Annotated in this window: 111 protein-coding genes and 1 pseudogene (1 of these 112 running past the window's edge); 54 read left to right on the top strand and 58 right to left on the bottom strand. The window is 56.9% G+C overall.

Annotated elements, in window-relative coordinates; genetic code table 11:
• The first annotated feature begins 382 nt into the window (after window positions 1-382).
• Window positions 383-1,336: a nickel/cobalt transporter gene (locus KIF87_RS16385; RefSeq protein ID WP_213329579.1), complete on the top strand. Its 954-nt coding sequence runs from the start codon at window positions 383-385 to the stop codon at window positions 1,334-1,336.
• 33 nt (window positions 1,337-1,369) lie between these two features.
• On the opposite strand, the gene proP is transcribed toward KIF87_RS16385, so the two are convergent.
• A complete protein-coding gene (gene proP, locus KIF87_RS16390; protein WP_213329581.1) occupies window positions 1,370-2,872 on the bottom strand; it encodes a glycine betaine/L-proline transporter ProP in 1,503 nt (500 codons plus the stop codon).
• Between the two features lie 648 nt (window positions 2,873-3,520).
• On the opposite strand from proP, the gene kdgT reads away from it, so the two are divergent.
• Window positions 3,521-4,513, top strand: a complete 993-nt coding sequence (kdgT, locus tag KIF87_RS16395) for a 2-keto-3-deoxygluconate transporter (RefSeq protein ID WP_213329584.1) — start codon at window positions 3,521-3,523, stop codon at window positions 4,511-4,513.
• Between the two features lie 56 nt (window positions 4,514-4,569).
• Here the strand turns inward: kdgT and KIF87_RS16400 are convergent, their stop codons facing one another.
• The gene (locus tag KIF87_RS16400) at window positions 4,570-5,445 is read right to left on the bottom strand and encodes a diguanylate cyclase regulator RdcB family protein (protein WP_213329587.1); all 876 of its coding nucleotides are present in this window, start codon (window positions 5,443-5,445) and stop codon (window positions 4,570-4,572) included.
• Complete coding sequence (crfC, locus tag KIF87_RS16405) at window positions 5,442-7,787, bottom strand: clamp-binding protein CrfC (RefSeq protein ID WP_213329590.1); 2,346 nt, start codon at window positions 7,785-7,787, stop codon at window positions 5,442-5,444. The genes KIF87_RS16400 and crfC overlap by 4 nt, the downstream gene beginning before the upstream one ends.
• Before the next feature lie 596 nt (window positions 7,788-8,383).
• On the opposite strand from crfC, the gene KIF87_RS16410 reads away from it, so the two are divergent.
• The 16 genes from KIF87_RS16410 to phnP all read left to right on the top strand — a co-directional run bounded on the left by KIF87_RS16410 (window position 8,384) and on the right by phnP (window position 20,195).
• The gene (locus KIF87_RS16410) at window positions 8,384-8,719 is read left to right on the top strand and encodes a zinc ribbon domain-containing protein YjdM (RefSeq protein WP_023334217.1); all 336 of its coding nucleotides are present in this window, start codon (window positions 8,384-8,386) and stop codon (window positions 8,717-8,719) included.
• A gap of 80 nt (window positions 8,720-8,799) precedes the next feature.
• A complete protein-coding gene (gene yjdN, locus KIF87_RS16415; RefSeq protein ID WP_029740238.1) occupies window positions 8,800-9,237 on the top strand; it encodes a VOC family metalloprotein YjdN in 438 nt (145 codons plus the stop codon).
• Window positions 9,238-9,373: 136 nt separating this feature from the next.
• Entirely contained in the window at window positions 9,374-10,162 is a 789-nt protein-coding gene (phnC, locus tag KIF87_RS16420; protein WP_023334215.1) for a phosphonate ABC transporter ATP-binding protein, read from the top strand.
• A gap of 24 nt (window positions 10,163-10,186) precedes the next feature.
• Window positions 10,187-11,203, top strand: a complete 1,017-nt coding sequence (gene phnD, locus KIF87_RS16425; RefSeq protein ID WP_213329593.1) for a phosphonate ABC transporter substrate-binding protein — start codon at window positions 10,187-10,189, stop codon at window positions 11,201-11,203.
• Window positions 11,204-11,318: 115 nt separating this feature from the next.
• A complete protein-coding gene (gene phnE / locus KIF87_RS16430) occupies window positions 11,319-12,098 on the top strand; it encodes a phosphonate ABC transporter, permease protein PhnE (protein ID WP_213329596.1) in 780 nt (259 codons plus the stop codon).
• Between the two features lie 20 nt (window positions 12,099-12,118).
• A complete protein-coding gene (gene phnF, locus KIF87_RS16435; RefSeq protein ID WP_213329599.1) occupies window positions 12,119-12,844 on the top strand; it encodes a phosphonate metabolism transcriptional regulator PhnF in 726 nt (241 codons plus the stop codon).
• Entirely contained in the window at window positions 12,845-13,297 is a 453-nt protein-coding gene (gene phnG / locus KIF87_RS16440; protein ID WP_121426267.1) for a phosphonate C-P lyase system protein PhnG, read from the top strand.
• Window positions 13,294-13,878, top strand: coding sequence for a phosphonate C-P lyase system protein PhnH (gene phnH, locus KIF87_RS16445; RefSeq protein WP_096150964.1), 585 nt, complete (start codon window positions 13,294-13,296; stop codon window positions 13,876-13,878). Before phnG ends, phnH begins: the two co-directional genes overlap by 4 nt.
• The gene (locus KIF87_RS16450; RefSeq protein ID WP_213329602.1) at window positions 13,878-14,942 is read left to right on the top strand and encodes a carbon-phosphorus lyase complex subunit; all 1,065 of its coding nucleotides are present in this window, start codon (window positions 13,878-13,880) and stop codon (window positions 14,940-14,942) included. Before phnH ends, KIF87_RS16450 begins: the two co-directional genes overlap by 1 nt.
• On the top strand, window positions 14,935-15,780 hold the full coding sequence (locus tag KIF87_RS16455) for an alpha-D-ribose 1-methylphosphonate 5-phosphate C-P-lyase PhnJ (RefSeq protein WP_063144955.1): 846 nt from the start codon (window positions 14,935-14,937) through the stop codon (window positions 15,778-15,780). The genes KIF87_RS16450 and KIF87_RS16455 overlap by 8 nt, the downstream gene beginning before the upstream one ends.
• A complete protein-coding gene (gene phnK / locus KIF87_RS16460; RefSeq protein WP_213329605.1) occupies window positions 15,777-16,532 on the top strand; it encodes a phosphonate C-P lyase system protein PhnK in 756 nt (251 codons plus the stop codon). Before KIF87_RS16455 ends, phnK begins: the two co-directional genes overlap by 4 nt.
• Before the next feature lie 106 nt (window positions 16,533-16,638).
• Entirely contained in the window at window positions 16,639-17,319 is a 681-nt protein-coding gene (gene phnL / locus KIF87_RS16465; RefSeq protein ID WP_213329608.1) for a phosphonate C-P lyase system protein PhnL, read from the top strand.
• Window positions 17,316-18,452 carry an alpha-D-ribose 1-methylphosphonate 5-triphosphate diphosphatase gene (gene phnM / locus KIF87_RS16470; protein ID WP_213329611.1) on the top strand — a complete coding sequence of 379 codons (1,137 nt, stop codon included), beginning with the start codon at window positions 17,316-17,318 and terminating at the stop codon, window positions 18,450-18,452. The genes phnL and phnM overlap by 4 nt, the downstream gene beginning before the upstream one ends.
• Complete coding sequence (gene phnN, locus KIF87_RS16475) at window positions 18,449-19,000, top strand: ribose 1,5-bisphosphokinase (RefSeq protein ID WP_213329745.1); 552 nt, start codon at window positions 18,449-18,451, stop codon at window positions 18,998-19,000. Before phnM ends, phnN begins: the two co-directional genes overlap by 4 nt.
• Window positions 18,993-19,427 carry an aminoalkylphosphonate N-acetyltransferase gene (gene phnO / locus KIF87_RS16480; protein WP_213329614.1) on the top strand — a complete coding sequence of 145 codons (435 nt, stop codon included), beginning with the start codon at window positions 18,993-18,995 and terminating at the stop codon, window positions 19,425-19,427. The genes phnN and phnO overlap by 8 nt, the downstream gene beginning before the upstream one ends.
• A 9-nt stretch (window positions 19,428-19,436) precedes the next feature.
• Window positions 19,437-20,195, top strand: a complete 759-nt coding sequence (gene phnP / locus KIF87_RS16485) for a phosphonate metabolism protein PhnP (RefSeq protein ID WP_213329617.1) — start codon at window positions 19,437-19,439, stop codon at window positions 20,193-20,195.
• Between the two features lie 52 nt (window positions 20,196-20,247).
• Here phnP and yjdP read toward each other — a convergent pair whose 3' ends face one another.
• Both yjdP and KIF87_RS16495 read right to left on the bottom strand, forming a co-directional pair.
• The gene (gene yjdP / locus KIF87_RS16490; RefSeq protein ID WP_032650638.1) at window positions 20,248-20,571 is read right to left on the bottom strand and encodes a DDRRRQL repeat protein YjdP; all 324 of its coding nucleotides are present in this window, start codon (window positions 20,569-20,571) and stop codon (window positions 20,248-20,250) included.
• A gap of 69 nt (window positions 20,572-20,640) precedes the next feature.
• On the bottom strand, window positions 20,641-22,923 hold the full coding sequence (locus KIF87_RS16495) for a hybrid sensor histidine kinase/response regulator (RefSeq protein WP_213329620.1): 2,283 nt from the start codon (window positions 22,921-22,923) through the stop codon (window positions 20,641-20,643).
• Window positions 22,924-23,104: 181 nt separating this feature from the next.
• Here KIF87_RS16495 and KIF87_RS16500 point away from each other — a divergent pair, with 181 nt between their 5' ends.
• From KIF87_RS16500 to KIF87_RS16525, 6 genes are all read left to right on the top strand, one after another.
• Window positions 23,105-24,625 carry a sugar ABC transporter ATP-binding protein gene (locus KIF87_RS16500; RefSeq protein WP_213329623.1) on the top strand — a complete coding sequence of 507 codons (1,521 nt, stop codon included), beginning with the start codon at window positions 23,105-23,107 and terminating at the stop codon, window positions 24,623-24,625.
• Window positions 24,622-25,617: an ABC transporter permease subunit gene (locus tag KIF87_RS16505; RefSeq protein ID WP_198886893.1), complete on the top strand. Its 996-nt coding sequence runs from the start codon at window positions 24,622-24,624 to the stop codon at window positions 25,615-25,617. Before KIF87_RS16500 ends, KIF87_RS16505 begins: the two co-directional genes overlap by 4 nt.
• 32 nt (window positions 25,618-25,649) lie before the next feature.
• Window positions 25,650-26,591, top strand: coding sequence for an ABC transporter substrate-binding protein (locus KIF87_RS16510; RefSeq protein ID WP_023617259.1), 942 nt, complete (start codon window positions 25,650-25,652; stop codon window positions 26,589-26,591).
• Between the two features lie 105 nt (window positions 26,592-26,696).
• Window positions 26,697-27,383: a D-lyxose/D-mannose isomerase gene (locus KIF87_RS16515; RefSeq protein WP_213329626.1), complete on the top strand. Its 687-nt coding sequence runs from the start codon at window positions 26,697-26,699 to the stop codon at window positions 27,381-27,383.
• A gap of 10 nt (window positions 27,384-27,393) precedes the next feature.
• Window positions 27,394-28,254, top strand: a complete 861-nt coding sequence (locus KIF87_RS16520) for a ketose 1,6-bisphosphate aldolase (protein ID WP_213329746.1) — start codon at window positions 27,394-27,396, stop codon at window positions 28,252-28,254.
• The gene (locus tag KIF87_RS16525) at window positions 28,254-29,258 is read left to right on the top strand and encodes a carbohydrate kinase family protein (RefSeq protein ID WP_213329629.1); all 1,005 of its coding nucleotides are present in this window, start codon (window positions 28,254-28,256) and stop codon (window positions 29,256-29,258) included. The genes KIF87_RS16520 and KIF87_RS16525 overlap by 1 nt, the downstream gene beginning before the upstream one ends.
• Here KIF87_RS16525 and KIF87_RS16530 read toward each other — a convergent pair.
• Window positions 29,255-29,986 (bottom strand): response regulator, encoded by a 732-nt coding sequence (locus KIF87_RS16530; protein WP_193941009.1) that lies wholly within the window; start codon window positions 29,984-29,986, stop codon window positions 29,255-29,257. The genes KIF87_RS16525 and KIF87_RS16530 overlap by 4 nt on opposite strands.
• A 256-nt stretch (window positions 29,987-30,242) precedes the next feature.
• Between KIF87_RS16530 and fdhF the strand changes: the two genes are divergently transcribed.
• The 3 genes from fdhF (at window position 30,243) to KIF87_RS16545 (ending at window position 33,661) form a co-directional block, all read left to right on the top strand.
• Window positions 30,243-32,390, top strand: a complete 2,148-nt coding sequence (gene fdhF / locus KIF87_RS16535; protein WP_213329632.1) for a formate dehydrogenase subunit alpha — start codon at window positions 30,243-30,245, stop codon at window positions 32,388-32,390.
• Window positions 32,391-32,712: 322 nt separating this feature from the next.
• The gene (locus KIF87_RS16540) at window positions 32,713-32,865 is read left to right on the top strand and encodes a Hok/Gef family protein (RefSeq protein WP_023299102.1); all 153 of its coding nucleotides are present in this window, start codon (window positions 32,713-32,715) and stop codon (window positions 32,863-32,865) included.
• Between the two features lie 121 nt (window positions 32,866-32,986).
• Window positions 32,987-33,661 carry a tetratricopeptide repeat protein gene (locus tag KIF87_RS16545; RefSeq protein ID WP_213329635.1) on the top strand — a complete coding sequence of 225 codons (675 nt, stop codon included), beginning with the start codon at window positions 32,987-32,989 and terminating at the stop codon, window positions 33,659-33,661.
• 83 nt (window positions 33,662-33,744) lie between these two features.
• Here KIF87_RS16545 and gltP read toward each other — a convergent pair whose 3' ends face one another.
• On the bottom strand, window positions 33,745-35,058 hold the full coding sequence (gene gltP / locus KIF87_RS16550) for a glutamate/aspartate:proton symporter GltP (protein ID WP_023310067.1): 1,314 nt from the start codon (window positions 35,056-35,058) through the stop codon (window positions 33,745-33,747).
• 423 nt (window positions 35,059-35,481) lie between these two features.
• On the opposite strand from gltP, the gene acs reads away from it, so the two are divergent.
• The 3 genes from acs to actP all read left to right on the top strand — a co-directional run bounded on the left by acs (window position 35,482) and on the right by actP (window position 39,537).
• Window positions 35,482-37,440: an acetate--CoA ligase gene (acs, locus tag KIF87_RS16555; protein ID WP_063144971.1), complete on the top strand. Its 1,959-nt coding sequence runs from the start codon at window positions 35,482-35,484 to the stop codon at window positions 37,438-37,440.
• Between the two features lie 136 nt (window positions 37,441-37,576).
• Window positions 37,577-37,891, top strand: coding sequence for a DUF485 domain-containing protein (locus KIF87_RS16560; protein ID WP_213329748.1), 315 nt, complete (start codon window positions 37,577-37,579; stop codon window positions 37,889-37,891).
• The gene (gene actP / locus KIF87_RS16565; protein WP_038417698.1) at window positions 37,888-39,537 is read left to right on the top strand and encodes a cation/acetate symporter ActP; all 1,650 of its coding nucleotides are present in this window, start codon (window positions 37,888-37,890) and stop codon (window positions 39,535-39,537) included. Before KIF87_RS16560 ends, actP begins: the two co-directional genes overlap by 4 nt.
• 31 nt (window positions 39,538-39,568) lie before the next feature.
• Here the strand turns inward: actP and KIF87_RS16570 are convergent, their stop codons facing one another.
• Together KIF87_RS16570 and KIF87_RS16575 are read right to left on the bottom strand one after the other, a co-directional pair.
• The gene (locus KIF87_RS16570; protein WP_213329638.1) at window positions 39,569-40,258 is read right to left on the bottom strand and encodes an LrgB family protein; all 690 of its coding nucleotides are present in this window, start codon (window positions 40,256-40,258) and stop codon (window positions 39,569-39,571) included.
• Window positions 40,251-40,661 carry a CidA/LrgA family protein gene (locus KIF87_RS16575; protein ID WP_059312929.1) on the bottom strand — a complete coding sequence of 137 codons (411 nt, stop codon included), beginning with the start codon at window positions 40,659-40,661 and terminating at the stop codon, window positions 40,251-40,253. The genes KIF87_RS16570 and KIF87_RS16575 overlap by 8 nt, the downstream gene beginning before the upstream one ends.
• A 102-nt stretch (window positions 40,662-40,763) precedes the next feature.
• Between KIF87_RS16575 and KIF87_RS16580 the strand changes: the two genes are divergently transcribed.
• Window positions 40,764-41,651, top strand: a complete 888-nt coding sequence (locus tag KIF87_RS16580) for a LysR family transcriptional regulator (protein ID WP_213329641.1) — start codon at window positions 40,764-40,766, stop codon at window positions 41,649-41,651.
• A gap of 76 nt (window positions 41,652-41,727) precedes the next feature.
• Here the strand turns inward: KIF87_RS16580 and KIF87_RS16585 are convergent, their stop codons facing one another.
• The 4 genes from KIF87_RS16585 to soxR all read right to left on the bottom strand — a co-directional run bounded on the left by KIF87_RS16585 (window position 41,728) and on the right by soxR (window position 46,675).
• The gene (locus KIF87_RS16585) at window positions 41,728-43,374 is read right to left on the bottom strand and encodes a Na+/H+ antiporter (RefSeq protein WP_024906728.1); all 1,647 of its coding nucleotides are present in this window, start codon (window positions 43,372-43,374) and stop codon (window positions 41,728-41,730) included.
• A gap of 150 nt (window positions 43,375-43,524) precedes the next feature.
• On the bottom strand, window positions 43,525-44,874 hold the full coding sequence (gene ghxP / locus KIF87_RS16590) for a guanine/hypoxanthine transporter GhxP (RefSeq protein ID WP_213329644.1): 1,350 nt from the start codon (window positions 44,872-44,874) through the stop codon (window positions 43,525-43,527).
• Between the two features lie 294 nt (window positions 44,875-45,168).
• Window positions 45,169-45,840: a glutathione S-transferase family protein gene (locus KIF87_RS16595; protein WP_213329647.1), complete on the bottom strand. Its 672-nt coding sequence runs from the start codon at window positions 45,838-45,840 to the stop codon at window positions 45,169-45,171.
• 376 nt (window positions 45,841-46,216) lie between these two features.
• On the bottom strand, window positions 46,217-46,675 hold the full coding sequence (gene soxR / locus KIF87_RS16600; RefSeq protein ID WP_023331806.1) for a redox-sensitive transcriptional activator SoxR: 459 nt from the start codon (window positions 46,673-46,675) through the stop codon (window positions 46,217-46,219).
• Between the two features lie 98 nt (window positions 46,676-46,773).
• Here soxR and soxS point away from each other — a divergent pair, with 98 nt between their 5' ends.
• Window positions 46,774-47,100 (top strand): superoxide response transcriptional regulator SoxS, encoded by a 327-nt coding sequence (gene soxS / locus KIF87_RS16605; RefSeq protein ID WP_013095071.1) that lies wholly within the window; start codon window positions 46,774-46,776, stop codon window positions 47,098-47,100.
• Between the two features lie 6 nt (window positions 47,101-47,106).
• Here soxS and pdeC read toward each other — a convergent pair whose 3' ends face one another.
• Window positions 47,107-48,672, bottom strand: coding sequence for a cyclic di-3',5'-guanosine monophosphate phosphodiesterase PdeC (gene pdeC, locus KIF87_RS16610; RefSeq protein ID WP_111964200.1), 1,566 nt, complete (start codon window positions 48,670-48,672; stop codon window positions 47,107-47,109).
• A gap of 645 nt (window positions 48,673-49,317) precedes the next feature.
• On the opposite strand from pdeC, the gene KIF87_RS16615 reads away from it, so the two are divergent.
• The gene (locus KIF87_RS16615; protein ID WP_193941017.1) at window positions 49,318-49,599 is read left to right on the top strand and encodes a YjcB family protein; all 282 of its coding nucleotides are present in this window, start codon (window positions 49,318-49,320) and stop codon (window positions 49,597-49,599) included.
• Between the two features lie 62 nt (window positions 49,600-49,661).
• On the opposite strand, the gene ssb1 is transcribed toward KIF87_RS16615, so the two are convergent.
• The gene (ssb1, locus tag KIF87_RS16620; RefSeq protein ID WP_023310055.1) at window positions 49,662-50,192 is read right to left on the bottom strand and encodes a single-stranded DNA-binding protein SSB1; all 531 of its coding nucleotides are present in this window, start codon (window positions 50,190-50,192) and stop codon (window positions 49,662-49,664) included.
• A 251-nt stretch (window positions 50,193-50,443) separates the two neighbouring features.
• On the opposite strand from ssb1, the gene uvrA reads away from it, so the two are divergent.
• Complete coding sequence (gene uvrA / locus KIF87_RS16625; protein WP_108418088.1) at window positions 50,444-53,266, top strand: excinuclease ABC subunit UvrA; 2,823 nt, start codon at window positions 50,444-50,446, stop codon at window positions 53,264-53,266.
• 3 nt (window positions 53,267-53,269) lie between these two features.
• Here uvrA and KIF87_RS16630 read toward each other — a convergent pair whose 3' ends face one another.
• From KIF87_RS16630 to tyrB, 4 genes are all read right to left on the bottom strand, one after another.
• Window positions 53,270-53,623 carry an MmcQ/YjbR family DNA-binding protein gene (locus tag KIF87_RS16630; protein ID WP_023310053.1) on the bottom strand — a complete coding sequence of 118 codons (354 nt, stop codon included), beginning with the start codon at window positions 53,621-53,623 and terminating at the stop codon, window positions 53,270-53,272.
• A gap of 2 nt (window positions 53,624-53,625) precedes the next feature.
• Window positions 53,626-54,042: a secondary thiamine-phosphate synthase enzyme YjbQ gene (locus tag KIF87_RS16635; protein WP_213329650.1), complete on the bottom strand. Its 417-nt coding sequence runs from the start codon at window positions 54,040-54,042 to the stop codon at window positions 53,626-53,628.
• Window positions 54,043-54,155: 113 nt separating this feature from the next.
• Window positions 54,156-54,869: an acid phosphatase AphA gene (gene aphA, locus KIF87_RS16640; RefSeq protein ID WP_059347291.1), complete on the bottom strand. Its 714-nt coding sequence runs from the start codon at window positions 54,867-54,869 to the stop codon at window positions 54,156-54,158.
• Window positions 54,870-55,085: 216 nt separating this feature from the next.
• Window positions 55,086-56,279 (bottom strand): aromatic amino acid transaminase, encoded by a 1,194-nt coding sequence (gene tyrB, locus KIF87_RS16645; protein WP_213329654.1) that lies wholly within the window; start codon window positions 56,277-56,279, stop codon window positions 55,086-55,088.
• Window positions 56,280-56,485: 206 nt separating this feature from the next.
• Between tyrB and KIF87_RS16650 the strand changes: the two genes are divergently transcribed.
• The 6 genes from KIF87_RS16650 to KIF87_RS16675 all read left to right on the top strand — a co-directional run bounded on the left by KIF87_RS16650 (window position 56,486) and on the right by KIF87_RS16675 (window position 59,435).
• The gene (locus KIF87_RS16650) at window positions 56,486-57,043 is read left to right on the top strand and encodes a DUF2589 domain-containing protein (protein ID WP_023334176.1); all 558 of its coding nucleotides are present in this window, start codon (window positions 56,486-56,488) and stop codon (window positions 57,041-57,043) included.
• A gap of 75 nt (window positions 57,044-57,118) precedes the next feature.
• Complete coding sequence (locus KIF87_RS16655; RefSeq protein ID WP_213329656.1) at window positions 57,119-57,721, top strand: DUF2589 domain-containing protein; 603 nt, start codon at window positions 57,119-57,121, stop codon at window positions 57,719-57,721.
• Window positions 57,721-58,170 (top strand): lysozyme, encoded by a 450-nt coding sequence (locus KIF87_RS16660; RefSeq protein WP_213329659.1) that lies wholly within the window; start codon window positions 57,721-57,723, stop codon window positions 58,168-58,170. Before KIF87_RS16655 ends, KIF87_RS16660 begins: the two co-directional genes overlap by 1 nt.
• An 18-nt stretch (window positions 58,171-58,188) precedes the next feature.
• Window positions 58,189-58,671, top strand: coding sequence for a ribonuclease domain-containing protein (locus KIF87_RS16665; protein WP_213329662.1), 483 nt, complete (start codon window positions 58,189-58,191; stop codon window positions 58,669-58,671).
• A 65-nt stretch (window positions 58,672-58,736) separates the two neighbouring features.
• The gene (locus KIF87_RS16670; RefSeq protein WP_023334172.1) at window positions 58,737-59,144 is read left to right on the top strand and encodes a hypothetical protein; all 408 of its coding nucleotides are present in this window, start codon (window positions 58,737-58,739) and stop codon (window positions 59,142-59,144) included.
• Entirely contained in the window at window positions 59,145-59,435 is a 291-nt protein-coding gene (locus KIF87_RS16675) for a hypothetical protein (protein WP_213329665.1), read from the top strand.
• An 84-nt stretch (window positions 59,436-59,519) separates the two neighbouring features.
• Here the strand turns inward: KIF87_RS16675 and KIF87_RS16680 are convergent, their stop codons facing one another.
• On the bottom strand, window positions 59,520-60,113 hold the full coding sequence (locus KIF87_RS16680) for a response regulator transcription factor (protein WP_249665945.1): 594 nt from the start codon (window positions 60,111-60,113) through the stop codon (window positions 59,520-59,522).
• Window positions 60,114-60,430: 317 nt separating this feature from the next.
• Here KIF87_RS16680 and KIF87_RS16685 point away from each other — a divergent pair, with 317 nt between their 5' ends.
• Complete coding sequence (locus KIF87_RS16685; RefSeq protein ID WP_213329671.1) at window positions 60,431-61,561, top strand: ENY2 family protein; 1,131 nt, start codon at window positions 60,431-60,433, stop codon at window positions 61,559-61,561.
• Between the two features lie 51 nt (window positions 61,562-61,612).
• Here KIF87_RS16685 and alr read toward each other — a convergent pair whose 3' ends face one another.
• Window positions 61,613-62,692 (bottom strand): alanine racemase, encoded by a 1,080-nt coding sequence (gene alr / locus KIF87_RS16690; RefSeq protein ID WP_213329674.1) that lies wholly within the window; start codon window positions 62,690-62,692, stop codon window positions 61,613-61,615.
• 16 nt (window positions 62,693-62,708) lie between these two features.
• Window positions 62,709-64,121 carry a replicative DNA helicase gene (gene dnaB, locus KIF87_RS16695; RefSeq protein ID WP_023310046.1) on the bottom strand — a complete coding sequence of 471 codons (1,413 nt, stop codon included), beginning with the start codon at window positions 64,119-64,121 and terminating at the stop codon, window positions 62,709-62,711.
• A 66-nt stretch (window positions 64,122-64,187) separates the two neighbouring features.
• Between dnaB and KIF87_RS16700 the strand changes: the two genes are divergently transcribed.
• Window positions 64,188-65,171 carry a quinone oxidoreductase gene (locus KIF87_RS16700; RefSeq protein WP_121932734.1) on the top strand — a complete coding sequence of 328 codons (984 nt, stop codon included), beginning with the start codon at window positions 64,188-64,190 and terminating at the stop codon, window positions 65,169-65,171.
• A gap of 184 nt (window positions 65,172-65,355) precedes the next feature.
• On the opposite strand, the gene pspG is transcribed toward KIF87_RS16700, so the two are convergent.
• Together pspG and dusA are read right to left on the bottom strand one after the other, a co-directional pair.
• The gene (pspG, locus tag KIF87_RS16705) at window positions 65,356-65,598 is read right to left on the bottom strand and encodes an envelope stress response protein PspG (protein WP_023310044.1); all 243 of its coding nucleotides are present in this window, start codon (window positions 65,596-65,598) and stop codon (window positions 65,356-65,358) included.
• Window positions 65,599-65,734: 136 nt separating this feature from the next.
• On the bottom strand, window positions 65,735-66,730 hold the full coding sequence (dusA, locus tag KIF87_RS16710; protein WP_213329677.1) for a tRNA dihydrouridine(20/20a) synthase DusA: 996 nt from the start codon (window positions 66,728-66,730) through the stop codon (window positions 65,735-65,737).
• A gap of 146 nt (window positions 66,731-66,876) precedes the next feature.
• Here dusA and KIF87_RS16715 point away from each other — a divergent pair, with 146 nt between their 5' ends.
• The gene (locus tag KIF87_RS16715; protein WP_193941028.1) at window positions 66,877-67,140 is read left to right on the top strand and encodes a type II toxin-antitoxin system HicA family toxin; all 264 of its coding nucleotides are present in this window, start codon (window positions 66,877-66,879) and stop codon (window positions 67,138-67,140) included.
• Window positions 67,137-67,472 carry a type II toxin-antitoxin system HicB family antitoxin gene (locus KIF87_RS16720; protein WP_201268153.1) on the top strand — a complete coding sequence of 112 codons (336 nt, stop codon included), beginning with the start codon at window positions 67,137-67,139 and terminating at the stop codon, window positions 67,470-67,472. The genes KIF87_RS16715 and KIF87_RS16720 overlap by 4 nt, the downstream gene beginning before the upstream one ends.
• Before the next feature lie 34 nt (window positions 67,473-67,506).
• Here KIF87_RS16720 and KIF87_RS16725 read toward each other — a convergent pair whose 3' ends face one another.
• Together KIF87_RS16725 and KIF87_RS16730 are read right to left on the bottom strand one after the other, a co-directional pair.
• Window positions 67,507-68,817 (bottom strand): conjugal transfer protein TraF, encoded by a 1,311-nt coding sequence (locus KIF87_RS16725; protein WP_159515328.1) that lies wholly within the window; start codon window positions 68,815-68,817, stop codon window positions 67,507-67,509.
• 172 nt (window positions 68,818-68,989) lie between these two features.
• On the bottom strand, window positions 68,990-69,478 hold the full coding sequence (locus tag KIF87_RS16730; protein WP_213329680.1) for a cupin domain-containing protein: 489 nt from the start codon (window positions 69,476-69,478) through the stop codon (window positions 68,990-68,992).
• A 115-nt stretch (window positions 69,479-69,593) separates the two neighbouring features.
• On the opposite strand from KIF87_RS16730, the gene zur reads away from it, so the two are divergent.
• Window positions 69,594-70,106, top strand: coding sequence for a zinc uptake transcriptional repressor Zur (gene zur / locus KIF87_RS16735; RefSeq protein ID WP_008503369.1), 513 nt, complete (start codon window positions 69,594-69,596; stop codon window positions 70,104-70,106).
• A 47-nt stretch (window positions 70,107-70,153) separates the two neighbouring features.
• Here the strand turns inward: zur and KIF87_RS16740 are convergent, their stop codons facing one another.
• From KIF87_RS16740 to KIF87_RS16755, 4 genes are all read right to left on the bottom strand, one after another.
• A complete protein-coding gene (locus tag KIF87_RS16740; RefSeq protein WP_024906712.1) occupies window positions 70,154-70,363 on the bottom strand; it encodes a CsbD family protein in 210 nt (69 codons plus the stop codon).
• A 120-nt stretch (window positions 70,364-70,483) separates the two neighbouring features.
• Window positions 70,484-71,821, bottom strand: coding sequence for an MATE family efflux transporter DinF (gene dinF / locus KIF87_RS16745; protein ID WP_213329682.1), 1,338 nt, complete (start codon window positions 71,819-71,821; stop codon window positions 70,484-70,486).
• 63 nt (window positions 71,822-71,884) lie between these two features.
• Window positions 71,885-72,493, bottom strand: coding sequence for a transcriptional repressor LexA (gene lexA, locus KIF87_RS16750; RefSeq protein WP_024906710.1), 609 nt, complete (start codon window positions 72,491-72,493; stop codon window positions 71,885-71,887).
• Between the two features lie 108 nt (window positions 72,494-72,601).
• Window positions 72,602-72,970, bottom strand: a complete 369-nt coding sequence (locus tag KIF87_RS16755) for a diacylglycerol kinase (protein WP_023334158.1) — start codon at window positions 72,968-72,970, stop codon at window positions 72,602-72,604.
• A 154-nt stretch (window positions 72,971-73,124) separates the two neighbouring features.
• On the opposite strand from KIF87_RS16755, the gene plsB reads away from it, so the two are divergent.
• Window positions 73,125-75,545 carry a glycerol-3-phosphate 1-O-acyltransferase PlsB gene (gene plsB, locus KIF87_RS16760; RefSeq protein ID WP_213329684.1) on the top strand — a complete coding sequence of 807 codons (2,421 nt, stop codon included), beginning with the start codon at window positions 73,125-73,127 and terminating at the stop codon, window positions 75,543-75,545.
• Between the two features lie 118 nt (window positions 75,546-75,663).
• On the opposite strand, the gene gntU is transcribed toward plsB, so the two are convergent.
• The 5 genes and pseudogenes from gntU to KIF87_RS16785 form a co-directional block, all read right to left on the bottom strand.
• On the bottom strand, window positions 75,664-77,004 hold the full coding sequence (gntU, locus tag KIF87_RS16765; protein ID WP_213329686.1) for a gluconate transporter: 1,341 nt from the start codon (window positions 77,002-77,004) through the stop codon (window positions 75,664-75,666).
• A 3-nt stretch (window positions 77,005-77,007) separates the two neighbouring features.
• Window positions 77,008-77,535, bottom strand: a complete 528-nt coding sequence (gene gntK, locus KIF87_RS16770) for a gluconokinase (RefSeq protein ID WP_008503362.1) — start codon at window positions 77,533-77,535, stop codon at window positions 77,008-77,010.
• Window positions 77,536-77,661: 126 nt separating this feature from the next.
• Entirely contained in the window at window positions 77,662-78,657 is a 996-nt protein-coding gene (gntR, locus tag KIF87_RS16775; protein ID WP_213329688.1) for a gluconate operon transcriptional repressor GntR, read from the bottom strand.
• Between the two features lie 91 nt (window positions 78,658-78,748).
• Window positions 78,749-79,444, bottom strand: a complete 696-nt coding sequence (locus tag KIF87_RS16780; RefSeq protein ID WP_000639796.1) for a pirin family protein — start codon at window positions 79,442-79,444, stop codon at window positions 78,749-78,751.
• A 122-nt stretch (window positions 79,445-79,566) separates the two neighbouring features.
• Window positions 79,567-80,605, bottom strand: a pseudogene (locus tag KIF87_RS16785) (oxidoreductase).
• A gap of 256 nt (window positions 80,606-80,861) precedes the next feature.
• Between KIF87_RS16785 and yhhY the strand changes: the two are divergent.
• A complete protein-coding gene (gene yhhY, locus KIF87_RS16790; RefSeq protein ID WP_213329690.1) occupies window positions 80,862-81,350 on the top strand; it encodes an N-acetyltransferase in 489 nt (162 codons plus the stop codon).
• 88 nt (window positions 81,351-81,438) lie between these two features.
• Here yhhY and ggt read toward each other — a convergent pair whose 3' ends face one another.
• Complete coding sequence (gene ggt / locus KIF87_RS16795) at window positions 81,439-83,184, bottom strand: gamma-glutamyltransferase (RefSeq protein WP_213329692.1); 1,746 nt, start codon at window positions 83,182-83,184, stop codon at window positions 81,439-81,441.
• Between the two features lie 123 nt (window positions 83,185-83,307).
• On the opposite strand from ggt, the gene KIF87_RS16800 reads away from it, so the two are divergent.
• Window positions 83,308-83,685, top strand: a complete 378-nt coding sequence (locus KIF87_RS16800) for a DUF2756 family protein (protein WP_126787127.1) — start codon at window positions 83,308-83,310, stop codon at window positions 83,683-83,685.
• On the opposite strand, the gene ugpQ is transcribed toward KIF87_RS16800, so the two are convergent.
• The 10 genes from ugpQ to livK form a co-directional block, all read right to left on the bottom strand.
• Window positions 83,669-84,415: a glycerophosphodiester phosphodiesterase gene (gene ugpQ, locus KIF87_RS16805; protein ID WP_213329694.1), complete on the bottom strand. Its 747-nt coding sequence runs from the start codon at window positions 84,413-84,415 to the stop codon at window positions 83,669-83,671. The two genes, KIF87_RS16800 and ugpQ, sit on opposite strands and share 17 nt — an antisense overlap.
• The gene (locus KIF87_RS16810; protein ID WP_213329696.1) at window positions 84,412-85,482 is read right to left on the bottom strand and encodes a sn-glycerol-3-phosphate import ATP-binding protein UgpC; all 1,071 of its coding nucleotides are present in this window, start codon (window positions 85,480-85,482) and stop codon (window positions 84,412-84,414) included. The genes ugpQ and KIF87_RS16810 overlap by 4 nt, the downstream gene beginning before the upstream one ends.
• Before the next feature lies 1 nt (window position 85,483).
• Window positions 85,484-86,329 (bottom strand): sn-glycerol-3-phosphate ABC transporter permease UgpE, encoded by an 846-nt coding sequence (gene ugpE, locus KIF87_RS16815; RefSeq protein WP_028015153.1) that lies wholly within the window; start codon window positions 86,327-86,329, stop codon window positions 85,484-85,486.
• Window positions 86,326-87,213: a sn-glycerol-3-phosphate ABC transporter permease UgpA gene (gene ugpA / locus KIF87_RS16820; RefSeq protein ID WP_023310026.1), complete on the bottom strand. Its 888-nt coding sequence runs from the start codon at window positions 87,211-87,213 to the stop codon at window positions 86,326-86,328. The genes ugpE and ugpA overlap by 4 nt, the downstream gene beginning before the upstream one ends.
• Window positions 87,214-87,315: 102 nt before the next feature.
• Complete coding sequence (gene ugpB / locus KIF87_RS16825; protein ID WP_213329698.1) at window positions 87,316-88,632, bottom strand: sn-glycerol-3-phosphate ABC transporter substrate-binding protein UgpB; 1,317 nt, start codon at window positions 88,630-88,632, stop codon at window positions 87,316-87,318.
• Window positions 88,633-88,989: 357 nt separating this feature from the next.
• Window positions 88,990-89,703: a high-affinity branched-chain amino acid ABC transporter ATP-binding protein LivF gene (livF, locus tag KIF87_RS16830; protein ID WP_008500102.1), complete on the bottom strand. Its 714-nt coding sequence runs from the start codon at window positions 89,701-89,703 to the stop codon at window positions 88,990-88,992.
• Between the two features lies 1 nt (window position 89,704).
• Window positions 89,705-90,472: a high-affinity branched-chain amino acid ABC transporter ATP-binding protein LivG gene (gene livG, locus KIF87_RS16835; RefSeq protein ID WP_023310024.1), complete on the bottom strand. Its 768-nt coding sequence runs from the start codon at window positions 90,470-90,472 to the stop codon at window positions 89,705-89,707.
• On the bottom strand, window positions 90,469-91,746 hold the full coding sequence (livM, locus tag KIF87_RS16840; protein ID WP_047345614.1) for a branched chain amino acid ABC transporter permease LivM: 1,278 nt from the start codon (window positions 91,744-91,746) through the stop codon (window positions 90,469-90,471). The genes livG and livM overlap by 4 nt, the downstream gene beginning before the upstream one ends.
• Window positions 91,743-92,669 carry a high-affinity branched-chain amino acid ABC transporter permease LivH gene (gene livH / locus KIF87_RS16845; protein WP_047646901.1) on the bottom strand — a complete coding sequence of 309 codons (927 nt, stop codon included), beginning with the start codon at window positions 92,667-92,669 and terminating at the stop codon, window positions 91,743-91,745. Before livH ends, livM begins: the two co-directional genes overlap by 4 nt.
• Before the next feature lie 46 nt (window positions 92,670-92,715).
• Window positions 92,716-93,825 (bottom strand): high-affinity branched-chain amino acid ABC transporter substrate-binding protein LivK, encoded by a 1,110-nt coding sequence (gene livK, locus KIF87_RS16850; protein WP_213329700.1) that lies wholly within the window; start codon window positions 93,823-93,825, stop codon window positions 92,716-92,718.
• 424 nt (window positions 93,826-94,249) lie between these two features.
• On the opposite strand from livK, the gene panM reads away from it, so the two are divergent.
• Window positions 94,250-94,639: an aspartate 1-decarboxylase autocleavage activator PanM gene (gene panM / locus KIF87_RS16855; RefSeq protein ID WP_121426223.1), complete on the top strand. Its 390-nt coding sequence runs from the start codon at window positions 94,250-94,252 to the stop codon at window positions 94,637-94,639.
• Between the two features lie 109 nt (window positions 94,640-94,748).
• On the opposite strand, the gene livJ is transcribed toward panM, so the two are convergent.
• The 6 genes from livJ to ftsY form a co-directional block, all read right to left on the bottom strand.
• A complete protein-coding gene (gene livJ, locus KIF87_RS16860; protein WP_072163886.1) occupies window positions 94,749-95,849 on the bottom strand; it encodes a branched chain amino acid ABC transporter substrate-binding protein LivJ in 1,101 nt (366 codons plus the stop codon).
• Between the two features lie 197 nt (window positions 95,850-96,046).
• Window positions 96,047-97,312 carry a 4-aminobutyrate--2-oxoglutarate transaminase gene (locus KIF87_RS16865; protein ID WP_023334144.1) on the bottom strand — a complete coding sequence of 422 codons (1,266 nt, stop codon included), beginning with the start codon at window positions 97,310-97,312 and terminating at the stop codon, window positions 96,047-96,049.
• A 136-nt stretch (window positions 97,313-97,448) separates the two neighbouring features.
• Window positions 97,449-98,306 (bottom strand): RNA polymerase sigma factor RpoH, encoded by an 858-nt coding sequence (gene rpoH / locus KIF87_RS16870; protein WP_024906692.1) that lies wholly within the window; start codon window positions 98,304-98,306, stop codon window positions 97,449-97,451.
• Between the two features lie 251 nt (window positions 98,307-98,557).
• The gene (ftsX, locus tag KIF87_RS16875) at window positions 98,558-99,613 is read right to left on the bottom strand and encodes a permease-like cell division protein FtsX (RefSeq protein WP_029741817.1); all 1,056 of its coding nucleotides are present in this window, start codon (window positions 99,611-99,613) and stop codon (window positions 98,558-98,560) included.
• Complete coding sequence (gene ftsE / locus KIF87_RS16880) at window positions 99,600-100,271, bottom strand: cell division ATP-binding protein FtsE (RefSeq protein WP_023310016.1); 672 nt, start codon at window positions 100,269-100,271, stop codon at window positions 99,600-99,602. Before ftsE ends, ftsX begins: the two co-directional genes overlap by 14 nt.
• Before the next feature lie 2 nt (window positions 100,272-100,273).
• Window positions 100,274-101,734: a signal recognition particle-docking protein FtsY gene (ftsY, locus tag KIF87_RS16885; RefSeq protein WP_213329702.1), complete on the bottom strand. Its 1,461-nt coding sequence runs from the start codon at window positions 101,732-101,734 to the stop codon at window positions 100,274-100,276.
• A 127-nt stretch (window positions 101,735-101,861) separates the two neighbouring features.
• Here ftsY and rsmD point away from each other — a divergent pair, with 127 nt between their 5' ends.
• Both rsmD and KIF87_RS16895 read left to right on the top strand, forming a co-directional pair.
• Window positions 101,862-102,464 (top strand): 16S rRNA (guanine(966)-N(2))-methyltransferase, encoded by a 603-nt coding sequence (rsmD, locus tag KIF87_RS16890; protein ID WP_213329704.1) that lies wholly within the window; start codon window positions 101,862-101,864, stop codon window positions 102,462-102,464.
• Window positions 102,448-102,729, top strand: a complete 282-nt coding sequence (locus KIF87_RS16895) for a DUF1145 family protein (RefSeq protein WP_010436509.1) — start codon at window positions 102,448-102,450, stop codon at window positions 102,727-102,729. The genes rsmD and KIF87_RS16895 overlap by 17 nt, the downstream gene beginning before the upstream one ends.
• 60 nt (window positions 102,730-102,789) lie before the next feature.
• Here the strand turns inward: KIF87_RS16895 and KIF87_RS16900 are convergent, their stop codons facing one another.
• Window positions 102,790-103,146 (bottom strand): DUF2500 domain-containing protein, encoded by a 357-nt coding sequence (locus KIF87_RS16900; RefSeq protein ID WP_213329706.1) that lies wholly within the window; start codon window positions 103,144-103,146, stop codon window positions 102,790-102,792.
• Between the two features lie 129 nt (window positions 103,147-103,275).
• On the opposite strand from KIF87_RS16900, the gene KIF87_RS16905 reads away from it, so the two are divergent.
• Both KIF87_RS16905 and zntA read left to right on the top strand, forming a co-directional pair.
• The gene (locus KIF87_RS16905; protein ID WP_213329708.1) at window positions 103,276-103,902 is read left to right on the top strand and encodes a lysoplasmalogenase; all 627 of its coding nucleotides are present in this window, start codon (window positions 103,276-103,278) and stop codon (window positions 103,900-103,902) included.
• A gap of 76 nt (window positions 103,903-103,978) precedes the next feature.
• The gene (gene zntA / locus KIF87_RS16910) at window positions 103,979-106,150 is read left to right on the top strand and encodes a Zn(II)/Cd(II)/Pb(II) translocating P-type ATPase ZntA (protein WP_213329710.1); all 2,172 of its coding nucleotides are present in this window, start codon (window positions 103,979-103,981) and stop codon (window positions 106,148-106,150) included.
• 90 nt (window positions 106,151-106,240) lie between these two features.
• Here zntA and ubiA read toward each other — a convergent pair whose 3' ends face one another.
• The 5 genes from ubiA to malK form a co-directional block, all read right to left on the bottom strand.
• Window positions 106,241-107,110, bottom strand: a complete 870-nt coding sequence (ubiA, locus tag KIF87_RS16915; protein ID WP_047650908.1) for a 4-hydroxybenzoate octaprenyltransferase — start codon at window positions 107,108-107,110, stop codon at window positions 106,241-106,243.
• A gap of 12 nt (window positions 107,111-107,122) precedes the next feature.
• Window positions 107,123-107,620, bottom strand: coding sequence for a chorismate lyase (ubiC, locus tag KIF87_RS16920; RefSeq protein ID WP_023334136.1), 498 nt, complete (start codon window positions 107,618-107,620; stop codon window positions 107,123-107,125).
• A 180-nt stretch (window positions 107,621-107,800) separates the two neighbouring features.
• Window positions 107,801-108,754, bottom strand: coding sequence for a maltose operon protein MalM (malM, locus tag KIF87_RS16925; protein ID WP_213329712.1), 954 nt, complete (start codon window positions 108,752-108,754; stop codon window positions 107,801-107,803).
• A 114-nt stretch (window positions 108,755-108,868) separates the two neighbouring features.
• Entirely contained in the window at window positions 108,869-110,224 is a 1,356-nt protein-coding gene (locus KIF87_RS16930) for a maltoporin (RefSeq protein ID WP_213329714.1), read from the bottom strand.
• 71 nt (window positions 110,225-110,295) lie between these two features.
• On the bottom strand, window positions 110,296-111,405 hold the full coding sequence (gene malK / locus KIF87_RS16935) for a maltose/maltodextrin ABC transporter ATP-binding protein MalK (protein ID WP_193941048.1): 1,110 nt from the start codon (window positions 111,403-111,405) through the stop codon (window positions 110,296-110,298).
• A 370-nt stretch (window positions 111,406-111,775) separates the two neighbouring features.
• Between malK and malE the strand changes: the two genes are divergently transcribed.
• Window positions 111,776-112,259: the beginning of a maltose/maltodextrin ABC transporter substrate-binding protein MalE gene (gene malE, locus KIF87_RS16940; RefSeq protein WP_032645104.1), read on the top strand. The gene runs 707 nt beyond the window's last position; 484 of the gene's 1,191 nt are visible here — the first part of the coding sequence; it begins with the start codon at window positions 111,776-111,778; its stop codon lies off the right edge, out of view.

The raw sequence follows: 112,259 nt of genomic DNA on the forward strand, positions 1-112,259 counted from the left end.
CAGATTGTCTGATAAATTGTTAAAGAGCAGTGCAACGCGGCTTTCGCTCACCGTTGCGAGGTGGCGTATATTACGCTTTCCTCTTTCAGAGTCAACCCGTTATTTCAGGATTTTTTCTCTTCAACCGAACCGCTTGTTGTGTGAAGTGATTCACATCTGCCGTGTCGATGGAGGCGCATTATAGGGAGTTCTCAGCAGGCCGCAACCGCTAAATGACAGAAAAATGACTGACTGCTGCATTCCACAGCAAAACCCCGCCTTATACCCTTTTATGCACAAAGTTATCCACAATCCTGAGCGGATCGCGATGCGATCCTACGAATTGAGCGGGAAGATCAACTATACTAGCGGCAAATACTCTCCTCTGTGCAGGCCCATCCTCATGACCACACAACGCCTCGCCCGTGACTGGCGCCTCCCTACCGCAGGGGTGATGCTGCTGGCAATCCTCTTTGCCGGTTTTACCCTGCATGCGCACTGGAACGCTTTTATCCAGTGGTGTCTCGCCACACAAATTACGCTGCACCGTTATCTGGTGATGTATCTGCTGCAGCTTAATAACCACCAGTACAGCGGCGGATTATGGCTGTTAACGGGGGCTTTCCTTTATGGTGTCCTTCACGCCATCGGACCCGGGCACGGAAAATTCATTGTAACGACCTATCTGACCACCAATAAGGAAAGCGAGCTGGCCGCCCGGGTCGTCCCCTTCCTGGGTAGCCTGATGCAGGGCGTGAGCGCTATTCTGTTTGTCTTTATTCTGGCGGTGGGGTTTAACCTCGCCTCAGGGGATATCAGTACCAGCCGCTGGTACGTGGAGAAGATAAGCGCAGTGCTTATTGGCGCATTTGGCGCGTTTGTTATTTACCAGGCGCTGAAGAGCCTGCGTCCACACAGGTTAACGATCTCAGCCATCAAGCCGCTTCATCAGCACGATGAACACTGTGGCTGCGGTCATCATGGCGTGGGGACCAACCTGACACAAGGCGACTGGAAAACGCGCCTGGGCGTCATTCTGGCGATTGGCGCACGCCCGTGCAGCGGGGCGATCATGATTCTGATGTTTTCGAACGCGCTGGGCATTGTCACCTGGGGGGTGGCCGCAGTCATGACCATGTCTTTGGGAACCGCGCTCTCTATCGTGGGGCTTTCACTGGCAGTACGCTACGCCCGCGAGCGCACGGTGAGCTGGTTCGGAGAAAGCGCCTCATTGAGATGGCTCGTACCGTCAGTCAAAATAGCCGGAGGGATAGTCCTGATCCTGTTCGCGACGGTGCTGTTCCTGACGGTGATCCCCGTCAGCGCCAATGGCGACTACATCGCTGCTGGATGCTAATAAAAGAAAACCCGCCGTTGGCGGGTTTCTTTATTACTCGTTGATGCGTGGATGCTGGTCCACCAGTCGGGAGCGTTTTTTCTGCAGCTCTTCAATCTCTGCGTCAATATCCTCAATCTTCTGCTCTACGTTATCGTAGTGCTCACGCAGGATCTCTTTCGCTTCCTGGATATCAGACGCCGCAGGCGTTGCACCTTTCAGAGGGCGATTCGCCGTCTCCTTCATGGTAATACCGGTAATCAAACCAATCACCGCGATCACCATCAGGTAATAAGCCGGCATCATCAGGTTCTGCGTACTCTCTACCAGCGAGGCGGCAAGCGTCGGGGTCAGACCGGCAATCAGCACCGAGATGTTAAAGGCCGCGGCCAGCGCGCTGTAGCGAATGTGGGTCGGGAACATCGCAGGCAACGTTGAGGCCATCACCCCGATAAAGCAGTTAAGGATCACCGCCAGCATCAGCAGACCGGCAAAAATCAGCCCCAGCACATCACTGTTAATCAGTATGAATGCCGGAATGGCCAGAGCAAACAGCGCGACGCTTCCCAGGATAATGAACGGTCGACGGCCAAAACGGTCACTCAACAGGCCCATAATCGGCTGCACAAACAGCATACCGACCATGATGGCGATAATAATCAGCACACCGTGATCTTCCGAGTAGTGCAGGTTATGCGACAGATAGCTCGGCATGTAGGTCAACAGCATGTAGTAGGTCACGTTGGTCGAAATCACCAGGCCAATACAGGTCAGCAGGCTGCGCCAGTGCTTAGTGGCAATCTCTTTGAACGACACCTTCGGACCATCCTGCAGCCCTTCGCGGTCACCCTGTTCCAGTTTTTCGACGTGCTGCTGGAACGCGGGCGTCTCCTCAAGCGCATGACGCAGGTAGAGACCAATAATCCCCAGCGGCAGTGCCAGGAAGAACGGGATACGCCAGCCCCAGTCGAGGAAGTTATCTTCGCCCACCACGGTTGAAATCAGCACCACTACGCCCGCGCCCATAACAAACCCGGCAATCGAGCCAAAGTCCAGCCAGCTCCCCATAAAACCGCGCTTACGGTCCGGGGAATACTCGGCAACAAAGATCGAGGCGCCGGTATATTCACCGCCGACGGAGAAGCCCTGCGCCATCTTACAAATCAGCAGCAGAATGGGTGCCCAAATGCCGATGGTGGCGTAGGACGGTATAAGGCCGATACAGAATGTACTGATCGACATAATGACGATGGTGATGGCAAGGATTTTCTGACGACCATACTTATCGCCGAGCATACCGAAGAACAGACCGCCCAGCGGGCGAATCAGGAAGGGAACGGAGAACGTACCCAGTGCGGCAATCATCTGCAGGCTGGGATCGGCCCCGGGGAAAAACACTTTACCTAACGCATAGGCTACAAAGCCGTAGACACCAAAATCGAACCATTCCATCGCATTACCGAGCGAGGCTGCGGTAATGGCTTTACGCAGCTTTGCGTCATCAATAATGGTGACGTCGCGAAGCGTGATGGGTTTAATCTTTTTCCTTCTTAGCATAGCTATCCTCGTTGACTCGGCCCTGTCTGTTTCACAGTCCAGTTTGCGTTCTGTGAACCATGGGATCCGCTCCATGCGAATCGCCTTATTCAAGCGTAGCAGGTTTACTTACATTGACGTTTTACGTCGATACAACCGAACCTGTTGACGCCTGCCTGGGCAGTTAATGACCTTTTTACCCTACCAGCGTTTATATTTGTGATCAACTTCACACATATTTTCGCGTCCGGTCAGCTCAGGCAAATTTTTGTCAAGGAGTGCCAATAAGCACTTCATTAACCTGCCTAAAGATTATCCTCACGCACGTCATTATTTCTTTCCTAACAGAAAAACAAACCACGTTAATTCACATCAGCTTTACATAAATTTTCATCAACAGGATCCGGCCTCAAGTTTTACATTGAATATGTGACAAGGATAACTAAAACGGTGTTTTATTTTCATTGAATCACTATTCCAATGATCGCATGATAAATCCGAATTCAGCGTTTAAGGTGTTTCTGAATCAGTTTAATCGGAAGTACACATTTAATTATGCTACAGGGTCATCGAAAAAAACCCGCAAGCAAAAAGAGCAATTTATTGAATTTATTGACTAATTTTTAACACCTATCACCCGTCCTGCGGGACCCGATGTGAGGTTTGTCCATGAAGATTAAAGCCACGATAGAACGCATACCTGGCGGTATGATGCTGGTTCCGCTGGTACTGGGCGCGATCCTGAATACCCTTGCTCCTGATACCGGAGCTTATTTTGGCGGTTTCACAAAAGGCATGATAACAGGCACGGTTCCCATTCTTGCCGTCTGGTTTTTTTGTATCGGCGCATCCATTAATTTGCGGGCAACGGGTACTGTAATACGCAAATCCGGCACGCTGGTGATAACCAAAATAGCCGTAGCCTGGGCGGTAGCAATGATATGCGCGATGTTCATTCCAGAGGATGGTATTCAGACCGGGTTCTTCGCGGGTTTATCAGTCCTGGCGATTGTCTCGGCGATGGATATGACCAACGGCGGATTGTACGCCAGCCTGATGAACCAGTACGGGACGAAAGAAGAGTCCGGCGCATTTGTGTTGATGTCTCTGGAGTCCGGCCCGCTGATGACGATGCTGATCCTGGGGTCTGCTGGCCTGGCCTCGTTTGAACCCCACCACTTTGTCGGCGCGATCCTGCCCTTCCTGATCGGTTTCGCCCTTGGCAATCTCGATCACGATCTGCGTGATTTCTTTAGCAAAGCCACGCCGGTGCTGATCCCGTTCTTCGGTTTCGCACTGGGGAACACCATCAACCTGAAAGTCATTCTCGATACCGGCCTGCTGGGGATTGTGCTGGGTGTCGCCGTGATCGTCATCACCGGTATTCCGCTGATTATTGCCGACCGTGTAATCGGAGGAGGAAACGGCACGGCCGGCGTCGCCGCCTCTTCAGCCGCGGGTGCTGCTGTCGCAAACCCGGTGATTATTGCCCAAATTAACCCGGCCTTCGAACCGGTGGCCGCTTCAGCGACGGCGCTGGTTGCCGCAAGCGTGATTGTCACCGCGATTCTGGTCCCCATCATCACGGCGCTGTATGCGAAACGCTACGGGAATATGCCAGTGACCCAGCCTGAGCCGAAACCAATAGAAATGAATCATTAACACACCGCACCAAACCATACCCTCTTCCCCGCGGGGAGAGGGTATGGGTGCGGAGTTTACCCAAAAATCTCTTCTACCATCGCGTCCACCAGCCGTTTTGCCGAACAGAGCCTTGGCATACCCAGCGCGACGGTCTGCCAGTTTTGCGTGACTGACCAGCTCACCGGATGTTGATCCGCCTGACACCAGTCCCCCAGCCACCCCAGCATGTCTTTATGATCGATTAAACCCGGAGAGGCAGGCGTTGTCAGCCACTGGTGATAGAAATGGCGGGTCGTGGGGGATGCATTGATGCCCTGCGCCAGATAGTTAGCCGCCATGCTGCGCAGGTTATCCTTAAGCATTGCCGCTACATCTTCATTCGCGAGGCGGCATGCATCACCAAATGCCCCCCAGCGCAGCTCTTCCAGCACGATAAAACAGCGCCCGGCCAGCGACCAGCCGTCATAATGCCCGGCCCGCCAGCGGGTAAAAATCTGCTCGCTGTGCTCGCCCGCCTGCACCGTGAGCCCGCGCTGGGTCAGCGCCTTTTCTTTATATGCTGCACGCTGGGTAAAATGAGAGGCGAGTTCAGCGTACTGCTGCATCAGACCCGGGGATTGCGGGGCGCGCGGGTTCGTCTGCTGGCGCAAAGCAATCAGCTTCTCTGCCATCAGCGTCAGCGCCAGATGACCCGGATCCAGCATGCCGGCCAGTTTTTCCGCCAGCCCCAGGCGCAGCGCTGCATTTTCATTGAGCATACCCGCCATCGCCCAGGGGCGTAGCCGGGTATGCGTCATGATTTCCTGAGTCAAACGCTCGCGAAACTGAAGCTGTTGTGGTCCCAGATGAGAATGACGCGCCGCGTCTCCCCCCTGCACCAGATCGACCATAAATTTTGGATTAATACACTCCAGCGTTCGCCCGGGGCCGTCCAGTAGTGGTGTTGTCATGGTTGCTCTGCCGCGAATAGAGTTTGAATATCATCGCGTAACAGTCGGGTATCTTCCTGTATCCACGTCGCAGTAGTGATACTTTGCTTCAACAGCTGGCAGAGCGCTCGGGTTGAATGCTCATTCTGTTGACGCACTGCGAGGCTATCACGCAAGCTTTCCTGTAACCCGGTCAGGCACAACGAAAATTCTGCAAAGAACGTTGCCATTCCTGCCGTAACAGAGACATCGACCTGCGCGGACAAAGCTTTACGTATTTGTTCACAAAACTGTTCAATATGTTGCTTAAATTTGTCATGTAGCTGCGCAATGTCGATAACATAGCGCGTGCGCGTTTCCACATACTCATCCCAGCCCCAGCCCGGATTATTGAGCCAGCGAGAGACCGTCTCTCGCATGCTGCCCCCACCCGATGGCGGGCCTGCCTGGCTGTCATCCTGCGCAATCGCATCGTTAAACAGCGCCCGCGTATTGAAGTTAAGCTGGCTCGCCTGAAACGCCGGGAAACTGATTCGCGCCCGAAAACCCGCATGGCTCAGATGCTCTTTAATACGCGTTTCGATGGGACGCATGGCCTCGTTCAGGGAGCGCGCCAGCGTAGACTCAAGCTGGTCGAAGCGTAACGCCAGCTCCCGGCAAATCTTCGTCTGCGCATCCAGCATCACCAGCTCGCAGGAGGAGCGGATTTTACTCAGCGCAATCTGCGCCTGCCCTTCGTCGTCCAGAACCAGCTGCTTCAGCTCGTCACCGTGAGGGGTCTGCCGAGCGATGCCTGCCAAATCACGAATATGCTGAGCGCTGAACACCTCGCCAATCGCCTGGTTAAGCGCGGTTTTTTGGGTTCCCATAAAGTCCGCAGTGGCGTTCAGCGCCTCCTCAACTTCATGTTTCACCTCATCGCTCACCACGCTCTGGCGCGTCTGCAGAAGCGCCATGTCCTCTTCCAGACGTGCGATATTCATTTCCAGCGCCTCAAAGGCAACCGTCAGACCCTGATAGCGGAAGTCGAGGTACTCCCGGGCATTTTGTGCGTAATTAAGGAGCTTATGCGAGGCCGAACGCAGCGCGTATAGCGAGGCGTTGGCATAGGCGGCGTAAATCAATTTGCGTATGGGTTGTTCAAAGAGCGAATCTTCCCAGAGCAAATCGGCAGAATGACGAACATGCTCGATATCGTCCAGGTCCGCCGTACGCCAGCGCCGCCCAAGCGCCGCTTCGGCAAAATCCTGCACCCAGGGTTGCTCCTGATGATCCGGCAGCTGTCCGTGGGTACTCATCTCGTAGCGAGCGCGGTTCGCCAGATACGCCCACATGGAGGAAACGGGGTAGATCTGGCCAGGCGAAATATTGCCTTTCATTAAGGTGCCGGAGATCATCGCCCGGATCTGCTCTTCATCATCGCTATTGCGATCTTTCTGATCGAACTTATTGACCAGCGCATACAGCGGCACGGATTTTCCCGCCGCGGAGATGGCCTGGCGGACTTCTTCATCAGAGATGGATTTAAGCTGGGTATAATCCATCACGGCCAGCACCGCCGACGCGCGGGACAACTGTTCGTTGAGCATTTTTTGCAGATGCGGCTGTCCGGCCTCATTCGGCCCGGGCGTATCGAGCAGCGTCAGCTGTCCGAGGTGAGCATCCAGACCCGCAAGATGCACGAACTCCACTTCAATCACCGGAATATGTTCGATGGCGGCATATTCAGAGAAGGGAAACTCCACGCCTAACGCCAGGGAAAGTCTCACCAGGTCGTTGAGGCTTTTCAGACAATGAAATATCGGCTGCGCGCCCAGGTGATGCTTCTCAAAAGCTTCTCCTTTTTCAATGCGCTCCAGCAGCGTATTCATGTCTTTATCAATTTCCAGATGCTGTGCCAGCTTTCCGCGATCGTAATCGCATAGCTTTTTCTGAAGCAGTTGAATCAATTCATCAATCGGCGAGGCATGTGAGAAATGCAGCACCGGATCCTTCTGACCCGGCGTATGGCGAATCAGGGTAGGTAGCGCCGTCATCGGACGATTGCGGTTCGGCAACACTTCGGTACCCACAATCGCATTAATGGTGGTCGATTTCCCCGCTTTCATGGTGCCAACAATAGCGAGGACCATTTCCAGCCGGGTTATTTTCCGTAATTCATTATTCAGCATCGCCTGCTGCGCTTCGACACCGCGCGCACTAAAATGCAAAGGTAAAACGTTGTTCTTTTCACCCGTAATGGCAGCCGCTGTGCTCTCCAGCATCGCAGTCGGCATTGATTTCAACGTATCAAGATTTTGCAGGGCGAGCTGTAACAAACGCTCAGCTTCCTGGCTTAATTCAAAAATGGTCTGTGTGTGCATGATAAAAGCCTTTCCTTAACGCAAATTTATTACTTTTATTAAGCCACTGGTATTAATTATGTTGTTCAGGCTTATATGATCACGTGTGGAAAACATGTTCGCCGAAATATAACCGATTGATGATAATCAGAAATAATTCGCTATCCTTGCATGGCGTGTATAGCTCCCCTCCTGGCCTGACGGCCAAAAGAAAAAAGCGTAGCCCAATTTTAAGAAACTTCAGGATATATCATCATTATTTACCCACCTAAAAAGAGAGGTAATACGCCCCTGCCAAAAGATATGGATGGCAGCGAAGTCAGGAGATAAATAACAATGTGTCGCTTCACCTTATCCGAAATGGCGGAGCGTAGCAATTTGCCGCAATAAAATATTCGATATATTTAGCACCCATTCTTTCCACCGTGTTAATGACGTAAGCATCGCTTAACTGACTGACAGGAAGTGTCACTCCCGATACGCTTTTTGCATTTTTTTAATTCACAATATCACCGACAACCGTGTGGATTTGCGCTATACTTGCCGCCTTTTTCGGCACGCTGCCGTCATTTAGCTGGCACTTTCCAGCGCGTTTACACTTTTTTGAGGATACCGATATGTCACTCCCACATTGCCCAAAATGCAATTCTGAATACACCTATGAAGATAATGGCATGTTCATCTGCCCGGAATGCGCTCACGAATGGAATGATGCCGAACCATCACACGATGCTGATGCACTTGTCGTAAAAGATGCGAACGGCAATTTGCTGGCGGACGGCGACAGCGTAACCGTGGTTAAAGACCTGAAAGTGAAAGGCAGTTCTTCCATGCTGAAAATTGGCACCAAAGTGAAGAATATCCGTCTGGTTGAAGGCGATCATAATATCGACTGCAAAATTGACGGCTTCGGTCCGATGAAGCTGAAATCCGAGTTCGTGAAAAAGAACTGATTTACCCGCCCGGTGGCGCTTCGCTTACCGGGTTTTCGGGAACTACACTTAACGGGCTTTTCTTACGTGAGGTAAAGATTATGCCGTTAAGTCCCTACATCTCTTTCGCCGGCAACTGTGCAGAAGCCACTTCTTTCTACCAGCAAGCCGTCGGCGCAGAACTCCTCTATAAAATCACCTTCGGCGAAATGCCAAAAAGCGATAACAGCGATGAAGGCTGTCCGTCCGGTATGCAATTTCCGGATTCGGCTATCGCTCACTCCAACGTTCGCATTGCGGGCAGCGATATCATGATGAGCGACGGGATGCCGCCGGGCAGCAACGCGCAGTACGCGGGTTTCACGCTGGTACTCGATACCCAGGACGTTAATGAAGGCAAGCGCTGGTTCGACAACCTCGCCGCGGGCGGGAATATCGAAATGGCCTGGCAGGAAACCTTCTGGGCGCACGGTTTCGGTAAAGTCACCGATAAATACGGCGTGCCGTGGATGATTAACGTCGTTAAGCAGCAGCACTAATCTTCTGGCGGAGGGCCGTCTGCCTCCGCCTGTCATCAAACTCCGCTCAACTCTTCAAACTCCCGCAACCCAGACTTAACCCAAATGTCACATTGATGCGCCAGCATGAGGCCACATTTATCGTGAGGCCCAGCACATGCAAACCGTCATCCGCGTCGAGAAACTGAGCAAGACCTTCAATCACAATAAGGCTCTGCATGCCGTTGATCTGACCGTCCAGCAGGGCGAAATGGTGGCGCTGCTGGGGCCATCCGGTTCAGGTAAATCCACCCTTCTGCGTCATTTAAGCGGCCTTATCACCTGCGATAAAACGCCGGAAAGCCACGTCGAGCTGCTGGGCAATACCGTGCAGCGCGCGGGGCGTCTCGCCAGCGATATCCGCAAGAGCCGCGCCCAGACGGGCTACATCTTCCAGCAGTTCAACCTGGTGAACCGCCTGACGGTGCTGGAGAACGTGCTGATTGGCGCGCTCGGCAGCACGCCGTTCTGGCGCACCTGTCTGCGCTGGTTCTCCCCTTCCCAGAAGCAGGAAGCCTTACAGGCGCTGACCCGCGTCGGCATGGCGCATTTCGCCCACCAGCGCGTCTCCACCCTGTCCGGTGGACAACAGCAGCGCGTCGCCATTGCCCGCGCCCTGATGCAAAAAGCGCAAATCATTCTCGCTGACGAACCCATTGCCTCGCTGGACCCGGAGTCCGCACGCATCGTGATGGAGACCCTGCGCGACATTAACCAAAACGACGGCATCACCGTGGTGGTCACGCTGCATCAGGTGGATTACGCCCTGCGCTACTGCGAACGCATTGTCGCCCTGCGTCAGGGACACGTGTTCTTTGATGGCGCGAGCCATCAGTTTGATAACGAACGTTTTGACCATCTCTACCGCAGCATTAACCGCGTCGAAGAGAACGCGCAGGCTGCTTAATTAAACCCGATCCGAGGAAAGTACATGAGCTACAAAGCCGTTGCCGCGCTGGCCTTTACCAGCATGTTCAGCATCAGCACCCTGTTAAGCCCAGCGTATGCGGAAGAGCAGGAAAAAGCGCTGAACTTCGGCATTATTTCGACGGAATCACAGCAGAACCTGAAGCCTCAGTGGGAACCGTTCCTGAAAGATATGGAAACCAAGCTGGGGATCAAAGTGAACGCCTTCTTCGCCCCGGACTACGCGGGCATCATCCAGGGGATGCGCTTTAATAAAGTGGACATCGCCTGGTACGGCAACCTCTCCGCCATGGAAGCGGTGGACCGCGCGAACGGCCAGGTGTTTGCCCAGACCGTCGCGGCAGATGGCTCCCCGGGCTACTGGAGCGTGCTGATCGTGAACAAAGACAGCCCGATCAACAACCTCAACGACATGCTCGCCAAACGCAAAGAGCTGACCTTCGGCAACGGCGACCCGAACTCCACCTCCGGTTACCTTGTCCCCGGCTACTACGTCTTCGCCAAAAACAACACCTCCGCCAGCGACTTCAAACGCACGGTGAACGCCAGCCACGAAACCAACGCCCTGGCCGTGGCCAACAAGCAGGTGGACGTTGCCACCAACAACACCGAGAACCTCGACAAGCTGAAAACCTCCGCGCCGGACAAGCTGAAAGAGATCAAGGTTATCTGGAAATCGCCGCTGATCCCGGGCGACCCGATCGTGTGGCGTAAAAACCTGTCTGAAAGCACCAAGGACAAGGTGTACGACTTCTTTATGACCTATGGCAAAACGCCGGAAGAGAAAGCGGTCCTGGAGCGTCTGGGCTGGGCACCGTTCCGCCCGTCAAGCGACCTGCAGCTGGTCCCGATTCGTCAGCTGGCGCTGTTTAAAGAGATGCAGGGCGTGAAGGACAACAAAGGGCTGAAGGACGAGGAGAAGACCAGCAAAGTGGCCACCATTCAGGCACAACTGGAAGACCTCGACCGCCTGACCGCCGCGCTCGGTGCAATGACCAGCGTGAATAAAGCGGTGCAGTAACTCAAGTCCCCTCTCCCTTGAGGGAGAGGGTTAGGGTGAGGGGGAAATGCGCACGCTGATGCCCTCACCCCGGCCCTCTCCCACAGGGAGAGGGAGAACAGATTAAGGAGCCAACATGCAAACCATCACCCTCCCACCGCCGAAGCGCAGCTGGTTCTCACTCATAAGCTGGGCCATCCTGCTGGCGGTGCTGTTTATCTCCTGGAAGGGCGCGGAAATGGATCCGCTGCTGCTCTTCAAAGACGCTGGCAACATGGCGACCTTCGCCGCCGACTTCTTCCCGCCGGACTTCAGCCAGTGGCAGGACTATCTCAGCGAAATGGCGGTCACCCTGCAAATCGCCGTCTGGGGCACCGCCCTTGCCGTCGTTCTCTCCATTCCATTTGGCCTGATGAGCGCCGAAAACATCGTGCCATGGTGGGTGTATCAGCCGATGCGTCGCCTGATGGACGCCTGCCGCGCCATCAACGAGATGGTCTTTGCGATGCTGTTCGTGGTCGCCGTCGGCCTGGGTCCGTTTGCCGGCGTGATGGCGCTGTTCATCCACACCACCGGCGTGCTTTCCAAGCTGCTCTCCGAAGCGGTCGAAGCCATCGAGCCCGGCCCGGTGGAAGGCATCCGCGCCACGGGTGCCAACAAAATCGAAGAGATCCTTTACGGCGTCCTGCCGCAGGTGATGCCGCTGCTGATCTCCTACTCCCTGTACCGCTTTGAGTCCAACGTCCGCTCCGCCACCGTGGTCGGCATGGTGGGCGCAGGCGGGATTGGCGTCACCCTGTGGGAAGCGATTCGCGGTTTCCAGTTCCAGCAAACCTGCGCCCTGATGGTGCTCATCATCGTTACCGTTAGCCTGCTGGATTTCCTCTCTCAACGTTTGCGTAAGCACTTCATCTGAGAAGCGAGGCTTTGTTTTCTATGCACTTATCCAGACATCCGACCAGTTACCCCACCCGCTGGCAGGAGATAGCGGCAAAGCTCGAAGTGGAGCTGCGCACGCACTACCGCTGCGGGGACTACCTGCCCGCCGAGCAGCAGCTTGCCGACCGCTACGAGGTGAACCGACACACCCTGCGCCGCGCCATTGACCAGCTGGTCGAGCGCGGCTGGGTCCAGCGCCGTCAGGGCGTGGGCGTGCTGGTGCTGATGCGCCCGTTCGACTACCCGCTAAACGCCCAGGCGCGCTTCAGCCAGAACCTGCTGGATCAGGGCAGCCACCCGACCAGCGAAAAGCTGCTCTCGGTATTGCGCCCGGCCTCCAGCCACGTGGCGGACGCGCTGGGGATTCAGGAGGGCGATAACGTCATTCACCTGCGCACCCTGCGCCGGGTTAACGGCGTGCCGGTGTGCCAGATAGACCACTACTTCGCGGACCTCGCCCTCTGGCCCGTGCTCCAGCATTTCTCCAGCGGCTCGCTGCATGACTTTCTTCAGGATGCAACAGGCGTTGCGCTCAAGCGTACCCAGACGCGCATCAGCGCCCGTCGCGCGCAGGCGAAAGAGAGCAAGGTGCTCGAAATTCCCAATATGGCCCCGCTGCTCTGCGTGCGCACCCTCAACCACCGTGACGGCGAGATCAACGCGACGGAATACTCCGTCAGCCTGACCCGCGCCGACATGATCGAATTCACCATGGAGCACTGAATGCACTTCGACACCTCCACCCGACAGCGCTGGATGCGCGTGCTGGCCCACAGCCAGCCTGCCGCGCTTTCTGCCCGCATGAGCGCCCTGAGTCTGGCACCCGATTACGACACCCTCCGCGCCCCGGAAATCGGTCTCGTTCAGATCCAGGCGCGCATGGGCGGCACCGGCGAGCGCTTCTTCGCCGGAGACGCCACCCTCACCCGCGCGGCGATCCGCCTGAACAGCGGCACGCTGGGCTACAGCTACGTGCTGGGGCGCGACAAAGCGCACGCCGAGCGCTGCGCGGTGATCGACGCGCTTTTACAGGAACAACCCTATTTCCAGACGTTAATGGAAACCCTTATTGCCCCGCTGGAAGCCGACCGCGCCGCGCGCATTGCCGCACGTCAGGCCGAAGTGAACGCCAGCCGGGTCGACTTCTTTACGCTCGTTCGCGGAGACAACGCATGACGCTTCAACCTGCTTTTACCCTGGCCGTCCAGGATGCCCAACACAGTTTTCGTCGCCTGCTGAAAGCGATGAGCGAGCCGGGCGTGATCGTCTCGCTGCACCAGCTCTCCCAGGGCTGGCTGCCGCTGAACCTGGCGACCACCAGCGTGCTGCTGACGCTTGCCGATAACGACACTCCGGTGTGGCTCTCGGGCGCGCTGTCGAACGATATCGCCAGCCAGAACCTGCGTTTTCACACCGGCGCCCCGCTGGTCGATCAGCCCCAGCAGGCGGTTTTTGCCGTGGCCGACGAGCAAATCAGCCATGAACAGCTTAACGCCCTGAGCGAAGGCAGCGCCGTCGCCCCGGAGACCAGCGCCACGCTGATCCTGCAGGTCTCCAGCCTGAGCGGCGGCCGCATGCTGCGCCTCACCGGGGCAGGCATCGCCGACGAGCGCATGGTCGCGCCGCAGCTGCCGGAGTGCATCATTCACGAGCTGACCGAACGCCCGCACCCGTTCCCGCTGGGCATTGACCTGATCCTGACCTGCGGCGAACGCCTGCTGGCAATCCCGCGGACCACCCACGTGGAGGTGTGCTGATGTACGTTGCCGTCAAAGGGGGCGAGAAGGCCATCGCCGCCGCCCATGCGCTACAGGCGCACAGACGACGGGGCGATGAACGGCTTCCCGAGCTGAGCGTCGCCCAGATTGAACAGCAGCTAAACCTTGCCGTCGACCGCGTGATGACTGAGGGCGGCATCGCCGACCGCGAGCTGGCGGCGCTGGCCCTGAAGCAGGCCAGCGGCGATAACGTGGAAGCCATCTTCCTGCTGCGCGCCTACCGCACCACGCTTGCCAAACTGGCGGTGAGCGAGCCGGTGAACACGGCGGAGATGCGCCTGGAGCGCCGCATTTCTGCCGTTTATAAAGACATTCCCGGCGGCCAGCTGCTTGGCCCGACCTACGACTACACCCATCGCCTGCTGGATTTTACCCTGCTGGCGAACGGCGAAGCGCCGCAGCTGAGCGCTTCCGACGCCGAACAAGAACCGTCTCCGCACGTCTTCAGCCTGCTGGCGAAGCAGGGTCTGGCGAAGGCGGAGGAAGATTCAGACGCGCAGCCGGATGACATCACCCGCACGCCGCCGGTTTACCCGTGCTCGCGCTCGTCCCGCCTGCAGCAGCTGATGCGCGGCGACGAAGGCTATCTGCTGGCGCTGGCCTACTCCACCCAGCGCGGCTACGGGCGCAACCACCCGTTTGCGGCCGAAATTCGCAGCGGCTACATCGACGTCGAAATCGTGCCGGAAGAGCTGGGTTTTGCGGTGAACGTCGGCGAACTGCTGATGACCGAGTGCGAAATGGTGAACGGATTTATCGCGCCCGAAAATGAAGACCCGCACTTTACCCGCGGCTACGGGCTGGTGTTCGGCCTCGGCGAGCGCAAGGCCATGGCAATGGCGCTGGTTGACCGCGCACTCCAGGCACCGGACTACGGCGAGCACGTTGCAGGCCCGGCGCAGGACGAAGAGTTCGTGCTGGCCCACGCGGATAACGTTGAGGCCGCCGGCTTTGTCTCGCACCTCAAGCTGCCGCACTACGTCGATTTCCAGGCCGAACTGGAACTGCTGAAACGCCTGCAACGGGAGCGCGCCAATGGCTAACTTAAGCGGCTACAACTTTGCCTATCTTGATGAGCAAACCAAACGCATGATCCGCCGCGCGATACTTAAAGCGGTGGCCATTCCGGGCTATCAGGTGCCGTTCGGCGGCCGCGAAATGCCGATGCCCTACGGCTGGGGCACGGGCGGTATTCAGATCACCGCCAGCGTGATCGGCGAGGCGGACGTGCTGAAGGTCATCGACCAGGGCGCGGACGACACCACCAACGCCGTGTCGATCCGCAGCTTCTTCCAGCGCGTCACCGGCGTCACCACCACCGAAAAAACCGAAGACGCGACGCTGATCCAGACCCGTCACCGCATCCCCGAAACCCCGCTGGCTGAAGATCAGATTTTGATTTTCCAGGTGCCGATCCCGGAGCCGCTGCGCTTTATCGAGCCGCGCGAAACGGAAACCCGCACCATGCACGCGCTGGAGGAGTACGGGGTAATGCAGGTGAAGCTGTATGAGGATATCGCCCGCTTCGGCCATATCGCCACCACCTACGCCTACCCGGTGAAGGTCAACGGGCGCTACGTGATGGACCCGTCGCCGATCCCGAAATTCGATAACCCGAAGATGGACATGATGCCCGCCCTGCAGCTGTTCGGCGCCGGGCGCGAAAAGCGCATCTACGCCGTCCCGCCTTACACCCGGGTGGAAAGTCTCGATTTCGACGACCACCCGTTTACGGTGCAGGAGTGGGACGAGCCGTGCGCCATCTGCGGATCCCAACATAGCTATCTGGACGAAGTGGTGCTGGACGACACGGGCAAACGGATGTTTGTCTGCTCCGACACCGATTACTGCCGCCAACAGAGCGAGGCGAACGGCCAATGAAACCGCTGCTTTCGGTTAATCACCTGACCCACCTTTATGCGCCGGGCAAAGGCTTTAGCGACGTGTCGTTCGAGCTGTGGCCGGGCGAGGTGCTGGGGATCGTCGGCGAGTCCGGCTCCGGCAAAACCACCCTGCTGAAGTCCATCTCCGCGCGCCTGACGCCGCAACACGGCGAGATCCTGTATCAGGGACGCTCCCTCTACGGCATAAGCGAGGCCGAGCGCCGCCGCCTGCTGCGCACCGAGTGGGGCGTGGTGCATCAGCACCCGATGGACGGCCTGCGCCGTCAGGTCTCCGCCGGGGGCAACATCGGCGAACGCCTGATGGCCACCGGCGCGCGCCACTACGGCAACATCCGCGCCACTGCCCAGCACTGGCTGGAGGAAGTTGAAATCCCCGCCTCGCGCATCGACGACCTGCCGACAACCTTCTCCGGTGGGATGCAGCAGCGCCTGCAGATTGCCCGCAACCTGGTCACCCATCCGAAGCTGGTGTTTATGGACGAACCCACCGGCGGGCTGGACGTCTCCGTGCAGGCGCGCCTGCTCGACCTGCTGCGCGGTCTGGTGGTGGAGCTGAACCTTGCGGTGGTGATTGTCACCCACGATCTGGGCGTCGCGCGCCTGCTGGCGGACCGTCTGCTGGTGATGAAGCAGGGTCAGGTGGTGGAAAGTGGGCTCACCGACCGGGTGCTCGACGATCCACACCATCCGTACACCCAGCTGCTGGTGTCGTCCGTGTTGCAGAATTGAGGGCGCTGTCGCCGGGTGGCGCTGCGCTTACCCGGCCTACGAACACCGCACCTGTAGGCCGGGTAAGGCGAAGCCGCCACCCGGCAAAACGAATCGCGAGGCCAACATGATCCACGTACAAAACGTAAGTAAGACCTTCGTGCTCCACCAGCAAAACGGCGTGCGCCTGCCGGTGCTGCAAAATGCCTCGTTAGAGGTCAGCAGCGGCGAATGCGTGGTGCTGCACGGCCATTCCGGCAGCGGAAAATCCACCCTGCTGCGCTCCCTGTACGCCAACTATCTGCCGGACGAAGGCCATATTCACATTCGCCACAACGATGAGTGGGTCGATCTGGTGCAGGCCCCCGCGCGTAAAGTGCTGGAAGTGCGCCGCAGGACGATCGGCTGGGTCAGCCAGTTTCTGCGGGTGATCCCGCGGATCTCCGCCCTGGACGTGGTGATGCAGCCCCTGCTGGATCTCGGCGTGCCGCGCGAAACCTGCGCCGCCAAAGCCGCCAGCCTGCTGACGCGCCTCAACGTGCCTGAACGCCTGTGGCACCTCGCTCCGTCGACCTTTTCCGGCGGCGAGCAGCAGCGCGTCAATATCGCCCGCGGGTTTATTGTCGACTACCCGATTTTACTTCTGGATGAACCCACCGCCTCGCTCGACGGTAAAAACAGCGCCGCCGTGGTGGAGCTGATCGAACAGGCCAAAGCGCGCGGGGCGGCGATCGTCGGGATCTTCCACGACGACGCCGTACGCAGCCGCGTGGCGGACAGACTGCACCCGATGGGGACAAACGCATGATTATCAATAACGTCAGGCTGGTGCTGGAAAATGAAGTCGTTGATGGCTCGGTTGAAGTCCATGAAGGCGTTATTCGCGCCTTTGCCGAAACCCAGAGCCGTACCCCTGAAGCGATGGACGGTGAAGGCGGCTGGCTGCTGCCGGGGCTGATTGAGCTGCATACCGATAATCTGGACAAATTTTTCACCCCGCGCCCGAAGGTGGACTGGCCCGCCCATTCGGCGATGAGCAGCCACGACGCGCTGATGGTCGCCAGCGGCATCACCACCGTGCTGGACGCGGTGGCCATTGGCGACGTGCGCGACGGCGGCGACCGCCTGGAGAATCTGGAGAAGATGATCAACGCCGTGGAGGAGACGCAAAAACGCGGCCTCAACCGCGCCGAGCACCGTCTGCACCTGCGCTGCGAGCTGCCGCACCACACCACCCTGCCGCTGTTTGAAAAGCTGGTCGGGCGCGAGCCGGTCTCGCTGGTCTCCCTGATGGACCACTCGCCGGGGCAGCGCCAGTTCGCCAACATTGAAAAGTATCGCGAATACTATCAGGGCAAATACTCGCTCAACGACGCCGAGATGGCGCGCTACGAGGAAGAGCAGCTGGCGCTTGCGGCCCAGTGGTCGCAGCCGAACCGCCTCAAGATTGCCGCCATGTGTCGTGACCGCAACATCGCGCTAGCCAGCCATGACGACGCCACGCACGATCACGTGCTCGAATCCCACCAGCTTGGCAGCGTGATCGCCGAATTTCCCACCACGTTCGAGGCGGCTGAAGCCTCCCGCAGGCACGGCATGAACGTGCTGATGGGCGCACCGAACATCGTGCGCGGCGGATCGCACTCCGGTAACGTGGCGGCAAGCAGGCTCGCCTCCCTCGGCCTGCTGGATATTCTCTCGTCCGACTACTACCCCGCCAGCCTGCTGGATGCGGCGTTCCGGGTGGCGGACGACGAAGGCAACAGCTTTACGCTGCCGCAGGCGATTCGCCTGGTGACGAAAAACCCGGCCAGGGCGCTCAACCTTCAGGATCGCGGGGAAATCGCCGAGGGTAAACGCGCGGATCTGGTGCTGGCCCACCGCAAGGGCGAGCACGTTCATATCGACCACGTCTGGCGTCAGGGAAAAAGGGTGTTCTGATGGGAAGGCTCATCTGGTTAATGGGGCCCTCCGGCTCCGGTAAGGACAGCCTGCTGTCGGCGCTGCGGCAGCAGGAACACGCGCGGCTTTTGGTCGCGCACAGGTACATAACCCGCGCGGCCAACGCCGGAAGTGAAAACCATATCGCCCTGAGCGAGCAGGAGTTTTTTACCCGCGCCGGGCAAAACCTGCTGGCGCTGAGCTGGCATGCCAACGGTTATTACTATGGGATCGGCATTGAGACCGATCTGTGGCTGCATGCGGGCTTCGACGTGCTGGTTAACGGCTCGCGTGCGCATCTGCCACAAGCGCGCGCCCGCTATGAGGCGGCCCTGCTGCCGGTCTGTCTGCAGGTTTCGCCGGACGTCCTGCGCAGCCGGTTGCAGAGTCGGGGGCGTGAATCAGCCCGTGAGATCGATCAGCGGCTTGAGCGCGCGTCCCGCTATGCCCCGTCCGACTGCCACATCCTCAATAACGACGGAAGTTTGCTACAGTCAGTCGATACCTTTTTATCGCTTATCCGTCAGAAGGAGAAACAGCATGCCTGACTGCCAGCTTCGCCCCGCTACCGCCGACGATGCGCAGAGCGTTTACGCCCTGATCTGCGAACTGAAGCAGGCAGAGTTCGATCGCCAGGCGTTTCACGCGGGCTATCTTGCCAATCTGCAGGATCGCAACATGCGCTACCAGCTTGCGGAGAGTGAGGGACAGGCCATCGGCATGATCGGCCTGCACATGCAGTTTCACCTCCATCACGCGCGCTGGATCGGCGAGATCCAGGAGCTGGTCGTGATGCCGCAGGCGCGTGGGTTAAAGGTGGGAAGTCAGCTGCTGGCCTGGGCGGAAGAGGTAGCACGACAGGCCGGCGCGGAGCTGACCGAACTTTCCACCAGCGTGAAGCGCACCGACGCGCACCGTTTTTACGTGCGTGAAGGATACACGCAGAGCCATTTCCGATTCACCAAACCGCTGTAGAGGTGCGTTATGAGTCTGACCATCACGTTGACGGGAACCGGTGGCGCCCAGCTGGTGCCGGTCTTTGGCTGCGACTGCGCGGCCTGCCGCCGGGCGCGCCTGCAGGACAACTATCGCCGTCGCCCCTGCAGTGCGGTGGTCAAATTCAACGATGCGGTCACCCTGCTGGACGCGGGCATTCCGCACCTGATGGACGACTGGCCCGCAGGCAGCTTTCAGCAGTTTTTGCTGACCCATTACCATATGGATCACGTTCAGGGTCTCTTCCCCCTGCGCTGGGGCGTTGGTGCGACGATTCCGGTTTACGGTCCGCCGGACGAAGCGGGCTGCGACGACCTGTTTAAACATCCGGGGATTCTGGATTTCAGCCACACGGTCGAACCGTTTGTCATGTTTGAACTTCAGGGAATGCGGGTTACGCCGCTGCCGCTTAACCATTCAAAACTGACCTTCGGGTATTTGCTGGAATCGGCCCACAGCCGCGTGGCCTGGCTTTCCGACACCGCCGGGCTGCCGGAAAAAACGGTGAAGTTCCTGCTCAACAATCAGCCGCAGGCGATGATTATCGACTGCAGCCATGAACCGCGCGACGAGACGCCGCGAAACCATTGCGACTTAAATACCGTGATTGCGTTAAACGAGGTGATTGGCTGCCCGCAGGTGATCCTGACGCACGTCAGCCATCAGTTTGACGCGTGGATGATGAATAACCCGCTGCCGCAGGGCATAGAAGCGGGATATGACGGGATGGTGCTGGTACTGGATTAGGTTTTCTCCCTCTCCCGAGGGAGAGGGTCGGGGTGAGGGCAACAGGCCGCACTTAACCTCGATCGTAATCGTCTTCTAACCTGCGCTCATCTTCTTCTAACCGACGGCGATCGTCATCCAACTGACGCTGACGCTCGTCGAGACGGCGACGTCTGTCTTCAAGCTGCCGACGACGATCGTCGTACTGTCGGCTGTCGATTTGACGGCTGCGGTCATAACGATCGTCATCGCTGCTGCTACGGCTGCTGCTGGGATTATAGGCATCGTTGATCGCCTGCTGAATGTTGCCAATAGCATCATCAACAATATCGGCATGAGCCAGCTGGCTGGTGAGTGACAGCAGACCGAATAACAGAGCAGTTGAGTAACGTTTCATAAGGCCAGACTCGCAGGTGAACTGGCTTTACGATAATAAACGACAGGGAGCGGGGGTAGCGGAGGAATCTCAAATTACCATCACTTTCCGCAGTGCCTGCGCCAGCTGCACCCGCGTAAACGGCTTACGCAGTAGCTGGACGTCCGGCAGCTGAGGGTTATGCGCGGGTCGTAAATCCTGGCCGCTGATCAGCAGCACCGGAAGCTGCGGATAATGATTACGCACATGGTTAATCACTTCGGCCCCGCTGAGGCTGCCGGGCAGCATCAGGTCGCTGATAAACATGCCAATATCCGGCGACGCCGCCAGCATATTCAGCGCCTGCTCGCCGTTGTCCGCTTCCAGCGTCAGGTAACCAAGCTGATGCAGCTGCTCGCACAGGGTCTGACGGACATCCGCCTCATCTTCCAGCACCAGAACCAGCCGCTCGCTATCCACGGAGTCGGTGGCTGACAGCGCTTCATCATCTGCAGCGGCGGGCAGCACAGAGCGCGGGAGGTGAAGCCGGACGGTCGTTCCCTGTCCCGGCGCGCTTTCAATCTCCACGCGACCGCCGGACTGACGCACAAAGCCGTAGACCATCGACAGGCCCAGCCCGCTCCCGCTTCCGGTCTGCTTGGTGGTGAAGAACGGTTCAAAGACCCGGGATTTTACCTCCTGCGACATGCCGCTGCCGCGGTCAATGACCTCCAGCGCCACCATATCCTGCCTGCGCCCGTCGCTGCGGGTAACACGCTGATTCCAGGTGCGGATTTTTATCACCCCGCTTTGCCCTTCCATCGCATCGCGCGCGTTCATCACCAGGTTGATGATGGCGTTTTCAAGCTGGCTGACATCTATCCACGCGGGCCAGGCCGGCGATTGCGCTTCAATCTCCAGGGTCAGGGTGGCAGGCAGGGAGTGGCGCATCAGTTCCCGGAGGTTCTCCAGCAGCGGCAGCATCTCTACCGCATGCGGCGTCAGGGATTGCTTGCGGGAAAATGCCAGCAGGCGCTGGGTCAGTAAGGCACCACGCTCGGCCGCCTTCAGCGCCCGGGTAATGCGCGGCGCGTCTTGTGATTCGGGGTCGGTGAGCTCAAGGCTGCCGATGATCACCGCCAGCAGGTTGTTAAAATCATGCGCCAGCCCGCCGGTCAGCTGTCCGACCGCCTTCATTTTCTGGCTGTGCAGCAGCGCCTCTTCCAGCCCCTGACGCTCAACGCGGTCGATCTCCATCTGCGTGGTTTTCTCTTTCAGCAGGCGCGTGGTGTGCTCAAGCGAGGCGGTATTGCGGGCAAAAACGTTAAACGCGCGCGCCAGCTCGCCCAGCTCATCGCGCCGCTGGAGGGCGGGAACGGAAACATCCTGTTCGCCGTGAGCAAGGCGCGACATCGCCCGGGAAATGGCCGTCAGGTTAGAGGCCAGATTGCGGTAGATATACCAGCAGGCGCACCCGGTAATGATCAGCGCCAGGACGGCGAAGATGCTGATAAACACGCTGATGGACTGCAGCTCGTGATGACTCTGGGCCGTACGAAGGCGGGAGGCCTGCGCCACCTGCTCGACGTACTGATTAATGTCACCGTTGAGGATCGCCACCAGCGCCTTGATGTGGAACATATACCAGCTTATCGCCAGATCGCTCTCTTCCAGCTGCTTCGACAGCGGGGCGAGCTTGCCTAACTCGGCATTAAAATCAGGCAGAACCCCCTTCACAACCGGCTGTACGGCATTTCGGGGCAGCGCTGCGGCCACTGCGTCCAGTTGATGAACGGTCGCGCGCGGCGAAGGGGTGTCGATGGCAGCGGCGATCAGCCGGTCCATCTCCATCAGCTGCTGCGCATCCGGTACGTTGCTGCCATAGCGGCGGTTGATGTCCTGCAGATGACGCAGGTAGCTCTGGCTTTGATACAGCGAACTCAGCAGCGCGTTACGCTCCAGATGGCGCCGCTGTCCGCGCTCAAGCATCTCCGTCACGCTCTGCTGGAGCTCATTGCTTCGTTGAATAATGCGCGCCACCAGCGCCGGCTCCTGCTGCGCCAGCGGCGCATCCGCAAGCTGTTCCAGCGAGCGGCGCAGCGCCATTTGCGTCTGCTTCAGGCGCTCGGCTTCGCCTTTGTACTCCAGCGCCCCCACCACCTGCGAAAGCCGCACCGCCGCCGTCGCCACGTTGGCGGTATCACGAGCCAGGTTCATGCTGCCGGTCATGTCATCCAGCGTTTGCTGCTGAACCTGCTCCTGGATTTGACTGGCGTGACGAAAGCCGAGCACCGCCACGCCGCTCACCATCAGCGTAACGGCGACCACCAGCAGATTGAAAATCAGCAGGCGTCCGCGGGCGCTGGCGAAGAAGGGGGGACGGCGTGATGGCATGGATTTGGGCTCCTGTGCGGTTTGGTGCCCTCACCCTAACCCTCTCCCACAGGGAGAGGGAAAAGAGAAATGTGACGGCGATTAGCTATTCATAACTATGACAAATATGAACAGCTTCTGACATTTTGCATTTACGCACCTGTGATGAAGTGCAGATATCGGCATTCGCAGGAGATCCGCCATGAGCAGAACCCCGGTATTAGAGATGCGCAGCATTGCCAAGACGTTTGGCAGTTTCCACGCGCTCAAGGGTGTAGATTTGACGGTCTTTCCCGGAGAGATCCATGCGCTGATGGGGGAAAACGGCGCGGGAAAAAGCACGCTGATGAAAATCCTCGCGGGAGCCTATACCGCCACCAGCGGCGAGATCCTGATCGACGGTCAGCCGTTTCACATTAAAGGGCCGAAAGATGCGCTGGCCGCAGGCATTACCCTGATTTATCAGGAGATGCAGCTCGCGCCCAATCTGACCGTTGCCGAGAATATCTTTCTCGGCAGCGAGCTGTCGCGCGGTGGGATGGTGCAGCGCAAAGAGATGGCCGCCCAGGCGCAGGCGGTGATTGACCGCCTCGGCGCACAGTTCAGCGCCACCGACCTGGTGATGAAGCTGACCATCGCCGAGCAGCAGCAGGTGGAAATTGCCCGCGCGCTGCACCGTAACAGCCGCATTCTGGTGATGGATGAACCCACCGCAGCCCTCTCCTCGCGGGAAACGCACCGCCTGTTTGAACTGATTTTGCGCCTGCGCGATGAAGGGATGGCAATCATCTATATCAGCCACCGCATGGCGGAAGTGTATGAACTCTCTGACCGCGTCAGCGTGCTGCGCGACGGGCAGTACGTCGGTAGCCTGACGCGCGACAAGCTGAATGCCTCCGAGCTGGTGCGCATGATGGTGGGCCGCCCGCTCAGCGACCTGTTCAATAAAGAGCGTGATATTCCTCTCGGCAGCCCGCGCCTCAACGTCCACCACCTCACCGACGGTAAAAAAGTACAGCCGTGCAGCCTGCAGGTACGTTCCGGCGAAATCGTCGGGCTGGCGGGCCTGGTCGGTGCCGGGCGCTCCGAGCTGGCGCAGCTCATCTTCGGCGTGCGTAAAGCCACCGGCGGCATGATTGAGGTCGACGGCGAGCCGGTGGTGATCCACTCCCCGCGCGCGGCCATTGATAACGGCATCGGTTTTCTCACCGAAAACCGCAAGGAGCAGGGGCTGTTTCTGGAGCTGGCGGCGCAGGAGAACATCACCATGGCGACGCTGGAGCGCGACGCCACCTTCGGCATGCTAAACCGCAAAAAAGCCCAGTCGATTTCCGATGACGCTATCGCCCTGCTCAACATCCGCGTACCGCATTCGCAGGTGCGCGCGGGCGGGCTCTCTGGCGGCAATCAGCAAAAGCTGCTGATCTCCCGCTGGGTGGCGATTGGCCCACGCATTCTGATTCTGGACGAACCCACGCGCGGCGTGGACGTCGGCGCGAAAAGCGAGATTTACCGCATCATGAACCAGATGGCGCGCAAAGGGGTGGCGATTTTAATGATCTCCAGCGAGCTGCCGGAAGTGGTAGGCATGAGCGACCGGGTCTACGTGATGCGGGAAGGCAGCATCGCGGGTGAACTTCACGGGCGCGACATCTCTCAGGAAAACATCATGACGCTGGCAACCGGCGTGAACGACACTCATCATCAGGCGGTGCAACCATGACACATTCAACCAGTCCGCAGCAGGTGGCGAAATCCGCCTCCGCAAAAAAAATGCTGATGAGCGATCTGATGCAAACGGTCGGCATTTTGCCGATTCTTATCCTGATTGTGGCGGTATTTGGCTTTATCGCCCCTAACTTCTTCACCGAGAGCAACCTGCTCAACATTACCCGTCAGGCGTCGATCAACATCGTGCTGGCGGCGGGAATGACCTTCATCATTTTAACCGGCGGGATTGACCTCTCCGTCGGCTCGATTCTCGGCACTACGGCGGTAGCGGCGATGGTGGTATCGCTTATCCCTGAATTTGCCATGCTCTCCATTCCGGCCGCGCTGATGCTCGGCATGCTGCTGGGCCTGTTTAACGGCGCGCTGGTGGCCTTTGCCGGGCTGCCTCCCTTCATCGTGACGCTCGGCACCTATACGGCGCTGCGCGGCGCGGCCTATCTGCTGGCGGACGGCACGACGGTCATTAACTCCAACATCAGCTTCGAGTGGATCGGCAATAACTACCTTGGCCCCATTCCGTGGCTGGTGGTGATCGCCCTGGCGGTCATTGCTATCTGCTGGTTCATCCTGCGCCGCACCACGCTCGGCGTACACATCTATGCCGTGGGCGGCAACATGCAGGCGGCGCGACTGACCGGCATCAAGGTCTGGCTGGTGCTGCTGTTTGTCTACGGTATGAGCGGCCTGCTCTCGGGCTTAGGCGGCGTGATGAGCGCCTCGCGCCTCTACAGCGCCAACGGCAACCTGGGGATGGGCTACGAGCTGGATGCGATTGCGGCGGTGATCCTCGGCGGTACCAGCTTCGTCGGCGGGATCGGCACGATCACCGGCACGCTGGTCGGCGCGCTGATCATCGCCACCCTCAACAACGGCATGACGCTGATGGGCGTCTCCTACTTCTGGCAGCTGGTGATCAAAGGGGCGGTGATCATCATAGCGGTGCTGATCGACAAATACCGTACCCGACACCATCAAAGTGCATAACAACAAAACCCTACAGCTTCGAGGAAAATCCTATGCGTTTGAAACCGTTAGTGACCGCGCTCTGTGCTGGCGCGCTGCTTGCCGCAACACCGTTTGCGCAGGCAAAAGATCTGAAGTCCATCGGCGTGACGGTGGGCGACCTGGCTAACCCGTTCTTCGTGCAGATCACCAAAGGTGCCGAGCTGGAAGCGCGCAAGCTGGCTGGCGATAACGTCAAGGTGACGCTGGTCTCCAGCGGGTACGATCTGGGCCAGCAGGTGGCGCAGATCGACAACTTCATCGCCGCGAAAGTGGACATGATTATCCTCAACGCTGCGGATTCCAAAGGGATCGGCCCGGCGGTGAAGCGAGCTAAAGAGGCGGGGATCGTGGTCGTTGCGGTTGACGTGGCGGCGGAAGGGGCTGATGCGACCATCACCTCCGATAACACCCAGGCGGGCGAAATGGCCTGTAAGTACATTACCGACCGCCTGAAAGGCAAAGGCAACGTGGTGATCATCAACGGACCACCGGTCTCTGCGGTGCAAAACCGCGTGGAAGGTTGCCAGACGGAATTCAAAAAACATCCGGATATCAAGGTGCTCTCGGATAACCAAAACGCCAAGGGCAGTCGTGAAGGCGGTCTGGAAGTCATGACCTCCCTGCTGGCGGCCAATCCGAAGATCGACGGCGTGTTTGCGATTAACGATCCGACGGCGATCGGCGCCGATCTGGCCGCGAAGCAGGCTCAGCGCAACGAGTTCTTTATCGTCGGCGTGGATGGTTCCCCGGACGGTGAGGAAGCGCTGAAGCGGGAAAACTCCCTGTTTGTGGCGACCCCGGCGCAAGATCCGCAGGTGATGGCGGCAAAAGCGGTGGAGATCGGCTATGACATTCTACAGGGCAAACCTGCGCCGAAAGCGCCGGTGCTGATCCCGGTGACGATGATCGATAAAAAGAACGTCGGTACGTATAAGGGTTGGACGGTTAAGTAACGGTTGTGCGGCCTGATGCCCTCACCCTAACCCTCTCCCACAGGGAGAGGGAACTTATTCTCCCGGTGGGAGAGGGCCGGGCGGCAAAAAATTCCAGGAGTCCCCATGAAACGCTCCGACATCAATGAAATTCTCGGCCACACGCGACAGTTCTTTTCCATGCACGACGTGCATCTCCCGCCGTTTGCCAGCTTTCCGCCAACAAAATGGCAGCAGCTTGACCAGGCCGCATGGCAGGAGGTGTTCGATCTCAAGCTCGGCTGGGACGTGACGGCGTTCGGCGGCAACAGCTTTGCCGCCGAGGGCCTGACGCTGTTTACCCTGCGCAACGGTTCGCCCAACGGCGTGCCTTATGAAAAAGGCTATGCCGAAAAAATTATGCACGTGCGCGACGGCCAGGTGACGCCGATGCATTTTCACTGGCGTAAGCGAGAAGACATCATCAACCGGGGCGGCGGGAACCTGATTGTAGAATTGTGGAATGCCGGTGCACATGAAGAGACGGAAAACACCGACGTCACGGTCACCGTCGACGGCTGCCGTCAGACCCACGCGCCCGGCAGCCAGCTGCGCCTCGCGCCAGGGGAAAGCATCTGCCTGACACCCGGCCTGTACCACAGCTTCTGGGGCGAACGCGGCTTCGGCGACGTGCTGGTCGGCGAAGTGTCATCGGTAAACGACGACGAGCACGACAACCACTTTTTGCAGCCCGTTGCCCGCTATAACAACATCGAAGAAGACGAACCGGCGCTGCTGGTGCTGTGCAACGAGTACAACCTGTTTCGGATATAAGGGGTGAATGATGCCATTGATTTCTCTTGCCGACGGTCTGGAGCACGCCAGGGCGCATCGCTATGCGCTGGGCGCGTTTAACGTGCTCGACTCCCACTTCCTGCGCGCGCTGTTCGCCGCCGCGAAGCAGGAACGCTCGCCGTTTATCATCAACATCACCGAAGTGCATTTTAAGTACGTGTCGCTGGATTCGCTTGTCGAAGCGGTGAAGTTCGAGGCCGCCCGCCACGATATTCCCGTGGTGCTCAACCTCGACCACGGCCTGCATTTCGAGGCGGTCGTGCGCGCCCTGCGCTTAGGGTTCAGCTCGGTGATGTTCGACGGCTCTACGCTGAGCTACGAGGAAAACATTCGCCAGACGCGGGAGGTGGTGAAGATGTGCCACGCGGTGGGCGTGTCGGTGGAGGCGGAACTGGGCGCGGTCGGCGGTGATGAAGGCGGCGCGCTTTACGGGCATGCGGACGAAGCGTTCTTTACCGACCCGCAGCTGGCGCGCGAATTTGTCGATAAGACCGGCATCGACGCGCTGGCGGTTGCCATCGGCAACGCGCACGGCAAATACAAGGGCGAGCCGAAACTCGATTTCCCCCGTCTGGACGCCATTCGCCAGCAGACGGGGCTGCCGCTGGTTTTACACGGCGGCTCCGGGATTAGCGATGCCGATTTCCGCCGCGCCATCGAGCTGGGCATTCATAAAATCAACTTCTATACCGGCATGTCGCAGGCCGCGCTCGCCGCCGTTGAGCAGCGCATGGCGAACCGCCAGCCGCTATACGATGAATTTGCCGAGCTGCTGCTGGGGATAGAAGAGGCGATAACGGATACGGTCGCCGAACAGATGCGCATCTTCGGCAGCGCGGGGCAGGCATAATGGAACGCAAAGGCATCATCGCCGCAGGCAATATGCTGGTGGATCACGTCCACCAGATCGTGCAGTGGCCGGAGCGCGGCTGGCTGGCGGAAATCACCCACAGCGAACGCTCAACCGGCGGCGCGCCGCTCAACGTGCTGCTGACGCTGGCGAAAATGCACGTTGGCCTGCCGCTGCAGGCGGTGGGGCTGATTGGCGAAGACGGCGACGGGGATTACATTCTGGCGATGCTCGACCAGTACCACGTCAACCGCCAGCGCGTACAGCGCACCACCTTCGCACCGACCTCCATGTCGCAGGTGATGACCGATCCCAGCGGACAGCGCACCTTTTTCCACTCGCCGGGCGCCAACCGCCTGCTGGATCTTCCCGCCTTCGATCGCTTAGACGGATCGATGAAGATCTTCCATCTCGGCTACCTGCTGCTGCTCGACAGCCTGGATATGCCCGATGACGAATTTGTCACCCGCAGCGCGCGGCTGCTGGCGCAGATGCGCGACCAGGGGTATGAAACCTCGCTCGATCTGGTGTCCCGCAAGGGCGACCCGCGCTACCAGCCGCTGGTGCTCCCTGCCCTGCGCCATCTGGATTATCTGGTGATTAACGAGCTGGAAGCCGGTGAGTTTAGCGGGCTTGAGATGCGCGACGACGGCGATGCGCTGAACATGGCCCATATCGCCGATGCCGCCGCGCAGCTGCTGGCTGCAGGCGTTCGCCAGCGGGTGGTGATCCACTGCCCGGAAGGCGCATGGGGTGAAGCACCGGGTGAGCAAGGCCGCTGGATCCCATCATGGTTACTGGAGCAGAAAGACATTGTCGGCAGCGTCGGCGCGGGCGATGCGTTTTGCGCGGGGTTTTTATACGGTTGCCATGAATCGCTGCCGCTGACGGAGAGCATTTATCTGGCGCACGCCTGCGCGCGGGCAAGCCTGCTGGCCGCCAACGCGATTGACGGCGCAAAAACGCTGGCCGAGCTGCAGCTGTTTATCAAAGAGAATACCTAGGCCGCTTTCTCGCTATGGGAAACGTCGGTGGCAAACACATAGCCCAGCCCACGGATGGTTTTGATGAGCGCTGGCTGATGCGGGTTAGCCTCGATCTTCCGGCGCAGGCGCATGATCAGCACGTCAATCGTGCGGTCGAACACGTCGGCACTTTCGCTGTGGGTCAGCTCAAGCAGCCGGTCACGGCTCAGCACCCGACGGGCATTTTGCGTGAGCGCCAGCAGCAGGCCGTACTCGCCCTGGGTTAAAGGGACGGTATTCCGCTGCGGATCGCTCAGCTCGCAGCGGGTGGTATCGAGCGTCCATCCGTTAAAAGCAATGCCCGCGACGGGCGCTGCCGGGACTTCAGCAGCAAGCACGCCCGTACGACGCAATACCGCTTTAACGCGGGCGACCACCACGCGCGGGTTGAACGGTTTGCCAATATAATCGTCGGCCCCCATCTCCAGCCCCACCACCACGTCTGACTCACTCCCCAGCCCGGTTAACATCACAACCGGTAATGCCGGTCGCTGCTTTTGCAGCTGCAGCAGAACCTGCAGGCCGTTGATATCCGGCAGCATCATATCCAGCAGCACCAGCGCGATATTCGGCTCCTGTTGTACCTGCCGCAGTGCATCCTGGCCGTTATGGCAGACAAGCACGCTAAAGACGTGCTCGCTCAGCACGTCCTGAAGCAGTTCGCAGACTGCCGTATCGTCATCTACCACCAGAATCGCCGGTTTCATCGTATGCTTCCGTCAGGGGATTATGTTAAGTCTGAACCATTCTGCCGTCGGCTCCAGTCAAATGGTTTTTTCAGTGACGGAAATTCAACCCATGTCACATCCGCTGCCCTCTCGACACGTCAATTTTGACGATTGGCTGTTTTTTGTCAGGGTTTTCACCGCGAATGAACCGTAAAGTCAGGGTATACCCATACGAAAAACATGGCATAGAAGCTGCATAGTGGGTGCGAATGATTCGATTAACTGGAGCAGACTGATGAAAAAAGTCGTCACGGTTTGCCCTTATTGTGCCTCAGGTTGCAAGATCCACCTGGTGGTCGATAACGGCAAAATCGTCCGGGCAGAGGCCGCACAGGGGAAAACCAACCAGGGCACGCTATGCCTGAAAGGTTACTACGGCTGGGATTTTATTAACGATACCCAAATCCTCACCCCGCGCCTGAAAACCCCTATGATCCGCCGCGAGCGCGGCGGCAAGCTGGAAGCCGTCAGCTGGAGCGAGGCGCTGGATTACGTCGCTACGCGCCTTAGCGCCATCAAGGCCAAATATGGCCCGGATGCGATTCAGACCACCGGCTCTTCACGCGGGACGGGGAATGAAACCAACTATGTAATGCAAAAATTCGCGCGCGCCGTTATTGGAACCAATAACGTCGACTGTTGCGCTCGCGTCTGACACGGCCCATCGGTTGCAGGTCTGCACCAGTCGGTCGGTAACGGCGCAATGAGTAATGCCATCAACGAGATAGATAATACCGATCTCGTGTTTATTTTCGGCTATAACCCGGCGGATTCTCACCCTATCGTCGCGAACCACGTTATTCGCGCTAAGCAGAATGGGGCGAAAATCATCGTCTGCGATCCGCGCAAAATTGAAACCGCGCGCATTGCGGATATGCACATCGCGTTGAAAAACGGCTCGAACATCGCGCTGCTGAACGCAATGGGGCACGTCATTATTGAGGAGAACCTGTACGACCAGGCGTTTGTCGCGACCCGTACGGAAGGCTTTGAAGAGTATCGAAAAATTGTCGAAGGCTATACGCCAGAGTCTGTGGAAACGATCACCGGCGTCAGCGCGCAGGAGATCCGCCAGGCGGCACGGATGTATGCCGGGGCGAAAACCGCCGCCATCCTGTGGGGTATGGGCGTGACCCAGTTCTACCAGGGCGTGGAAACCGTGCGTTCTCTGACGAGTCTCGCGATGCTGACCGGCAATCTGGGTAAAGCGCACGTCGGCGTCAACCCGGTACGCGGTCAGAATAACGTCCAGGGCGCCTGCGACATGGGCGCGCTGCCGGATACCTATCCGGGCTACCAGTACGTGAAGTTCCCGGAAAACCGCGAGAAATTCGCGAAGGCCTGGGGCGTGGAAAGCCTGCCGGAACACACCGGGTATCGCATCAGCGAGCTGCCGCACCGCGCGGCGCACGGCGAAGTGCGTGCGGCCTATATCATGGGTGAAGATCCGCTCCAGACCGACGCCGAGCTGTCTGCGGTGCGCAAAGGGTTTGAGGATCTGGAGCTGGTGATTGTCCAGGATATCTTCATGACCAAAACCGCGGCGGCGGCGGATGTGATTCTACCGTCGACCTCCTGGGGCGAGCATGAAGGCGTCTACACGGCGGCGGACCGCGGCTTCCAGCGCTTCTTTAAGGCGGTCGAGCCGAAGTGGGATCTCAAAACCGACTGGCAGATCATCAGCGAAATCGCCACCCGCATGGGCTACCCGATGCACTACAACAACACTCAGGAGATCTGGGACGAGTTGCGCAGTCTGTGTCCGGACTTCTATGGGGCAACCTATGAAAAAATGGGTGAGCTGGGGTACATCCAGTGGCCGTGCCGGGATGAGTCCGAAGCCGACCAGGGGACGTCCTATCTCTTTAAAGAGAAGTTCGACACCCCGAACGGGCTGGCGCAGTTCTTCACCTGCGACTGGGTCGCGCCGATCGATAAGCTCACCGATGAGTATCCGATGGTGCTTTCCACCGTGCGTGAAGTGGGCCACTACTCCTGTCGTTCGATGACCGGCAACTGCGCCGCGCTGGCGGCGCTGGCGGACGAACCGGGCTACGCGCAAATTAATACCGCTGACGCGCAGCGCCTGGGTATTGAGGACGAAGCGCTGGTGTGGGTGAACTCGCGTAAGGGCCGCATCATCACCCGTGCACAGGTCAGCGATCGTCCGAACAAAGGGGCGGTCTATATGACCTACCAGTGGTGGATTGGCGCCTGTAACGAGCTGGTGACGGAGAATTTAAGCCCGATAACCAAAACGCCGGAGTATAAATACTGCGCCGTGCGCGTGGAGCCGATTGCGGATCAACACGCGGCAGAACAGTACGTAATCGACGAATATAACAAGCTGAAAGCCCGACTGCGCGAAAGCGCTATGGGGTGAAGCCGTTAATTCATCGTTGAATAAAGGGAGTGAGATATTCACTCCCTTTTTATTTCCGATTAACCCATCAATAATATCAATTATTATTCTGGAAAGCGGCTCGCAGAAATAATGTAATTTTCGCGAAAAAGAATTACATCTTTGCATTTTAATTCAGAGGGATAAGATGTGCGGCGGGTGCTTAAGACTTTCTGTCTTGAGCATTGTTGAGGGACAGAAAGTAGGAAGCCCCGGGAAATTTTCATTTACCCGAGGCTACTCCCTCAACAACCAACATGTTGAGAGTAGCCTCTTATTCTTTTTTTGACAAGGAGTAAAAGGCATGACGCCATTAAAAACTGCGTTAGGCATCGTCTTTATTATTTGCCTGACGATAGTGATCTTTACCTTTATTACTCGCGGGAAACTTTGCGAGTTTTCAATAAAGAGTGAACATCAGGAGGTGGCGGCTAAATTAGCCTGCAACGCAGGCTAACCTCTACGGGCGGAACAAGGGTTCCGCCCGGCTTGTAGGATGCTGAGGTCTTAATGCACCCATTTTTTTCTTCCGCCACCGCGATTATACTGCGCGGCGTGTACCCAGATGATAAGAATCCATGAAACCCATTTTCCTGTTGTTATTCTTTTTAACCTCTTTCGCCCGCGCGGATGAGATCGGCAGCCAATATCAGAAGCAGGCGGAAGCAGGCGATGCCCGCGCCCAGTATTATCTTGCTGATACGTACTTCAGTTCCGGTGACAGCAAGCAGGCAGCGCTGTGGGCAGAGAAAGCCGCAAAAGGCGGCGACGTTGACGCCATGGCGCTGCTATCGCAAATCCACTTTACGCAGGGCGATTACGCTCAGGCCAAAGCCCTGGCGCAGCAGGCAAACATTGCTGGCAGCAAACGCGGCGCGATCATGCTGGCGCGCGTGCTGGTGAACACCCAGGCGGGGAAAACCGACTATCCGCAGGCCATTAAACTGCTGCAAACGGCGACCGAGGATATCGACAACGACTCCGCGGTTGATGCGCAACTGCTGCTTGGGCTGATTTATGCCAACGGCGTTGAAGTGGCGCAGGATGACGCTCAGGCGGCTGCGTGGTTTAAGCGCAGTTCGTCTCTGTCGCGTACGGGATACGCAGAATACTGGGCTGGGATGCTGTTCCAGCAGGGCGAGAAAGGCTTTATCACACCCAATAAACAGAAAGCACTGTACTGGTTGAACCTGAGCTGCACCGAAGGGTTTGATACGGGATGTGAAGAGTTTGATGCGTTGAGCGGGGAGTAAACCATTGCCCGGTGGCGCTGCGCTTACCGGGCCTACGGCTTGTGTAGGCCGGGTAAGGCGAAGCCGCCACCCGGCTTTTTACATTACTGGTCAGCCGTCTTATCAAAACGACCCAGCACCTCGCGTTCATACGCCAGCGCTTTTTTGCGGTCGAATTTGTGTTCCCACTTGGCGATAACCAGCACCGCTAGGGCATTCCCCACCACGTTCAGCGCCGTACGCGCCATGTCGAGGATACGGTCCACACCGGCGATAAATGCCAGACCTTCGAGCGGAATACCGACGCTGCCGAGCGTAGCCAGCAGCACCACGAAGGAGACCCCCGGAACGCCTGCAATACCTTTGGACGTCACCATCAGCGTCAGCACCAGCACGATCTCCTGCCACAGAGACAGGTCAATGCCGTACAGCTGCGCAATAAAGATGGCGGCGATACTCTGGTACAGCGTCGAACCGTCCAGGTTAAAGGAGTAGCCGGTCGGTACCACGAAGCTGGTAATAGAGGCAGGCGCGCCGTAGGCTTCCATCTTCTCAATGATACGCGGCAGCACGCTCTCAGAGCTTGCCGTGGAGTACGCCAGAATCAGTTCATCTTTCAGGATACGAATCAGGATCCAGATGCTCAGCCCGCACAGGCGCGCCACGATCCCCAGCACCACCAGCGCGAAGAACAGGATGGCGAAGTGCACCAGGAGCACCAGCTTCGCCAGCGGCCACAGGGAAGCAAAACCGAAGTTCGCCACGGTGACGGCGATAAGCGCAAACACCCCTACCGGCGCGTAGCGCATCACCATGTGGGTCACTTTAAACATGGTTTCGGAGATAGAGCGGAACACGGTCACCAGCGGTTCGCGATGCGTCGCTGGCAGTGAAGAGAGTCCCAGACCAAACAGCACCGAGAAGAAGATGATGGGCAGCATCTCGCCCTTCGCCATCGACGCCACGATGTTGGTCGGCACCAGCGACAGGATTGTGCCCATCAGGCCATGCGCATGGCTCTGCACGTCAGCGGTCGTACTTTGGTATTTCGAAATATCCACCGTGGCCAGCTGCGACATATCGATTCCGGAACCCGGCTGGAACACGTTCGCCAGCGTGATACCGAGGATAATCGCAACCGTAGTGATCACTTCGAAATAGATAATGGTTTTCGCACCAATACGGCCTAACTGCTTCGCATCGCCGACGCCCGCAATACCGACCACCAGCGTCGAGATCACAATCGGTACCACAATCATCTTGATCAGATGAATAAAGATATCCCCTGCCGGTGAAAGCAGGTTCGCAATCAGCCATTCGCGGCTGTCGCTGTGATAGTGAAGGTAACTGCCCAGCAAGATGCCCAGCACAAGGGCGATTAAGATCTGCCAGGCAAGGCTGACTTTAACGTTTTTCATAGAAACTGACTTCCTCAATGAAGCGCCTTATTCACTCAAACTGCATGAATATGGAGACATACTGAAAGGGTATGAATTGTGTTGCGTTGGTTTATGGGATTTTTTAACGCGGCGTATGAGTATCATTTGCGCGACCTGTTGCGCAAGCCTTAAAGAACGACGCGTTTCACTCACAAAAGCGACGATGACGGGAGTTTGTTCTAATTCTGATAAATAACCTTTTGTTATAAAAACGCTTTTTTAAACATAAATGTGAATAATCGTCAGCATAAATTATTTTCCTTCAAAGTTTCATTCGCTCATTTTTCATACTCTTCAAACAATGCGTGATCTGTAGCCCAAATACTAAACAAAGCTTGTAAAGCCCCTACAATTAACGTTTTTGCGACATATTATTAACATCTTACAAGGAGAAAAAAAGCCATGAGCCAAATCCACAAACATGACATTCCCGCAAATATTGCGGACCGTTGCCTGATCACCCCGGAGCAGTACCACGAGAAATATCAGCAATCTATCACCGCCCCGGACACCTTCTGGGGCGAGCAGGGCCATATCCTTGACTGGATCAAACCTTATCAGAAGGTGAAGAACACCTCCTTTGCGCCCGGCAATGTCTCCATTAAATGGTATGAAGATGGCACCCTGAACCTGGCGGCGAACTGCCTTGATCGCCACCTTGCCGAGCGCGGGAACGAGACGGCCATCATTTGGGAAGGCGATGACGCCTCGCAAAGCAAACACATTACCTACAAAGAGCTGCACCGGGACGTGTGCCGCTTCGCCAACGTCCTGCTGGAAAAAGGCATTAAAAAAGGCGACGTAGTCGCTATCTATATGCCGATGGTGCCGGAAGCGGCGGTGGCCATGCTGGCCTGCGCGCGTATCGGGGCGATTCACTCGGTGATTTTTGGCGGGTTCTCGCCAGAGGCGGTTGCGGGTCGTATTGTCGATTCAAGTTCAAAACTAGTTATCACTGCCGATGAAGGCGTGCGCGCCGGACGCGGTATCCCGCTGAAGAAAAACGTCGACGAAGCGCTGAAAAACCCGAACGTCAAAACGGTCAGTAACGTCATCGTCCTGAAGCGTACCGGCGGCAAAATCGACTGGAACGAAGGGCGCGACCTGTGGTGGAGCGACCTGATTGAAAAAGCGAGCGACCAGCATCAGCCGGAAGAGATGAACGCAGAAGATCCGCTGTTCATTCTTTATACCTCCGGCTCTACCGGTAAGCCGAAAGGCGTGCTGCACACCACCGGCGGCTATCTGGTCTATGCGGCCACCACCTTCAAATACGTCTTCGACTACCATCCTGGCGACATCTACTGGTGTACCGCCGACGTGGGCTGGGTCACCGGACACAGCTACCTGCTGTACGGCCCGCTGGCCTGTGGCGCAACAACGCTGATGTTTGAGGGCGTACCAAACTGGCCGACCCCGGCGCGTATGTGTCAGGTGGTCGACAAGCACCAGGTCAACATTCTCTACACCGCGCCAACGGCGATCCGCGCATTAATGGCGGAAGGCGATAAAGCCATCGAAGGCACGGATCGTTCTTCATTGCGCATCCTCGGTTCCGTCGGTGAGCCAATCAACCCGGAAGCCTGGGAGTGGTACTGGAAGAAAATCGGCAACGAGAAATGCCCGGTGATGGACACCTGGTGGCAGACCGAAACCGGCGGCTTCATGATCACCCCGATGCCGGGCGCCACGCAGCTGAAGGCTGGTTCCGCAACCCGTCCGTTCTTCGGCGTGCAGCCTGCGCTGGTGGATAACGAAGGCAACCCGCTGGAAGGCGCCACCGAAGGCAACCTGGTGATCACAGACTCCTGGCCGGGTCAGGCGCGTACCCTGTTCGGCGATCACGATCGCTTCGAGCAGACCTACTTCTCGACCTTTAAAAACATGTACTTCAGCGGCGACGGCGCGCGCCGTGACGAAGACGGTTATTACTGGATAACCGGGCGCGTGGACGACGTGCTGAACGTCTCCGGCCACCGTCTGGGCACCGCTGAGATTGAATCGGCGCTGGTGTCGCATCCGAAGATTGCCGAAGCCGCCGTTGTCGGTATTCCGCACAACATCAAAGGCCAGGCGATTTACGCCTATGTCACCCTGAACCACGGCGAAGAGCCATCGCCAGAGCTGTACACCGAGGTGCGCAACTGGGTACGTAAAGAGATTGGCCCGCTGGCGACGCCGGACGTGCTGCACTGGACCGACTCGCTGCCGAAAACCCGCTCCGGCAAAATCATGCGCCGTATCTTGCGCAAAATCGCGGCAGGAGACACCAGCAACCTCGGCGATACCTCAACGCTCGCGGATCCTGGCGTGGTGGAAAAACTGCTCGAAGAGAAGCAGGCCATCGCGATGCCATCGTAATCTTTTCTCCCTCTCCCCGTGGGAGAGGGCCGGGGTGAGGGCATCAGACCGCACCTTCCTCCCCTCACCCAAACCCTCTCCCCAAAGGGGAGAGGGGACTAAAAACAAACCAACCTTACCTCTGGAGATTTCTGTGATGAATCATGATATTTGTCAGCAGATAGAGAATAGTGCGCACTACAGGGAGCTCGTCGAAAAACGGCAACGGTTTGCCTTCATCCTTTCCATCATCATGCTGGTTATCTACGTCGGCTTTATTCTGCTGATCGCCTTTGCCCCGCACTGGCTGGGCACCCCGCTGCACGAGGGGACCAGCGTGACGCGCGGCATTCCGATTGGCATTGGCGTGATTGTGATTTCATTCCTGCTGACCGGCGTCTACGTCTGGCGCGCGAACGGTGAATTCGATCGTCTTAACAGAGAAGTCCTGCGCGAGGTAAAAGCATCATGAAGCGAGTTCTGACGGCGCTCGCCGCCACACTTCCCTTTGCCGCCCACGCGGCGGATGCCATTACCGGCGAGGTCCAGCGCCAGCCAACCAACTGGCAGGCCATTGTGATGTTCCTGATTTTCGTCCTGCTGACGCTCTATATCACCTACTGGGCGTCGAAACGCGTGCGCTCACGTAACGATTACTACACCGCAGGCGGCAACATTACCGGCTTCCAGAACGGGCTGGCGATTGCGGGTGACTTTATGTCCGCCGCCTCTTTCCTCGGGATCTCCGCGCTGGTGTACACCTCCGGCTATGACGGTCTGATCTACTCTCTCGGCTTCCTCGTCGGCTGGCCGATCATCCTGTTCCTGATTGCCGAACGCCTGCGCAACCTGGGCCGCTATACCTTCGCTGACGTGGCCTCGTATCGCCTGAAGCAGGGGCCGATTCGCACCCTCTCCGCCTGCGGCTCGCTGGTGGTGGTGGCGCTGTATCTGATTGCGCAGATGGTGGGCGCGGGTAAATTGATCCAGCTGCTGTTCGGCCTCAACTACCACATCGCGGTGGTGCTGGTTGGCGTGCTGATGGTGATGTACGTGCTGTTCGGCGGCATGCTGGCGACCACCTGGGTGCAGATCATCAAAGCCGTCCTGCTGCTGTTCGGCGCCAGCTTTATGGCCTTTATGGTGATGAAGCACGTCGGCTTCAGCTTCAATAACCTGTTCACCGAAGCGATGGCGGTCCACCCGAAAGGGGAAGCGATCATGAGCCCGGGCGGGCTGGTGAAAGACCCGATATCCGCGCTCTCGCTGGGTCTCGGCCTGATGTTCGGTACCGCGGGCCTGCCGCATATCCTGATGCGCTTCTTTACCGTGAGCGATGCGCGTGAAGCACGCAAGAGCGTCTTCTACGCTACCGGCTTTATGGGTTACTTCTACATTCTGACCTTTATTATCGGCTTTGGCGCGATCATGCTGGTGGGGGCGAACCCGGCGTTTAAAGACGCGGCGGGCGCGCTGATTGGCGGTAACAACATGGCGGCGGTGCACCTGGCCGACGCGGTGGGCGGTAACCTGTTCCTCGGCTTTATCTCCGCCGTGGCCTTCGCCACCATCCTCGCGGTGGTTGCAGGGCTGACGCTGGCCGGCGCGTCTGCGGTGTCGCATGACCTCTACGCTAACGTGATTCGTAAAGGCGCGAGCGAGCGCGATGAGCTGAAGGTCTCGAAAATCACCGTGCTGGTGCTGGGCGTTGTGGCGATTCTGTTAGGCATTCTGTTCGAGAAGCAGAACATCGCCTTTATGGTGGGGCTGGCCTTCTCGATTGCGGCAAGCTGTAACTTCCCGATCATCCTGCTCTCCATGTACTGGTCGAAACTGACCACCCGTGGCGCAATGATTGGCGGCTGGCTGGGGCTGCTGACGGCGGTGATCCTGATGATTCTGGGCCCAACCATCTGGGTGCAGATCCTCGGTCACGCAAGCGCCATCTTCCCGTATGAATACCCGGCGCTGTTCTCTATCGCCGTGGCGTTTATCGGCATCTGGTTCTTCTCGGCCACCGACAATTCGCCGGAGGGTAACCTGGAGCGTGAGAAATTCCGCGCCCAGTTTATCCGCTCACAAACCGGTCTCGGCGTTGAGCAGGGCCGCGCGCACTAAGTCCTTCTCCCCGGCCATCCGGTCGGGGAGTTTAAAACATCACCCACGCCACCAGCGGCGCAATCAGCACCATTACCACGCCCGAAAGCATCATCACCAGGCTCGCGACAACGCCCTCCTGCTGCCCCAGCTCATACGAACGTGCCGTGCCCGCGCCGTGCGACGCCGCGCCAAACCCCGCCCCTTTTGCCATCCCTTCACGGATCGACAAGCGCAGGAATAGCATATCGCCGACCGCCATGCCGAACACGCCCGTCACGACAACAAACAGCGCCACCAGATCCGGCTGCCCGCCGAGCGGTTTAGCCGCCGCCAGCGCAAACGGCGTGGTCACCGAACGCACGGCCAGGCTGCGCTGAATTTCATCGGGCAGCGTAAACAGGCGCGCCAGCCAGACGGAGCTGCACACCGCCACCACCGTGGCGGTGACAACGCCCGCGCTGAGCGACATCCAGTGGCGTTTGATAATCGCCAGGTTGTCATAAACGGGGACGGCAAACGCGATGGTCGCCGGGCCGAGCAGCCACAGCAGCCAGTGGGATTCACCAATGTAGTTTTGCCAGGAGATATGGCCGAAGACCAGCATCAGCACCAGCAGGATCGGCGTGAAGACCAGCGGCATCAGCGGCAGGGCATGGAAACGACGATACAGCCGCTTGTTGGCAAAGTAGATAATTAGCGTGGCGACCAGGCACAGCACGCTGATCTGAAAGTTAGTCATGCTTCTGCCTGCTAATTTCAAAGCGATACACTTTATCCACCACCCAGGCGGTCGCCCCCAGCACCATCAGCGTACTCAGCGCGATAACGGCAAAGATTCGCCAGCCGTCGACCATCAGCAGCTGCGCGTAGTTCACCACCGCCACCACGGCAGGGACAAAGAACAGCAGCATCTCCGCCAGCAGCCAGCGCGCTCCGGCGCGCACCCAGTTAAGCGGGATCACGCGACACAGAATAAGCGTCAGCATCAGCAGCATCCCCACCAGGTTGGCGGGCAGCGGCAGGTGCAGCCAGCCGACAAGATATTCCGCGAAAACAAACAGTCCCGCATAGAGCAGTACCTGAACCGGGACCTGGAGTCGTTGCACAACGGCAGGCGTAACACGGCTTAACGCCACGGCCATGGAGGGTTTCCTCAAAAATGAGACGAGGCGCCAGTATAGAGACCGCACGGTGTGGACTGAAATGAATTAAAATCATCAAAGGTATAGTTTCGAGGAATAATCATGGACATAAGAACGCTGCGCTATTTTGTCGAAGTGGTTCGTCAGCAAAGTTTTACCCGCGCAGCGGAGAAGTTGTTTGTTACCCAGCCTACTATCAGCAAGATGTTGAAAAACCTCGAAGATGAACTGAACTGTACCCTGCTGATCCGCGACGGACGCAAGCTGTTGCTGACCGACACCGGACGCGTGGTGTTCGAACGCGGGCTGGCGATTCTGGCGGAGTTCCGCCAGCTGGAAGCGGAGCTGGACGATATTAATCATCTGACGAAAGGGGTGCTTCGCCTCGGCATTCCGCCAATGGTGGGGATGATGATGGCCGGGCCGATTAGCCTGTTTCGCCAGCGTTATCCCGGCGTTGAGCTGAAGATTTCGGAGTTTGGTGGGTTAACCGTCCAGCAGGCCGTCACCAACGGCGAGCTCGACGTGGCAATGACCGCCCTTCCCGTTGAGGAAGAGAGCGGTCTGGCGACGCTTCCGCTCTTTAGTCACCCGCTGTGCGTGCTGGTCCCCCGCTCCGGCGACTGGCTGAAGCGAGACTCGGTGAAGCCTGAACTGCTCGGCGAGCACCCTCTGCTGATCTACAACGAAGACTTTGCCCTCAGCCGCCAGCTGATGACGCTGTTTAGCCACCATAACGTCAAGCCGCGCATTGCGGTGCGCAGCGGACAGTGGGATTTTCTGGCGGCGATGGTGCAGGCAGGCGTGGGGATTGCCATTCTGCCGCAGCCGATTTGCGAGCGGCTGGATAAAAACACGCTGCGCTGGATCCCGCTGGAGAGCGACCTGCACTGGCAGCTGGGGATGATCTGGCGTGAAGGGGTGTATTTATCGCACAGCGCGCAGGCGTGGCTGCAGTGTTGTGAGGGGTTTTGGGTGCCCTCACCCTAACCCTCTCCCACAGGGAGAGGGAACCGATCGAGCACGTAGGCCGGGTAAGGCGAAGCCGCCACCCGGCAAAACAGCGCTACTGATTCTCTATCAACAGCGCTTCCAGCAGGTCCAGATCGTGCAGCAGCTTTTGCAGCGTTTCGTTGCTGATCTGCCGCGTGGCGCGCAGGTGATACAGCTCGGCACGCTCGGAGCGCAGCGCCGCCAGGCGGAACCGGCGCTCCAGGTTCTCCTCCTGCAGCGAGCTTTCCACGTCGTTACGCCCGTCCGCGCGGCGGCGCAGGTTACCAATCACGCGGGAACTGACTTCCGTCAGCAGCTGGTTATCGATGTTCTCTTCCGCATCCGCGGCCAGACGCTCTTCCATTTTCTGGATGGCGACAATTGCCACTTCGGCGGTAGCCGCCCGCGCAATACGCTCTTCTTTATGCTGCTGGGTCGAATCACCGGCATCAATATGCTGGAGTAAAATCGGCAGCATAATCACGCCGACAAACAGGGAGAACAGAATCACGCCCGCCGCCAGGAAGACCAGCTCGTAGCGCGCCGGGAAGACGTCGCCCGTAGGCAGCAGCAGCGGAATGGAGAGCACACCGGCAAGGGTGATCGCCCCGCGTACGCCCGCAAATGAGGCGATCAGCAGCTCACGCGTTGTCCACGAGCCGAACTCCATCGGCTTTTTCTTCAGGAAACGTACGCTGAAGTTTTTCATCGTCCACAGCCAACCGAAACGCACCAGCATCAGCGCCAGGTAGATCAGCACGATGTCGGTAAACAGCATCCAGACCTCAACGTTCGGGTCGGCTTCGGCCGCCACCAGCGAGGATTCCATAATGCCCGGCAGCTGCAGGCCCAACAGCAGGAACACCATGCCGTTAAACACGAATTCCAGCATGGCCCAGGTGCTGTTGGCACGCAGGCGCATGGCCAGCGGCGCGCGGCGCATTACGCCGGAGCGGGTGATGGTCATCCCTGCCGCCACCGCTGCCAGAATGCCCGACACGCCGATATGCTCGGCAATCAGATAGGAGGCAAACGGCAGAAGGAACAGCAGTACGATCTGCGTAGCGGGCTCATCGCCGCCCCAGCGGCTGAGGAAGCGCAATGAGCGGCCGTACAGCCAGCTCACCACGAAGCCTGCGAGAATACCGCCAATCGCCACCTTGAAGAATTCCAGCGTCGCGCCGCCGACGGTAAAGACCATCGTGCCCATCGCAACGGCCACGGCAAACTTCAGGGCGACCAGGCCGGAGGCGTCGTTCATCAGCGCCTCACCCTGTAAAATCCCCATGATTTTCTTCGGAATACGGCCTTCACCCACGATGCCGGACAGCGCCACGGCGTCGGTTGGCGACAGTACGGCGGCCAGCGCAAAGGCCGGTATTAATGGAATCCCCGGTACCGCCCAGTAGATCAGAAAACCAATCCCGACGACGGTGACCACCACCAGCGCCAGCGCCAGGCCGAAGATCTCGCGCCCGTGCTCAAGGAATTCGCGCGTAGGCGTTTTCCAGCCATCGGCAAACAGCAGCGGCGGGATAAACAGCACGAGGAACAGTTCGGGGTCAAATTCCACGTGCAGGCCAAACGTCGGCCACGCCAGCAGCGCGCCGATGGCAATTTGCATTAATGGCAGGGGGACCTGAAAGGGCAGTACGCGTGTAACCACCCCGGATAACGAGACCACAAGGGTCATGATGAGTATTGTGAAGAAGATTTCCATGCGTTCCCTGTTTGCTGTGTTGCTTATGTACTCCGGAAGGCGTCGTGCCTTTTATTCTATCTTCACCAGAGTAACGCAAAAGGCAACAGGATGAGTCCTGAAAATAAAAACGGGCGGCCTGAGCCACCCGTTTTCGCATCAAAGGACAACTTAGATTGCCCAGCCGCCCGCGTAGAACGCCACCAGCGCAACGGCGATAATCACGGTGCCGATGTTCAGCTTGCGCCATTCACCGGAAACCAGACGACCAATCACCAGCGACGCGAAGCCGATCATAATGCCCGTCACGATGTTACAGGTCAGCACGATGAAGACCGCGGTAATCAGGCCAGACATGGCGTCCACGAAATCTGCAAAGTCGATTTTCGCCACGTTGCTCAGCATCAGCAGGCCGACGTACATCAGCGCTGGCGCGGTCGCATACGCCGGAACCAGATAGGAGAGCGGAGAGAGGAACAGGATCAGCATGAACAGCACGCCGACGGTGATCGCCGTCAGGCCGGTTTTACCGCCTGCCGCCGTACCCGCTGCGGATTCGATGTACACCGCCGCAGGCGCCGCGCCCACCAGGCCAGAGAAGACGCTGCTCAGGGAGTCAGTGGTCAGCGCTTTGCCGCCATCAATAATCTGACCGTCTTTATCCAGCAGGTTCGCCTGACCGGCCACCGCGCGAATGGTACCGGTCGCGTCAAACACGGCGGTCATCACCAGCGCCAGCACGCTTGGCAGGATCACCGGGTTCAGCGCGCCAACGATATCCAGGCTGCCAATCAGGGAGTTGCCTTTGTCATCGCTCAGCGACGGCATGGCGAAGATACCGGAGAAGTGTACGGTTGGATCGAAAATCAGGCCGACAACGGAAACACCGATAATGGTCAGCAGAATGCCGCCCGGGACCTTCAGTTTTTCCAGACCGATAATCACCGCCAGACCGATCAGCGACATAATCACCGGGAAGCTGGCGAAATGGCCCAGCGCCACCGGCAGGCCGTCCAGCGGGTTCTTGATGACCAGACCAACGCCGTTGGCGGCGATCAGCAGCAGGAACAGGCCGATGCCGATACCGGTACCGTGCGCCACGCCCTGCGGCAGGTTGCGCAAAATCCAGCTCCGGATGCCGGTTGCGGAAATCACGGTAAACAGCACGCCCATCAGGAACACGGCCCCCAGCGCAATCGGTACGCTGATGTGCTGACCCAGCACCAGGCTAAACGCGGTGAAAGCGGTCAGAGAGATAGCGCAACCAATCGCCAGCGGCAGGTTCGCCCACAGGCCCATCACGATGGAGCCCACGCCGGCCACGAGGCAGGTCGCCACAAAGACGGCCGCTGGCGGGAAGCCCGCTTTGCCCAGCATGCCCGGCACAACGATGACGGAATAAACCATCGCCAGAAACGTTGTCAAACCGGCAACGATCTCCTGGCGCACGGTGCTGCCGCGAGCCGAAATTTTAAACATGGCGTCAAGTGAACCGCCAGTACGCGCAGATGGCGTAGACATAGAAAACATCCCCTGAGAGTTTTTTAGGAAGTCCGTAAGCGAGGTGGAGACGCCACTGCCAGCTGAACGTCAAATCCTTGTGTTGCGTTTGTGACGAAAGGGCGTCACAAAAAAAGCAAACGTTTAGCTCCGCGCTTACAAACGGGTGGTCAAATTAAGGCAAACGATTATCTAGCGTAATCCCCGCCCTTTTCAACTGAACTTTCTCGTTTTTCGCTAAAATTCACTTATGACGCTGAAGAAATAAACAGAGGATGCGCAAACGTTATCGTCTATGCGCAATTTGTTTACATTTCAATCCTCGCCCGGGATGGATAACGGACCCCCTTGCTCCAGGGTTCTTTGCCAGCCAGGGCTACTCTCAACTTTTGTCTTCCATGCCTGAATATGCGGCAGATTAGCGATACCGCCGCGCGCCAGCAGGGCAAAGATCGGAAAGCTCATCTGAATATCGGCCATGCTGAGCGAATCCCCGGCAAACCAGCTGTTTTCGGCAAGATGTGACTCAATAAAGCGCGCATGGGTTTCCAGCTGGCGGTTGAGATACGCTTTCTGCACCCCCTGCCCCAGCGCTTTGCCCAGGGTTCTGATACCAAACGGCACCGGCGGCTTGCCGAGACTGTTGAAGACCAGCTTCATTAACAGCAGCGGCATCAGGGATCCTTCGGCGTAATGCAGCCAGAAGCGGTATTGCACCTTATGCGCCGGATCTAAAGGCTTAAGCCGTGACTCGGGATCGTACGTTTCCTGGAGATACTCCAGAATGGCACCGGACTCGGCCAGGATCAGCCCATTGTCTTCGATGACTGGTGATTTGCCCAACGGATGCACCTTTTTGAGAGCCTCCGGTGCCAGCATGTTCTTTTCGCGCTGGTAGTGAACGATCTCATAAGACAGGTCGAGTTCTTCCAGCGCCCAAATCACCCGGTGCGAGCGCGACTGGTTAAGGTGGTGTACCGTGAGCATGGTTTTCTCCTGTTATTCATACTTTTTAACTATAGAAAATTGAACAACACCGCGAAAAAAATTCGTCGAAAAAACGCTCAGCAAGGCTGGCGAAAAAACGGGTCTTGCATAGAATTAAAGTGTCAGCACAATCCGGAACCTCACCAACCAGCTCGACACGAGGGGTACTGACGTCGGGGGAAACCCTCCCGTGAACCAGCGGGATAGAGTGAAAGACAAAGACCGGGAAAAACTAAAGCGCCCTTATGTGGCGCTTTAGTTCTTTATGTACTCGGGGGTTTTGCCGGGTGGCGGCTGCGCCTTACCCGGCCTACATTTTACGGTCTGGTAGGCCGGGTAAGCGAAGCGCCACCCGGCGAATGGGCTACACGCACGCTCAATCCTCTTCCAGCAGCCGCGCCCCCGTCCCCTGCTCGCCCAGCCTGTCGCCCGGGTTACGCAACGGACAATCGCTACGCGACAGGCAGCCGCAGCCGATACAGCCATCCAGCTCGTCACGCAGGGCGACCAGCGTATGAATACGCCTGTCCAGCTCTTCACGCCACTGGGACGACAGCTCTTTCCACTCTTTCGGGCTCAGCGTGTGACCTTCCGGCAGCACGCCAAACGCCTCGCCGATCGTGGCCAGGGGAATTCCGATTCGTTGCGCAATTTTGATAATCGCCACGTAGCGGAGCACGTCGCGGGTATAGCGACGCTGGTTGCCGCCGTTACGAATACTCTTGATTAACCCTTTGCTTTCATAGAAGTGGAGCGCCGATACCGCCACGCCGCTTCGCTTTGCCACTTCACCGGGGGTTAACAGCGCTTTAATTCGCGGCAATCTCTTTTCCATAAAACCTCTTTACCTCAAGTTAACTTGAGGAATTATACTCCCCCGCAGAGAAAACGACGAATTAACCGAGATAGTTGTATCTACAGAGGGGCAACCTTATGTCGCATCAGCAGATTATTCAGACACTTATTGAATGGATTGATGAACATATCGACCAACCGTTGAACATTGATGTGGTCGCTAAAAAGTCGGGCTATTCGAAATGGTATTTACAGAGAATGTTCCGCACGGTTATGCATCAGACGCTGGGTGAGTACATTCGCCAGCGCAGACTGCTGCTGGCGGCGCAGGCGCTACGCTCAACGCAGCGGCCCATTTTTGATATCGCGATGGATCTTGGCTATGTATCGCAACAAACCTTTTCCCGCGTGTTTCGCCGCGAGTTTGACCGCACGCCGAGCGACTATCGCCACCAGTTGAATTAATTACCCTCAGTGCAAAGGCTGCTGCTGCCAGGTCATAAATTCCTGGGGCGGCATCGCTTTCGCGAAGTGCCATCCCTGACAAAACTGCACGCCGCGCTTCAGCAGCCAGCTCACCTGCTCTGCCGTCTCTACCCCTTCCGCAATGGTTTTCAGCCGCAGGCTTTGCGCCATCTCGATAATATGCTCGGCGATCAGGTGGCTGGTGCTGTTGGTCGTTAGGGTATCGATAAACGATTTATCGATTTTCAGAATATCCACGTTCAGCGAGTAGAGGTTGTGCAGGTTCGAGTAGCCGGTGCCGAAATCATCGATCGCGACTTCATAACCCGCCTGACGGAAAGCCTGAATCACCGGCGTGGTTTTTGGCACATCGATAAAACCGCGTTCCGTCACTTCTATTTTGATTTGCTGCGCACGGACGGCGTAGTGGCGAGCCTTGTCGGAAATCATGGCGATCAGCCGCGAGGAGTGGAAATCCGTGGCCGACAGGTTAATCGAAATATAGAGATGCGGATGCTCGGCCAGGAAATGGCCCAGATCGTTGAACACCTCTTCAACGACATAGTCCGTAATCCGCTCGCTCATCCCCTCATTTTCCGCCAGCGGAATAAACTCCGCCGGGCTCATCACCTGCCCGTTAAAACCAGGCCAGCGTAACAACGCCTCCGCGCCCACGCACTGGTTGTTCTTGATATCAATAATCGGCTGATAGTGCACGCAAAGCTGTCGTTTGTTCAGCGCCCGGTGCAGCAAGCGCCCCGGCGAATTGAGCTCACGATGGGTGCGGGACCATACCAGCAAAATAATAATGCTGCAGATCATACCCAGCGGCAGCGTCAACGTCGCCTGGTGATAAAGCGTTTCATAAAAGCGTTTATTCGATGTCGACACAATGGCCGCAATAGGTCTTTTAGGGGATGTTACGATCGTATAAAAGCGGTTATCTTTTTGAAATACCGATTCCTTATCCCGAATCATCGAATTTAATAAAGAAACATTGGCTTTCTGGCTGACGGAAAAGAAAGCATTGGTTACCGTGTCGTACACGCCCCAGGAGAGAGAATGATCCGCAGACATGACTTCGCTGTATGAAAGCGGGTTGACGACCACCACATAATTTCCGCGCTGCATATATGTCATTTTATAGCCAGTATAAAATGGGGTATCGCGATAATAATAGATAGCGACGTCAGGTTTACGCGTGTAATTAGCGACAGGAATGGCGTAGGGGTGATCCGGTGTAAAAACGGTCGAACAAAGAAAATTCTGACCTTCAGCGTAAATTAAATCGGCGACAAACAGGCGGCCACGAACAACGTTCAGCATATATTGACGATGTCCCGGCGTGCAAAGCTCACCCTGATATTTTTCAGCCTCGTCACGGGCCAGCTCAACCTGTTGAATAACCAGTTCTGTTTTGTCTAAAGCCAGTTCAGCAAATGTCCTTAGCTGGGCGCTTGTTTCAGACACGGCTCGTAGCTGGGCAAACCATAGCGCAAGCATCACCGGCAGCATAACTACCATGATGATCCCTACTACCCTGAGCATTTTGCGCCGCGCGCTACGATTCATTTCCCGCCCTATATCCCTGCATGTTGTACGCCTGTAGTAATGAAGGCCGGATGCTTTGTTAAACAGGTGATTACGTTGCATGAATCATGCGAAGTTAGCAACTGACTTTTCGTATTAAAAATCTTAAATTTCGTTATGACGATAATATTTTCCCGTAAGTTAAACTGTAAGTATTCGTTCCGTTTCAATTAAGGAAAATAATTATCCAGCCCGCCGGGGCAGGCGGGAAGATAACACAACAGACGATCGCTGATTAAGCTAAACGTCTGACAGCATGAAAAAAGTACAACTTCATCATGACGTTTTATGCTATTTGCTCTGGGGTATTGTGCTCGTTGATTTATAAATAATCAGACTTCGCACATTATTTTCAGCTTCGGCTGAGAATAACGCCCCTCTTATAAAAACCGAATTTGCGGTATTCCCACCTGCCCGATGGGCTTTTCCGGCGCGTTGTGGGTCCATCCCCTCATGCGCCGAAGGCAGAACCAGCCTGCACAATCACCTTTTCCGAGGAATAAAATCCTCTTTTTTGATCGCATAGAGGCTGGCGAATAAATCAACAAACGTGATATAGTTCACACATATTTTGTAACGAGAAACACCGTTTCATTCAGTTCGTCTGTTTTGTAGAGGATGGGGTTTATGGCAACCATTACTACCAGCATGGTTCTCCTGCGCTGGCCTTTGTTGAGTGCGGTACTGATGTTTTTAGCCAGCACGCTGAACATTCAGTTTCGTAAATCTGACTATGCGGCTCTTGCTGTCATCAGCACACTGCTGGGGCTGGGTGCAGCCTGCTGGTTTGCAACGGGTCTGCTTGGCATCACCCTGCTGGATATTGCCGCCGTCTGGGAAAATATTAAAGTGGTGATGGTTGAGGCGATGAGCCACACGCCACCAGACTGGCCGATGGTGATTACCTGATCCCTTACGGAATAAAAAAACCCAGACCATGGTCTGGGTTTTTTGTTTTAAGCACTCGGAAATCAGAACGGAATGTCGTCGTCGAAATCCATTGGTGGTTCGTTAGACGGCGCCGGAGCAGACTGCTGCTGCGGACGTGACTGTGCGCCACCGCTGAACTGGTTGCCGCCCTGCGGCTGCTGAGGCTGACCCCAACCGCCCTGCTGCTGGCTCTGGCCGCCACCTGCCGGTGCACCACCGCCCTGACGGCCACCCAGCATCTGCATGGTGCCGCCCACGTTAACCACAACTTCAGTGGTGTACTTCTCAGCACCGGACTGATCGGTCCATTTGCGGGTACGCAGCTGGCCTTCGATATAGACCTGAGAACCTTTACGCAGATACTCACCGGCCACTTCGGCCAGTTTGCCAAACAGCACTACGCGGTGCCATTCGGTCTGCTCTTTCATCTCACCGGTCGCTTTATCACGCCAGGATTCGGAAGTAGCCAGCGTAATGTTGGCAACTGCGCCACCACTCGGCATGTAGCGTACTTCCGGGTCCTGGCCCAGATTACCGACGAGAATCACCTTGTTTACGCCTCTGCTGGCCATGTTCGTGTCTCCTGAATACGTTTCTTAATAGTGTAAACGCGCGAGTGTACCATTTCCAGACGCCACTTTGATAGTTGCGTAGCATCTTCCAGAGTTCGCGCGCGAACACAACATTGTTACACAGCCAATCAGAAAATGCATTCCAATACTGTATATTCAAACAGGTCAAATTGTGTCATAATTAGCCGTTTCTGACAGCCGTTTGTCCTTCAAACAAATCAGGCAATCCGTGTTCCAACCGGGAAAGGTGAATGGATAAGATCGAAGTTCGGGGCGCCCGCACCCACAATCTCAAGAATATCAACCTCATAATCCCTCGCGACAAACTCATTGTCGTGACCGGGCTTTCGGGGTCTGGCAAATCCTCACTGGCTTTCGACACTTTGTATGCCGAAGGACAGCGTCGTTACGTTGAATCACTCTCTGCGTACGCGCGTCAGTTCCTGTCGCTGATGGAAAAACCGGATGTCGACCATATTGAAGGGTTGTCCCCTGCTATCTCTATTGAGCAGAAGTCCACCTCGCATAACCCGCGCTCAACGGTCGGTACCATTACCGAAATTCATGACTACCTGCGTCTGCTGTATGCCCGCGTGGGCGAGCCGCGCTGCCCGGACCACGACGTTCCGCTGGCGGCCCAGACCGTAAGCCAGATGGTGGATAACGTGCTGTCGCAGCCGGAAGGCAAACGCCTGATGCTGCTGGCGCCGATCATCAAAGAGCGAAAAGGCGAACACACCAAAACGCTGGAGAACCTGGCAAGCCAGGGCTATATCCGCGCCCGTATCGACGGCGAGGTGTGTGACCTGTCCGATCCGCCAAAGCTGGAGCTGCAGAAGAAGCACACCATCGAAGTGGTGATTGACCGCTTCAAGGTGCGTGACGATCTCGCCACGCGTCTGGCGGAATCCTTTGAAACGGCGCTGGAACTCTCTGGTGGCACGGCCGTGGTCTCCGACATGGATGACCCAAAAGCGGAAGAGCTGCTCTTCTCCGCCAACTTTGCCTGCCCGATTTGCGGCTACAGCATGCGCGAGCTGGAACCGCGCCTGTTCTCGTTCAACAACCCGGCGGGCGCGTGCCCGACGTGTGACGGCCTGGGCGTACAGCAGTATTTCGACCCGGACCGCGTGATCCAGAACCCGGAGCTGTCGCTGGCGGGCGGCGCCATTCGCGGCTGGGACAAACGTAACTTCTACTACTTCCAGATGCTGAAATCGCTGGCGGAGCACTACAAGTTCGACGTCGAAGCGCCGTGGGCGAGCCTGAGCCCGAACGTGCACAAAGTGATCCTGTTCGGTTCCGGCAAAGAGAACATCGAGTTCAAGTACATGAACGATCGCGGCGATACCTCCGTGCGTCGTCACCCGTTCGAAGGGGTGCTGCACAACATGGAGCGCCGCTACAAAGAGACCGAATCCAGCGCGGTGCGCGAGGAGCTGGCGAAGTTCATCAGCAACCGCTCCTGCGCCACCTGTGAGGGCACGCGTCTGCGTCGCGAAGCGCGCCACGTGTTTGTGGAAAACACCGCGCTGCCAACCATCTCAGACATGAGCATCGGCCACGCGATGGACTTCTTCAACAACCTGAAGCTCTCCGGCCAGCGCGCAAAAATTGCCGAAAAAGTGCTGAAAGAGATCGGCGATCGCCTGAAGTTCCTGGTGAACGTCGGCCTGAACTACCTGACGCTTTCCCGCTCGGCGGAAACGCTCTCCGGCGGTGAGGCCCAGCGTATCCGTCTGGCCAGCCAGATTGGCGCGGGCTTAGTCGGCGTGATGTACGTGCTTGATGAGCCGTCCATTGGCCTGCACCAGCGCGACAACGAGCGTCTGCTCGGGACGCTGGTTCACCTGCGCAACCTCGGCAACACGGTGATCGTGGTCGAGCACGACGAAGATGCGATCCGCGCGGCTGACCACGTCATCGACATTGGCCCAGGCGCTGGCGTACACGGCGGTCAGGTGGTCGCGGAAGGCACGCTGAAGGACATCATGGCGGTGCCCGAGTCGCTGACCGGCCAGTTCATGAGCGGCAAGCGCAAGATTGAAGTGCCGAAACAGCGCGTAGCGGCAGATCCGGAAAAAGTGCTGAAGCTGACCGGCGCGCGCGGCAACAACCTGAAAGACGTCACCCTGACGCTGCCGGTTGGCCTGTTTACCTGCATCACCGGCGTATCCGGTTCCGGTAAATCGACGCTGATCAACGATACGCTGTTCCCGATTGCGCAGACGGCGCTGAACGGCGCGACGCTGGCCGAGCCTGCTCCGTACCGCGACATTCAGGGGCTGGAGCATTTCGATAAGGTTATCGACATTGACCAGAGTCCGATTGGCCGTACCCCGCGCTCTAACCCGGCGACCTATACCGGCGTCTTCACGCCAGTACGTGAACTCTTCGCGGGCGTGCCGGAATCACGTTCACGCGGCTATACGCCAGGACGTTTCAGCTTTAACGTGCGCGGCGGCCGCTGCGAAGCGTGCCAGGGCGACGGTGTGATCAAGGTTGAGATGCACTTCCTGCCGGATATCTACGTGCCGTGCGACCAGTGCAAAGGCAAGCGCTATAACCGTGAAACGCTGGAGATTAAGTACAAAGGCAAGACCATCCACGAAGTGCTGGATATGACCATCGAAGAGGCGCGCGAGTTCTTTGACGCCGTCCCTGCGCTGGCGCGTAAGCTTCAGACGCTGATGGACGTGGGCCTGACCTATATTCGTCTGGGACAGTCCGCCACCACGCTGTCCGGCGGTGAAGCGCAGCGCGTGAAGCTGGCGCGTGAGCTGTCAAAACGCGGCACCGGTCAAACGCTCTATATTCTGGACGAGCCGACCACCGGCCTGCACTTTGCCGACATCCAGCAGCTGCTCGAGGTTCTGCATCAGCTCAGAGACCAGGGCAACACTATCGTGGTCATCGAACATAACCTGGACGTGATTAAAACCGCGGACTGGATTGTCGATCTCGGCCCGGAAGGCGGCAGCGGCGGCGGTGAAATTCTCGTCTCCGGTACGCCAGAGACCGTTGCAGAGTGCGAAGCCTCGCACACCGCGCGCTTCCTTAAACCGTTGCTGTAACTGTCACACGGAGAGTTGCTGTCGGGTGGTTTCCGGCAGCAGCTCAACCGCCTGCTGATAGGACGCGTCCACCAGGTAGTAAATCTGCGAGCCAGGAATCGATCCGTCCAGATAGACGGTGCTCCAGTGCGCCTTATTGAGGTGCTTGCTCGGCCTCACGTCATCATGCTGCTGGCGTAGCAAATCCGCCAGTTCAGGGCTGGTTTTCAGCGACGCCGCCGGGCGGCCTTCCACCTCTTTCACCATCGCAAACAGCACATCTCCCACCTTAATCTGCGTGGCTTTCCAGTCGCTGTGGACGCTCTGCTCCGCGCCGGGCTTGCTCATGCAGTACTGAAGTATCTCCGAAATTGTCATCTTTATTCCCCTTGTAGCGTGGCGATAATTTTACGCGAACCACCGTGAATGCGATGCTCTCCCAGCCAGATCCCCTGCCACGTTCCCAACATCAGCCGCCCGTTGTGAATCGGCAGCATCAACGATACGCCCAGCAAAGAGGATTTAATATGCGAAGGCATGTCGTCCGCCCCCTCATAGTCATGCTCATAAGGCGCGTTGTCCGGGACGCTCTTCAGAAAATGGTGCTCCATGTCGGACCGGACGGTGGGATCGCAATTTTCATTAAGCGTGAGAGAGGCGGACGTGTGCTGAAGCAGCAGATGCAGCAAACCCGTTCTGACGCGCGACAGGTCGCGGAGTTGCCCGATGACTTCATCCGTCACCAGGTGAAATCCGCGTGGTTTTGCGCTTAAGGTCAGGGTCTGTTGGTACCACATGTGCTGCTCCGTGATGAAAGATGAATCTTTCTAAGTGTGCAGCAAGAAGACGAAAGGTAAAACCCGCAGCAGCGAGATTTGATTAAAAAAGAGTCAAACCCGCTGCCGGGTACTTAATACTCCGAATTGACGATCACCTCTTCGCCAAACTTTCCGGCCATCGGCAGCGGTCGATACGTGGAGTTAGAGGCACGTAACACCCTGATCCCTCTGGCACCCACGTCATGCGCGGCGGTGATGTCGTTATCTGAATCGCCGTAGAATACTTTGATATTTTTCTTTTCCAGCCACTGGGTTTTGGTGTTTTGCCCTTCTTTGTCACCGGCAAAAATTACCGGATTCATGCTAGTCGCCGGGATCTGGAAATCATCCTGCAGCGTTTTAGAGACGGTTTCCGTTTTGGTCTGGCTGCGGCCGGTCACAAAATAAATGCTGTCACCGCGCTTCACGTGCATGGCAATAAGCGCACGGGCAACCTCTTTCGGGATGCTGAATTCGTCCCAGCCGTTATTCATTTTTTCCCAGAATTCCGGGTTCTTCAGATACGCTTCGCTGTCTGGTGAATACGTTTTCTTACCGCGCCAGAAGCCGGGGCTTGAGAACAGCACGGTATCGTCAATGTCAAAACCTACGGCCATTGGCGCACGGCCCATCAGGCTATTTTCGATTTGGGCCACGGAAACCCAGTGAATGGGCGCCTGCTCGGCAAGAATGGCGGCGGTGGTGCCGGTATAAAGCGGCGTCGGGGCAGAAGCTCGAGCGACGACGGCGCTATTAAGCGAGAACAATAAGCAGGCGGCGCTGAGCGCCAGTGTGATCTTGCGCATATTTTCCCCTGAATATTCAGTTTGTTATCGTTTTAATTTGAGCGGATGGTCAAAAAACTATCCGACCATAACCCCAGCGGGAGGTGAAGGAAAGGAGTTTTTGCTTATGAAGCTGAATAAAAAGAAGACGATCACAAAAGGCCGGGCAACCTTTTTGTGCGGCCTGATGCCCTCACCCCGGCCCTCTCCCACGGGGAGAGGGCGGTTGGTAAGTACTTACATCACAGCAGCAAACGCCTGCGCCACGCGATGAACGTTGCTGGCATTCAGACCCGCCACGCACATACGGCCGCTGGCGATCAGGTAGACGCCGAACTCTTCGCGCAGGCGATCGACCTGTGCCGCACTCAGTCCGGTATAGCTGAACATCCCGCGCTGCTTGAGCAGATAGTCGAAATTATGTCCCGGCACGGCCTCTTTCAGGACGTTAACCAGCTCCTGACGCATCGTCTGAATGCGCTGGCGCATGGCTTCCACTTCCGCAAGCCAGGACGCTTTCAGATTTTCGTCACCGAGCACCGTCGCCACCACCTGCGCACCAAAGTTCGGCGGGCTGGAGTAAATGCGGCGCACCGTCGCCTTAAGCTGGCCGAGCACGCGACCTGCCGCTTCGGCGTCTTCACACACCACGGAAAGACCGCCAACGCGTTCACCGTACAGGGAGAAGATTTTAGAGAAGGAGTTGCTGACCAGCGCTGGCAGCCCGGCGCTGGCAACGGCGCGAATGGCGTATGCATCTTCTTCCATGCCCGCGCCAAAGCCCTGGTAGGCAATGTCGAGGAACGGGATCAGGTTGCGGGCCTTCAGAACTTCAATCACCGCATCCCACTGGGCATTGGTGAGATCCGCACCGGTCGGGTTATGGCAGCATGGATGCAGCAGTACAATACTGCGCTCCGGCAGGGTGTTCAGTTTTTCCAGCAGCGCTTCAACGCGCACGCCATTAGTTTCGCTGTCAAACCACGGATAGGTCGCCACTTTGAAGCCTGCGCCCTCGAAGATCGCAACGTGGTTTTCCCACGTCGGGTCACTCACCCACACGCCTGAATCCGGGAAGTATTTTTTCAGGAAGTCTGCACCCACTTTCAGCGCACCCGAGCCGCCCAGCGTCTGGATGGTCGCCACGCGTTTTTGCGCGAGCACCGCGTGATCGGCACCAAACAGCAGCGGCGCAATGGTGCTGCGATAGGCATTTAACCCTTCCATCGGCAGATAGAGCGACGCGCCGTGTGGAACAGCGTTCAGACGCGCTTCAGCTTCGGCTACGGCCTGCAGCTGAGGAATAAAACCCTCGTGGTTGTAATACAAACCGATGCTCAGGTTCACTTTGTCGCTGCGAGGATCTTCTTTGAAACGCTCCATTAAGGAGAGGATAGGGTCGCCGGCATAGGCGTCAACTTTCTGAAACACGCGATGAGTCTCCGGAATTCGATGAGGCAGGGATTTCAACAATAAACCGGAATATCACACAACACCACCCCTTAAGATTATCCTGCGATCGGCATAGGTTTTTTGCGTCCTCTCGCCATGCCATTTACCCAATATTTTCCCCTTCTCGCTTTCCGTAATGTGGCTCCTGCGCAACCGCGCATTCACTGATTCAAGGAGTTCACATCATGGATTCACAATTTATTGGTTCAGTTATTAACGCCCTGCCGCTGGAGCATATGATCGGCGGTCCGCTGCAGGCGATGATCAAAGCACAGGTCCAGGCGAGCAAGGCCTATACCGACTTCCTGCTCTCCGTCTGTATTAAAGACGGCAAAGCTGTCGCGATCGAATTCGACTACGACGAAACCGTGGTTGACGAACAGGGGGTCAATAAAGGCAGCGTGACCCGTAAGATGAGCATTCCGCTCCTGGCGGCTGTCACCCACCCCATCATCTGCATCGAGGACGGCACCATCGACTTTGAGCTGGAAGTGAGCCAGAGCGAAGCCAGCTCCAGCAGCACCGAAGCGGAAGCCTCCGTGGAAGCGTCCGTCGGCTGGGGCGTATTCAAAGCGAAAATGACCGGCAAGGTCTCACATAAATCGGAGCAGACCCGTTCGACCGATACACGCGCTAAATACTCCATCCATACCCAGATTAAACGCCAGGAGCCACCTGAAGCTCTGCAGCGCGTAATTGATTACCTGACCAACGCCAAAACCAAGCCTGTCGCCGCGCAATAATCTCCCACGCCGCGACATACGTGCGATTCCGTAACGCAGGGGCTACCCGGGTAGCCCTTTTTTCAGGAGCGAAATATGTCTTTTAAAAAATGGCTGCGCGGCGGCAAGGATGAAGCGCCGGAAAACAGGGCGGACAAAGGGGATGAAGGCACGCCGCCGGTACAGGAAAACACGCCTCCAGCGCCTCCAGCCGATATTCCCGGCGTACCGATCTCGCTTGAAGATATTACGCGAGGGATGCAGTACGCGGCCACTGCGGCCAACGAACTGATTGCTCAGCAGTATATGAAGGCGCTGGATCCTTTTTTCGAGCCCGCAGAAGACGGTTCGTTGATTCCGCGCACGGTACAGCTGGCACTGGACGAAAAGCACTACTTTGACCTGCCCTTAGTCGCACTTTCGACACCGCGCGGGCTGATGCTGGAAAAGATGAAGGTCAACCTGACGATCCGCACGGAAGGCATGCAGGCACCTTCCCGCCAATCCGGTGAAAACGAATTTGGCCGCTTTCACGTCAGCCTTTCGCCTTCCAGCGATAACAAAGGCGGGCGTGATAGCCGCCACGTCGATGTGGAGATGCAATTTACCGCGCTTGAGCCGCCGGAGAGCGTCATGCGTTTGATTGACGAATACACCAACAAGGTGATTCCCCGCCCGAAAGCAGAGGAGACTTCGTAATGCAAAAACAACCAGAACGTACAGGTGATAAGGGCATTCAGCTTATTTGCCAGTTCGAAGGGCTGAAGCTGGAGCGTTATCGCGATGCCGTAGGTTTGTGGACCATCGGCTACGGCCATTTGATCCTCAAAGAGGAGATGGAAAAGTTCACCAAAATTACCACCGGTGAAGCCAAAGATCTGCTGCGCAAAGATCTGAAACGCACCGAGGAGGGCGTGAAAAAACTGCTGAGCAGCGCTTCGACACAGAACCAATTCGACGCGCTGGTTTCATTCGCCTTCAACCTTGGCGTGGGCAATTTAAAGAAATCAACGCTGCTCAAAAAATTCAACGCAGGCGATATCCAGGGCGCCGCACTGCAGTTCAAAAGCTGGAATAAAGCAGGCGGTAAGGTTTTGACCGGTCTAACCCGACGCCGCGAAGCAGAAATGAAGCTATTTCTCAGTTAACTCAACAGGAAAAACACAATGAAACCACTATCCATAGTCAAAATAGCGATGCTGTCTGTTTCATTATTTACCGTTTTACAGGCAACCGCCGCCACGCCAACCTGCGAAGATGAAATAAAGGAAGCCAACGCCTTTTTATCTTCTCAGGGTATGCCGCCCGTCAATAACGTGACCGATCTGGCGACAACGCTTCGTAATATAAAAAATTTTGGGCGTCTGCCCGACCGCTATATCACCTCCGAGGAAGCCAAACGCCTCGGCTGGTCGGGTAGTGAAAGCGAATCGCTTTGGGGGGTGAAACTCACCCATCAAAAATGGATCGGTGGCGATAAGTACAGCCGTAGCGATCTTCCTGCCAGTCAGCCCTGGCTTAGCGCGGATGTCGATGTCGTGAAAGGATATCGTTCTCCTAAGCGCTTGATTTACAGCCTGTCAGGGCAACAGCGTTTTATTACAACCGATAAGTACCAGCATATTGTTGAGCTGGATCCCTGCCAATAATAAGCGCCCGTTACGATAATAAATCCCCTTTTCCAGGGGGATTTATCCTTGCAGAGGATGAACGTATGTCTGACATCTATCTCCCGACTCTCATCAGTGAAGCCTTGCTGGCTTTTTCAGGTTTATTTGGCGGCGTCAGTATCTCGTTTTTCTGGCAACCGCAGCGATTGCACCAGCACAGCCGATTTATGGCAGGCATTATTTTTGGCGGAATCAGCATGGGCGCGGCCGTCGCATTAGGTGGATTATCAGCCCGCTGGTTAAAGATAGACCTCAATCAGGCCGATATCACGCTTGGTTTAGGGTATATCCTCGGTGCAATGAGTAATGGCCTGATCGTCTGGCTGGCAAACTTTTTCCGCCGGCATGAACAGCGCGATATTTTTGATGTTGCAAGCGTCATCAAAAGTAAAGTCAGACATGAGTCACTTTCTCCGCCTGATTTAACCCACAACAAACCCGATGGAGAATAAATGCTTAACATGATGAATGGCTGGGTGCTCCCCTTTATTATCTTCGTCGACCTGGTTACATCGCTGCTGATTTTGTTTGCCGCCTATAGTCGACGAGTCCATGCCCTGCCGGTAATGTGTAAAATCGGCTTAGCCGCCCTTGCCTTTGGTTTTTTTGGTGAGAGCAGCTTAAACATGAAATTTATTCTTACCGGCGCTGATATACTGAGTGACAGCTTTCCGTTCTGGCTATTGCAGGACTTCGGAACGCTGGTAGTGGTGATATATTATTTTAAATCTCAGTACCGTTAAAAAAACAAAGCGCAACAGAAGTCTGCTGTTGCGCTTTTCTCTTAACGCGTTTTGACTGCAGCCCTTCGTTTTGCTGAAAATTGCCTAATTAGCCATATATTTAAAATAGAGCATTGCGGCCTGAGTCCGATTGTTGACCTGTAATCGGTGAAAGATGGATTCCAGATGCACTTTGACCGTACCTGCACTGATATTCAATTGCCTGCTGATCTGCTTATTTGTTCCTCCATTAGCCAGCAGCTTGAGAACCTCCTTCTGCCGACGACTCAGGGAGTGGATCGGCAAACCGCCAGTGGGTTGTTCTCGCTGGACCACTGCTTGTTCCGGAAAGCAGACCACCCCCGAGGAGACCATGCTAAGTATCTGGCTGATTTTTTCGGCGGGTAGATCCTTGGTAAAAATACCCTTAATGCTTTGGCGGATGTAGAAGTTGAATATCTTATCCGTCGCTTTTCGTAACATTACCACGATCGGTAGCTCAGGCCAGTTTGTCATCAAACTAGTGATAAAATCACGGCACTTCATTTCACCATCCAGCAAAATAATGCTGACCGGTATAGCGGTTAAAATTGCGTGTGCATCCTCAAAATTGTTCGCTGCAAAAACAGTGCATTCCGGCATTACGCGTTCCAGCTCTGTTTTCATACCGTGAATGAAGATCGGTAATTCATCGATCATTAATATATTCATCGTAGCATAACCCCGTGTGAAATCTATTTTCTTAGATTATTCAACCTACTTATTCCGAAATTAAGTATGCGTGCTATTGCAAAACTGTAAAAACAGCATTCGGCATAAGGCGAATGTCATATACCCTAAGCAAAAAGTTAAGCAGTACTACACATTAAACATAGCTATGTTTAATTAAGAACGATCTTATCGTTATCAAAAATAGCCTGGGCTCAATAGCATATTCCCCGAAATATTGCTGACACGTATTATTTAACTGCACGCGTGTCATCCACCTACATATTAATATTTCAATGAGGTCATTTATGACAATACTAACAGTGTATTTCTGTGGTACTGGATCTAATAAATTTGATGAGTCTCATGCTAATTACTGGAACGGCGAACTCATCTCTTCTCTGGCTGCCAATAACAAGGGTAAAGAGTTCGCCGAATGGGTCATTCTTGATGGCCCGGGAAGCGGCAATCTACAAAGCGATGAGCTTTGGGTCAAAAGCGGAGAATATTCTCAGCTTCGCGCCCAGCTTCTGGGCAGCGGCTGGAATGAGAATGTTCAGCACGCGATCAATATTATCAAAGGCCACGTTGACTGGCAGCGTGAGAAGCTCACAAAAGAAAACTACGAGCAGCTCAAAAAGGCGGGCGTGCCGATTCAGGACGTTGAGGTTACCGGTTCTTTTTGGTGGCGTAAATATGACTATGGCGATCGTAAAGTGACCCAGCAGGCGCTGCAGCAGCAAATCATCAAAACCTTCCGTCAGGGGCAGATCCTGCCCACTCAGGTGAATCTTGTTGGGTGGAGCCGGGGAGGAATTAGCTGCCATATGCTTGCCAATGCAATGCTGGCCGATCCCCTTTTAACGACGATCCCGGTGAATATTTTTGCGGTCGATCCGGTCCCGGGCATGGGTAATTTCCAGACGGAAAAAGTCACTCTGGGTAGCAACGTTAAGGAGTATGTGGCTTTCTACGCCAGACATGAGCGGTCAAAAGGTTTCTCGTGCGTCATTCCACAGACCGATAGCGCAACAAAAGTACATATTTACCCCATGTCTGGCCGCCACGCTACGCTGGTGGGGAATGCTTCGGCCAATGGGAATAGCGGGGAAAAAGTAGTCCATGAACCCGGCACAATAGTGCGCCATTTCGCCGAAGTCTGCCTGCAAAGATGGGGCGTCACGCTGGATAAAAAGCTCAATCTGGATGGGGTGCAGCTGCTGGAATTGCATCAGACCATTCAGCGTAACGCTCCGCTATTCGCCGAGATGCAGAAAACGGTGTACACCATTTCGGAAAACGATGGAGGGGAACGCTATGTCTCGCTGGGCAGCACTGGAAAACGGTTCTCGTCCATCCAGGGTTCCCGCTTCAGTCCGGAGTCAGGGCTAGCGTCGGATTATTTGACTAATCAGGCGATCTATAACGTGTTGAAATAAGCGTTACGCGTCCAACGGCAGCTTATGCCGTTGGACTACTCTATGCGAGTCTCAATCAATGTACTTCATCGCTACCCTTGAAGTCAGGCGCGTGATAAGTTCGTAAGCACTTACTTTCGTGATTTCAGCAATGCGTTCAACGGGCAGGCCCTCACCCCACATCACGACATCGTCGCCTGGCTTATCCTGGGCTTCAGGCCCCAGATCGACACAAATCATGTCCATCGCCACGCGGCCAACAATCTTCACCTCGCGACCGTTGACCAGAACCGGCGTACCCGACGGTGCGGCACGCGGATATCCGTCACCATAGCCCATCGCCACCACGCCAAGACGGGTGTCACGCTCGCTGGACCAGGTACCGCCGTAGCCCACCGGCTCACCCGCTTTATGGTCACGCACGGCAATCAGGTTAGAGACCAGCGACATGACCGGCAGGAAGCCAAAGTCCGGCCCCCAGGGTTTGTTCTCCAGCGGCGACACGCCGTAGAGAATGATGCCCGGTCGCGCCCAGTCGAAATGCGACTGCGGCCACAGCAGAATACCGCCGGATGCCGCAATCGAGCGCATCCCCGGCTTGCCTTCGCAGAAGGTATTAAAGATATCCAGCTGCCGCTCGGTCGCACCGCACTCGGGCTCATCGGCGCGGGCGAAGTGGCTAACGATATTCACCGGCTGGCGCACGTTTTTGCACCGGCATAAACGCTGATAAAACGCTTCCGCGCTCTCCGGACGCACGCCCAGACGGTGCATGCCCGTGTCGAGCTTCATCCATACGGTCACCGGCTCGCTCAGCTCGGCGGTTTCGAGTGCGGCGAGCTGTTCTTCGTTATGCACTGCCGTGTGAAGATGCTGGTCAGCGATGGTCGGCAAATCTGTGGCTTCGAAAAAGCCTTCGAGGAGCAAAATGGGTTGAGTAATGCCGCCCGCGCGCAGGCGGAGGGCTTCTTCAAGACGGGCGACGCCAAAGGCATCGGCATCGGGGAGCGTTCGCGCGGTCTCCAGAAGACCGTGTCCGTAAGCGTTCGCTTTCACGACTGCAACGAGCTTGCTGGCGGGTGCCAGTTCACGCAGACGTTGCAGGTTGTGTCGCAGAGCGCGGCGGTTAATAACAACAGTTGCCGCTTGCATTTGAATTCCTTAGAAATTACTCATCATCATATTGAGGACCGGCATAGTTGTCGAAACGCGACCACTGTCCGTTAAAGGTCAGGCGCACCGTCCCGATCGGGCCGTTACGTTGTTTACCAATAATAATCTCGGCGATCCCTTTCAGGTCGCTGTTCTCGTGATAAACCTCATCACGGTAGATAAACATGATTAAGTCGGCATCCTGCTCGATGGAGCCGGACTCACGCAGGTCGGAGTTGACCGGGCGTTTGTCGGCACGTTGTTCCAGGGAGCGGTTCAGCTGCGACAGCGCCACCACCGGCACGTGCAGCTCTTTGGCCAGCGCCTTGAGCGAGCGGGAAATCTCCGCAATTTCCAGCGTACGGTTGTCGGAGAGCGACGGGACGCGCATAAGCTGTAAGTAGTCGATCATGATAAGACCGATGCCGCCGTGTTCACGGGCGATACGGCGCGCGCGGGAACGAACCTCCGTCGGCGTCAGGCCGGAGGAGTCATCAATATAGATGTTACGTTTTTCCAGCAGAATGCCCATGGTGCCGGAGATGCGCGCCCAGTCTTCATCGTCGAGCTGGCCGGTACGAATGCGGGTCTGATCCACGCGCGACAGCGACGCCAGAGAACGCATCATAATCTGCTCGGAGGGCATCTCAAGACTGAAGATAAGCACCGGCTTATCCTGCAACATTGCCGCGTTTTCGACGAGGTTCATCGCAAATGTGGTTTTACCCATCGACGGACGCGCGGCGACGATGATCAAATCCGACGGCTGCAGGCCGGCGGTTTTCTTGTTCAAATCGTCATAGCCTGTGTTCACGCCGGTGACGCCATCGTGCGGCTGCTGGAACAGCTGTTCGATACGGGCCACGGTGGCGTCGAGGACATCGGCAATGTTTTTTGGGCCTTCGTCTTTATTGGCGCGGCTTTCGGCGATTTTAAAGACGCGAGACTCAGCAAGGTCGAGCAGGTCTTCACTGGTGCGACCCTGCGGATCAAAACCGGCTTCGGCGATCTCGTTCGCCACCGAGATCATCTCGCGAACGACGGCACGTTCGCGCACGATATCGGCATAAGCGCTGATGTTCGCCGCACTAGGCGTGTTTTTTGACAGTTCCGCAAGATAGGCAAACCCACCGCAGCTGTCGAGTTGCCCAAGACGCTCCAGCGATTCCGCGAGCGTGATCAGGTCGATCGGGCTGCCCGACTCCTGCAGACGCGCCATTTCGGTAAAGATATGGCGGTGAGGGCGGGTGTAGAAATCTTCCGCCACGACGCGCTCGGCGACGTCGTCCCAGCGTTCGTTATCCAGCATTAAACCGCCCAACACCGACTGTTCCGCTTCAATCGAGTGCGGCGGGACTTTTAACCCTGCGACCTGGAAATCACGCTCGCGAGGTTCAGTCTGTTTGTTGAAGGGTTTGTTTCCTGCCATAGTGAATGGAGTTACCGAGATAAAGAGTGGGTCGAAAGATTACCATATTTTTCTTACGGAGGGAGCATGGCAACGCGCATTGAATTCCAGAAACACGGTGGGCCAGACGTACTGAAAGCGGTGGAGTTCACCCCTGCCGCGCCTGGCGAAAACGAAGTGCAGGTTGAAAACAAAGCCATCGGCATAAACTACATCGACACCTATATTCGCGGCGGTCTCTACCCGCCTCCGTCAATGCCGAGCGGCCTGGGCACCGAGGCAGCCGGTGTCGTCGTCAAAGTGGGCAGCGCGGTCAAGCATATTAAAGAGGGCGACCGCGTGGTGTACGCGCAGTCTGCGCTGGGCGCTTACAGCTCCGTCCACAACGTTCCGGCGGATAAAGCCGCCCTGCTGCCTAACGCCATCTCCTTTGAGCAGGCGGCAGCCTCGTTCCTGAAAGGTTTGACGGTTTACTACCTGCTGCGCAAAACCTATGAAATTAAACCCGACGAGCAGTTCCTGTTTCATGCCGCAGCGGGTGGCGTCGGGCTCATCGCCTGTCAGTGGGCAAAAGCACTGGGCGCGAAGCTGATCGGCACCGTCGGAAATGCACAAAAAGCGCAGCGCGCGCTGCAGGCGGGCGCCTGGCAGGTGATTAACTACCGTGAAGAGAGCATTGTTGAGCGGCTGAAGGAGATCACAAGCGGCAAAAAAGTGCGCGTGGTGTATGACTCGGTAGGGAAAGACACCTGGGAAGCGTCGCTTGACTGCCTGCAGCGTCGCGGTCTGATGGTAAGCTTCGGGAATGCGTCAGGCGCGGTGACCGGCGTTAACCTGGGCATTCTGAACCAGAAAGGTTCTCTGTACGTGACTCGCCCTTCCCTGCAAGGATACATCACCAACCGGGAAGAACTTGAGGAAGCCAGCAACGAGCTGTTCTCGCTAATCGCCAGCGGCGTCATCAAAGTGGATGTGGCAGAGGCGCAGAAATTCGCGCTGACCGATGCGCAGCGCGCGCATGAGGTGCTGGAGAGTCGGGCGACGCAGGGGTCGAGCTTGTTGATTCCCTGAGCCCCAAAAAGAAATTGGGCTTCCCGTGGGAAGCCCTTTCTTTTTTTAGTTCGGCTGTATGTAGGGTACAGCTCGATGAATTCTTTAGCGGCAGTCATAGTGACAGATTCGATAAGTAAATCCTATTCTGTTCTAAGCCCTGCCGCCGGAAAAGTTACAAGTATGTGACGAACCCCTCAATACCTTAGTAACGGAAGCGGTTATTGCGCTGATAACTGGGCACTTTTGGCGCTTTAATCGCCCGAATCACCCACACGACCGCAATGGCCAGCAGTAGCCACGGCAACAGTTTGATCGTCAGGGCAAACAATCCACCAATAAACATGACCACCGTCGCCACCACGATAGCCGCCAGAATGCCGAGCAGCGAAACGCCTGTCGCTAACAGCATGACAAAAAATCCAATCACAAAAAGTAGTTCCAGCATGGTGCTCTCCCACGAGTTCCCGAGTAATGCAGTAGGCATTACAAGAATCATGCCAGTATTAACCTGTTGTAATTAAAGAAAAACGCCCCGCGAGCGTTCGCAGGGCGTGGTGAATTTGACGAACTTTTAGCGAAAGTTATCGCTTGACTGCAACCAGTCGCAGCGCATGTTCCAGCACCTCGATATCTGCACCGGCTTTATGCGCATTCTCGCTCAGGTAGCGACGCCACTGACGCGCGCCCGGAATACCCTGGAACAGGCCAAGCATATGGCGGGTGATATGACCCAGATAGGTGCCATTGCTCAGCTCGCGCTCAATGTAAGGGTACATCGCACGCACGACGGCAACCGGATCGGTGTCTGCGCCTTCGATGCCAAAGATTTCGCGATCGACCGTCGCCAGAATGCCCGGGTTCTGATACGCCTCGCGGCCGACCATCACGCCATCCATATGTTCCAGATGCGCTTTGGCCTCTTCCAGCGACTTGATGCCGCCGTTAATGGACATCGTCAGGTGCGGGAAGTCACGCTTCAGCTGATACACGCGCGGATAGTCCAGCGGCGGGATCTCACGGTTCTCTTTCGGGCTGAGGCCGGAGAGCCAGGCTTTTCGCGCGTGGATGATGAACATCTCGCACTCGCCTTTCCCGGATACCGTATTGATGAAGTCGCACAGGAATTCGTAGCTGTCCTGGTCGTCAATGCCGATACGGGTTTTGACCGTGACCGGAATGGAGACCACATCGCGCATCGCCTTGATACAGTCCGCTACCAGCTGCGCGTTCCCCATCAAACATGCGCCAAACATGCCGTTTTGCACGCGGTCGGACGGGCAGCCAACGTTAAGGTTGATCTCGTCGTAGCCGCGCGCTTCTGCCAGCTTTGCGCACTGCGCCAGCGCGGCCGGATCGCTGCCGCCCAGCTGCAGGGCAACCGGATGCTCTTCTTCGCTGTAGGCCAGATAGTCGCCCTTCCCGTGAATGATTGCGCCCGTGGTCACCATTTCGGTGTACAGCAGCGTATGGCGGGAGAGCTGCCGCAGGAAATAGCGGCAGTGTCTGTCCGTCCAGTCGAGCATCGGCGCAATGGAGAAACGGTGTGCAGGGAAAGCGGTCTGTAATTCTGACAACATGGCGAAGTTTTAAGCATCTGGTGGAAAAGGGGCGCTACTATAGCACAGGCTCAAAAAGGATACGATCCGGCTTGATATGATATCAAAAAATGATATCATTTATTTCTACTTGGCGGAGAGAAAAATCAAAATGGAATCTATTAAAAATGAAAACATTGAACGCCCGCCACCAAAAAACATTGCAGTTGATTTTCTCTATGCCTACACCCAGTTCTCTGGAATGGCGCAGGATTGAAGCGCTTTTTATCGCATTGGGTGCGAAAGCCTCAGAAGGCAACGGCTCAAGGGTAAGATTCGAAATCAATGGAGTTGTGGCTTCGTTTCATCGTCCTCATCCGGATAAAGAAGCGAAGGTTTATCAGGTTCGCGACGCAATGGCTTTTCTCATCGCAACAGGGGTATCTCCATGATTAACACTATGACTTATAAAGGCTATGCCGCAAAAATAGATTACAGCGACGAAGATTTATGCTTCGTTGGGCATGTTGCTGGCATAAGAGATGTTATCGGTTTTCATGCTGATAACGTCGCTGCCCTGCGTAAAGCGTTTGAAGAAGCAGTTGATGATTATCTGGCATATTGTGCTGAGCAGGGCCGAGAGCCTCTGCGACCAGCTAGCGGAAAAATCAGTTTGCGCATCTCGCCAGAAGTCCATTCAGCGATCAACATTGCCGCTGAAGTTTCAGGTAAAAGCGTGAATCAATGGATCAACGATACGCTGGCTAAAGCAGCACACGGATAAGTGTAAAGGGCACCAGCAAGGGTGCCCTTTGTATTTAGAACGTCATACTCAACTGGGCCCCTGCGCCCCAGGTTTCGTCTTCACCGTACAGGCCCATCAGGTCTACATGAACGGTACTGAACGGCGCAAAACCGACACCGCCGGTAAAGACATTGCTGTCGTTACCCTTCACGTCCGCGCGATAACCCGCACGCACCGCCAGCCAGCTGAGTGGCGTAACCTCGGCACCGACACCCACGTACTGCGACGTGTCTTCGCTCTTGAAGCCTTTGGTTTCCGTCAAATCGCCATCGGCGGTCAAGGTCACCAGATCGTTGTGCCAGGCGGCACCGGCGGTTACCAGCGGACGGATCTGGTAGGTATCTTTATAGCTCACCACTTCTCCCGTACGGCCGTTGCGGATACGGATATCTTTGGTGTCGATATCGCGCGACATCAGGTTTTGTCCGCTCACGCCGACCGTCCAGTGTTCGCCGAAATCTGCCGCAATACCGGCATCGACGTTAAAGCCCGTGTCGTCCGTACGGTAGCGGCTGTCGTTCCACTTGTTACTGTCGTAATCGTAGATTGAGGTGGTGTAGTTATAGACCCAGGTTTTTTGCAGTTTTGGCGTCACGCCCACGGAAACCGGGACGCCGCCGAGGTCAAACTGACGGGCAACGGCAACACCATAGTCGGACACAATCGCCGCCCGGCCAGACGCCGTTGAGTTGAGGTTTTTAGTGATCTGATCCGTACCGTTCAGCGCAGCGTCCAGGGCAACACCGGCAGCCACCACATTGCTTCGTTGAATACCGCGAAGATAATCAATATCTTGCTGATCGATAGACGAACTCACCCGGCCATGAGCATAGCCTTTCGCCATAAAGGCCACGGAAAGCACATCGTTAGGGATACTCACGGCAAGCCCTGCACCTGCCGTCGCGCGTGCGGTTTTGCCCTTGAGATAGTCCAGCTCATCGGCCAGATCTTTGGCCGCGCCCTGGAATTGATTAATGGAACCTAACGGATTGGTAATAATCTCTCTTGGCGTGAGGCCATCAACCACATCCTTGTAGTGATTAATTTTGTCGTTGATGTTATCAATCTCGTCCTGAAGATTGTCTTTATCCGTTACCTGTACGCCAACGGACGGCAAAATGACCGTCACATCATCATCCGGTTTTGCCTTTGCCAGCAACGCGGGGTTGATTAACGCCCCGCTACCATAGCTCCCGGAGGCAACGCCAGTGCCCCCCATTGCGTCACTCCGTGATTCTGTCCAGGTATTGGCTGCTCCCGCCTGATTTGCCATAAACAAGGAAACAGCGATACTAACCACCGAAAATTTAAAATTTTTTTTCACAGTATGCCCGTTATAGTCTGTTATGAAATAACCCCTGTCTGTTATCACCCAAACAGGAACGAACTATTGCTGTGAATAAGTAGTAAAAGACCCGCTATTTCTATCCCTAAGTAAAACTCCCTTACGGCCTGTTATATTTTGTGACGGCCCTCAATATTTATAGAAGAGGAAATTATTTTTTCCCAGGTTTTCCATCATGCGGTCCAAAAAACTGGGGTGGGTGGTCTACCCAGCGATCCTCTCGGGTAGCGGCATATACCGGATTGAGGGGATAGTAGATGCGATTGTGCTTCTTGTTGGCCTCGCCTATGACCAGCAACCGCACCTCTTCCTCCGTATTGTTAATAAAGGTATGGCAGATACCGGTTCCGGCAGGAAACCCCACGCTGTCGCCCGGTTCAAGTTTCCATAAATAGCCATTAATCCACGCCTCTGGATAACCTTCGAGAACATAAATGAACTCTTCTTCATCGCTTTCCGCATGCGGATAGGACGTTCTGCGCCCGGGCGGCAAACGCTCATGATGGATGCCAATGCGCCCAAGCCCAAGCTTGCGAGCCAACGGGGCGCCGATAGAAAAAAGCTCATCGCTATCTGGATAGGTCGAATCATCCGCGCCTTCAACGTCGCGCCAGTGCCGAATACAGTCAGGTTTTTTCATTGTTTATTTCCCGGTTTGTAATGGGTCAGGTATAGCACAGACTGGCGGATCTCGGTGTTTTTACCAGAACATGATAAAGTGGGGGTTTTCCGTCCTATAACATCCGGGGTGCTACATGGATAAGTCCACAAAAGAGCTGTTAGCGCAGGCCGAAAAGCTGTGCGCCCAACGCAATGTGCGCCTGACTCCGCAGCGCCTTGAAGTCTTACGTCTGATGAGCCTGCAGCAGGGTGCTATCAGCGCCTACGATCTGCTCGACCTGCTCCGTGAAAGCGAGCCGCAGGCGAAGCCACCGACGGTGTATCGCGCCCTGGATTTCCTGCTGGAACAAGGATTCGTGCATAAGGTTGAATCCACCAACAGCTATGTGCTGTGCCATCTGTTTGATCAGCCCACCCACACGTCGGCGATGTTTATCTGTGACCGCTGCGGCGTGGTGAAAGAAGAGGCTGCGGAAGGCGTGGAAGATATTATGCATACGCTGGCGGCGAAAATGGGTTTTGCCCTGCGTCATAACGTGATTGAAGCGCACGGGCTGTGCTCTGCCTGCGTGGAAGTGGAAGCCTGTCGCCATCAGGACGCTTGCCAGCACGACCACTCAATTCTTGTGAAGAAAAAGCCGCGTTAACGGCAAAAGAAAAGGCGGCTTAGAGCCGCCCTGTGGGTTATTCAGCGTTACCAGCGGTAGTCGTTACGGGTTTCCCAGTCTTTGACTTCGTTTTCCGCCTGATCTTTCGCATAGCCGTAACGTTCCTGAATTTTACCGACAAGCTGATCGCGTTTACCTTCAATGACGGTCATATCGTCATCAGTCAGCTTACCCCACTTTTCTTTCGCTTTACCTTTGAACTGCTTCCAGTTGCCGCCGATTTCGTCTTTATTCATCATCGTGTCCTCTTAGTTAAGCGTCGGGTCGTAACGTCCGTTACGTTCTTTTCTGCTGGACGTGATAATTATTGTAGTTAAGGATTCGGCAGTTGATTTCATATTCGGAATCTTTAACCGTCACGATATATCGTGGCGCGAGGGAAACCAGGTATTGTTTTGCCAGTGGCGGTGCCAGATAAAAGCCAGCGATATCCCTCGCAGCGAGAGGAAAACGGCCAGGGCCAGCCACAAACCGTGATTACCCAGCCAGGGAAGCGTCAGCAGCGTCAGGCCAAACCCTGCCGCCGCGACCGCCATGCTGTTGCGCATTTCCGCTCCGCGCGTCGCACCAATAAACATGCCGTCCAGCAGATAACACCAGACGCCGACCACCGGTAAGATGACTTGCCAGATGAGATAGTGACTCGCCAGCTCGCGCAGCGCAGGGATAGACGTCAGCAATGCCACGATCTGCTCACCCAGGCAGGCGTAAACCAGGCCGAACGCCAGCGCCACCAGTCCCGACTGACGGCAGGCTGCCCGCCAGACGTCCCGAAGCTGCCCGCTTTCGCGCGCACCGTACGCCTGCCCGGAATGCGCTTCTACCGCATAGGCAAAACCGTCCAGCGCGTAGGCGGTAAAGGTCAGTAGCGTCATCAACACCGCGTTGACCGCAACGATTTCTGGCCCCAGTCGAGCCCCGAAAACCGTCAGCGCGCCGAAGCAAAGCTGAAGCAGCAGCGAGCGCAGCATGATGTCACGATTAAGTGCCAGCAGCTTACGGATATTGCCGCGCCATGCGGTTTTGAGCAGCGCCAGGGAGATGCCGCGCATCGCCAGCACGCGCCAGACCATCCACAGGCCAATAATAAAGGTTCCGTACTCGGCAATCGCCGTCGCCAGCGCCGCGCCCTGCACGTTCATATGTAGGCCCATTACCAGCCAGACATCCAGCACAATGTTGATAAGGTTGCCTACCACCAGCAAAATGACCGGCGCGCGTGCGTACTGAACGCCCAGTAGCCACCCCAGCAGAACCAGGTTTGCCAGCGAGGCGGGCGCGCTGAGCCAGCGGATTTCAAGGAAACGTCGCGCCTGCGCCAGTACCGCCTCGCTGCCGCCAACAACATGGAGCGCAAGGTCGATAAGAGGCGCACATAATAAAACGATTAACAGCCCCGCGCCAAGCGCAAGGATCAGCGGCTGCACCAGCGCGCGCGCCAGACGCAGCGGATCTTTTGCACCATAAGCCTGTGCCGTGAGTCCGGTGGTGCTCATGCGCAAAAAGAGCAGCAGCATAAACAGGAAGCTGGTCGCCGTCGCGCCAATCGCCACGCCGCCAAGATAAACAGGCGAATCAAGGTGACCAATAACGGCAGTATCGACCAGACCGAGCAAGGGAACGGTAATATTGGAGAAAATCATCGGCAGAGCAAGACGCCACAATGCCTTATCGGATGCCGTCAGCAGTGACATGAAAAATACCGGGAGTGGAGAATGAAGCAGGCTACAGCGGCGCCATAGCCTGTCAGGAAGAGGTTACAGCCATTCGCCGTTGCGAATGACCCCAACCGCCAGTCCTTCGATAGAGAAGTTGTGTTCGCGGAGATCGACCACAATCGGGGAGAACTCGTTGTTTTCAGGCAGTAGCTGAACGGTGTTCCCCTGTTTTTTCAAACGCTTGACGGTGACTTCATCATCAATGCGTGCGACAACCACCTGGCCGTTACGCACGTCCTGCGTTTTGTGCACCGCAAGCAGATCGCCGTCAAGAATGCCGATGTCTTTCATCGACATACCGCTGACGCGCAGCAGGAAATCAGCGCTCGGTTTGAACATGGCTGGATCAACCTGGTAATGGCCTTCAATATGCTGCTGTGCCAGTAAAGGCTCACCGGCAGCAACACGCCCCACCAGCGGAATGCCCGTCTCTTCTTCCACCAGCAGGCGGATACCACGTGACGCGCCTGAAACAATCTCAATCACGCCCTTACGCGCCAGCGCTTTGAGGTGTTCTTCGGCAGCATTCGGAGAACGGAAGCCCAGACGCTGCGCGATTTCCGCACGCGTGGGTGGCATACCCGTCTGGCCGATATGATCCCGGATGAGATCAAACACCTCTTGCTGCCTGGTCGTTAACGCTTTCATTCCGCCCCCTGGGTGTATATACAGTTATGCTGTGAGTATATACAGTCAAAGGCGATTTTGGAACCAAAAACTGCACAAAAAACCAGGGACTTAATTATTCCTCGAGGCTCATCGGAAATGTGACCAAAGCAGCGTGACCCAGGTGATAACGGCAGTGATAATCGCCAACAACACGGCAGCAGAGCCCATGTCTTTTGCGCGGCCAGAAAGCTCGTGGAAATCTGAACCAATGCGATCAACAACGGCTTCAATAGCGCTATTAAGAATTTCCACTATCATCACCAGAAGCACGGAACCGATAAGAAGTACGCGGGTAATAGCATCAACATCAAGGAAACAGGCGATGATCACCGCGATGATAGCGGCGACGCCCTCCTGGCGAAAGGCGGCTTCGTTGATCCACGCGGCACGGAACCCTTTCCATGAATAGCCGGCGGCTTTGATGATACGCGTTAACCCAGTGGTATTATTGGCCATTAAAAGAACCTTTTATGAAAAAAAGCGTCAGTAACAGGAACTGTAGCGCGTTTCGCTACAGCCTGAAGTATGACGGGTAACAACAGAAATTTTGCGCGCTTTCTGTTATCCTTGCGCCGCAATTGCATTATTAACCAGAGGCTTTACATCGTTTATGTCCGGCTGGCCACGAATTTACTACAAATTACTTAATTTACCATTAAGCATCCTGGTAAAAAGCAAGTCTATCCCAGCAGAACCCGCGCTGGAATTAGGGCTCGATACGTCGCGTCCTATTATGTACGTTTTGCCTTATAACTCGAAGGCAGACTTACTGACGCTTCGCGCCCAGTGTCTGGCGCATGACTTACCTGACCCGCTTGAACCGCTTGAAGTTGACGGCACTTTACTACCGCGCTATGTGTTCATTCACGGCGGGCCGCGCGTGTTTACCTACTACACGCCAAAAGAAGAGTCCATCAAGCTGTTCCATGACTATCTCGACCTGCACCGCAGCAACCCCGATCTGGATGTGCAGATGGTGCCGGTATCGGTGATGTTTGGTCGTCGCCCGGGCCGTGAAAAAGGCGAAGAGAACCCGCCGCTGCGCATGCTTAACGGCATCCAGAAGTTCTTCGCGGTCTCCTGGCTGGGACGCGACAGCTTTGTGCGTTTCTCCCCTTCCGTTTCGCTGCGTCGAATGGCGGACGAGCACGGCACCGACAAGATCATCGCGCAAAAACTGGCGCGCGTGGCGCGTATGCACTTCGCCCGCCAGCGCCTGGCTGCCGTAGGGCCGCGTCTCCCGGCGCGTCAGGATCTGTTCAACAAGCTGCTGGCCTCCAAAGCGATCGCCCGCGCCGTTGAAGACGAAGCGCGCAGCAAGAAAATATCGCATGAGAAAGCCCAGCAGAACGCCATTGCGCTGATGGAAGAGATTGCAGCGAACTTCTCTTACGAGATGATTCGCCTGTCCGATCGCATTCTCGGCTTTACCTGGAACCGCCTCTACCAGGGCATCAACGTTCATAACGCCGAGCGTGTACGTCAGCTGGCGCATGATGGCCATGAGATCGTCTATGTTCCCTGCCACCGCAGCCACATGGACTACCTGCTTCTTTCCTACGTGCTCTATCATCAGGGGCTGGTACCGCCGCACATTGCAGCCGGTATCAACCTGAATTTCTGGCCAGCAGGTCCGATTTTCCGCCGCCTGGGCGCCTTCTTTATCCGTCGTACCTTCAAGGGCAACAAGCTCTACTCCACCGTGTTCCGCGAGTATCTGGGCGAGCTGTTCAGCCGCGGCTATTCCGTGGAGTACTTCGTCGAGGGTGGTCGCTCCCGTACCGGACGTCTGCTCGATCCGAAGACCGGCACGCTGTCGATGACCATTCAGGCGATGCTGCGCGGAGGAACCCGTCCAATCACGCTGGTGCCAATCTACATTGGCTATGAGCACGTGATGGAAGTGGGCACGTACGCCAAAGAGCTGCGCGGTGCGACCAAAGAGAAAGAGAGCCTGCCGCAGATGCTGCGCGGCTTAAGCAAGCTACGCAATCTCGGTCAGGGCTACGTGAACTTCGGCGAACCGATGCCGCTGATGACGTACCTGAACCATCACGTTCCCGAGTGGCGCGAATCCATCGATCCTATCGAAGCGATTCGTCCAGCCTGGCTGACGCCAACGGTCAACGGCATCGCGTCCGAGCTGATGGTGCGCATTAACAACGCCGGTGCGGCTAACGCCATGAACCTGTGCTGTACGGCGCTTCTGGCTTCGCGTCAGCGCTCGCTGACCCGTGAACAGCTCACGGAGCAGCTGGATTGCTATCTGGACATGATGCGCAACGTACCGTATTCCGTTGATTCAACCGTGCCTTCTGCTACCGCCAGTGAGCTTATCGATCACGCGTTGCAGATGAACAAGTTTGAAGTCGAAAAGGATACGATCGGCGACATCATCATTCTGCCGCGCGAGCAGGCAGTGCTGATGACCTACTATCGCAACAACATCACCCATATGCTGATGCTGCCGTCGCTCATGGCGGCCATCATCACCCAGCATCGCCGTATCTCGCGTCAGGAGCTATTGCGTCACGTTGATACGCTCTACCCGATGCTGAAAGCGGAGCTGTTCCTGCGCTGGAGCAAGGATGAGCTGGCAGCCGAGCTGGATAAACTGACGGAAGAGCTGCGTCGTCAGGGGCTGATTACCGTCTCGAACGACGAGCTGCACATCAATCCGTCACGCTCCCGCACCCTGCAACTGCTAGCGGCCGGCGCGCGCGAAACGCTGCAGCGCTACGCCATTACGTTCTGGCTGCTGAGTGCGAACCCGTCTATCAACCGCGGTACGCTGGAGAAAGAGAGCCGGACGCTGGCACAGCGCCTGTCCGTTCTGCACGGCATTAACGCCCCTGAATTCTTCGACAAAGCGGTCTTCAGCTCCCTGGTTCTGACGCTGCGTGACGAAGGCTTTATCAGCGATACGGGCGATGCCGAGCCGGAAGAGACGCTGAAGGTATACCAGATGCTGGCAGAGCTGATCACCTCGGATGTGCGTTTGACGATTGAGAGCGCGACGCAGGGCGAGTGATGTGAAAAAGCCGGGTGGTGGCTTCACCTGACCCGGCCTGGCGTTCTGCATAATATAAAGGCCCGGTAAGCGGTAACGCTACCGGGCCTTATTTTTGAGCCTTGTTAAATCACCGCATTCAGCTCAGCAGCGTAAAGGCAATCATCCCGACAATCGCACCCGTCGTGCCGAGGATGGTTTCCATCAGCGTCCAGGTTTTCAGGGTTTGCGCTTCGGTGGCACCGGTAAATTTACCGAACAGCCAGAAGCCTGCGTCGTTAACGTGAGAGACCACAATCGAACCGCCCGCGATACAGATAGACAGCGCGGCCATCTGCGCACCGGAGTAGTTCAGCTGTTCAATCACCGGCATCACCAGACCCACGGCGGTTAAACACGCCACGGTTGCGGAACCCTGGATGATACGCACCGCCGCGGCCAGTACGAAGCAGGTTACCGCAATCGGCAGGCCCATCCCGGTCAGCGCTTTGCCCAGAGCCGGCCCCACGCCGGAATCCACCAGCACCTGCTTGAACACGCCGCCGGCACCGATCACCAGCAGGATAATACCCGCAGGCTGCAGCGCGGCACCGCAGATCTCCATCACCCGGTCTTTTGGCATCCCCTGACGCATCGCCAGACCGTAAATCGCCACCAGACAAGCCACCAGGATCGCCGTGAACGGGTGACCGATGAACTCGAACCATTCGTAGGCGCTGGAACCCACCGGCACAAAGCGCGCGGCGATGGTTTTCAGACCCACGAGAACCAGCGGGAGCAGGATCAGCGACAGGCTGAAGCCGAAGGACGGCATTTTGCCCTCGCCCAGGTGCGGCTCGGTGACGTCATCCGGAATGTGCAGCTCAACGTAACGGCTGATGAAGTTGCCCCACAGCGGACCGGCAATAATCATCCCCGGAATTGCCGCGCACAGGCCGATCAGGATCATCCAGCCAAAGTCAGCGTGCATCTGGGACGCCAGCAGCATCGGCGCAGGCCCAGGCAGCAGAAACGCTGCGGCCGCCGCCACGCCCGCAAACAGCGGAATAACCAGCTTCACGAGGTTAGTGCCGGTATGGCGCGCCATGGAGAACGCGACGCTTATCAGCAGCACAACGGCCACTTCGAAGAACAGCGGCAGCGCGCAAATCAGGCCAGCCAGGCCAATCGCGTAGTGCGCACGGCTGTGGCCGAAGGATTTCAGCATCTTGACGGCAATCTGGTCGACCGCGCCCGTCTCGTGCAAAATCTTGCCAAACATCGCGCCAAGGGCCACCACAATCGCCAGGAAGCCCAGCGTACCGCCCATCCCTTTTTCCATCGTCGCGGCGATCTTGTCGAGCGGCATACCGGAAAAGAGACCTGCACCTATAGAAACCACCATCAAAGCAACAAAAGCGTGCATACGCGCCTTCATCACTAAAAACAGCAGCAGCAATACGGAACCCACTGCTGTCAAAACTAGCGTTAATGTACTCAAAACTTACTGCCTTTTATTAATGACCTCGATGGTGCTGGCAACAACACCTTCCAGTGACTGATCGATATCAACCACTAAGACGTCTTTCTCATCTTCACCCGGCTCCTGCAGCGCTTCGAACTGCGTCACCAGCATCTGGGTTTTGAAGAAGTGACCTTTACGCGCCTTCAGACGGCTTTCAATCACCTCGAAATCCCCTTTCAGGTAGATGAAAGAGAGGTTCGGGTTGCCGTCGCGCAGCAGGTCGCGATAGGTTTTTTTCAGCGCAGAGCAGACGATCAGGGAGACTTTGTTAGTGCGCTGCATAGCGAACGCGGCGTCATTCAGCGCCTGCAACCACGGTTTGCGGTCGTCGTCGTTCAGCGGCTCGCCGGAGGCCATTTTCATGATGTTACTGCGCGGATGGAGGAAGTCGCCATCAAGGAACGCAGCCTGGAGTTGATGCGCCACTTCGCTGGCTACGGCTGATTTCCCGCTACCGGAAACGCCCATCAGGACGTAGACGTGGTGATCGTGATTAGTCGTGCTCAAAGGGTGTCCCTCAGTCAATTGTTACGGGTAACAGTTATCGGTAACATTGTCCTGCCGGGGCAAAAGAGAAGCAATATCCAAACGTGCGCGAAGTGAATAAGTGTGAGCTACTTCAAATTTGTCAGTTCAAATAGATCCACCCGGTGACAAGGTGAAACCTAAATCTAACATTTTCGGGGTAACCGTCTCGCCACGAATGCGCGCCAGCAGGCGTTCTGCGCCAATGCGGCCCATACGTTCACGCGGGGTCAGGACGCTCGCCAGACGCGGCTCCATCACCTGGCCGATGTCGTGGCCGTGGAAACCGGCAATCGCCATATCGTCCGGGATCTTAAGCCCCAGACGCTGACACTCAAACGCCGCGCCGACCGCAAGGTCATCGTTGGTGCAGAAAATACCGTCCAGTTGCGGATACTCGCGTCGTGCCTGACGCATCAGCTCAGTACCCGACGTATAGGAAGAGGACTGCTCCACCATCACGCTGTACGGGGTTAAGTTCGCGTCGAGCATCGCCTGCTCGTATCCCTTCTGTTTGATGATAGTACGTTCATCCAGACGCGCACCCAGATAGGCGATATGACGATGCCCACGGGCGATGATGGCCGCCGTCATCTGGCGCGCCGCTTCGAAGTTATCGAACCCAACGGCGATGTCGAGGCACGGCGACTGGCTGTCCATCAGCTCCACCACCGGGATACCGGCCACTTCGATCATTTTGAGCGTGCGGGCAGTGTGGGTACGTTCGGTTAAAATCAGGCCGTCGATGTTCCAGGAAAGCATCGATTCAAGACGCTCCTCTTCCAGTTCCGGCTTGTACCCGTAGTGGGCGAGCATGGTCTGATAGCCAAAAGCATCGGTGACGCTTTCGATTCCTCGTAATACTTCGGCGAAAACCTGGTTGGTCAGGGAAGGAAGCAGGACGCCCACCGCACGGCTGGTCGCATTGGAGAGAATATCGGGTGCGCGGTTGGGGATATAACCCAGTTCATCAAGGGCAGCGGCAATCTTGCCACGTAACGCCACGGAAACCTGCTCCGGGTTACGTAAAAAACGGCTGACCGTCATTTTGGTCACACCGACGCGATCGGCGACATCCTGAAGTACGGGGCGTTTCTTTTTCATCGTCCTGAGAAATCTTGAAGTGAGAGATTTGCTCAGTTTATCACGGACAAAGCTCAACCTTCCCCGTTTAAAGGGAAGGTTGAGTAATTATTTATACCGGCGGCAGGTCAAACAGCAGGATTTCACTTTCGCTGTCGGCGTGCACGGAGAGCGCCTGCTCATCCCAGATGGCCAGACCATCGGCGGTGGTTGCTTTGGTGCCGTTGATGGACACTTCACCTTTCACCACCTGGATCCAGACGCGGCGGTTGGCGGCAATCTGATGGACAGACTGTTCGTCTTTCGCCAGCGCCCAGCGGTACAGCTCCATATCCTGATGCACCTTCAGGGAACCTTCACGCGCATCCGGGGAGAGCACCAGCTGTTTGCCCTGTTTCGCGTCGAAGCGGCGCTGCTCGTAGCGCGGCGTGATGCCGGTCTCTTCTGGAATGATCCAGATTTGATACAGGTGCAGTTTTTCCGTTTTGCTCGGGTTGTACTCGGAGTGACGCACCCCGGTACCCGCGCTCATAATCTGGAACTCGCCCGCCGGAACCTGCTCTTTGTTACCCATGCTGTCCTGGTGCTCAACCGCCCCTTCCAGCACATAGGTCAGGATTTCCATGTCTTTGTGCGGGTGGGTACCGAAGCCCTGGCCTGCATCAATCACGTCGTCGTTAATCACGCGCAGTGCAGAGAAGCCCATGAAGTTCGGGTCGTAGTAGTCGGCAAACGAGAATGAATGCCATGAGTCCAGCCAGCCATGATTCGCGTGACCACGTTCGTTTGCTTTGCGTAAGTAGATCATTGTTTCACCCTCAGTTCGTTTCGATGGATTAAGTGTGGACGCAAACCGCCTGGGATCATAGAGGGTGAAAATTGACTCCTCTGTTCAAAAATTATGAACAAGCGCAGAGGAGTGGTTTTTGCTTATTTCGCGAGGGTTATCGTGGCAGGAGAAGCCTGCTCGAAGGCCCGTTCAAGGATTTCCAGGTTGGTAAGAACGTCAGATTCCTTGACGTAATTCGGCGCGCCGGCTGTGAGGGTTTCATACAGCGCATCGTAGACGCGGCCATAGTCACCCACTTCCGGTTTCAGCTCCTCCCTGACCGTTACGCCCTCATCGTTAACGTACTCCAGCTCGCCCACGGAATCATCCGCCGCAAAGCCTAGCTCGCCCGGCATGATGTTGGCCTTAAGGCTGGTCTCCTGCTGGTCGATGCCGTACTTAATGAACGATCCTTTATTACCGTGAACGATAAATTTTGGGTAGTCGATTTTCACCAGATGGCTGGTTTTGACGATGGCTTTCAGGTCGCCGTAGAACAGCTGCGCTTCAAAGGTGTCGTCCGGGTTGGCTTTATTACGCAGGCTGCGGATGTCATACGCCACGTGGTCCGGTCGGCCAAACAGGGAGATGATCTGGTCCATGGTGTGCACGCCCAGACCATAGAACGAGCCGTCCTGCGGCAGGCCGGGCTGAGTTTCCGCGACCGGACGGTAGTAATCGAAGTGGCTTTCGATTTCCACGATATCGCCCAGTTTGCCGCTTTCAATCGCCTTTTTCGCCGTCAGGAAGCAGCTGTCAAAGCGACGGTTCTGATATGGCGTAACGGTCAGGCCTTTACTTTTCGCCAGCGTGAACAGTTCCTTCGCTTCGGCGATAGTCGGGGGTGAACGGCTTTTCTACCAGCACGTTTTTGTCCGCTTCGAGCGCGCGTCTCGCGTAGTCGAAGTGGCTGTCGGCGTGCGTGCAGACGACAACCAGTTTGACCTGCGGGTCGTTAAGCACTTCATCCAGATCGCTGGTGAAATGGATGTGGGAATACTGTGGGGATTGCTCTTCCGGCTTCGCGCGGCGGCGATAGATATGGGCCACGTGCCAGCTGTCTTTACGGTTGAGAACATACGGCAGGTGGTAGCGGGTCGTACTTTTACCAAATCCAATAAATGCGCAATGTAGTGTCATAGCTCAGTCCTTTTGGAAGGTTACTGAGTCTAACCATAACAAAAAAAAAGCCAGCTAGAAGCTGGCTAAAGTAATACTGGAAGCAATGTGAGCAATGTCGTGCTTTCAGGTTCCCGTAGGGGTCTTCCTGAATGCAAAGCAATAATAATCATTCTCATTCGCACTTGTCTACTTTTTTTTGCAAAAAATAGCGGTTGACTCAAATTTTAAAGTCATTGATGTTGAAAGGGACATTTAACTGACTGAGGAACAAGGAATGAGTGAGATAGTGATACGCCACGCTGAATCGAAAGATGCCGAAGCTTTACGCCAGAACTACATGCATCCGGGGGTGTATCACGACACGCTACAGCTACCTCATCCTTCCCTTGAGTACTGGCAAGATCGCCTTATAGCAAAACCCGGGCAAAGACGACTGGTCGCCTGCATTGATGAACAGCTCGTTGGCGATCTGATGCTTCAGGTGGAAGCCAGCCCGCGACGCAGCCATGTGGCAACGTTCGGTATCAGCGTTGCGGCGCACGCTCAAGGGCGCGGCGTCGGGAGCGCGCTCATGCGCGAGATGATCAACCTGTGCGACAACTGGATGCGCATCGAACGTATAGAGTTAACGGTTTTTGCCGATAACCCTGCTGCACTGGCGCTGTACCGGAAGTTTGGCTTTGAAATCGAAGGCACCGGCAGGAAATTTGCCCTGCGCAACGGCGAGTATGTGGATGCGTATTATATGGCGCGGATGAAGTAGTTTGTTGCCCTCACCCTAACCCTCTCCCACAGGGAGAGGGAATGAAACACGTAGGCCGGGTAAGGCGAAGCCGCCACCCGGCAACACATCAATACCCCGCCGACAAATCATCCACCGAACGCGGGTCCGACGCGCCAAACAGCGCCCCGTCCGGCCCCACCATAATGCTCTGGGTGCTGCCCATCGCCTCTTTCACCGCCACCTTTTGACCGCGCTGTTCCAGCAGCTTGATGGTATCCGGGCTAAAGCCCTTCTCGACGCGCAGTTCATCCGGCAGCCACTGGTGATGGAAACGCGGCGCGTTGGTCGCTTCGGCGACGTTCATCCCAAAGTCGATGCTGTTCACCACCATTTGCAGTACGGTGGTGATAATACGGCTGCCGCCAGGGCTGCCGGTCACCAGCCAGGTTTTCCCGTCTTTCACGACAATGGTGGGCGACATGGACGACAGCGGGCGCTTCTTCGGCCCGACGGCATTCGCATCGCCGCCGACCAGCCCGTAGACGTTCGGTACGCCCGGCTTGGCGGAGAAGTCATCCATCTCGTTGTTCAGCAGAATGCCGCTGTTGCCCGCCACAATCCCGGTGCCGAAGGTGGTGTTGAGCGTATAGGTCACCGCCACCGCGTTACCGTCTTTATCCACCACCGAGAAGTGGGTGGTCTGGTTGCTTTCGTACGGCGCCAGCTTGCCAGGGCGGATCTCGCTCGACGGTTTGGCCTTGTTGATGTCGATCTGTTCCGCAATGGATTTGGCATACGCCTTGTTGGTCAGCGCCTGCCACGGCACCTTCACGAAGTCCGGATCGCCGAGATATTCCGAACGGTCGGCGTAGGCGCGTTTTTCCGCTTCCGCCATCACCTGCATGGCGTCCGCGCTGCCGAAGCCGAACTTGTGCATATCGAAGTTTTCAAGAATATTGAGGATCTGCACGATGTGGATCCCGCCGGAGGACGGCGGCGGCATGGAGAAGACCTCGTAGCCGCGATAGGTGCCGCTAATTGGCTCGCGCTCCACCGCCTTGTATTCCGCCAGATCCGCTTTGGTGATGAGCCCGCCGTTCTTCTGCATCTCTTCCGCAATCTGGTCGGCAATCGCCCCTTTGTAGAAGGCGTCCGGACCGTGCTCCGCAATCAGCTCCAGGCTTTTGGCGAGGTTCTTCTGCACCAGCTTGTCGCCCTTCTTCAGCGGCTCACCGTCTTTCCAGAAGATAGCCTTGCTGTTTTCATGATTCGGAATAACTTCGCTGCCGTAGGTCTTGAGATCGTCCGCCAGAGCGTCATTTACCACAAAGCCGTCGCGCGCCAGCTTGATGGCAGGCTGCACCACCTTGTTCAGCGGCAGGGTGCCGTATTTCTCCAGCGCCAGCGAGAAGCCCGCGACGGTACCCGGCGTGCCGGTGGCGAGATGCGAGGTCAGAGATTTTTTGCCGTCAGGGTTACCCTGGTCGTCGAGGAACATATCGCGGGACGCCTGGGAAGGCGCCATCTCGCGGAAGTCGATGGCCGTCGTTTTGCCGTCTTTGGTGCGCAGCATCATAAAGCCGCCGCCGCCCAGGTTACCCGCCTGCGGATGCGTTACCGCCAGCGCATAGCCGACGGCGACCGCTGCATCCACCGCGTTTCCGCCCTGCTTGAGAATATCGACGCCCACTTTTGTTGCCAGCGCATCCACTGACGCCACCATGCCATGGGTTGCCCGCACGGGATGAAAAACATCTTCCTCCACGCCGTAAGAGACCGGAGGCGCCGCTGGCGGGTTGGCCGCCACGCTAAATGTACCGCCAGCCATCAGCGCGGCGATGGCAACCCAGCGCAAAAACGTTGGTTTCATCATTATTGTTCTCCAGGTGAAGGGATCCATATTCCCCGCTTAAGCCTGGTTCACAACTCCTAAAAAATCATCGTCATGGTGAAATCAGGGTAAACTTAAGAGAGACCTCAAAAGGAGGAAATGACAATGAAACGCTTGATGATTCTTGCGGCGCTGATCCCGTTTGCCGCGCTCGCACAGCCACTCAACACCATGAACAATCCCAACCAGCAGGGTTATGTTATCCCGAGCCAGCAGCGTATGCAGACCGAGATGATGAGCCAGCAACAGCAGCAGAAAGGGATGCTTAACCAGCAGCTTAAAACGCAGACCCAAATGCAGCAGCAAAGCCTGCAAAATCAGATGAACGCCAACACCCAGCGCGTGCAGCAGGGGCAGGTGCGCGAGCAGCCGCTGCCGAATAAAAACGGCGGGATGTTAGGGGGGATGACGTCGTCAGGCAGCGGACAGCAGCATATGCTGCCGCCGCAGTCGAATGGCAGTATGCTTAATCCGCAGAACTAAAGTTCGGGCCGATCAGGTCAATTGCATCGGTACAGATGCTGTCCACGCCCCAGCGCAGCAGCTCGGCTGCACGCTGGGGTTTGTTAACGGTGTAGACCAGAATATGCAGACCCGCGTCTTTCAGCATCTTCACCCGCGCCTCATCCAGCAGCCTGTGATTGAGATGGATAGAAACGCACGCTAAGCGCGTCGTCAGCTCGCGCCAGTCCTCGCGCCACTCGTCAAGCAGCAGCCCGCGCGGCAGCTCCGGCACGGCCGCCTGTGCCGCTTCCAGCGCGTCAATTTCAAACGAGGAGAGCAGCGGCGCGGTCATCCCGTCCCACAGCTCGCGCGCGGCGAGGGCAATCACTTTGCCCGTCAGCGGCCCGGTGCCGGTGGTCGGTTTGATTTCGATATTGGCCATCATGCCGTGCTGGCGGCAGCGGTCCGCCACGTCCGCCAGCAGCGGCAGCGGTTCGCCTTTGAATTCGCCGCTGTACCAGCTTCCGGCGTCCACTTTCAGCAGATCGCGCCACGGCAGCTCGCCCGCCACGCCCCAGCCGTTGCTGGTGCGCTCGAGGTTATCGTCGTGCAGCAGAAAAATTTCGCCGTCTTTCGACAGCTTGGCGTCGAACTCGATCATCGTGTGACCGTAGCGCGCGCCAACGTCAATCGCCGCCAGGGTGTTCTCCGGCGCCAGCTTACCGCCGCCCCGGTGGGCGACGACGTGGGGATAAGGCCAGTTGCTCATACTCGTTGTCCTGTTTCACCGTCAAACAGGTGCAGATGGTTTTCCGGCAGGTGCAGCCACAGCGTACTGCCTGCCTTAGGGCGCTCCTGATGTGCCAGGCGCACCACCATTTTTTGCTCGCCCCAGCGCCCGTGCGCCAGGTTATCTGCACCCAACATCTCCAGCGTGTCCATCACCAGCGGCACGCCGCCGTCCGCCTGAGAGGTTAAAGCAATATGCTCCGGGCGGATACCGAGCGTCATCTTACGCCCGGCGTAGCCACGATAGTACCAGTTGATCGGCAATGCCATCCCGCTTTCCAGCTCAAAATGCGTGCCTGTGCTGCTGATACGCCCTTCCAGCAGGTTCATTGCGGGGCTGCCGATAAAGCTCGCCACAAAGCGGGTGGCCGGTTTCTCGTACACCTCCACCGGAGTGCCAATCTGCTCGGCGATGCCTTTGTTCATCACCATCACGCGCTGGGCGAGGGTCATGGCTTCGACCTGATCGTGGGTCACGTACAGAGAGGTGGTTTTCAGACGACGGTGCAGCTGCTGCAGCTCAAGACGCATCTGCACCCGCAGCTTGGCGTCGAGGTTAGAGAGCGGCTCGTCGAACAGGAATACCGCCGGATCGCGCACGATGGCGCGCCCCATCGCCACGCGCTGTCGCTGGCCGCCGGAGAGCTCGCGCGGGCGCCGCTTGAGCAGGCCGTCCAGCTCGAGAATGCGCGCCGCCTCTTTCACCCGCTCGTCGATATGGCCTTTGCCCATGCCGCGGATTTTCAGCCCCCAGGCCATGTTCTCTTCCACGCTCATGTGCGGATAGAGGGCGTAGTTCTGGAACACCATCGCGATGCCGCGGTCTTTGGGTTCCATTTCGGTAACGCGCTGGCGGTCAATCCAGATATCTCCGGACGTCACGCGCTCCAGACCCGCCACCATGCGCAGCAGGGTGGATTTGCCGCAGCCGGACGGGCCGACCATCACGATAAATTCCCCCTCCGCCACGTCGAGCGTCAGCGGCTGAATCACCTGGGTTTTGCCGTCCCAGCTTTTGGTTACTGCCTGAAGTTTTAAACCTGCCATCTTATTTCTCGCTATCGACCAGGCCACGGACAAACGCACGCTGCATGGCTAAAACAATGACTACGGGTGGGATAAGGGTGAGCAGCATTGCCGCCATCACCTGGTTCCAGAGGGTGGTGCCTTCGCCGGTGGCGATCATGCCTTTGATGCCCGCCACGGCGGTGCCGAGGTTGACGTCCTGAATAATCAGCAGCGGCCACAGGTACTGGTTCCAGCCGTAGATAAAGGTGATCACAAACAGCGCCGCAAGGTTGGTTTTCGACAGCGGCAGCACGATGTCGCGGAAGAAGCGCATCGGCGACGCGCCGTCGATGCGCGCCGCTTCAATCAGCTCGTCCGGCAGAGTCATAAAGAACTGACGGAACAGGAAGGTGGCGGTCGCCGAGGCCATCAGCGGCAGGGTTAAGCCCGCATAGCTGTCGAGCATCTTCAGGTTGGCGATCACCTCCACCGTCGGGAAGATACGCACTTCCACCGGCAGCATCAGGGTAATAAAAATCATCCAGAAGAAGAGGTTACGCAGCGGAAAGCGGAACCAGACGATAGCGAAGGCCGAAAGCATCGACACCGTAATTTTGCCGACCGTAATGCCAAACGCCATGATGAAGCTGTTGAGCATCATCAGCCAGAACGGCGCGCTGTTGGCGCCCACGCCCTGGGTCCAGATGGTCTTCATGTTCTCGAAAAGATGCCCGCCTGGGATCAGCGTCATCGGCGTGTCGAACACCGCTTTGGTGTCCAGCGTGGCGGCGACGAACGCCACGTACAGCGGGAAGAGGATGACGATAATCCCTAAAATCAGCATGGTATGGCTGAAAATCGTCAGCCCGCGACGGTTCTCAATCATTGGTAGCGCACCTTACTTTCGACATAGCGGAACTGCACCACCGTGAGGATGATGACGAGGAACATCAGCACGACGGACTGTGCGGCAGAGGCAGAGAGATCCAGACCGGCGAAGCCTTCGCGGTAGATCTTATAGATAAGCGTCGTTGTCGCCTGCACCGGGCCGCCTGCGGTCGCCGCGTCGATCACCGGGAAGGTGTCGAAGAAGGCGTACACGAGGTTAACCACCAGCAGGAAGAAACTCACCGGGGCGATCAGCGGCAGCGACAGTCTGAAGAAACGACGAATGGGCCCTGCGCCGTCGATTGCCGCGGCTTCCACCAGCGAGCGCGGAATGGACTGCAGCGCGGCAAAGAAGAACAGGAAGTTGTAGCTGATCTGCTTCCACACCGAGGCGAACACCACCAGGAACATCGCCTGACCGCTGTTCTGGGCATGGTTCCAGTCGTAGCCCAGTTCGGCCAGGAAATGGGTAATCAATCCGCGCCCCGGGTTAAACAGGAATATCCACAGCACGGCGGCGACGGCGGGAGCCACGGCGTACGGCAGCAGCATCAGGGTCTGATAAATACGGCTGCCGCGCACCACGTAGTCCACCAGCGCGGCGAAAAACAGCGAGGCAACCAGACCGCTGACGGTCACCAGCGCGCTGAACTTCATCGTCGTCCAGAAGGAGTCCAGGTAGTAGCTGTCATGGAACAGCGCGGTGAAGTTGTCCAGGCCCACAAACTGGCTGGACAGCCCAAAGGGATCGACGCTTTGTACCGAGTACCACAGCGCTTCGCCCGCAGGCCAGATAAAGAAAATAACGGTGATGACCAGCTGCGGCGCGACCAGCAGATACGGCAGCCAGCGGGAACGGAACACCGGACGGGATGATGACATTGAGATTTGGTTCCTGAACAATGCCGGGTGGCGGCTACGCCTTACCCGGCCTACATGGGGCACGTCGTAGGCCCGGATCGCTACGCGTCACCGGGCATTTTTTTACGATTTGGTCGACTGCTCAAAGCGGCGCAGCAGCTGATTTCCGCGCTCTACCGCAGAGTCCAGCGCCTGCTGTGGCGTTTTCTTCCCGGTCCACACGCTTTCCAGCTCTTCATCTACGATGGTGCGGATCTGCGGCATGTTGCCCAGACGCAGGCCCTTGGTGAACGGCAACGGCGGCTTGTTCAGCATCTGACGCGTCGCAATGTCCGCCCCTGGGTTCTTGCTGTAGAAGCCCTGCTCGCGGGTCAGGTCGTACGCGGCTTTGGTGATCGGCAGGTAGCCGGTCTTCTGGTGCCACTCGGCGGCGTTTTCAGGCTTGGCCAGGAAGTCGAGGAACTCGGCTACGCCTTTGTAGGTGCCCTTGTCTTTACCCTGCATGACCCACAGGCTCGCCCCGCCGATAATGGCGTTCTGCGGCGCGCCCTTCACGTCAGCGTCATACGGCATCATGCCCACGCCGTAGTTGAATTTGGCGTAGTGACGGATATCCGCCAGCGAGCCGGACGAGGCGGTGGTAATGGCGCAGTCGCCGTTGTAGAACTTCTCGGTGGATTCGTCTTTACGCCCGAAGTAGCTGAAGTCGCCCTTCTTGTTCAGATCGGCAAGCAGCGCGATGTGCTTCACCTGCTCCGGCTTGTTGAACTCCAGTACCGCATCGGTGCCGTCGAAGCCGTTGTTTTTGGTCGCCACCGGCAGGCCGTGCCAGGCGCTGAAGTTTTCAATCTGGATCCAGCCCTGCCAGCCGCTGGCGTAGCCGCACTTCATCCCCGCCGCCTTCAGCTTCGCGGTGTACTCCGCCAGGTCCTGCCAGGTTTTTGGCGGCTGCTCCGGGTCTAAACCGGCTTTTTTGAAGGCGTCTTTGTTGTAGTACAGCACCGGTGTAGAGCTGTTAAACGGCTGGGACAGCAGATGGCCGGTTTTGGAATCCGTGTAGTAACCCGCGACGGTCGGCACGAACTGCGATTCGTCGAAGTTGATGCCCGCGTCTTTGAACACTTCATAGACCGGCTTGATGGCTTTGGAGGCCATCATGGTGGCGGTGCCCACTTCATAAACCTGTAACAGGGCCGGCGCGTTGCCGGTACGGAAGGCGGCGATGCCCGCGCTCAGGCTCTGCTCGTAGTTGCCTTTGTACACCGGCACAATTTTGTAATCCGGGTGGGTGTCGTTGAAACGCTGCGCCAGGGAGTCAACTTCTTTACCCAACTCCCCTTCCATTGAATGCCAGAACGGAATGGTGGTGACAGCCATTGCGTTCGTCGCAAAAGCCAGACCCAGTGCCAGACCCAAAGCTGTGTGTCGTAACGATGTCATTGTCATCTCTCTTATTGTGCCGGATGCGCGATATCACGCGTTTTATGCTCGCGAGGTAACATGACATGCTCGAATTACAGAAAAATAACTGTTTGTTTACAGATAAATGACAGCCAGGCGTCAGGGGGATGATGGTTGTGTGAAGGGGGTTGGGGGTGTGGTTTAGGTGCGGTCTGGTGCCCTCACCCCAGCCCTCTCCCACAGGGAGAGGGAGCAAACACTAAAAAAGGCAACTTGCGTTGCCTTTTGCTTTTACCTCGTGCGGTCTGGTGCCCTCACCCCGCCCCTCTCCCACGGGGAGAGGGAGAAAAGCATGTAGGCCCGGTAAGCGCAGCGCCACCGGGCGATACAGACGGCTCAGCCGCCCAAATACGCGCTCCGCACCGCTTCGTTCGCCAGCAGCGCGTCGCCGGTATCCTCCAGCACCACGCGGCCGTTCTCCAGCACGTAGCCGCGGTCAGCGAGCTTCAGCGCCTGGTTGGCGTTCTGCTCGACGAGGAAGATGGTCATCCCCTCTTTACGCAGCTGCTCAATCGTGTCGAAGATCTGCTGAATGATGATCGGCGCAAGGCCGAGCGACGGCTCGTCCAGCAGCAGCAGGCGCGGCTGGCTCATCAGCGCGCGGCCAATCGCCAGCATCTGCTGCTCACCGCCGGACATGGTGCCCGCACGCTGGATGCGGCGCTCCCACAGGCGCGGGAAGAGTTCATATACCCACTTAATTCGGGTCTGGTATTCATCGCGGTGAGCGAAGAAACCGCCCATCGCCAGGTTCTCTTCCACCGTCATGCGGGAGAAGACGCGGCGCCCTTCCGGAACAATCGCCACCGCCTCGCGCATGATTCTGGCGGTCTGCCAGTCGGTAATGTCTTTACCATCGAACACAATCCGCCCGCTGGTGGCGCGCGGGTCGCCGCACAGGGTGCCGAGCAGCGTGGTTTTGCCCGCGCCGTTGGCGCCAATCAGGGTCACGATTTCACCCTGATTGATGTGCAGGCTGACGTCGTGCAGCGCCTGGATCTTGCCGTAGTGCGCGTTGACCTTGTCGAACGTTAACATCGCTTTTTCCATCTTATGCCTCACCCAGGTATGCGCGGATCACGTCCGGATTGTTGCGGATCTCTTCCGGCGTGCCGTTTGCCAGCGGCGTGCCCTGGTTTACCACGTAGATACGGTCAGAAATGCCCATCACCAGCTTCATGTCGTGCTCAATCAGCAGGATGGTGGTGTCGTGACTATCGCGCAGCTCGGCAATCAGCTCGTCCAGCTCTTTGGTCTCTTTCGGGTTGAGCCCTGCCGCCGGTTCGTCGAGCATCAGGATTTCCGGCTGCGTCACCATGCAGCGCACAATCTCCAGGCGACGCTGGTCGCCGTAGGCCAGGTTGCTCGCCTGACGGTTGGCGTGCTGCAGCAGGCCAATTCGGTCGAGCCAGGTGGCGGCGCGGTCAAGCGCTTCATCCTGCGCGCGGCGGAAGGCCGGGGTTTTCAGCAGGCCGGAGAACAGCCCGGTTTTCAGCTGCTGATGCTGTGCCACCAGCAGGTTCTCAATCACCGTCATTTCGCGGAACAGACGCACGTGCTGGAAGGTACGCACCACGCCCATGCGGGCAATCTGCTGGCCCGGCAGCCCTTCCAGATGCTGGTCGCGCAGCATGATGGTGCCGCCCGTCGGCTTGTAGAAACCGGTCAGACAGTTAAAGACCGTGGTCTTTCCCGCGCCGTTCGGGCCAATCAGGGAGACAATCTCTTTCTTGTGCAGATCCAGATTCACATTGTTGACCGCCAACAGGCCGCCAAAACGCATCATCAGACCGTTAACGGATAATAATGGCTGACTCATGCCTGCTCTCCTTTCGCTTGCCCGTTCTTCAGCTTCAGCTGTGGACGGGTCATCGGGAGCAGACCCTGCGGACGCCAGATCATCATCAGCACCATCAAACCACCCAGCATCAGCATGCTGTATTCGTTAAAGTCGCGCATCAGCTCGCGCGAGACCACCAGCAGGATGGCCGCGAGGATAACGGCGAACTGCGAGCCCATCCCGCCGAGCACCACAATCGCCAGCACGAAGGCGGATTCGGCAAAGGTGAACGATTCCGGGCTGACGAAGCCCTGACGTGCGGCAAACAGCGTTCCGGCGAAACCGGCAAACGCGGCGCTGATGGTGAACGCGGTCAGCTTGATGCGGGTCGGGTTCAGGCCAAGAGAGCGGCAGGCGATCTCATCTTCACGCAGCGCTTCCCACGCGCGGCCCAGCGGCATGCGCAGCAGGCGGTTAATCACGAACAGGGTAATCACCACCAGCAGCAGCGCCACCAGATAGAGCCAAATCACGCGGTCGGACGGGTCATACTTCACGCCAAAGAAGTTGCTGAAGGTATCCCAGCCGCCTTCGCGGGCGGTACGGCTGAACTCCAGGCCGAAGAAGGTCGGTTTCGGGATCTGGCTGATGCCGTTCGGGCCGCCGGTCACTTCGGTGTTGTTAAGCAGCAGGATACGGACGATTTCGCCGAAGCCTAAGGTCACAATCGCCAGGTAGTCACCGCGCAGGCGCAGCACCGGGAAGCCAAGCAGGAAGCCCGCCGCGGCAGAAACCAGCCCCGCCAGCGGCAGGCAGGTCCAGAAGCCGAGACCGTAATAGTGGTTCAGCAGCGCGAAGGTGTAGGCACCGATGGCGTAGAAGCCACCGTAGCCCAGCACCAGCAGGCCAGAGAGCCCCACCACCACGTTCAGACCGAGGCCGAGAATCACGTAGATCATGGTCAGAGTGGCGATATCCACGGTGCCGCGAGACACCACAAACGGCCACGCCACGGCGGCCACCAGCAGCGCCACGAGGAACAGCTTCTGCTTAACGGTAGAGCCGTCGATTGCCGGCAGGACGAATTTCGGCCCGGAGACGTTTTTCAGCGTTTTCTGGAACAGCGGACGCAGCAGCTGGAACAGGAACACCACGGCCGTGCCGATAAACACCCACTGCCAGCGGATGTCGGGGGCGGTATCCACCACCAGTTTCGTGCCGTCCAGACCTAACTGGACGCCCATAAAGACGCCCGCCAGCACGAAGAACATGGCGGCAGAGAGCAGCGCCATTGCAAAATGCATCGGTTTCATACTTTCTCTACCTCCGGACGGCCCAGAATACCGGTAGGCATCACCAGCAGAACCAGAATCAGCAGGGCAAACGACACCACGTCTTTATATTCCGTGCTCAGGTACGCCGAGGAGAGCGCTTCCGCCACGCCCAGGATCAGGCCGCCGATCATCGCGCCCGGAATACTGCCGATACCGCCCAGAACCGCCGCGGTGAAGGCTTTCATCCCGGCCATAAAGCCGATGTACGGGTTGATCACGCCGTAGAACTGGCCGAGCAGGACACCCGCCACCGCCGCCATCGCTGCGCCAATCACGAAGGTCAGGGCAATCACGCGGTCGGTGTTGATGCCGAGGAGACTCGCCATCTTCAGGTCTTCTGCGCAGGCGCGGCAGGCGCGTCCCATACGCGAGTAGCGGATGAACAGCGTCAGGGCGAGCATCGCAATAAAGGTCACGACCCAGATAACCAGCTGCATGGTGGTGATAGTGGCCGCGAAGTTTTCGCTGGCCCCCACAATCCACTGGCCGTTAAACAGGCTTGGCAGCGCCACGTCGCGCGAGCCTTCGGTCAGGCTGACGTAGTTTTGCAGGAAGATCGACATCCCGATCGCGGAAATCAGCGCAATCAGACGCTTGGAGCTGCGCACCGGCCGGTAGGCCACGCGCTCAATGCTCCAGCCGTAGGCGCTGGCTATCACAATCGCGCCGACAAACCCGGCGGCGACCAGCAGCCAGCTGCTGTCGATGCCCATCATCATCAGGGCGGCGATAATCATGAAGGAGACGTAGCTACCGATCATGTACACCTCGCCGTGGGCGAAGTTGATCATGCCGATAATGCCGTAAACCATCGTATAGCCGATGGCGATCAGCGCGTAGGTGCTTCCCAGCGTAACGCCGTTAAACATCTGCTGCAGGAAATAGAGAAACTGCTCGGACATATGCAAACCTTTTTATACCCGCCCGTCATGCCGGGCGGTGGGATAATTATTTGGCGGCCGAGGACGAACCGTCGGCGTGCCACTTAAAGACACCAAACTCAAATCCCTTCAGATCGCCTTTCTCATCCCAGTTCAGCGGCCCAATCACGGTGTTCGCCCCGTGTGCTTTTAAATCTTTCACCAGATCCAGCGGCTCTTTGCTGCCGGAGCGATCCAGCGCGGTGGCCAGAGACTGTACGGCCGCATAGGTGATCCAGACGTACGGACCGCTCGGATCTTTCTTCTGCGCCTTGAGCGCATCCACAATAGCCTTGTTGGCCGGATCCTGGTCATAGCGTTTTGGCATCGTCACCAGCATGCCTTCAGCAGAATCCCCCGCGATGTTTGACAGGGAGGCATTGCCCACGCCCTCTGGCCCCATAAACTGGGTTTTCAGGCCGGTGGCGCGCGCCTGACGCAGCATCTGGCCCATCTCCGGGTAGTAGCCGCCGTAGTAAACGAAGTCGATGTTCTCTTTTTGCAGACGGGCGATCAGCGCGGAGAAGTCTTTCTCGCCTGCGGTAATGCCGTCGAAGAAGACGATGTCCGCGCCGCCTTTTTTCAGGCCGTCCTGTACGGAGCGCGCCAGACCTTCGCCGTACTGCTGTTTGTCGTGAATAATGGCAATGCGCTGTGGCTTAACGGTCTCGAGGATGTATTTGGCGGCGGTGGGGCCCTGCGAGGAGTCCAGACCGGCGGTACGCATGATGTGCTGATAGCCGCGCTGGGTCAGTTCCGGATTCGTTGCGCCTGGGGTGATCATCAGGATGCCTTCGTCTTCGTAGATATCAGACGCGGGCTGGGTGGAGGATGAACACAGGTGGCCGATCACATACTGGATACCGTCGTTGACGATTTTGTTGGCGACCGCGACGGCCTGTTTTGGATCGCAGGCGTCGTCATATTCCACGCCCACCAGCTTGTCGCCCTTGATGCCGCCCTTGGCGTTGATGTCTTTAATGGCCTGGCGCGCGCCGTTGAACTCCATGTCACCCCACTGGGCAACAGGGCCGGACATCGCACCCACGACCGCAACTTTAATGTCCTCCGCCATAGCGGCATGCGAGATCGACAGTGCGACCATCCCCGCGATTAACGTCTTCGCGTTCCTTTTCATCTCTGAATCCCCATTCGTGATGTCGTGTTTATATTTTGTTTTATTATGGTTAAAAAGCATTCTGTACTTTTAATGAACAACGCTATTTTTACCAGTGCCTTTAATGGTTTAGCGCAGGTTTTTGTCAAAAACCAGACTAAAATCTCTATTTTTCAGGCGATTAAGCAAAGATAATATTCTGAAATCAGGCAGAGATAAACAAATAAAAGTGCAGTTTGCAGCATAAAATAACGGTACAAAGCGCCGAATAAATCACTACCCTTCAGGTTAAAATTCTGCTTATTTTTCGATCCATGTGTTTTCAAACTGCCCATCGCGTTGCCAAAAAACTAATCACCTGGTTAATGAGAATAAAAAGAGGAAGCCGCTGAGTGAATAAATTGAGTACACTGCCCCTACTCAATCTGATTTGGACAAGTAGCTAATGAAACTGACTATCGTGCGTCTGGTGACCTTTAGCGACCAGGATCATATCGACCTGGGCAAGATCTGGCCGGAATATTCCCCTTCGTCTCTGCGCGTTGATGAGACCCACCGTATTTATGCCGCGCGTTTTAACGAGCGCCTGCTGGCTGCGGTACGCGTCACCCTGAGCGGTACAGAAGGGGCGCTGGACTCGCTGCGCGTACGTGACGTCACCCGTCGTCGCGGTGTGGGACAGTATTTAATTGAAGAAGTGATCCGTGAAAACCCGAGCGTGACCTCATGGTGGATGGCCGATGTGGGCGTGGAAGACCGCGGCGTGATGGCGGCGTTTATGCAGGCGTTAGGGTTTACGGCACAGGAGAGCGGGTGGGAGAAGCGCCAGGATTGATTTGTGCGGCCTGATGCGTGCGGTGCGGCCTGATGCCCTCACCCCGGCCCTCTCCCACGGGGAGAGGGAGAACACATTAAAAAAGGCAACTTACGTTGCCTTTTTGCTTTTATTTGGCGTCTGTCGCCGTGCCGTTAGCATGCCAGTCAAACACGCCGAACTCGAAGCCCTTCAGGTCGCCCTTCGCATCCCAGGAAAGTGGCCCCATGACGGTCTCGACGGTATTCGCTTTCAACCAGGTGGCAATCTCAGCCGGGTCGGCTGACTGGTTCAGGCCCGCCTGCAGAGACTGCAGCGCCGCGTAGGTGGTCCAGACGAACGCGCCGCTTGGATCCTGTTTCTTCGCCTTGATGGCATCCACGATAGGTTTGTTCGCAGGGACCTGGTCGTAGTTCTTCGGCTTGGTCACCAGCAGGCCTTCCGCTGATTCACCCGCAATGTTAGACAGGGACACGTTCGCCACGCCTTCCGGGCCCATAAACTGGGTTTTCAGGCCCGCAGCGCGCGCCTGGCGCAGGATCTGGCCCATTTCCGGGTGGTAGCCACCGTAGTAAACGAAATCAATATTCTCTTTCTTCAGACGCGCCACCAGGGTGGAGAAGTCTTTCTCACCGGCGGTGATCCCGTCGAAGAACACCACGTCAGCATTGGCTTTCTTGAGGTTGTCCTGCACTGAACGCGCCAGACCTTCACCGTACTGCTGCTTGTCGTGAACGATAGCGATGCGCTTCGGTTTCACTTTTTCAACGATGTATTTCGCTGCGGTTGGGCCCTGGTCAGAGTCCAGGCCGGTGGTGCGCAGGGTCAGCTTGTAGCCGCGCGCGGTCAGCTCTGGTGCGGTCGCCGCCGGGGTGATCATCAGAATACCTTCGTCTTCGTAAATGTCAGACGCTGGCTGAGTAGAGGAAGAGCACAGGTGACCGATAACGTATTTGATCCCGTCGTTCACCACTTTGTTCGCGACCGCGACCGCTTGTTTCGGGTCACAGGCATCATCATATTTTACGATCTGCAGTTTTTCGCCTTTAATACCGCCCTTAGCATTAATGTCTGCAACCGCCTGCTCAGCGCCGGTAAATTCCTGGTCGCCGTACTGTGCTACCGGACCGGACATTGCGCCAACAACAGCCACCTTGATGTCTGCCTGTGCCATGGTGCTGAATGCCAACGCGATACATCCTGCCAGTAACGCTTTACCCTTCATGTTCATCCTGAGATTCCCCATTATTATGGTTATTACGATTGTTGTGATGTTGTTGTGCAGCGCTTTATGTCATTTATAGGTGTGCTGTCCGCGCTTTTTCAGCATACTCTGCTAAAACATACCCGATTTTTATGATTTTGGAATAGCTAATTTGAAATGAATATATGCCAGGCCCGGCTGGGATTTTCGCCGGGCATGTGGCTTTAACGTGTCAGCGACGCGGAGATAATGTCCAGCGCTTTACGGAACTGCGCTTCAGGGATAGTCAGCGGATAGAGGAAGCGAATGACGTTGCCGTAGACGCCGCAGCTCAGAAGAAGCAGCCCTTCCTGCAACGCGCGATCCTGGACCTGGCGGGTAAATTCCGGCGAAGGCTGACCCGTTTGCGGGTCGTTAAACTCCACGGCCACCATCGAGCCCTGCGCGCGAATGTCAGCGATATACGGGCAGTGTTCCTTCGCCTTGTTCAGCACTTCCACCAGGTGATGGCCAAGATGCGCCGAGCGCGTGCAGAGATCCTCTTCATCAATCACGTCGAGCACGGCATGCGCCGCCGCAATCGCCAGCGGGTTTCCGGCGTAGGTACCGCCCAGCCCGCCCGGCGCGGGTGCGTCCATCACCTCCGCACGGCCCGACACCGCAGAAAGCGGCATTCCGCCCGCCAGGCTTTTCGCCATGGTGATCAGATCGGGCTTCACGCAGTGGTGTTCCATCGAGAACAGCTTGCCGGTACGGGCAAAGCCGCTTTGTACCTCGTCGGCAATCAGCAAAATACCGTGGGTGTCGCACAGGGCGCGCAGCGCCTGCATAAAATCAGCTGGCGCAATGTTGAAACCGCCCTCTCCCTGAACCGGTTCGAGAATAATGGCCGCGACCTGGTCGGGGGCGATGTCCGCTTTAAAGATGCGTTCCAGGCTTTTCAACGCTTCCGCCGTGCTGACGCCGTGCAGTTCATTCGGATACTGCGCGTGATACACCGATCCGGGGAACGGGCCAAAGCCGAGCTTGTACGGCGCAACTTTGCCGGTCAGCGCCATGGTCATAAAGGTGCGCCCGTGGAACGCGCCGCCAAAGGTAATAAGGCCGGGACGTTTGGTGTACGCCCGGGCAATTTTGACCGCGTTTTCGACCGCCTCAGCTCCCGTGGAGAAGAACGCCGTTTTAGCCGGACCGTCAACGGGCACGCGCTGGTTGATGCGCTCTGCAAGCGCGACATAGCTTTCGTACGGCACGATCTGGTACGCCGTATGGGTAAACGCATGGAGTTGCTTTTCAATGGCGGAAATGACTTTTGGATGGCGATGGCCGGTATTCAGCACCGCGATCCCGGCGGCGAAGTCGATGTACTCGTTGCCTTCCACGTCCCACACCGTGGCGTTTTCAGCTTTATCGGCATAGAAGTTACACATCACGCCGATGCCGCGCGGCGTCGCCTGTAAACGCCGGTCGTTCAGTTCGTTATTTTTCACCCTGTCCCCCTGAGAAAGTCGCCTGCTTAGCGCATCAGTAAGTGTTTGCCAGGGGGAGGGAATTCGCCAGAGCGGGCGCTAAAAAAACAAAACCCCCGAATTTGCATTCGAGGGTTCTCGGTGTACTTCGCGGAAATTACGCTTCGATAGCGGCGCGAAGTTTTTTCATGGCGTTCTTTTCAAGCTGACGGACACGTTCCGCAGAAACGCCGTAGCGGTCGGCCAGCTCCTGCAGCGTGGACTTGTTGTCTTCGTCCAGCCAGCGGGCGCGGATAATATCCTGGCTACGTTCGTCGAGGCCTTCCATCGCATGGGTCAGCTTGTTCGCGGCCTGATCTTCCCAGTTATCCTCTTCGATGCCATCAGCAAAGTTAGAGGTTTTATCCTGCAGATACAGAACCGGTGCCATCGGCTGGCTGTCAGATGCGTCGTCGTCGGAGGACATATCAAAGGTCATGTCCTGCGCGGCCATACGGGATTCCATCTCACGCACGTCTTTGCTGGTTACGCCCAGCTCGCGCGCCACCATTTCCACTTCATCCTGGTTGAACCAGCCCAGACGCTGCTTGGTTTTACGCAGGTTAAAGAACAGCTTGCGCTGCGCTTTTGTCGTGGCGACTTTCACGATACGCCAGTTGCGCAGTACGTATTCGTGAATTTCTGCTTTGATCCAGTGCACGGCGAAGGAGACCAGTCGTACACCCACTTCCGGGTTGAAGCGACGTACAGCCTTCATCAGACCGATGTTACCTTCCTGAATCAAGTCCGCCTGCGGCAGGCCGTAGCCCGCATAATTACGAGCAACGTGAACAACAAAGCGCAGGTGAGACAGGATCAGCGTCTTAGCTGCTTCCAGATCGCCCTGGTAATGCAGCTTTTCAGCAAGCTCCTTTTCTTCCTCGGCCGTTAACATCGGCCAGGTGTTCGCAGCCCGGATATAAGATTCCAGGTTACCAACAGGGGCTAAAGCTAAAGTTTGCATTTCTTTGGTCATTCATTCCTCTCAATGTTTCTTCTGGTCCAGGTCGTCCCCGTCAGGCAACAACCATGCCAAAGCGTTTGAGCAACGAGATTAGCATTCACTCTTTTATCAGACAGTGATTTTATCCACAAGTTCCAGGTGCAACGGTGAATAAATTACGCACAAAATGTGACATGGAAATGATAACAGGGGGAGCGACAACAGGGACGCTTTCCCTGCAGAGCGAACATCTCGGTGCAGGGAAAGATTATATCACGCTTTTATTAGTCGGGAGTAAAGTGACGTAAATGTTGAACGGTTGCCAGCCAGGCTGCCACCCACCCAATCATCGAGCAAACCAGCAGCAGTAACAGGCACTCATCGAACCCTAAGCCGCTGATATCAAACTTCGTTCCGAAAACCTGCGCCACTTCAGTCACGGCAGACGAAAGCCGCATCACCAAAATTTCTGACAATATCAGTGAAAGAAATGCGCCGGAAAAACCGAGCAATGCGCCGCCGTAAAGGAACGGTCGGAGGATGAAGCCATCCGTCGCACCAATCAGTTTCTGCACGTTGATGGTATCGCGACGGGCAAAGATGCTCAGGCGTACGCTGTTACCAATGACGAGGAAGACCGCCGCCACCATCAGCACGCCAATCATCGCAGCGACGCGTCCTACCAGCCCGGTAAGGGCAGCAAGGCGCGCGAACCAGCTGTCGTCCATGCGCACTTCATCAATGCCCTTAATGCGCGTGATGCGATCGCGCAGGGTGTTAAGCGAATCGGTCCCCTGGAAATCCAGCTTCGGGATCACCACCGCCACGGCGGGCAGCGGGTTCTCTTCGAGCATATCCAGCGCGCCGCCAAAGCCAGACCAGTTACGGAATTCGCCCAGCGCGTCTTCACGTGAGAGATAGTTGACCTTCTCCACGCCCTGCTCGGCCTGGATTTGCCCAACCACCTGCGCCGCGGCGTTATCGTCGAGCGCTTTATCCATATAGACCGTGATCTGCGGCGACGGATAATACTGCGAAGCCGCCTGGTTGACGTTTTTATAGACCATATAGCAGACGCTTGGCAGCGTCAGGGAGATGGCAATCACCATCACCGTCAGGAACGTCGCCAGCGGTTTGCTTTTCAGGTCCTGCAGCGCGCCGTGGAAGGCGTAGCGTACCTGCTCGTTAAACACGTTGGTTTTACGGGAGGCCGGTTTTGGCGCGGCCTTCTGGCGCTTCGGCGCATTACGATTGCCGTCACCACCGCCCTGCGGCTTACGGAAACGGTCAAACCGGTTCCCGAACTGCCGAATCTGGTTCATTGCATCACGCTTGTTCACCGTGGCCTCCGTGCAAATGCCCGTCGCTCAGGGTCAGCATGCGGTACGAACGACGGGAAATGAGCCCGATGTCGTGCGTCGCCATCAATACCGTGACCCCTACGCGGTTGAATTCCTCAAACAGACGCAAAATCCCTTCGGACAGGGCATCGTCCAGGTTACCGGTTGGTTCATCCGCCAGCAGTACGGCAGGCTTGTTCACCACCGCACGGGCGATGCCCACGCGCTGCTGTTCACCGCCGGAAAGCTGGATCGGGAAATTCTTCGCTTTGTCCAGCAGCCCGACCTTATCCAGCGCCGCAGAGACGCGACGGCGGATATCGTCATAGCTGGCGCCGGCAATAATCAGCGGAATGGCCACGTTATCGAAAACGGTGCGATCCATCAGCAGGTGGTGATCCTGGAAAATCATGCCGATCTGACGACGCAGGAACGGCACTTCGCGGTTTTTCAGGCGGCTGATCTCATGGCCGCCGAAAAAGATTTTCCCGGCGCTTGGCCGCTCGATCCCACAGATAAGCTTGAGCAGGGTACTTTTCCCCGCGCCGGAATGGCCGGTCAGGAATGCCATCTCGCCCGGCTGCAGGTGGAATGTCACCCCCTGCAGCGCTTGTCTCCCACCGAGATAGGCCTTGCTGACGTGTTCAAAGCGAATCATTGTTAGTCCTCTCGGGCAAATAATGCCTCAATAAAGTCGTCCGCTTTAAACGGACGCAAATCCTCAATACGCTCGCCCACACCGATGTAGCGGATAGGAATGCCGAACTGATCGGCCACGGAGAAGATCACCCCGCCTTTCGCGGTGCCGTCCAGTTTGGTCAGTGCGATCCCCGTCAGTCCTACCGCTTCATTGAACAGCTTCGCCTGACTGATGGCGTTCTGTCCGGTGCTGGCATCAATGGTCAGCATAATTTCATGCGGTGCGTCTTCGTCCAGCTTCTTCATGACGCGAACGATTTTCTTCAACTCTTCCATCAGGTGCGATTTGTTCTGCAAACGCCCTGCGGTATCGGCAATCAGCACGTCCACGTTGCGCGCCTTCGCCGCCTGGATGGCGTCAAAGATCACGGACGCGGAATCCGCGCCGGTATGCTGGGCAATCACCGGAATGTTGTTGCGCTGGCCCCAGACCTGCAGCTGCTCAACCGCTGCCGCACGGAAGGTATCGCCCGCCGCCAGCATCACCGATTTGCCCTGCTGCTCGAACTGACGCGCCAGCTTGCCGATGGTGGTGGTTTTACCCACGCCGTTCACGCCAACCATCAGAATAACAAATGGCGTTTTGCCTTCAATATTAAGCGGTTCGTCAACTTTTGCGAGAATTTCGCCCATCTCGTCCTTCAGCAGACCGTACAGCGCCTCGGCGTCGCGCAGCTGTTTGCGGCTCGCACCTTCGGTCAGGTTGGCGATGATCTTACGGGTGGTTTCCACCCCGACGTCCGCAATCAGCAGCTGTTCTTCCAGCTCTTCAAACAGATCGTCGTCGATCTTCTTGCCGCGGAACAGACTGATAAATCCGGAACCTAAGTTTTCTTTGGTTTTGAGCAGGCTGCGCTTCAGGCGTGCGAAGAAACCTTCTTTGGTCGGTTTTTCCTGCTCCTGAACGATCTCTTCTTCCGGTTCTTCCTCCACCGGCACGACGATGACCGCTTCTTCAGCCGCTTCCGCCGCCAGCGCCTGGGCTTCCAGCTCTTCGTCGGTCAGTTCAGGCTCGAGTGCCGCCTCTTCTTCCACCGCCTCAACAATTTCAACGGTTTCCGCTTCGGCCTGCCACTCTTCGGCAGACACCTCTTCGACTTTCACCTCTTCCGGCAGCGGCAGCTCTTCGTGCTCGATTACGGCCTGCGGCGCTTCGGCAACGGTCTCAATGACAACCGGCTCTGGCTTCTCGCTCTCCTGAACCTGTTCAGTGACCTCAACCACCTCTTCTGCAAAGGATTCAATCTCTTCTTTGCTGTGCGCCGTTTCTTCCGCTTCGACTACCGCGGCGGTTTCTACAGGCGTTTCAGGCTGCGACTGCTCTTCAACGGCTTGTTGCTCTTCGGTTTTCTGTTCTGTTTCTTGCTCTTTTTCACCGAAGCCCAGCCAGGAAAAGAAGCCACGTTTTTTTTGTTTTGCCATCTGCGACTACACTCCTCGCGGCGCTATATACATGGAAGCTAAAAAAATGATGAAATAGTCTAACACTTTACTTAATTGACATCACCGCCCGCAATCGCAGGCCAATTGTTAACAGAGCTTTCCTGAGATGAAGAAACCCAACCGCGCCCCGGCCGGTCAAATTCGTATTATCGGCGGTCAGTGGCGAGGCCGGAAATTACCGGTGCCGGACAGCCCCGGTTTACGCCCTACTACCGACCGCGTGCGCGAGACGCTGTTTAACTGGCTGGCCCCGTCAATGGTAGACGCCCACTGCCTGGACTGCTTCGCCGGAAGCGGCGCGCTCGGGCTGGAAGCGCTGTCGCGCTATGCCGCCAGCGCCACGCTGCTGGAGATGGAGCGCGGCGTGGCGCAGACGCTGCAGCAAAATCTGGCGACGCTGAAGGCGGGCAACGCCAAAGTCGTGAACACTAACACGCTGAGTTTTCTTGCGCAGAAAGGCACGCCACATAACGTGGTATTTGTCGACCCGCCGTTCCGCAAGGGGCTGCTGGAAGAGACGCTATCCCTGCTGGAGCAAAATGGCTGGCTGGCGGATGACGCGCTAATTTACGTTGAAAGCGAAGTGGAAAACGGTTTGCCGCCGGTTCCCACTCACTGGGATCTGCACCGTGAAAAAGTCGCGGGTCAGGTTGCTTATCGTCTGTATCACCGTCAGGCACAAGGAGGATCCAATGCCGGTACTGATTAACCTGGGACGTTTGCTGATGCTGGGCGTCTGGGCGTTCTTGATTCTGAATCTGGTGCACCCGTTCCCGCGCCCGATGAACATTTTCGTTAACGTGGCGCTGATTTTCACGTCGTTTATGCACGCCCTGCAGATGGTGATGCTGAAAAACGGCCTGCCGAAAGACGGCCCGCAGATGACGGGCTGGCAGCAGCTGCGCGTGTTTATTTTCGGCGTGTTTGAGCTGCTGGTGTGGATGAAAAAGTTTAAGGCGCAGGTGAAGAAGTAAGGTGCGGCCTGATGCCCTCACCCTAACCCTCTCCCCGTGGGAGAGGGGACTGTTCGTGCATTATTCCGTCCTGAACCCCTCAAACCGCGACCCTTTGTAGCTCAACGTCCCTTTCTCCCCCACCGTCAGCTGATGATACTGCTGCGCCTCCAGGCGGAAGGTCATCTCCAGGCCGCCCGTTTCCGGCTTAAAGCTCGCTTCATAGCGCATGCTGGTTCCCGCAGGCGTCACCTGCTGCTGGCGCGAGCGGCGGTCGTTGAGGGGTTTCTCACGCTTGTTCATCACCACCACGCGCTTTTGTATCAGCGGCGCGGCATCGTTATCCGCCTTCTCGCGGCGCTGCTGAACGAAACGGAACGAGGCGGCAATAACGATAATCGCCACCACGATAATGAAAAAAAGCGGCATCTTGCTCATTCTAAAATCCCATAAGATTATGCGGAATTCAGGATACATTGCCTGTACCGCCATTGCCAAACGCCCGCCCGCGTCACTACACTGGATCAGAAACTGATTATTCAGACTTAACAGATACAGGGAGTTAATATGCTTTGGTCATTTATCGCTGTCTGTTTTTCCGCATGGCTTTATGTCGATGCGTCGTACCGCGGTCCCGCCTGGCAGCGCTGGTTGTTTAAACCGGTCACGCTGTTGCTCCTGCTGCTGCTGGCCTGGCAAGCGCCGATGTTTAACGCCGTCAGCTATCTGGTGCTCGCCGGGCTGTGTGCGTCCCTGATAGGCGATGCGCTGACCCTGCTCCCCCGCCAGCGTCTGCTCTATGCCGTGGGCGCGTTCTTCCTGTCGCATCTGCTCTATACCATCTACTTTGCCAGCCAGATGACGCTCTCCTTCTTCTGGCCGCTGCCGCTGGTGCTGCTGGTGATTGGCGCACTGCTGATTGCGGTGATCTGGTCACGTCTGGAAGAGATGCGTTTGCCGGTCTGTACCTTTATCGCCATGACGCTGGTGATGGTGTGGCTGGCGGGCGAGCTGTGGTTCTTCCGCCCGACCGCTCCGGCGATGTCCGCGTTCTTCGGTGCCGCGCTGCTGCTGATCGGGAATGTCGTCTGGCTGGGCAGCCACTATCGCCGCCGCTTCCGGGCGGATAACGCGATTGCCGCCGCCTGCTACTTTGCCGGGCATTTCCTGATTGTGCGTTCGCTGTATATCTAAATAGCGCTTGACTCTGGAGTCGACTCCAGAGTGTATGCTGCGGTTAATGAGAAAATTATCATTGCCGGAGACTGCCATGTCGACTCCAGAAATACCTAAAAAAGTACCTCAATTCTCGGCACTTAAGCTCAGCCCGGCTCCGTCGAAAGACGACTGCTGCTGCGAAGGCGTGTGCGAAACGCCAACTCAACCCCTTCCTGAAAGCGGCAACCGCTTCAGCTGGGTCGTCAACGGCATGGACTGCGCGGCCTGCGCGCGCAAAGTGGAAAACGCGGTGATGCAGGTACCGGGCGTGAGTCACGTTCAGGTACTGTTCGCCACCGAAAAGCTGCTGGTTAGCGCCGATAACGACATCAGCAAGCAGGTTGAAGCCGCCGTCAGCAAGGCGGGTTATACCCTGCGTAGCGAAACGGCGCCCGTTGAAAAAGCCTCTTCCCTGAAAGAAAACCTGCCGCTCATTACCATCATCATCATGATGGCCCTGAGCTGGGGGCTGGAACAGATTAACCATCCGTTCGGCAATCTGGCGTTTATCGCCACCACGCTGGTCGGGCTGTTCCCGATTGCCCGTCAGGCGCTGCGCCTGATGAAAAGCGGCAGCTGGTTTGCCATCGAAACGCTGATGAGCGTGGCGGCAATCGGCGCGCTGTTCATTGGCGCGACGGCGGAAGCGGCGATGGTGCTGCTGCTGTTCTTAATCGGCGAACGTCTTGAGGGCTGGGCGGCGAGCCGGGCGCGTAAAGGGGTCAGCGCGCTGATGGCGCTGAAGCCGGAAACCGCCACTCGCGTAATAAACGGCACGCGTGAAACGGTCGCCATCACTACGCTGCGCCCGGGCGACGTGATTGAAGTGGCCGCAGGGGGGCGTCTGCCTGCCGACGGCGCGCTGCTTACCGCCACCGCGAGCTTTGATGAAAGCGCCCTGACCGGGGAATCCCTTCCGGTAGAGCGTGCCGCAGGTGAAAAAGTGCCTGCTGGCGCCACCAGCGTCGACCGTCTGGTGCAGCTCACCGTGCTTTCCGAGCCGGGCGACAGTGCCATCGACCGCATCCTGAAGCTAATTGAAGAGGCAGAGGAGCGCCGCGCGCCGGTCGAACGCTTTATCGATCGCTTCAGCCGGATTTATACCCCTGCCATCATGCTGGTTGCCCTGCTGGTCACCGTCGTCCCGCCGCTGTTCTTTGGCGCGCCGTGGGAGGGCTGGATTTATAAAGGGCTGACGCTGCTGCTGATTGGCTGCCCGTGCGCGCTGGTGATCTCCACCCCGGCGGCGATTACCTCCGGGCTGGCGGCTGCGGCACGTCGCGGGGCGCTGATTAAGGGCGGCGCGGCGCTGGAGCAGCTGAGCCAGGTCCAGCATATCGCCTTCGATAAAACCGGTACGTTAACCGTCGGCAAGCCGCAGGTGACCGGCGTGTATCCGCAGGAAATCAGTGAAGATGAGCTGCTTACGCTGGCCGCCGCCGTTGAGCAGGGGTCCACTCACCCGCTGGCGCAGGCGATTGTGCGTGAAGCGCAGTCACGCGGGCTGAACATCCCCCCGGCAACCGCCCAACGGGCGCTGGTCGGGTCAGGGATTGAGGCCACCGTTGACGATAAAAAGGTGCTGATTGTCGCGGCGGGCAAGTCTTCTCATCCAGAGGTTGAGGCGTTAGAACAGACCGGACAAACCGTCGTGGTCGTCCTGCAGGACGGCGTCACGAAAGGGATGCTGGCGCTGCGCGATACCCTGCGCGATGACGCAAAAGAAGCCGTGGCGGCGCTGCATCAGCTAGGCGTGCAGGGCGTTATACTCACCGGTGATAACCCTCGCGCGGCGGCAGCGATTGCGGGTGAGCTGGGGCTGGAGTTTAAAGCTGGATTATTGCCCGCGGATAAGGTCAGCGCGGTAACGGAGCTGAACGCTCACGCGCCGCTGGCGATGGTCGGTGACGGGATTAACGATGCCCCGGCGATGAAAGCGTCCACCATTGGTATTGCGATGGGCAGCGGCACCGACGTGGCGCTGGAAACGGCCGACGCGGCATTGACGCACAACCGCCTGACCGGGCTGGCGCAGATGATTAGCCTGGCGCGGGCGACGCGGGCCAATATCCGTCAGAACATCGGTATCGCGCTCGGGCTGAAAGGGGTTTTCCTGGTGACGACCCTGCTCGGCATGACCGGATTGTGGCTGGCGGTGCTGGCGGATACCGGAGCAACGGTGCTGGTGACGGCGAACGCGCTTCGGCTGCTGCGTCGCCGGTAAAAAAACGCCCGGTGGCGCTGACGCTTACCGGGCCTACTATATCCTGCTAAATCGTAGGCCGGGTAAGGCGAAGCCGCCACCCGGCTTTTTTTATAAGAAATAGCTCATCGCCAGGCCTAAAAACAGCACCAGACCGACGTAGTTGTTGTTCATAAACGCTTTAAAGCAGGCGTCGCGCTCACGCTTCGCAATCAGCTTTTGCTGGTACGCAAACAGCAGTCCCGCCACCAGCACGGACCAATAAAACTCCCAGTTCAGCCCGTTCAGGCGACCGATAGCGACCATCAGCGCCAGTACCGCGACCTGCAGGATACCGATAATCAGCTTGTCCTGACGACCAAAGAGGATGGCGGTTGATTTGATGCCAATTTTCAGGTCATCGTCGCGGTCTACCATCGCGTATTGCGTGTCATACGCCACCGCCCAGAGAATGTTCGCCAGGAACATCAGCCAGCAGCTGAGCGGTAAGGACTCACTAACCGCCGCAAACGCCATCGGAATCGACCAGCCAAACGCCGCGCCCAGCACCACCTGAGGCAGGTGGGTATAGCGCTTCATAAACGGATACACCCAGGCCAACGCCAGCGCCGCTACGGAAAGCAGAATGGTCATGGTGTTGAGGGTTAACACCAGCAGGAAAGAGAGCAGCACCAGAACAATGAACAGCACGCGGGCTTCTTTCCCGGTGACCTGTCCGCTGGGTAACGGACGACCGGCAGTACGCTTAACATGGCCGTCGAATTTACGGTCGGCATAGTCATTCACCACGCAGCCCGCCGCGCGCATCAGCCAGACGCCGGCAACGAATACGCCCAGGATCCACAGCGGCGGTACGCCCGGTGTGGCAAGCCACAGTGCCCACAGGGTTGGCCACAATAGCAGTAACGCGCCAATCGGTTTATCGGTACGCATTAAGCGGTGATACGCCAACAGCTTATTCTGCGTCAGGCTCCACTCCATTTTTTCTTCCTCTTAGTACAACGGTGATGCCGGTAAAAAAAGCTCCGTCAGAATTAACGGCTTACCGCTCAGGCGAAGGCGGGAACGACGCCCCCAGAGTTCGGCATCACGACCAATCTCAATAAAATCTCGGGTAAGCTCAGACGAGGTGAAAAGGTAACGCCCCAGCGGCGTTTTCCCCAGACGCTGCAGCGCCAGTTCTGGCCCGGAAAGGGTGGACTCGGGCACCACCGTCCGCCCGGCAAGCCATGGCTCACCGTCAGCACAGAGTAAAATTTCGCGCAGCCAGTAACGTGGCTCCTGCGGCAGCAGCGGCAGCTCGCTGGCGATCTCATCGCCAGAAACAAACCCTTCCTGAATCAGGGTCACCGTGACCGTTTTACCCTGTTGCTCAAAACGTTTCGTCATGGAATCTTCCAGCAACAGCCAGTCAAGCTGCTGCGGATCAAGCGCAGGTATTTGGTCGAAATAGCGCAGCGCACGCAGTTGCGTTAGCGCAGGGTGTGACATGCCAGACTCTCCGATACATAACGTAATGGCATTGTATCGCAGAAACACGGATTGAGGGGGGCCAAACGTTATTTAACGATCACGATCGCAACATGGGCGCAACAGCCTGGCGGATACGAAAAAAAGTGCGCCCACTCAGGCGCACCAAACTACTAACAAATCAGCACTGTGGGGAAACGGTTACCCCTTGCCTTTTACACTGCTGATAAAGGTGGAACGGGCAGTGGTTGAACCTAAACGTTCGGCTTCATCAAGCAATTTCAGCGCTTTATCGACATCGCCGCGCTTCACCGCCTGCTTAATGGCGTTGTTGAAGTACTCTTCGGTGTCGTTCAGTACCGGTTTGGATGGCTTCGCTGGAGCCGGGGCAGCGGCTGGTGCGGCTACTGGCGCAGCGGCGACAGGCGCGGCATAGGCTGGTGCAGCCGTGTTACCGACGGTTACCGGACCCGGACCAGACGAACCAAACAGTGGGCCAACCAGTACGCTGGAAGCGCTATTGGTGGAGACTTTTAACTTCACCAGACCATCCGTTGCGTGGCGGGCAATAGGATCAGGAATATCCGGTACCGCGTTGCCGGTACCTTTCGCATACGCTTTTGCAGGGTCAACTAAGGTGGTTTTTTGTTGTAAATCTTTCTCAGTAGTAAATACCAGCACGTAGATTTTTTGCTGACCCAGAGCCGGGGTCAGACGCATCACGCCTTGCAGGCGGTCAGCACTCATTACGCCGGGCTCCTGGTAGGTAAAGTACTCGCTCGGGAAGAATGCTGATGGCGTCATGTTTTGATCGAGGATCAGCACATTCGGCGCAAATACGCTGGTCTGTTTATTCACTTCGCTGGTTAGCGTTAACGTAAGCTCACCGATATTGGCCGGGACACTATAAGCCGCAACGGGACCCGTGATACCGGGCACATTCAGCTGCTGCCCACCAGTTGAAAGCTGTGTGGATTGCGTTTTGGATTGATCAACCGGTATCCAGGTCAGTTGCTGCAGCGCCGCCGCCGGAACTGAAGGCGCCGTAGTTGTATTCTGAGGAACAAAATTTACTTCTGCGAATGTCAGAGCCGGCACACTGGCCAGCAGCCCCGCAGAGAGGCACAGCGCGACGAGACTTTTCTTCATTTTCATTGTTATTACCTCTGATAGCGTGAGGACTGCGGTGGCCAGGCAATAGCGCGCAGTACCCTAAGGAGAGAGGGGCTTACGCCCCTCTTTTCAGGTCATTACGTCAGGTATTGCGAATTACCACCAGATTTCCATCTGGGCACCGAAGCTCCACTCATCAGTGTCACCGCGGCCAAGGCCTGCAGTCTGCATACCGAAGTTGGAGTTGTAGTTGGAGCTTGTGGAGATCGGGCTACCGGCGGTGTCGTAACCCCACTTCTCATCCCACTTGGCGTAGGTTGCGAAGACACGGATTGCCGGACGAGACCAGATGCTGTCGCCAGCCTGCCACTGTTGAGCCAGAGTGATTTTGTACTGGTTGTTGGTTTCGTCAGTTTTCTGAGATTTGACGTTGTCGTAGCCCACTTCCAGCAGGGTACTCATGATTGGCGTCCATTTGTACATAGGACGCACGCCGACGGTCCACCATTTGGTGCCGTTGTTGTTATCCCAGTCGATATCCTGGTACATACCGACGTACATCAGATCCCAGTTGTCGGCCAGGGAAATTGCACCGTGGTCGAGGATACGCAGCAGGCTACCGTTGTTGTTGATGCCATAACCGTAGAGTTTGCCGTCGGTATCGTCCTTACCAAGACCAATGCTAGCCCCCTGGTTCAGACCTTTACCCTGAGAGGTCATGGAGTCCGTTGCATACTGAACAACAAATTTGTTATAGCCTTTCAGCATGCTCTGGGTATGTTCTGCGGTGAACATCCAACCATCTTTCGATGCTTTTGGCTGCAGGTAGTAGTTATCGTTAACGTTGGTGTGACCGTAGTCGACACCCAGTTCCAATGTACCGCCTGGGTTGACTTCCATCTGAGCTAAACGCACGTCAAACACGTCGTTGGCAGTGTCGGTGGTGTAGTCACGGACGCTGTTGCTGGCGAAGGTTGAAGAACCGCCAGCTTCAGTGGAGCGGCTGGCTGCCAGAGAGAGCTTACCGAAGCCCAGATCGATGTTTTCGATACCGGCACCAGGACCTGAAATATCCCAGTAGTAGAAGTCGATCATGTGAACGTCATGACGCTGATAGAAGCGCTTACCGGCCCAGATGGTGGAGCCTGGCAGCCATTCAATCAGGTTTTTACCCTGCACGTTAGCTTCACGGAACGCCGGGTCAGTCGCTTCCCAGTCGTTCTGCTGCGCAACGGAATACGCGACGTTGGTGTCGAAATAGAAGCTCTTATCGCCTTCTTTCCACACTTCCTGACCCAGTTTCAATTCCGCATAGGTTTCACATTCGTTACCAAGACGGTATTTACTTTGAGCACCCGTTGCCTGGAAGCACTGCTGAGCACCGCCACTCCCGGTCCAGCCAATGCCGGAACGAGCATAACCTTTAAAGTCCACGGCGCCTGCCTGGGCAGACAGGATGCCTGCCGCAACGGCGATTGCCAGAGGGACTTGTTTGCGCAGAGTAATCATCATTCTATCTCCTGAGATCATTGCTTTTCTTTGAACACTTCACCTGTCGGTTTCGTGTCTTCTTTTGGGATTGCTTAAACGCCTGGCTCTTTGTGCAACCGACGACATGCAGTGCCATCCTCACGGAACAGATGGCAACGCTCTGGCGGCAAGCCGATAGCGAATGTGGCACCCTCTTCTACCAACACCACGTCATTCTGGCGGTAGACCAGGTTCTGACGGATGGCGGGGATCTGGATATGAATCTGTGTTTCGTGACCGAGCTGTTCGACGACCTGAACGTCACCTTCCAGAGTCACATCGGCGATGTGGCTCGGCAGCAGGTGCTCAGGACGAATACCGAGGGACATGTTTGCCCCGACCTGTACGTTGGCGCTGTCGACCGGCAGCCAGATCTGCTGGCGGTTTGGCAGCTCCACCTGTACCTGTTCAATGGCTGTTGCGGTCACTTTGACGGGCAGGAAGTTCATCTTTGGCGAGCCAATAAAGCCCGCAACAAAGCGGTCTGCCGGGTAGTGGTACAGCTCCAGCGGTTTACCCACCTGCGCCACGCGGCCGGCATCCAGCACCACGATTTTGTCGGCGAGGGTCATCGCTTCCACCTGATCGTGGGTGACGTAAATCATCGTGCGGCCAAGACGCTTGTGTAGACGGGAGATTTCAATACGCATCTGGACGCGCAGGGCGGCATCCAGGTTAGAGAGAGGTTCATCAAGCAGGAACACGCGCGGTTCGGCCACCAGCGTACGGCCAATCGCCACACGCTGACGCTGACCACCGGAAAGCGCTTTTGGCTTACGCTCCAGCAGGTGCGCCAGCTGTAACACTTCCGCCACCTGCGTCACGCGTTGGTTAATGACCTCTTTCTTCGCGCCGGCCAGCTTCAAGCCGAAGGACATGTTTTCGGCAACGGAAAGGTGGGGATAGAGTGCATAAGACTGGAACACCATGCCTACGCCACGTTCGGCAGGCGGGATGTCATTCATTCGGGTATCACCAATCAGCAGGTCGCCGCTGGTGATGGTTTCAAGACCGGCAATCATACGCAGCAGAGTAGATTTACCACAGCCTGATGGGCCAACAAACACCACGAACTCGCCTTCGTTGATGTCCAGATTGATGTCTTTCGACACCACAACGTCACCCCAGGCTTTCGTTACATTACGCAGCTGTACGCTCGCCATGCCCTTCTCCCTTCGTTACAACCTGTCACCGACAGAAACATTCAAGATAAGTTCACTATGGGGTATCCATTACTTTCCCGAATCCTCCACCCCCCGCCTTTTTTATGGGGGAGGAGGCGGGAGGATGAGAGAGCAGGCTCTGCGACCGCTGTGGGAGGGCTGAGGCAAAATTCGTGAAGCCGCCTGCAAATTTCGGTGGGTTTTTATGTGCGCCAGCACTCATAACTTAAATTTATGTAACGGAGATCACACAAACGGGGGGTGGGGCGTAGGGGTTGGGAGGATGGAAAGAGGATGTCAAATAAGGAGACTGAGACACGTTGAACCACTGAAGTCATACCACGAGACATCACCAAAAAGGATGGCAGCTATGAATATCAAGACTGGCGCACGCGTTTTCGCATTGTCCGCCCTCGCAGCAATGATGATTTCCGCACCGGCGCTCGCCAAAATTGAAGAAGGCAAACTGGTTATCTGGATTAACGGCGACAAGGGCTATAACGGCCTGGCCGAAGTGGGCAAAAAATTCGAGAAAGACACCGGTATCAAAGTTACCGTAGAACACCCGGACAAGCTGGAGGAGAAATTCCCGCAGGTTGCAGCAACCGGCGACGGCCCGGACATCATCTTCTGGGCGCATGACCGTTTCGGGGGTTACGCGCAGTCTGGCCTGCTGGCAGAAGTAACGCCAGATAAAGCCTTCCAGGACAAGCTGTTCCCGTTCACCTGGGACGCCGTTCGCTATAACGGCAAGCTGATCGCTTACCCTATCGCGGTTGAAGCCCTGTCTCTGATTTACAACAAAGACCTGGTACCAAACCCACCGAAAACCTGGGAAGAGATCCCGAAACTGG

It is taken from the genome of Enterobacter sp. 120016, from assembly GCF_018383635.1.
Lineage (GTDB): Bacteria > Pseudomonadota > Gammaproteobacteria > Enterobacterales > Enterobacteriaceae > Enterobacter > Enterobacter asburiae_D.

What these genes read in the sequence shown, in the direction of transcription:
- KIF87_RS16385 (WP_213329579.1), top strand. Translation starts at nt 383, where the DNA reads ATGACCACACAACGCCTCGCCCGTGACTGGCGCCTCCCTACCGCAGGG.
- KIF87_RS16635 (WP_213329650.1), bottom strand. Translation starts at nt 54,042, where the DNA reads ATGTGGTACCAACAGACCCTGACCTTAAGCGCAAAACCACGCGGATTT.
- KIF87_RS16740 (WP_024906712.1), bottom strand. Translation starts at nt 70,363, where the DNA reads ATGAATAAAGACGAAATCGGCGGCAACTGGAAGCAGTTCAAAGGTAAA.
- KIF87_RS16755 (WP_023334158.1), bottom strand. Translation starts at nt 72,970, where the DNA reads ATGGCCAATAATACCACTGGGTTAACGCGTATCATCAAAGCCGCCGGC.
- zur (WP_008503369.1), top strand. Translation starts at nt 69,594, where the DNA reads ATGGATAAGTCCACAAAAGAGCTGTTAGCGCAGGCCGAAAAGCTGTGC.
- dinF (WP_213329682.1), bottom strand. Translation starts at nt 71,821, where the DNA reads ATGTCACTGCTGACGGCATCCGATAAGGCATTGTGGCGTCTTGCTCTG.
- KIF87_RS16650 (WP_023334176.1), top strand. Translation starts at nt 56,486, where the DNA reads ATGGATTCACAATTTATTGGTTCAGTTATTAACGCCCTGCCGCTGGAG.
- panM (WP_121426223.1), top strand. Translation starts at nt 94,250, where the DNA reads ATGAAACTGACTATCGTGCGTCTGGTGACCTTTAGCGACCAGGATCAT.
- KIF87_RS16905 (WP_213329708.1), top strand. Translation starts at nt 103,276, where the DNA reads ATGCTTTGGTCATTTATCGCTGTCTGTTTTTCCGCATGGCTTTATGTC.
- rsmD (WP_213329704.1), top strand. Translation starts at nt 101,862, where the DNA reads ATGAAGAAACCCAACCGCGCCCCGGCCGGTCAAATTCGTATTATCGGC.
- dusA (WP_213329677.1), bottom strand. Translation starts at nt 66,730, where the DNA reads ATGTTGTCAGAATTACAGACCGCTTTCCCTGCACACCGTTTCTCCATT.
- ugpA (WP_023310026.1), bottom strand. Translation starts at nt 87,213, where the DNA reads ATGTCATCATCCCGTCCGGTGTTCCGTTCCCGCTGGCTGCCGTATCTG.
- KIF87_RS16410 (WP_023334217.1), top strand. Translation starts at nt 8,384, where the DNA reads ATGTCACTCCCACATTGCCCAAAATGCAATTCTGAATACACCTATGAA.
- KIF87_RS16660 (WP_213329659.1), top strand. Translation starts at nt 57,721, where the DNA reads ATGCAAAAACAACCAGAACGTACAGGTGATAAGGGCATTCAGCTTATT.
- yjdP (WP_032650638.1), bottom strand. Translation starts at nt 20,571, where the DNA reads ATGAAACGTTACTCAACTGCTCTGTTATTCGGTCTGCTGTCACTCACC.
- KIF87_RS16655 (WP_213329656.1), top strand. Translation starts at nt 57,119, where the DNA reads ATGTCTTTTAAAAAATGGCTGCGCGGCGGCAAGGATGAAGCGCCGGAA.
- KIF87_RS16525 (WP_213329629.1), top strand. Translation starts at nt 28,254, where the DNA reads ATGGAACGCAAAGGCATCATCGCCGCAGGCAATATGCTGGTGGATCAC.
- livM (WP_047345614.1), bottom strand. Translation starts at nt 91,746, where the DNA reads ATGAAACCGATGCATTTTGCAATGGCGCTGCTCTCTGCCGCCATGTTC.
- KIF87_RS16585 (WP_024906728.1), bottom strand. Translation starts at nt 43,374, where the DNA reads ATGGAAATCTTCTTCACAATACTCATCATGACCCTTGTGGTCTCGTTA.
- KIF87_RS16560 (WP_213329748.1), top strand. Translation starts at nt 37,577, where the DNA reads ATGAATCATGATATTTGTCAGCAGATAGAGAATAGTGCGCACTACAGG.
- KIF87_RS16730 (WP_213329680.1), bottom strand. Translation starts at nt 69,478, where the DNA reads ATGAAAAAACCTGACTGTATTCGGCACTGGCGCGACGTTGAAGGCGCG.
- alr (WP_213329674.1), bottom strand. Translation starts at nt 62,692, where the DNA reads ATGCAAGCGGCAACTGTTGTTATTAACCGCCGCGCTCTGCGACACAAC.
- phnD (WP_213329593.1), top strand. Translation starts at nt 10,187, where the DNA reads ATGAGCTACAAAGCCGTTGCCGCGCTGGCCTTTACCAGCATGTTCAGC.
- gltP (WP_023310067.1), bottom strand. Translation starts at nt 35,058, where the DNA reads ATGAAAAACGTTAAAGTCAGCCTTGCCTGGCAGATCTTAATCGCCCTT.
- proP (WP_213329581.1), bottom strand. Translation starts at nt 2,872, where the DNA reads ATGCTAAGAAGGAAAAAGATTAAACCCATCACGCTTCGCGACGTCACC.
- yjdN (WP_029740238.1), top strand. Translation starts at nt 8,800, where the DNA reads ATGCCGTTAAGTCCCTACATCTCTTTCGCCGGCAACTGTGCAGAAGCC.
- KIF87_RS16930 (WP_213329714.1), bottom strand. Translation starts at nt 110,224, where the DNA reads ATGATGATTACTCTGCGCAAACAAGTCCCTCTGGCAATCGCCGTTGCG.
- yhhY (WP_213329690.1), top strand. Translation starts at nt 80,862, where the DNA reads ATGAGTGAGATAGTGATACGCCACGCTGAATCGAAAGATGCCGAAGCT.
- KIF87_RS16575 (WP_059312929.1), bottom strand. Translation starts at nt 40,661, where the DNA reads ATGGCCGTGGCGTTAAGCCGTGTTACGCCTGCCGTTGTGCAACGACTC.
- ftsY (WP_213329702.1), bottom strand. Translation starts at nt 101,734, where the DNA reads ATGGCAAAACAAAAAAAACGTGGCTTCTTTTCCTGGCTGGGCTTCGGT.
- KIF87_RS16665 (WP_213329662.1), top strand. Translation starts at nt 58,189, where the DNA reads ATGAAACCACTATCCATAGTCAAAATAGCGATGCTGTCTGTTTCATTA.
- KIF87_RS16495 (WP_213329620.1), bottom strand. Translation starts at nt 22,923, where the DNA reads ATGCCATCACGCCGTCCCCCCTTCTTCGCCAGCGCCCGCGGACGCCTG.
- ugpQ (WP_213329694.1), bottom strand. Translation starts at nt 84,415, where the DNA reads ATGAGCAACTGGCCTTATCCCCACGTCGTCGCCCACCGGGGCGGCGGT.
- KIF87_RS16720 (WP_201268153.1), top strand. Translation starts at nt 67,137, where the DNA reads ATGATTAACACTATGACTTATAAAGGCTATGCCGCAAAAATAGATTAC.
- KIF87_RS16570 (WP_213329638.1), bottom strand. Translation starts at nt 40,258, where the DNA reads ATGACTAACTTTCAGATCAGCGTGCTGTGCCTGGTCGCCACGCTAATT.
- KIF87_RS16810 (WP_213329696.1), bottom strand. Translation starts at nt 85,482, where the DNA reads ATGGCAGGTTTAAAACTTCAGGCAGTAACCAAAAGCTGGGACGGCAAA.
- KIF87_RS16595 (WP_213329647.1), bottom strand. Translation starts at nt 45,840, where the DNA reads ATGCTCACGGTACACCACCTTAACCAGTCGCGCTCGCACCGGGTGATT.
- dnaB (WP_023310046.1), bottom strand. Translation starts at nt 64,121, where the DNA reads ATGGCAGGAAACAAACCCTTCAACAAACAGACTGAACCTCGCGAGCGT.
- KIF87_RS16900 (WP_213329706.1), bottom strand. Translation starts at nt 103,146, where the DNA reads ATGAGCAAGATGCCGCTTTTTTTCATTATCGTGGTGGCGATTATCGTT.
- lexA (WP_024906710.1), bottom strand. Translation starts at nt 72,493, where the DNA reads ATGAAAGCGTTAACGACCAGGCAGCAAGAGGTGTTTGATCTCATCCGG.
- phnP (WP_213329617.1), top strand. Translation starts at nt 19,437, where the DNA reads ATGAGTCTGACCATCACGTTGACGGGAACCGGTGGCGCCCAGCTGGTG.
- actP (WP_038417698.1), top strand. Translation starts at nt 37,888, where the DNA reads ATGAAGCGAGTTCTGACGGCGCTCGCCGCCACACTTCCCTTTGCCGCC.
- KIF87_RS16680 (WP_249665945.1), bottom strand. Translation starts at nt 60,113, where the DNA reads ATGATCGATGAATTACCGATCTTCATTCACGGTATGAAAACAGAGCTG.
- phnG (WP_121426267.1), top strand. Translation starts at nt 12,845, where the DNA reads ATGCACTTCGACACCTCCACCCGACAGCGCTGGATGCGCGTGCTGGCC.
- acs (WP_063144971.1), top strand. Translation starts at nt 35,482, where the DNA reads ATGAGCCAAATCCACAAACATGACATTCCCGCAAATATTGCGGACCGT.
- ghxP (WP_213329644.1), bottom strand. Translation starts at nt 44,874, where the DNA reads ATGTCTACGCCATCTGCGCGTACTGGCGGTTCACTTGACGCCATGTTT.
- phnM (WP_213329611.1), top strand. Translation starts at nt 17,316, where the DNA reads ATGATTATCAATAACGTCAGGCTGGTGCTGGAAAATGAAGTCGTTGAT.
- livH (WP_047646901.1), bottom strand. Translation starts at nt 92,669, where the DNA reads ATGTCCGAGCAGTTTCTCTATTTCCTGCAGCAGATGTTTAACGGCGTT.
- ggt (WP_213329692.1), bottom strand. Translation starts at nt 83,184, where the DNA reads ATGATGAAACCAACGTTTTTGCGCTGGGTTGCCATCGCCGCGCTGATG.
- pspG (WP_023310044.1), bottom strand. Translation starts at nt 65,598, where the DNA reads ATGCTGGAACTACTTTTTGTGATTGGATTTTTTGTCATGCTGTTAGCG.
- malM (WP_213329712.1), bottom strand. Translation starts at nt 108,754, where the DNA reads ATGAAAATGAAGAAAAGTCTCGTCGCGCTGTGCCTCTCTGCGGGGCTG.
- phnO (WP_213329614.1), top strand. Translation starts at nt 18,993, where the DNA reads ATGCCTGACTGCCAGCTTCGCCCCGCTACCGCCGACGATGCGCAGAGC.
- livF (WP_008500102.1), bottom strand. Translation starts at nt 89,703, where the DNA reads ATGGAAAAAGCGATGTTAACGTTCGACAAGGTCAACGCGCACTACGGC.
- KIF87_RS16895 (WP_010436509.1), top strand. Translation starts at nt 102,448, where the DNA reads ATGCCGGTACTGATTAACCTGGGACGTTTGCTGATGCTGGGCGTCTGG.
- KIF87_RS16515 (WP_213329626.1), top strand. Translation starts at nt 26,697, where the DNA reads ATGAAACGCTCCGACATCAATGAAATTCTCGGCCACACGCGACAGTTC.
- KIF87_RS16780 (WP_000639796.1), bottom strand. Translation starts at nt 79,444, where the DNA reads ATGATCTACTTACGCAAAGCAAACGAACGTGGTCACGCGAATCATGGC.
- plsB (WP_213329684.1), top strand. Translation starts at nt 73,125, where the DNA reads ATGTCCGGCTGGCCACGAATTTACTACAAATTACTTAATTTACCATTA.
- KIF87_RS16685 (WP_213329671.1), top strand. Translation starts at nt 60,431, where the DNA reads ATGACAATACTAACAGTGTATTTCTGTGGTACTGGATCTAATAAATTT.
- phnH (WP_096150964.1), top strand. Translation starts at nt 13,294, where the DNA reads ATGACGCTTCAACCTGCTTTTACCCTGGCCGTCCAGGATGCCCAACAC.
- KIF87_RS16580 (WP_213329641.1), top strand. Translation starts at nt 40,764, where the DNA reads ATGGACATAAGAACGCTGCGCTATTTTGTCGAAGTGGTTCGTCAGCAA.
- gntR (WP_213329688.1), bottom strand. Translation starts at nt 78,657, where the DNA reads ATGAAAAAGAAACGCCCCGTACTTCAGGATGTCGCCGATCGCGTCGGT.
- ftsE (WP_023310016.1), bottom strand. Translation starts at nt 100,271, where the DNA reads ATGATTCGCTTTGAACACGTCAGCAAGGCCTATCTCGGTGGGAGACAA.
- KIF87_RS16520 (WP_213329746.1), top strand. Translation starts at nt 27,394, where the DNA reads ATGCCATTGATTTCTCTTGCCGACGGTCTGGAGCACGCCAGGGCGCAT.
- KIF87_RS16615 (WP_193941017.1), top strand. Translation starts at nt 49,318, where the DNA reads ATGGCAACCATTACTACCAGCATGGTTCTCCTGCGCTGGCCTTTGTTG.
- soxR (WP_023331806.1), bottom strand. Translation starts at nt 46,675, where the DNA reads ATGGAAAAGAGATTGCCGCGAATTAAAGCGCTGTTAACCCCCGGTGAA.
- ugpE (WP_028015153.1), bottom strand. Translation starts at nt 86,329, where the DNA reads ATGATTGAGAACCGTCGCGGGCTGACGATTTTCAGCCATACCATGCTG.
- KIF87_RS16715 (WP_193941028.1), top strand. Translation starts at nt 66,877, where the DNA reads ATGAAAACATTGAACGCCCGCCACCAAAAAACATTGCAGTTGATTTTC.
- KIF87_RS16675 (WP_213329665.1), top strand. Translation starts at nt 59,145, where the DNA reads ATGCTTAACATGATGAATGGCTGGGTGCTCCCCTTTATTATCTTCGTC.
- KIF87_RS16800 (WP_126787127.1), top strand. Translation starts at nt 83,308, where the DNA reads ATGAAACGCTTGATGATTCTTGCGGCGCTGATCCCGTTTGCCGCGCTC.
- aphA (WP_059347291.1), bottom strand. Translation starts at nt 54,869, where the DNA reads ATGCGCAAGATCACACTGGCGCTCAGCGCCGCCTGCTTATTGTTCTCG.
- KIF87_RS16670 (WP_023334172.1), top strand. Translation starts at nt 58,737, where the DNA reads ATGTCTGACATCTATCTCCCGACTCTCATCAGTGAAGCCTTGCTGGCT.
- pdeC (WP_111964200.1), bottom strand. Translation starts at nt 48,672, where the DNA reads ATGAATCGTAGCGCGCGGCGCAAAATGCTCAGGGTAGTAGGGATCATC.
- KIF87_RS16630 (WP_023310053.1), bottom strand. Translation starts at nt 53,623, where the DNA reads ATGACAATTTCGGAGATACTTCAGTACTGCATGAGCAAGCCCGGCGCG.
- kdgT (WP_213329584.1), top strand. Translation starts at nt 3,521, where the DNA reads ATGAAGATTAAAGCCACGATAGAACGCATACCTGGCGGTATGATGCTG.
- KIF87_RS16455 (WP_063144955.1), top strand. Translation starts at nt 14,935, where the DNA reads ATGGCTAACTTAAGCGGCTACAACTTTGCCTATCTTGATGAGCAAACC.
- livJ (WP_072163886.1), bottom strand. Translation starts at nt 95,849, where the DNA reads ATGAACATGAAGGGTAAAGCGTTACTGGCAGGATGTATCGCGTTGGCA.
- KIF87_RS16505 (WP_198886893.1), top strand. Translation starts at nt 24,622, where the DNA reads ATGACACATTCAACCAGTCCGCAGCAGGTGGCGAAATCCGCCTCCGCA.
- ubiC (WP_023334136.1), bottom strand. Translation starts at nt 107,620, where the DNA reads ATGTCACACCCTGCGCTAACGCAACTGCGTGCGCTGCGCTATTTCGAC.
- KIF87_RS16500 (WP_213329623.1), top strand. Translation starts at nt 23,105, where the DNA reads ATGAGCAGAACCCCGGTATTAGAGATGCGCAGCATTGCCAAGACGTTT.
- livG (WP_023310024.1), bottom strand. Translation starts at nt 90,472, where the DNA reads ATGAGTCAGCCATTATTATCCGTTAACGGTCTGATGATGCGTTTTGGC.
- livK (WP_213329700.1), bottom strand. Translation starts at nt 93,825, where the DNA reads ATGAAAAGGAACGCGAAGACGTTAATCGCGGGGATGGTCGCACTGTCG.
- malK (WP_193941048.1), bottom strand. Translation starts at nt 111,405, where the DNA reads ATGGCGAGCGTACAGCTGCGTAATGTAACGAAAGCCTGGGGTGACGTT.
- uvrA (WP_108418088.1), top strand. Translation starts at nt 50,444, where the DNA reads ATGGATAAGATCGAAGTTCGGGGCGCCCGCACCCACAATCTCAAGAAT.
- ugpB (WP_213329698.1), bottom strand. Translation starts at nt 88,632, where the DNA reads ATGACATCGTTACGACACACAGCTTTGGGTCTGGCACTGGGTCTGGCT.
- ubiA (WP_047650908.1), bottom strand. Translation starts at nt 107,110, where the DNA reads ATGGAGTGGAGCCTGACGCAGAATAAGCTGTTGGCGTATCACCGCTTA.
- KIF87_RS16400 (WP_213329587.1), bottom strand. Translation starts at nt 5,445, where the DNA reads ATGACAACACCACTACTGGACGGCCCCGGGCGAACGCTGGAGTGTATT.
- KIF87_RS16700 (WP_121932734.1), top strand. Translation starts at nt 64,188, where the DNA reads ATGGCAACGCGCATTGAATTCCAGAAACACGGTGGGCCAGACGTACTG.
- KIF87_RS16540 (WP_023299102.1), top strand. Translation starts at nt 32,713, where the DNA reads ATGACGCCATTAAAAACTGCGTTAGGCATCGTCTTTATTATTTGCCTG.
- phnK (WP_213329605.1), top strand. Translation starts at nt 15,777, where the DNA reads ATGAAACCGCTGCTTTCGGTTAATCACCTGACCCACCTTTATGCGCCG.
- soxS (WP_013095071.1), top strand. Translation starts at nt 46,774, where the DNA reads ATGTCGCATCAGCAGATTATTCAGACACTTATTGAATGGATTGATGAA.
- KIF87_RS16530 (WP_193941009.1), bottom strand. Translation starts at nt 29,986, where the DNA reads ATGAAACCGGCGATTCTGGTGGTAGATGACGATACGGCAGTCTGCGAA.
- KIF87_RS16510 (WP_023617259.1), top strand. Translation starts at nt 25,650, where the DNA reads ATGCGTTTGAAACCGTTAGTGACCGCGCTCTGTGCTGGCGCGCTGCTT.
- KIF87_RS16450 (WP_213329602.1), top strand. Translation starts at nt 13,878, where the DNA reads ATGTACGTTGCCGTCAAAGGGGGCGAGAAGGCCATCGCCGCCGCCCAT.
- crfC (WP_213329590.1), bottom strand. Translation starts at nt 7,787, where the DNA reads ATGCACACACAGACCATTTTTGAATTAAGCCAGGAAGCTGAGCGTTTG.
- phnF (WP_213329599.1), top strand. Translation starts at nt 12,119, where the DNA reads ATGCACTTATCCAGACATCCGACCAGTTACCCCACCCGCTGGCAGGAG.
- zntA (WP_213329710.1), top strand. Translation starts at nt 103,979, where the DNA reads ATGTCGACTCCAGAAATACCTAAAAAAGTACCTCAATTCTCGGCACTT.
- ssb1 (WP_023310055.1), bottom strand. Translation starts at nt 50,192, where the DNA reads ATGGCCAGCAGAGGCGTAAACAAGGTGATTCTCGTCGGTAATCTGGGC.
- phnC (WP_023334215.1), top strand. Translation starts at nt 9,374, where the DNA reads ATGCAAACCGTCATCCGCGTCGAGAAACTGAGCAAGACCTTCAATCAC.
- phnE (WP_213329596.1), top strand. Translation starts at nt 11,319, where the DNA reads ATGCAAACCATCACCCTCCCACCGCCGAAGCGCAGCTGGTTCTCACTC.
- KIF87_RS16545 (WP_213329635.1), top strand. Translation starts at nt 32,987, where the DNA reads ATGAAACCCATTTTCCTGTTGTTATTCTTTTTAACCTCTTTCGCCCGC.
- rpoH (WP_024906692.1), bottom strand. Translation starts at nt 98,306, where the DNA reads ATGACCAAAGAAATGCAAACTTTAGCTTTAGCCCCTGTTGGTAACCTG.
- phnL (WP_213329608.1), top strand. Translation starts at nt 16,639, where the DNA reads ATGATCCACGTACAAAACGTAAGTAAGACCTTCGTGCTCCACCAGCAA.